We start from the raw sequence: 115343 nt of genomic DNA, 5'->3' as shown, positions 1-115343 counted from the left end.
GCTTGTCGCCGGTGAGGAAGCGCGTCTCCAGGATGGCGGTGCGGATGGTCATGTCGCCGCGCGCCTGGCGGATCGATTCATCGACCGAGCGGGTGGCGTGGCCGACCTTCAGGCCCATGTCCCAGAGACAATAGAGAATGGCTTCAGCAACCTGCTCGCCCCAGGCGGTCTGCTTGTAGGGCAGGATGAAGAGGAGATCGATGTCCGATTCCGGGGCCATCAGGCCGCGGCCATACCCGCCGGTCGCCACCACCGCCATGCGCTCAGCGCCGCTTGGGATCGGGGAGCGGTAGAGATGGCGGGTCGCGGCCGAATAGAGGATGCGGATGATCTCGTCCTGGACGTGGCACAGCCGCTCGGCGCAGCGGCGGCCATGGCGGTCTTTCAGGAGAATCGTCTGCGCGGCCGCGCGCGCTGCGATCAGCTCGGCCTTGAGCAGTTGCGCGGTCGCCGTGCGGAATGCGTCCTCGCGGCCCTGATGCTTCTCGGCAAGGGCATCGACCGCGGCGGCAATCCGCGCGGTATCGAAGCGATCATCCACCTCGGGTTTATGCTCAGTCGCAACGCTGTCCATGTCTCACCGGATATAAGAGGTGACAGGCGCTGTCACGAGACATTCGCGGACGGACGAGGGGCGAGTTCGGCCGCGCAGGCCAGTCGGCCCCAATGTTAATCTCGGATTCCGACGTAACATAATGAATATATTTGATTTTTTCACGTGCGCCGCCGGCTGCTCATGACAGCTTCCACCAATCATGGGCTGACACGAAACCGATCGCCTCCTATACCGCTCATCGGTACGTCAGGGAGAGAACACAATGGACGCCGCAGAGCTGCGCCAGATGCAGGCCCCGATCAAGGAGCGCTACAAGGCAGATCCCAAGACCGCGATGATCACGCTGAAGGCGAAGGGCTCGACCGACAGCGAAGGCATCGCCTGCAAGGTCGAGACCGGCCGGGCCATCGCCATGGCCGGGCTGCATCCCGGGACCGGCGGCTCCGGTCTCGAACTTTGCTCCGGCGACATGCTGCTCGAGGCGCTGGTCGCCTGCGCCGGCGTCACGCTGAAGTCAGTTGCGACTGCGATCGAGGTGCCGCTCAGAAGCGGCAACATCTACGCCGAAGGCGATCTTGATTTCCGCGGCACACTCGGCGTCGACAAGGAAGCGCCAGTCGGCTTCGCCGAGATACGCCTCCGCTTCGAGGTCGATACTGATGCGCCGCAAGACAAGCTCGACCTCCTGCTCAAGCTCACCGAGCGCTATTGCGTGGTCTACCAGACTATCAAGAACGGCCCGAAGATTTCGGTGTCGATGCAGCGGAAGTGAGGCGAAGGTCCCATACTAGGTGTCCTCCCGGGGCGCTCCGCTTGGCGCGAGCCCGGGACCCATAAGCCCAGGCCGTCGTGATTTCGACAGCCGTTGCTCCAGCTCTTCATCAGTATGCCTGTGGTTATGGATTCCGGGCTCGCACTTTGCGCGGTCCGGAATGACAGACAGAATGTCCCTCGACCTCCACTTCATCCTCTTCCTTCTCCTGCGCATGGCGATCGCGGCGGCGTTCGTCGTGTCGGCGTCCGTGATCACCGAGCGTGCCGGCCCCGTGATTGGCGCGCTGGTCGCGACGTTGCCTGTCTCTGCCGGTCCTTCCTACGTCTTCCTCGCCATTGACCATGACGCGGCCTTCATCGCCCAGGGTGCACTCTCGAGCCTTCCGGTCAACGCCGCGACGATCTTCATGGGACTCACCTACGTCGTGCTGGCGCAGCGGCATAGTCTTGTCCTCAGCGTCGGAAGCGCCGTCGCGGTCTGGGTCGTGCTCGCCTCGATCATCCGCCAGTTCGAATGGCCGCTCACGGCAGGACTCGCCGCCAATCTGATCGCGTTCGGCATCTGCATCCCGCTGCTGTCAGGCTATCGCCACGTGAAGATGCCGCTGGTGACGCGCCGCTGGTACGACATTCCGATGCGGGCTTCGCTCGTCGCGACTCTCGTCGCCATCGTGGTCTCGACCTCGGGCTGGGTCGGCCCCAGGATCAGCGGCATCATCGCGTTATATCCCGTGGTGTTCTCCAGCATCATGCTGATCCTGCATCCGCGTATCGGCGGACCACCGACCGCTGCCGTGCTTGCCAACTCAGCCTGGGGGTTGCTCGGTTTCGGCATGGCGATCGCGGTCCTGCACGTTGCGGTCGTGGAATTTGGATCGGTGGTAGGTCTTTCTCTCGCGCTTGCAACCTGCGTGGTGTGGAACCTGACACTGTGGTGGTTCGGACGCAGAAGATCGCGCATCGAGGCGTAAGCGCCGGCAACTCCTCCGTGCTCAGCTGCCGTAATTCTGCGGTGTTGGACCGCGCGTTTCGACAGCGTCGTTAATCTAATCTTTGCGCATCGACCCTAAGTTTACTCGTCAGAGTTCGAGACGGCCCAAGTCGAATGACGGGGCGGACAGTTCCCCCAGTACATGAGAGCAAACGGCGAGCCGAAGTTTCGAGCACGCAAGGCCGCACATATTGTGCGGAACGATTCCCAACGAGGAGACATTTGGATGTTTGGTCGCAAATCCCAAGTTGATGCACAGGCGCGACTCGACGCCATCGGCCGTTCGCAGGCCATGATCGAATTCAATCTTGATGGCACCATCGTCACGGCCAACAAGAATTTTCTCGATGCCCTCGGCTATCGGCTTGAGGAGATCCAGGGCAAGCATCACTCCATGTTCGTGCCGGCCGACCAGCGCGACAGCGCCGAGTACAAGGCGTTCTGGGCTGCATTGAACCGTGGCGAGTATCAGGCGCGCGAGTTCAAACGGATCGCGAAGGGCGGCCGCGAGGTCTGGATCGAAGCATCCTACAATCCGGTGCTCGACGGCAACGGCAAGACGGTGATGGTCGCCAAGATTGCGACCGAGATCACTGCGAAAAAAGTCCGGAGCATGACGGACGCTTCGAAGATTGCCGCGATCAGCCGCGCCCAGGCGGTGATCGAGTTCAAGCTCGACGGTACCATCCTCACAGCCAACGAGAATTTCTGCAAGACACTCGGCTACTCGCTCGCCGAGATCGAGGGCAAGCACCACAGCCTGTTCGTGGCCGAGGCTGACCGCAACAGTGCGGCCTATCGCGAATTCTGGGCCGCGCTCAACCGCGGCCACTATCAGGCCGGAGAGTTCAAGCGAATCGGCAAGGGCGGCAGGGAGGTTTGGATCCTCGCTTCCTACAATCCGCTGCTCGACGAGAACGGCAAGCCCTACGGCGTCGTGAAGTTTGCGACCGACGTGACGGCGGACAAGCTGAAGAACGCCGACCTCGCCGGTCAGATCGCGGCAATCGACAAGACGCAGGCCGTGATCGAATTCAATATGGACGGCACGGTCATCGCCGCGAATGCCAATTTCCTGACCGCGCTCGGCTATTCGCTGGCCGAGATCAAGGGCCGACATCACAGCATGTTCGTCAAGCCCAGTGAGCGCGACGGCGCGGCCTATCGCGAGTTCTGGGCTGCGCTCAACCGCGGCCAGTACCAGGCGGGGGAATACAAGCGCATCGGTAAGGGCGGCAAGGAAGTCTATATCCAGGCCTCCTACAATCCGATCCTCGGCCTCAACGGCAAGCCGTTCAAGGTCGTGAAATATGCCGCCGATACCACCAAGCAGGTGCTGGTCCGCATGGGCAACGAGCGCGTCCGCGGCATGATGGAATCCGTCGCCGCCGGTTCGGAAGAACTCAATGCCTCGGTGCGCGAGATCTCCGAAGCCATGACGAAGTCGCGCGAGACCGCGATGAGCGCCGTGGATCAGGTCGCCGCCGCCGACGCCCAGGCCCAGCGCTTGACCGAAGCCGCGCAGGCGATGAGCGGCATCGTCGAGATGATCAACAGCATCACCGGCCAGATCAACCTGCTGGCGCTGAACGCCACGATCGAATCCGCCCGCGCCGGTGAAGCCGGCCGCGGTTTTGCCGTGGTCGCATCCGAAGTGAAGAGCCTCGCCAACCAGGCCAAGCAGGCTACCGACAAGATCGGCCAGGAGATCGGCAGCCTCAACGGCATCTCGGGCGATGTCGTCAGCGCGCTCGGCTCGATCAAGCAGGCGATCAACAACGTCAGCGAATACGTCACCTCGACCGCCGCCGCGATCGAAGAGCAGAGCACGGTCACGAACGAAATGTCGACCAGCATGCAGCGCGCCGCCGCGGAAGCGGCTGCGATGGCGGCGAGGGCGTAGCAAAGCGCTCGGAATCGTAGGGTGGGTTAGCCCCGTGGATGCGCAACGCGCATCCACTTGGCGTAACCCACCGCTTTCATCTCCGCGGTGACAGAAGTGGTGGGTTACGCCTTCGGCTAACCCACCCTACCGCACCTCTCACTGCTTCGGCAGTTTAGCCTTCAGCGCATAGAGCGCATCAAGCGCTTCGCGCGGCGACATCTCGTCGGGATGCAGCGCCTTCACCGCGTCCAGCAACAGCTCGGCCTCGCTTGGCGGCGCGGATTCGGCGGCGGCACGCGAGGGAACGGCGAACAGCGGCAGGTCGTCGACGAGCGCGCGGGCGGTCTGGCCGCGGTCCTGGGCTTCCAGCTTGGCCAGCACCGATTTGGCACGCGTGATCACGGGCGGCGGCAGGCCGGCGAGCTTGGCCACCTGGATGCCGTAGGAGCGGTCGGCCGAGCCCGGCAGCACTTCGTGCAGGAACACGACATTGCCCTGCCATTCCTTCACCCGCACCGTCGCATTGAACATCCGCGGCAGCTTTGCCGACAGCGCGGTGAGCTCGTGATAATGCGTCGCAAACAACGTGCGGCAGCGATTGCTTTCGTGCAGATGCTCGATCGCGGCCCAGGCAATGGAGAGGCCGTCGAAGGTCGCGGTGCCGCGGCCGATCTCATCCAGGATGACGAGCGAACGTTCGCCGGCCTGGTTCAGGATCGCCGCGGTCTCGACCATCTCCACCATGAAGGTGGAGCGGCCGCGGGCAAGATCGTCGGCGGCGCCGACGCGCGAGAACAGGCGGTCGATGATGCCGATCCGCGCGCGCGCGGCCGGCACGAAGCTGCCGATCTGAGCCAGCAGCGCAATCAGCGCGTTCTGACGCAGGAAGGTCGATTTACCGGCCATGTTCGGACCGGTCAGCAGCCAGAGCTGGCCGGACTTCTGTGCGGGCGCGGGCGAGAGATCGCAGGCATTGGCGATGAAGGGCTCGCCATTGCGCTTCAGGGCTTGCTCGACCACGGGATGGCGTCCAGCTTCGATGGCAAAAGCGAGCGAGCCGTCGACTTCGGGCCGCACGTAATTCTCATCGACCGCGAGCTTGGCCAGCGAGGTTGCAACATCGAGCAGGGCAAAGCCTTGCGCTGCGGCACGCAGATCGTCGCTGATCTCGATCGCCCTGGCGCAGAGCCGCTCGAAGATCTCGAGCTCGAGATTGAGCGCGCGATCACCGGCATTGGCGATCTTGGCTTCGATCTCGCCGAGCTCCGAGGTCGTGAAGCGCACCTGGCCTGCCAGCGTCTGGCGGTGGATGAAGGTCGCGTTCAGCGGCGCCGACATCAGCTTGTCGCCGTGCTGCGCGGTGACCTCGACGAAATAGCCGAGCACGTTGTTGTGTCGGATCTTGAGCGCCTTGACACCGGTGTCGTCGGCATAGCGCGCCTGCATCGAGGCCACGACCAAGCGCGAGGCGTCGCGCAGGTTTCGCGCTTCATCGAGCGCCGGCTCGTAGCCGGTGCGAACGAAGCCCCCGTCGCGCTTGATCAGCGGCAGCTGCTCGTCGAGCGCGCGACCGAATTCGGCCGCGAGTTCGCGTGACGGCCGCTTCAGCGCCGCCATCAGCGCGGCGATCTCCTGCGGCGGCTGGTCGAGTTCACCGAGCCGCGCCAGCACCTGGTCGGCGGCGACGATGCCGTCGCGCAGCCCCGCGAGATCGCGCGGGCCGCCGCGGCCGACCGAGAGACGGGCGAGCGCCCGCGACATGTCCGGCGCGCCGCGCAAAATGCTGCGGACGTCCTCGCGCGTGGCCGAGTCCGCAACGAAGGCGCTGACGGCATCGAGCCGCCGCGCGATCGCCGGTGCGTCCGTCAAAGGCGCGGCGAGCCGTTGTGCCAGCAGCCGCGAGCCGGCCGAGGTCACGGTGCAGTCGATCGCATCGAGCAGCGAGCCGCGGCGCTCGCCCGCAAGGGTTCGCGTCAGCTCGAGATTGGCGCGGGTGGCAGGATCGATCGCCATGGTCGCGCCTGAGGCCTCGCGCGAGGGCGGCGACAGCGGCGGATGCTTGCCGACCTGGGTGCGGTCGACATAGGTGACCGCCGCGGCTGCAGCGGTGGCCTCGAGCCGCGTCAGCTGTGTCAGCCCATCCATGGTCGCGACGGCAAAGTAGTCGCAGAGCCGCTTCTCGGCGGTGGCGCCGTCGAAGACGTCGCGAGTCACCGGCGTCACCGCCGGCAGTTCGCGCAAGGTCTGGGCGAGTTCGTTGTCGCCATAGAGCGCGTCGGTGACGATGGCCTCGTTCGGGTTGATGCGCGCCAGCGTCGCGGCGAGCTCGCCACCCGAAACTTCGGTGACGGTGAATTCGGCCGTGGAGATGTCGATCCAGGCAAGCCCGAAACGGTCGCCGCCGGCGGAGGAGCGGGCGCGCGCAATTGCCAGCAGATAGTTGTTGGCGCGCGCATCCAGCAGCGTGTCCTCGGTCAGCGTGCCCGGCGTAACCAGCCGCACCACGCCTCGGCGCACGACGCTCTTGTTGCCGCGTGCCTTCGCGGCCGCAGGATCCTCGGTCTGTTCGCACACCGCGACCCGATGGCCGGCGCTGATGAGGCGATGCAGATAATCCTCGGAGCGCTCGACCGGGACGCCGCACATCGGGATATCGGCACCCTGATGCTTGCCGCGCTTGGTCAGGACGATACCGAGCGTCTTGGACGCGATCTCTGCGTCCTCGAAGAACAGCTCGTAGAAGTCGCCCATCCGGTAGAACAGCAAAAGGCCCTGATGCGCGGCCTTGATCTCCAGATACTGTTCCATCATCGGGGTGACGCGCACAGCGGCTTCCGCCGGCTGTGCGGGGACGTCCTCGCGGGGCGGGACGGGTATCGGTTGTTGCATCGTCATGGGCGGCGCAACCTACAAAATTTCGCTTCCTGCTCCTATTGGTTTGGCCAGTAAGCTGAGGTTTTCCACGTTGTCCGTGTAATGCACGCGGCTGCCACATTTTCGGTCGTCATTCCGGGATGCGCCGGCACGGCGCAGGGCCGGAATGACAGCCCCCGCGAAACCGTCAATTGACCTGTCGCGGGCGCCCTCCTAAAACTCCGGCGACATTGAAGAATTTGGCCGAACCGCGGCAGTCAGGGAGAACAACGATGCGTGACGTCTTTATCTGCGATGCCGTGCGGACCCCGATCGGCCGCTTCGGTGGCTCGCTTGCCAAGGTGCGTGCCGACGACCTTGCGGCCGCCCCGATCAAGGCGCTGATGGCTAAGCATCCCAATCTGGACTGGGCGCAGGTGGACGAGGTCTTCTTCGGCTGCGCCAACCAGGCCGGCGAGGACAATCGCAACGTCGCGCGCATGGCGCTGCTGCTGGCAGGCTTGCCGGACTCGGTTCCCGGCCAGACCCTGAACCGGCTCTGCGCCTCCGGCCTCGATGCGGTCGGTGCCGCGGGCCGCGCCATCCGCTCCGGCGAGATCGAGCTGGCGATCGCCGGCGGCGTCGAATCCATGACCCGTGCGCCCTTCGTGATGGGCAAGGCGCAGGAAGCTTTCTCGCGCTCCGCCGAGATCTTCGACACCACGATCGGCTGGCGCTTCATCAATCCGCTGCTCAAGGCGCAATACGGCGTCGATGCGATGCCCGAGACCGGCGAGAACGTCGCCGAGGAATTCCAGGTCTCGCGCGCCGATCAAGATGCCTTCGCCATCCGTTCGCAGCAGCGCGCCGGCAAGGCGATCGCATCAGGCTATTTCGCCGAGGAGATCACGGCGATCACCATTCCCGGCGGCAAGGCCGGCCCCATCACCGTCGACAAGGACGAGCATCCGCGTCCCGAGACCACGCTGGAGGGCCTCGCCAAGCTGAAGCCGATCGTGCGCAATCCTGGCACCGTCACCGCCGGCAACGCCTCCGGCGTCAATGACGGCGCGGCCGCGATGATCCTCGCATCCGAAGCCGCTGTGAAGAAGCACGGCCTGACGCCGCGCGCGCGCATTCTCGGCCTCGCTTCAGCCGGCGTGCCGCCGCGCATCATGGGTATTGGACCTGTGCCCGCGACCCGCAAGCTGATGGAGCGGCTGGCTAAGAAGATCACCGATTTCGACCTGATCGAGCTCAACGAGGCCTTCGCTTCGCAAGGCATCGCCTGCATGCGCCAGCTCGGCGTCGCTGATGACGCCGATTACGTCAATCCGCACGGCGGCGCCATCGCGCTCGGCCATCCCCTCGGCATGAGCGGCGCCCGCCTCGTGCTCACCGCCGTGCACGGCATGGAGAAGCGCAGCGGCAAGCTCGCGCTCGCCACCATGTGCGTCGGCGTCGGTCAGGGCGTTGCGGTCGCGATCGAGAAGCTGAATTGACGGTCCACTGCGTGGACCGTCATCCCGGGGCAGCCCGATAGGGCCGAACCCGGGATCTCGAGATTCCGGGTTCGATGCTTCGCATCGCCCCGGAATGACAGGGAGAGAATGACCCCATGACTATCGCGCGCGAGCAGGACATCACGGCAGCCGCTCTTGCGGTGATGGAGCGGACGTCCGATCCGCGGATGCGGCAGATCATGGTCTCGCTGGTCAAGCATCTGCACGGCTTCGTTCGTGAGGTCAGGCTGACCGAGAAGGAATTCCGCGACGCCACTTCTATCATTGCCGAACTCGGCAAGCTGACCACCGACACGCATAACGAAGTGGTGCTGATGGCGGGCTCGCTCGGCGTCTCCTCGCTGGTCTGCCTGCTCAACAACGGCGATCAGGGCAATACGGAAACCGATCAATCGCTGCTCGGCCCGTTCTGGCGGTTGAACTCGCCGCGGGTGGAGAATGGCGGATCGATCGTCCGCTCCGAGACGCCGGGCGCGCCGCTGTTCGTCAATGGACGCGTTGTCGACAAGGACGGCCGTCCGGTCGCGGGTGCGGAGGTCGATGTCTGGCACGCCTCTCCGGTCGGGCTTTACGAGAACCAGGATCCCGAGCAGGCCGACATGAACCTGCGCGGCAAGTTCACCACCGATGCCGACGGGCGCTTTTCCTTCCGCTCGGTGATGATGATCGGCTATCCCATTCCGACCGACGGCGTCGTCGGCCGCCTGCTCGAGGCACAGGGCCGGCACCCCTATCGTCCGGCGCATCTGCACGCCCTGATCTTCAAGCACGGTTTCAAGGTGCTGATCTCGCAGGTCTACGATCCCAACGATCCTCATATCGACAGCGACGTGCAGTTCGGCGTGACGCAGGCGCTGATCGGCAAGTTCGTGCGCCACGAGACGCCGCATCCAACCGCGCGCGACGTTTCAACGCCCTGGTATTCGCTCGATCACACCTACCGGCTCGAAGCCGGGGAGGCCGTGCTACCCCGTGCGCCGATCAAATAGGATTAGACAGGTCAGAGTGAGGGAAGGGCGCGAAAGCGGCTTCCCTAGATTAGTTATATTCTATAATGATTGGCGCAAATGGTGTCCGGCTGGACCGAAAATCGCCGGGGAGGAGTTCGCCAATGACATTCATCTATCCCACGGACAGCAACAAGGCGCATCCGCTGCCGCTGTCGCCTGAGTACAAGAGCTCGATCAAGCGCGCGCCGAACAAGCCCTTGATCCCGATGCGCCACACCCTGTCGGAACTGACCGGACCGGTCTACGGCCACGAGACCGTGCGCGAGGGCGACAACGACCTCACCACCCAGCACAAGGGCGAGCCGCTCGGCGAGCGCATCATCGTGCACGGCCATGTCCGTGACGAGGACGGCCGCGGCGTGGCCGATACGCTGGTCGAGATCTGGCAGGCCAACGCCTGCGGCCGCTACGTCCATGTCCGCGACCAGCATCCGGCGCCGCTCGATCCCAACTTCACCGGCGCGGGCCGCACCGTGAGCGATGCATCAGGCTATTATCGCTTCGTCAGCATCAAGCCCGGCGCTTATCCCTGGGGCAATCACCACAATGCCTGGCGCCCCGCTCACATCCATCTGTCGGTGTTCGGCCATTCCTTCATCTCGCGCCTGGTGACGCAGATGTATTTCCCGGGCGATCCGCTGTTCCCGTTCGATCCGATCTTCAACTCGGTGCCGGACGAGAAGGCGCGGATGCGCATGGTCTCCTCGTTCGACCTGGAGAACACGAAGCCCGAATGGGCGCTGTGCTACCGCTTCGATATCGTGCTGCGCGGCAAGAACGCTACCCCCATGGAGACCCACTAACGTGCAGAATTCTGCGAAGCCCGATGGGATCACGCCGTCTCAGACCGTCGGCCCGTTCTTCAAATACGGCCTGACACCGACAGGCGACTATTCCTGGAATGATGCCTTCACCAACTCGACGCTGACACCAGATGTCTCCGGCGACCGCATCCGCATCGAGGGCCGGGTGCTCGACGGCGACGGCGCAGTCGTGCCCGACGCCATGCTGGAGATCTGGCAGGCGGATGCGCAGGGGCGCTACGCCGATCCGCAGGACAAGCGCGCGCTGCCCAACGCCAGCTTCCGTGGCTTTGCCCGCTGCGGCACCGACAAGGACGGCAATTATTCCTTCGACACCATCAAGCCTGGCGCGGTTCCCGACCCTGATGGCAAGCCGCAGGCGCCGCACATTGTTCTGGCGGTGTTCGCCCGCGGCATGCTCAGGCACCTCTACACCCGGATCTATCTCAGCGACGAGGTCAGCAACGCTGCTGACCCCGTGCTGGCGCTGGTGCCGGCGGACCGCCGCGCCACGCTGATCGCCGTGCGGGAGGCCGGCAAGCCGGTCTATCGCCTTGACCTGCGCCTGCAGGGCGACGGCGAGACGGTGTTCTTCGACGTGTGAGGCAAGGACATGCCGGCGACATCAGGTCGCCGGCAGTGCTCCCGTATTTCCCCGGAGGCGCATGCGATGCAATTTCTGCGCGAATAAAGTCCGTGTTTACCGCAGTCCGATAGTCTTCGTCTTTATTTGGCGCGGGCTATCGGATTGCTTCATGAAGATTCGTCTTTCGCTGTCGTCGGCTATCATTGCGTTTGGCATCGTTCTGGCCATCGGTTTCACGGCGGTCGTCTCGACCAGCCTCTACGCCCTGCGCGAGCTCAAGGTCGGTGGGCCGCTCTATTCCGACATCAAGCTCGGCAATGACCTCATCGCCGATATCCTGCCGCCGCCGGAATACGTCATCGAGGCCTATCTCGAAGCCACCCTTGCCATGCGAGAGCCGGACCAGTTGGCCGCCCATGGTGAGCGCCTGGTCCAGCTCCGCAAGGACTACGATGAGCGCAAGGCTTATTGGACCGCCTCCAGCCTCTCGGCCGACCTGAAGGCGGCTCTGGTGTCCAGGTCCGACGCCGAGGTGCAGAAGTTCTGGAAGCTGCTGTCCGATCAGCTCCTGCCGGCTCTCAAGGCCAGGGATCTGGCCAGCGCTGAACGCGCCTATGCGCAGCTCAAGGACGCCTACACCGCGCATCGTGCCGTCATCGACAGCATCGTCGAAAGCGCCAACAGGCAGAATGCCGACATGGAGAAGCTGGCCGCCGACCGCGACAGCGCGATGCTCTTTATTCTGCTCGGCGTCTCCGCAGCCGTGCTCGCCTTCATTGCCGCCGGCTTGCTCGGAGTCGCGCTCGGCGTGGTGCGCCCGATCGTACGCATGACGGACACGATGCAGAAGCTCGCCACCGGCGATCTCGCGGCCGATATTCCCTTCGCGCACCGCCGGGACGAGGTCGGCTCGATGGCGGGCGCACTGCAGGTGTTCAAGCAGGGAGCGATCGAGAATTCGCGCCTGCGCGAGGAGCAATTGCAGAAAGCGCAGGAAGCTGCGCTTGCCAAGCGCGGCGCGCTACACCAGATGGCCGAGACCGTCGAGCGCGAAACCGGCCGCTCGGTCGACACCGCGAGTGCGGCGACGCAAGGCGTCGAGCGCGCTGCCTTGAGCCTGTCCGAGATCGCGCGATCCCTGTCTTCGGAATCGCAAGCGGTTGCCGCCGCCTCCACCCAGGCGCTCGGCAGCTCGCAGACCGTTTCGGCTGCCGCCGAAGAGCTGAGCGCCTCGATTCGGGAGATCGCGGCACAGGTCGGTCGCACCTCGACGGTCACCAAGTCGGCGGTCGCAGGCCGCGAGCAGGCGCGCTCGACCATCCAGGCGCTGGCGGACGCCGTGAAGAAGATCGCCGAGGTCTCCGACCTGATCGGCGGCATCGCCGGCCAGACCAATCTGCTCGCACTCAATGCCACGATCGAGGCCGCGCGCGCCGGTGAGGCCGGTCGCGGTTTTGCGGTCGTCGCTGCCGAAGTCAAATCCCTGTCCGATCAGACCGCAAAGTCGACCGAGGAGATCGGACGCCTGATCGCGGAGATCCAGGCCTCGACGCAGGCCGCCGTCGATGCCGTCGAGACCATGGGCGGCCATATCGTCGAGATCGATGGGGTTGCGACCTCGGTTGCGGCCGCGATGGAAGAGCAGGACGCCGCGACGCGGGAGATCGCCCGGTCGATCTCCGAATCGGCCTCCGCCGCCAGGGAGGTCTCGGCCAAGATCGCCAATGTCAGCCGCGACGCCGCTTCGGTGAACGAGCGTGCCGCGGAGGTCAGGCAGGCCATCGCGGGCATGGCGGCCAATCTGGAAACGCTGCGATCAGTCGTGGTCCGTACCGTGCGGGACTCGACCGCTGCGGCGTAATGCCGGCACCCGGTCGGTGCCGCTGGCGCGTGGAGGCGTGATCGTGCAGTATGGCCTGGGACAGGGGCATCGTGAATTTCATGACACCTCCACAACTGCCTGATGTCGTCGAGCCTGCCCGATTGTCGGCCGCGCTGCGCAAGGCCGGCGCGCTGGACGCCGGCGCCGTGCGCGAGGTGAAGGTGCTGCATCAGCGCGATACCGTCGTCTCGCGCATCATTCGCCTCGGCCTGCGCTATGTCGGCGAGTCCACCGGTGCGCCGCAATCTCTGATCCTGAAGATGGTGCATGCTGGCTTCGTCGGGACACCTGCCGATCGCGGCGAGCACGAGGTCGCCTTTTACACGCAGCTCGGACCGAACATGCCGACGGGAATCGTGCCACGCTGCTTCGATGGACGTTTCGACGCGGAGAGCGGGAAGTGGCATCTCCTGCTCGAAGACCTCACCGATAGCCATGAACTGGCGACTGTACCGACGCTGCCCCCGTCGCGAGAGCAGTCGATGGCGATCGTCACGACGCTGGCGCGCTTGCATGCGGCGTGGTGGAATCATCCTGGCCTCGGCCAGACCGTCGGCACCTGGTCGAGCACCGAGGATAGCGCCGCGCGCATGGAGACCTTCGCCGGTCATTACGATCGCTTCGCCGATCAGATCGGTGATCGCCTGAGCGAGGAACGACGCATTCTCTATCGCCGTCTCATCGAGCAGTCGGCGCGCCTGTCGCAGCGCTACCATTCGCACCGCCACGTCAGCATCGTCCACGGCGATGCGCATACATGGAATTTCCTGCTGCCACGCGCCGGCGTCGCCGGCACCGTGCGCATCTTCGATTTCGACCTGTGGGGCATCAACGTGCCGACCCACGACCTCGCCTATATGATGGCGATCCAATGGTATCCGGAGCGCCGGCAGGCGCTCGAGCGGGCGCTCCTTAATCGTTACTACGAGACGCTGCTCGCCCACGGCGTCACCGGCTACACGCGCGGCGCGCTTGACCAGGACTATCGCTGGTCAGTGCTCTGGCACATCACCAAGCCGGTCTGGCAATGGGCTATCGACCTCCAGCCCGTAATTTGGTGGAATAATCTGGAGCGGGTGATGATGGCGGTCGAGGATCTCGGCTGCGAGGAGTTGCTGTAGCAGGGCTCGTGTCCCGGGCGCGGTGCAGCGTGCAACGCTGCGCCGCAGAAGCGGGACCCAATCTGTCGCGCCATGGGCCCCGGCTCTGCAGCGCACCGCTGAAGAAGCGCTGCGCCGCGTCCGGGGCATGACGGCTGTGCTTACTCCATCACCGCATGTTCCGGTCCCGCCGCCTGCTTGCGCAGCGTGGCCTTGGTCGAGCCGATCAGCAGCGCGAGGGGGATGGTGCAGAGGATGAAGAACATCACGAGCTGGTAGTCGTGCGAAAACGCGATGATCTGCGCCTGCACGCTGACCATCCTGTCCGCCATGGCATGGCCGGCGCTTGTGGTGAGATCGATCATGCGGCTGACATCAGGCATCTGGAGCGCCTGGTTGAACGGGTTGATGTGCTCGGACAGGATCGCATAGGTTCGTCGCGTCCCCTGCGTCAGCTGGGCGATGACGACGGAGATGCCGACCGAGCTTGCGACGTTGCGCATCAGGGTCAGCATCGCGGTGCCGTCGGTGCGCAGATCGTTCGACAGCGTCAGGAACGCCACTGTCGAGAGCGGCACGAACACGAGGCCGAAGCCGAAGCCCTGGATGACGCTGACGGTCACGATCTCCGGCACCTGGGTCAAATCGGTCCAGCCGGTCATCTGGAACAGCGAGCCCGCGGTCAGCGTCAGGCCCGAGATGATCAGGGTGCGCGCCTCGAAGTAACGCATCATGCGGCCGACCAGCATCATGGCAAAGAAGGTGCCGAAGCCGCGGCTCGCCAGCAAGAGCCCGGCGGTGATGATGGGATAGCCGATCACGTTCTGCATGTAGGGCGAGGCGAGCGCCATGGTCGAGAACAGCACGAGCCCCATGACGATCATGAACACGCAGCCGGTGACGAAGTTGCGATCTCGAAACAGCGCGAAGCGGATGAACGGCGTTGACGTCGTGAAGGAGTGCGCGAGGAAGAAGTAGAAGGCGACAGCCGAGACGACGAACTCCGCGAGGATCTCGTTTGATTCCAGCCAGCCCAATTGTTCGCCGCGGTCGAGCGCGAGTTGCAGCGAGCCGATCGCGATCGCCAGCGCGGCGAAGCCGAACCAGTCGAATCTGAGGCTCAGGTCCTTCTTCGTTTCATCCATGAAGATGAGGAGACCGATCACCGTGATCGCGCCGAACGGCAGGTTGACGAAGAACACCCAGTGCCAGGAATAGGTTTCGGTCAGCCAGGCGCCCAGCGAGGGGCCCATGATCGGCCCCATCATCACGCCCATGCCCCAGATCGACATCGCCTTTGCGCGTTCCTGCAGTGTGTAATAATCGAGCATGACCGATTGCGACAGCGGCACCAGCGCGGCGCCGAACACGCCTTGCAGCAGGCGGAACAGCACCATCTGGTTGATGTCCTGGGCGAGGCCGCACAGCACGGATGCCATGGTGAAGCCGGCCGAGCAAATGATGAAGATGCGCTTGCGTCCGAAGCGGTTGGCGATCCAGCCGACCGGCGCGGTCATGATCGCGGCCGCGACGATGTAGGAGGTCAGCACCCAGTTGATCTGGTCCTGCGAGGCCGACAGCGTGCCCTGCATGTAGGGCAAGGCGACGTTGGCGATCGTGGTGTCCAGCGCCTGCATGATGGTCGCGGTCATGGCGCAGATCGTCACCATGTTCCGGCGCAGACCGGGGACCATCAGGTTGGCGTGGGGACCCGACATCGGATCAGTCCTTCTCAGTCTTTGTCCTGACCGGCCGTCGCCGACAGGCCGAACAGTCCGGCGAGCGAGCGTTTGTGGCCGGTGTCGATGGTGGCATAGACGCTCATGCCGGCCTTCAGCTTCTTCACGAATTTGTCGGTCTCGTCGAAGTAGATGCGGATCGGCACGCGCTGCACCACCTTGACGAAATTGCCGGTGGCGTTCTGCGGCGGCAGGATCGCGAATTGCGCGCCGGTGCCGGGCGACAGCGAGCCGATCTTGCCCTTGAAGACATGGTTCGGGAACGCATCGACTTCGAGCGTGACGGGCTGACCCTCGGCGACATAGGTGAGGTCGCTCTCCTTCGGGTTGGCGTCGACCCAGGGATGAGCGACGTCGATGATCGAGAACACCGGCGTGCCGGCCGCAACGAAACGTCCGAGCTGGATCTGCTCGACCTGGGTCGCGACGCCGTCCATGGGCGCGCGCAGCACGGTGTGGTCGAGATTGCGTTGCGCATCGTCGAGTTTGGCCTTCGCCTGCGCGTAGGGCGGGAACTGCTCCAGCGGCAAGGAAGGGTCACCGAGCAATTGGGTCTTGGCGTTCGAGAGTTGCTGCTTGATGAATTGGGTTTGCGCGGCAGCGGTCACCAGTGCATTCGACGCATTATCGAGATCGAGCTGCGAGCCGAAATTGTTCTTGACCAGCGCCTGCTTGCGCTCGACGTCGCGTTGCTTCAGATCCACGCCCTGCTGGGCGAGGTTGAGCATGTCGCCGTAAATCTTGATGTTGGCGGCCAGATTGTCGTACGTCGTTCGGGCCTGCGCGAGCTGCGCCTTGGCTTCATCCAGTGCGTTGCGGAAGGGTACGGGGTCGATCTCGAACAGCACGTCGCCTTGCTTGACGGATTGCCCCTCCTTCACGACAACCTTCTGGATCTTGCCGGAGATGTCGGGCGTCACCAGCACCTTCTGCGCGCCGACATAGGCGTCATCGGTGCCGACGTAGCGGCCGCCATTGAGATAGAAGGTGAGACCGGCAATGACGGCCACGATCGGCAGCACCACCATCAGCAGGAAGCGGCGATAGCGGCGCAGGCCGGCGACGAAGCGCCGACGCGGATCGGTGCCGGCCTTCTTGGTTGGCTTGCCGCTGTCGATCTTTTGCTCGGGCTGGAATTTGAGAACCTGATCAGCCATAGCGCTGCTCCCTACGCGCTTGTTCCGCTCCGCTGGTCTGGATCGCGTTCCGCACGTTTTCTTTGATGGTTTCGAGTTGGGTGAGGAGACGGTGGGCGTCGGCCGGGCTGATGCCGTCGAGCGCGTTCGCGGTCAGCTCGGATTTGAGGCCGCTCATCTTGCCGAGCAATTGCCGGCCGGCTTTCTTGAGGTACAGTCGCTTGACGCGGCGGTCAGAAGCGTCGTTGCGGCGCTCGATCCAGTCGCTGTCGCAGAGCTTGTCGATCAGCCGCGTCAGCGTGATCGGCTGCATCTCCAGCAATTCGGCAAGCTCGGACTGTTTCATACCCTCGCTGCGCTCGACTTTGGCCAGCACCGCCCATTGCGCCCGAGTGATGCCGAAGCGCGAGGCTTCCTTGTCGGCATAGACGCGCAACAGGCGGTACAGCTCGCCGAGCGTGAACAGGAAATTCTGGTCGACAGACCCGCGGGTCATGAGCTTGGTCTCCAATAAGCTTGGAATATAATAAGCAAGCTTATGAATTTTTCATGGCGACACCACGGGATGCTGTCCCGCAGCAAAAGCATGGCTGATCGCCGCGGCGTCGGTCGCGCTTTGGGTTCCCCGGCCGAAATGTTAGAAAGCAAGCCGAATGACCCTCGCAAAGCCGGCATTTCCGTCCCCCGACCATGACCACGGCCGCTGCACCGCGGACGCGCTGACGCATGCGGAAGCCGTTTGCGAGGCTCGCGCGCAGAAATTCACGCCGATCCGCCGCCAGGTGCTGGGGGCGCTGCTCTCCAGCCATCGCCCGCTCGGCGCCTATGAGGTGATCGACGAACTCGCCAAGTCCATGCCGCGTCCGGCGCCGATCACGGTCTATCGTGCTCTCGATTTCTTGATGGCCAACGGCCTCGTGCACCGCATCGAGAGCCGCAACGCCTATCTCGCCTGCGCCGCCCACGACCACGACGCGACCTCGGCGGTGGCATTTCTGATCTGTGAGCGCTGCGGCCTGGTTGGCGAGATCCCGTCCGGGTCCTTTGCCGGAGATCTCAACGCCGCGGCGCGTACGTCAGGCTTCGCGCCGAAATTGTCCGTGGTCGAGATCACGGGCGTTTGCACCCATTGCCAGAAAGTCTCTTAAAGCAACAACGGCACCAAAGCCGGTCCCAGGAAGACATGTCCGCACCTCGAGCCATCCCCTCCGCCGCGCGCCCTCTCAGTGCCGGCGCCATCGCGCTGATGCTGATGCTGTGCCTGACCTGGGGCTTCAACCAGATTGCGGTGAAACTGGTATTGCCGGATGTGCCTCCGATGCTCCAGGCCATGATCCGTTCGATCGGCGCGCTGCCGGTGCTGTTCCTCATCGGCACGTTTCGCGGCGTCAAATTCTTCGAGAATGACGGCACATGGAAACCCGGCCTGATCGCCGGGCTGATGTTCGGCATCGAGTTCGTGCTGATCTTCCAGGGCCTGCGGCTGACCTCCGCCTCCCGCGCGGTCGTGTTCCTCTACACCGCGCCGTTCTTCGTCGCGCTCGGCTCTTATCAGATGCTCGGCGAGCGTCTTGGCGGCACGCAATGGCTGGGCCTCGCGGTGAGCTTTGCCGGCGTCGCGCTCGCGATCGGCGTTCCCCAGGCCAATGTCGATTTCCACGTTCTGCTCGGCGATCTCATGATCGTCGGCGGTGCATCGCTCTGGGCCGCGACCACGTTGGTCGCCAAGGGCACGCGGCTGCGCTTCGCCGCGCCCGAGAAGGCGCTCGGCTATCAGGTCGCAACCTCGATCCCAATCCTGGGAACGGCCGCCCTGCTCTCGGGGGAATCCATCGCCCATACGCCGTCCCCGCTCTCGATTGGCCTGCTGGCGTTCCAGGCGATCTGGGTGGTTGGAACGACGTTCACGCTTTGGTTCGCGCTGGTGAAGGCCTACTCGGCCAGCAAATTGTCGGCTTTTACCTTCATCACCCCTTTGTTTGGCGTGGTGGGTAGCTATTTCATCATGCACGACACCCTGAGTCTGGCCTTTGGGGCGGCTGCCGTCCTTGTAATTGCTGGACTTTTCCTGGTTAACCGTCCGAGCCAAAGTGCTGCGGCGCCAGCTGATGCATTGCTGAACGTCACCAAAACCTGATATTTGGACCCCATGAACAAGCTCGAAAACACCATCGATTCCGACCTCGCGGGCCCCGCGCCCCGGCACAAGACCACCCAGGTGAAGGTGGGCAACGTCGCCGTTGGCGGCGGCGCGCCGATCGTCGTGCAATCGATGACCAACACCGACACCGCCGACATCGACGGCACCATCGCCCAGGTCGCAGCGCTCGCGCGCGCGGGCTCCGAAATGGTCCGCATCACCGTGGACCGCGAGGAAGCCGCTGCCGCCGTTCCGCATATCCGCGATGGCCTCGCCAGGCGCGGCATCACCACGCCCCTGATCGGCGACTTCCACTATATCGGCCACAAGCTGCTCGCGGCCTATCCGGCCTGCGCCGAAGCGCTCGCGAAATACCGCATCAATCCGGGCAATGTCGGCTTCAAGGACAAGCGCGACACCCAGTTCGCCGACATCATCGAGATCGCCAACAAGAACAACAAGCCCGTCCGCATCGGAGCCAATTGGGGCTCGCTTGATCAGGAACTGCTGACCAGGCTGATGGACGAGAACGCCGCCTCCGCCAACCCGCGCGACGTGCGCGCGGTGACGCGCGAGGCCATGGTGCAATCCGCGCTGCTCTCGGCCGCGCGCGCCGAAGAGCTCGGCATGCCCAAGGACCGCATCATCCTCTCCGCCAAGGTCTCGGCGGTGCAGGACCTCATCGCGGTCTATCAGGATCTCGCTGCGCGTTCCGATTACGCCATCCATCTCGGCCTCACCGAGGCCGGCATGGGCTCCAAGGGCATCGTGGCATCCTCGGCCGCGCTCGGCATCCTGCTTCAGCAGGGCATCGGCGACACCATCCGCATCTCGCTGACGCCGGAGCCCGGCGGCGACCGTACCCGCGAGGTGCAGGTCGGCCAGGAGCTGTTGCAGACCATGGGCTTCCGGACCTTCGTGCCGCTGGTTGCCGCGTGCCCTGGTTGCGGCCGCACCACTTCGACCACGTTCCAGGAGCTGGCGCGCTCGATCCAGGATTTCATCCGCGACGAGATGCCGAACTGGAAGAGCAAATATCCTGGCGTCGAGGAGCTCAACGTCGCCGTGATGGGCTGCATCGTTAACGGCCCCGGCGAGTCCAAGCACGCCAATATCGGCATCTCCTTGCCCGGCACCGGCGAAGCGCCGGCCGCGCCGGTCTTCGTCGACGGCAAGAAGTTCCGCACGCTGCGCGGTCCGACCATCTCCGCCGACTTCAAGGCGCTTGTCATCGACTACATCGATCAGCGCTACGGTCAGGGCGCCAAGGTGCCGGCACCGGCGGCGGAGTAACTCCGACTCGCGCCACAATCTCGGCTGTCGTTCCGGCCTGCGCCGGGACGACCGTGTATTTTTGCAGCCCAGGTTGCGCATCCGTCACCGCGGGCTACGATGGCTCCCAATCAAGAACGATCGGGAGACAGCACGCATGAGCTCGCTATCCGGCAAGCAGGGCCCGCGCTATCGCCACGTGGCGGAGGACGGCGCGCCTTACGAGACCATCGCCGTGGAGAAGCTCACCCCCATCATCGGCGCGGAGATTTCCGGCGTCGACATCGGCAAGCTGGTCGAGGGCGACAGCGGCTGCAACCAGCAGATGGACGAGATCCATCGCGCGCTCGCCGAAAACCTCGTCATCTTCTTCCGCGACCAGCACATCACGCCGAAGCAGCATCTCGCCTTCGGCCGCAGGTTCGGCGAGCTGCATTTTCATCCCGCAGCGCCTCACGAGGACGAAGACCCGGCCTTGATGAAGATCTATGCGGACAAGAACTCGCCGCGCGCCAACGGCGAGGGCTGGCACTCCGACGTCTCCTGCGATCTCGAGCCGCCGATGGGCTCGATCCTCTACATCAAGCAGTGCCCGCCGCGCGGCGGCGACACGCTGTTCGCCAACATGTACGCGGCGTATGAGGCGCTGTCCGATCGCATGAAGACCTATCTCGAGCGCCTCACCGCACTGCACGACGGCGAGCCGATCTATCGCGGGCTCTATGCCAACTACGGCGTCGCCGACCGTCCGTCTTATCCGAGCGCGGAGCACCCCGTGGTGCGCACGCATCCGGTGACGGGCAAGAAGGCACTCTACGTCAACCGCGGCTTCGTCAGGCACATCAACGGCATCCCGCGCGACGAGAGCGATGCGATGCTGGCCTATCTCTACCAGCACGCCGAGAACCCGCTGTTCCAGTGCCGCTTCCGCTGGACCGAGAACGCCATCGCCTTCTGGGACAACCGCTGCACCCAGCACCGCGCCATGTGGGACTACTGGCCACACACGCGCTCCGGCACGCGCGTCACGGTGAAGGGGGAGCGGCCGGTGTGAAAATATCGTGGCGCATCACCGCCGCTATCGTTGTTTCGCTGATCCCGCTTTTGGTGTCATCAGTTGACGACAGCGAGGCGGCCGTAGCACGCAAGGCCGCGCGGGCAAAGATCAAGCCACCGGCGCCGGAGACATGCGATCCCCGTAATTTCAAGATCGTTCTCGACGTCGGACACACCTCCGAAGCGCAAGGCGCCACCAGCGCGCGCAACGATGTCGAATTCGGCTTCAACCTGAATTTGGCGCGGCGGATCGGAGCGCGCTTGAAGTCGGCAGGCTTTGCCGCGACCCGTGTGCTCGTGACCGAGGGCAAGGCGAAAGCGAGCCTGCTCAAGCGTGTCGGCACCGCCAATGCCACGCATGCCGATTTCTTCCTGTCGATCCACCATGATTCCGTGCCGGACAAGATGCTCGAGGTGTGGGAGTTCGACGGCTCCAGGAGTTATTTCAGCGACCGCTTCAGCGGCCATTCGCTGTTCGTATCGGAGCGCAATCCGCACTTCACCGACAGTCTCTCTTTTGCCCGGCTGCTGGGCAAGGAGCTGAAAGCGGACGGGCTGCACTATGCGAGCCAATACACGCTGCCGCTGATGGGGCGTTACCGGCATCCGCTGCTCGACAAGGATGTCGGCGTCTACCGCTATGACGGGCTGGTCGTGCTGTCGCAAACCCGCAGCGCCGCGGTCCTGCTCGAAGCCGGCTCCATCATCAACCGCGACGAGGAGATGGTCATGAACTCGCCGGAGCGGCAGGAATTGATCGCGTCGGCAGTGACGACGGCGATGCAGGCGTATTGCCAAAGGCGCTAATTGACACGGCCGCTTCAACCATCGTCATTGCGCTCGCAATGACGAAAAAGGTTACAGCGGCCCTCCCTGATACTCCCGGTTCGCCAGGCTCGCCTCCTCCAGATCGAGGTCGCGTTCGATCCGCCGCCGCGTCTCGTCCGTGATCTTCCCGTCGCGCAGGAGGTCGTGAATGAATTTGCGCTCGGCGACGATCAACTCGCGGGTCAGCGCGGTGCCGGCGGCGGAGACATCGTGGTGAGAAGGATCGAGCGAGTCAGGCAGCTGGTTGACGCGGATCTCGTGGCGGGCGCGCAGGAGCCGCATCACCTCGTCCGAGACCTCTTTCTCTTCAGTCAGTGCATCCAGCGATTTCAGCGCGGCGTCCAGCGCCTGGCGCCGTGCCTCGATCTCGGCCGCGTGCTCCGCGACATGCTCGCTATGGCCGGCTTCCGCGATGCCGAGCCAGCGCACCACGGGCGGCAGCGTCAGGCCGACGCCGATCAGCGTGATGAAGATGACGCCGAAGGCGACGAACAGGATCAGGTCCCGATACGGGAAAGCCGCGCCGTCAGGCAGCGTGAACGGCAGGGCCAGCGCGGCGGCCAGCGATACCGCGCCGCGCACGCCGGTGAAGGCGAGCGCAAACGGCCATTGCCATGGCGGTGACGGATCGCGCGCGCGCAGCGACTTGCTGAGCATCCGCGGCAGATAGGTCGCGGGGTAGAGCCAGGCGAAGCGCGCCACCACGATGATGCCGACGACCACCGCGGTCGCGATCATGATGTCCTCGAGCGGGAACGTCTTCGATTTCTCGTAGAGCGCGCGCATCTGGAAACCGGTGAGCAGGAACAGCAATCCCTCGATCAGATAGATGATGAGGTCCCAGAAGAAGATGCCTTGCAGGCGGGTCGAGGCCGAAATCAGCAGCGGCCCGTTCCAGCTCACATAGAGGCCGCAGGCGACCGTGGCGATCACGCCGGAGCCGCCGACATGCTCGGGCAGCCAGTAGGAGACGTAGGGCGTGATCAGCGACAACGTCAGCTCGACCTGCGGATCCCTGGACCACTTGCGGAAGCGCAAGGACAGCCAGCCCACACCGATGCCGAAGGCGATCTCGCCCGCGACGATGAGAGAAAATTCGCCTGCCGCCAGCGGCAGCGAGAAGTGCCCGACCATGATCGCAGCCAGCGCGAAGCGGTAGAGGATCAGCGCGGTGGCATCGTTGGCGAGCCCTTCGCCCTCGAGAATGACGACGAGGCGGCGCGGCATGTTCAGCCGGCGCGCGATCGCGAGCGGCGCGACCACGTCGGGCGGCGCGACGATGGCGCCCAGCAGGAAGCCGATGCTCCAGGGCAGGCCGATCACGTAGTGGGTGGCAGTCGCCACCATCGCCGCGGTGAAGATCACCGCGCCGACCGCGAGCAGCACGATCGGGCGCAAATTGTTCCTGAACTCGCGCCAGCTCATTGCGACGCTCGCCGAGTAGATCAGCGGCGGCAACACCATCAGCAGCACCAGCTCCGGCGGCAGTTCCACCGGCGGCATGCCGGGCACGAACGCAAGGCCGACCCCGGAGAGCATCAGCAAGATGGCGGGCGCCATGTTGAAGCGGCGGGCGACCAGCGCCGTGCCCGCCAGCACGGCGAGCAGGATGAGAAAGGTCTGGAATTTCGCTGCGATCATGACCTGTCTTGGCCCGGAAGCGGCCAAGAGGTCAATGCAGGGCGGCTTATACCAGTCGTTCGGCCACCATACGCCCGATACGCGCGAACACCGCTTCGAGCTGCGCCGCGCTCGGCATGCCGCCCTGCGTGTAGGCCGCAATCAGGATCGGCGCATCGGGCTTGGGCCAGGCGACTGCGATATCACCCGACGCGTCCTTGCCGTTGTTGCCGGTCTTGTCGCCGATTTTCCAGGCTGCCGGCAGGCCGCCGCGCAGCCGGTTCGCACCGGTCTTGCAGTTCACCATCCATTCGGTGAGCTGGGTCTTTGAGGCCGTCGACAGCACCTCGCCGGTGACCAGTCGCTTCAGATTGGCGGCCATCGCCGCCGGCGTGGTGGTGTCATGGGGATTGCCTGGCGGCGAGCGATTGAGCTCGGGCTCGTTGTGGTCGAGCCGCGAGGTCGTGTCGCCGATGGACCGCCAGAACCCGGTGAGCGCGGTTGGCCCGCCGACATGTGCCAGCAACAGATTGGCGCAGGTGTTGTCGCTGAGTTCGACGATCGCCTTGCACATGTCGGCGATCGACATCGCGCCGGCCGCGAGATTCTGTTTCGCGACGGGCGCGTATTCGAGCAGGTCGGCCTTGTCGTAGGAAATCATCGCCGCCAGCTTGTCCTCGCCGCGATCGACCCGCGCCAGCACGCAGGCCGCGAGCGACGCCTTGAACGTCGAACACATGACGAAGCGCTCGTCCGCCCGCCAGGCGAGTTTTGCGCCCGTGGCGAGGTTTTCGGCATAGACCCCGATCCGCCCGCCGCTTTCGCGCTCGTAGGAGTCGAGCTCAGGCGGCGTCTCCGCGGCGAACGCAGGAGCAGTGGCCATAAAGCACAGCGAAGCGAGCAAGGAGCGGCGGTCGAGATGCATGGGGGGCTTTCGGAACGACATCAGCAAGGATGCTTGCTTTCATCCATCGATCCGACGGATGTATGGCGCGAGAGCGCCCTCTTTACCTCCCCCGCAAGCGGGTGAGGGAGCGCACCTACGCTCCCTCACTCTTTCAAATCATACCTGTATGATTTCGACACGATCTGCCAGCCGTCGGCGAGCTTCATCGCCACCAGATAGTCCGTGAAGAACCGCGGTGGCAGCTGGCATTTGACCTTGATGAAGGCGGTCTTTTCGTCCGAGCGGTCGATAGTGATGATGAAATCCTCGCGCGGCTTGCCTTCCGCCTTGGCGGAGGGTCGCTTGCGCACCCAGGCGAGCCAGTCCGGCACGGTCAGGATCTTCAGCTCGCCCTTCTCCACCCAGCGCAGATCGGCCGAGGGGTGGAAGACCTCGCCGAGCTTGTCGGCGTCGCCCTCGTAAAGTCCGTCAAAATAGGTTTGCACGACGGTTTCGACGCTCGACCGATTTGAGCTCATGGGTCATCCCTTTGCATGAAGGCGCACCCCGAACTTAGTCGTACACGTCGAATTGCGCTATGGCTGTCGTATGCCATTTGCGCGAGGGCGCCATCATGACGGGTTCACGACATCAGAACGCTCGCATTCTTGCCGGCGAATGCTACTGCCGCGCGGTCCGCTACGAGGTGGCGGACGCATTCTCCTATGCGCTCAACTGCCATTGCTCGAACTGCCGCCGCACCACCGGTTCCGCCTTCAAGCCGTTCGCGGGCATCGAATACGGCCAGCTTCGCCTGGTCAGGGGCGAGGACCAGCGGATGGTTTATGGGGACGACACCACCCATGATGCGCACTGCGCCCGCTGCGGCTCGTTGCTGTATTCCCGGGTCCGTGAAGGAAAATGGGTCCATGTCGCCATGGGAACCCTGGTCGATGCCCCCTCGATCCGCCCGACCGCCCATATTTTCGTGGGCTCCAAGGCGCCATGGCACGAGATCACGGACGACCTGCCGCAATATCGGGGGCATGTCGGGGATGCCTAGGTGGAACCGGCCCTCGCGCATTTGGCGGCGAACCGCCAATGCACTGGCGCGACTAACAAAAAGGACGCTTCGGTCCGTCGCCGGCGCTGTCTTCGTGACCTCTATCACAAGGGCTGGGGCTGGAGCTTGCTAGGCTGTCCATGAGGGTGTGAACTGCCTCAGATTTTTGGACGTCGTGTCATGCGCAATTTTCTCAGATTTTGCCCGCTTCTCCTCGCTCTTGCGCTGGTATCAGTCGCCGGGCCGGCCTTCGCCGGAAAACGCGTCGCGCTGGTGCTGGCCAACTCCGCTTATCAGCATGCGCCTTCGCTCGCCAATCCCGTCAACGACGGTGCGGTGATGGCGAAGACATTGAAGGATGCCGGCTTCGATGTCGTCGAGTCACGCCACGACCTGACCGCACTCGATACGCGACGCGTGCTGCGCGATTTCGCCGATGCGACCCGCGATGCCGACATCGCCGTGGTCTACTATGCCGGCCACGGAATAGAGGTCGAAGGCTCCAACTACCTGATTCCGGTCGATGCCAAGCTCGAGCGCGACACCGACGTCTATGACGAGGCGCTCTCGCTCGATCGCGTTCTGGTCGCCGTCGAGCCGGCGAAGCAGCTTCGCCTGGTGATCCTCGACGCTTGTCGCGACAATCCGTTCGGCAGGACCATGAAGCGCACGCTCGCCTCGCGCGGCATCGGCCGTGGTCTGGCCCAGGTCGAGCCGACCAGCACCAACACGCTGATCGCCTATTCGGCCAAGGCCGGCTTCACGGCGCAGGATGGCGACGGCGCCAACAGCCCATTCACCGTCGCGCTGTCGAAGCATCTGACGACCCCGGGTCTCGACGTCCGCCGCGCTTTCGGCTTCGTGCGCGACGACGTGCTGAAGTCGACCGGCAACAAGCAGGAGCCGTTCGTCTATGGATCGCTCGGCGGCGAAGACGTGCCGCTGGTGCCGGTCAGGGCCGCACCCGTGGCCGCACCCGTGGCCGCAGCAGCGGCCGCACCCGCGAGCAATCCGCAAGTCGACACGCGCCGCGACTACGAACTCGCGCTCCAGCTCGGCAACAAGCCGGCGTGGGAAGCCTTCCTCGCCCAGCATCCGGACGGCTTCTATGCCAATCTTGCCAAGCTCCAGCTCGACAAGATCCAGGCCGAGCAGGTTCATGCCGCGGCCATCGAGAAGGCCAAGCAGGCCGAGGCCGAGCGCGATCGTCTCGCCGCGCTTGGCGCGCAGAGGGACGCGCAGGCCAAGGCCGCGGCCGACGCAAAGGCGGCCGAGCAGGCGCAGCTTGCCGCGCAGAAAGCCAAGGAGCAGGCACAGCAGCAGGCCGCCGCTGCCGAGCAGCAGCGCGTCAACCTCGCCGCCACTGCGCCCGCCAGCACGGTCGGTCCCGCCGGCACCAACGTCGCTTCCTTGACGCCGGCCACCACGCCGGCCGATCTCAACCGTTCGGTGCAGACCGAGCTCGGCCGCGTCGGCTGTTTCTCAGGTCAGCCTGACGGCGTCTGGAGCACCTCCTCGCAGCGGTCGTTGTCGCAGTTCAACCGCTATGCCGGCACCAAGCTCGACGTGAAGGTCGCGAGCACGGATGCGCTCGACGCGGTCAAGTCCAAACCATCGCGCGTTTGCCCCCTGGTCTGCGATCATGGCTTCAAGACCGAGGGCGACGTCTGCACCAGGATCGTCTGCGGCGACGGCTATGTCCTGAACAGCGACAACGAATGCGAGAAGCAGCGTGCCGCCAAACCGGCCAAGCCTGCCACCGCCAAGCCCGCAATCGCCAAGCGCGAAGACGGCGATGACCGTCCCGCACGGCGGCGTCCTCAGTCCGGTGGCGCCGCAGGAGCTGCGGCCGGCATTGCGGCTGCCGCTGGCGCCGGTCGCGCCTCGGGCGGAAGTGGTCAGATCTTTTGCAACGAGCTGCTCTGCCGTCCGGTCAAGCCCGGCTGCCACCTCGTCTATCGCGGCGGCGGCGGCCCTCACAATGATGCCAATGTCGAGGTCTGCAACTGATCTTCAGCAAGAAGCGATGGCGGCTATGTCGCGATCGCGCTCGCCGCGATGTTCACCGTCAGCGCCAGCAGGGCCGTGTTGTAGATGAACGACACGATACCGTGCGCAGTGGCGGTGCGGCGGATCGTCTTGTCGGTAATGCCGACGTCGGAAACCTGCGCGGTCATGCCGATCACGAACGAGAAATAGACGAAATCCCAGTAGTCGGCCTGGTCTTCCTTGTCGCCGCTCGGAAACTGCAGGCCGCCGAGCGGCGGGCGGTAGTAGTCATGGGCGTAATGCAGCGCAAAGGTCGTGTGCACGGCGGCCCAGGACAGCGCGATGGTGGTGATGGCGATGGTCAGCTCCGCGGTGCCGCGGTGGGTGCCGAGCTCCGAGACGATGGCCGCGATGCTCGCAAACGCGCCGATCGCCGTCACCAACAGGATCACGAAGCGGCCGTCGTCCTGCATCGCGGCGCTACGGCGGATGTGCAGGTGGTCGTTGCAAAGCATCATGCTGTAGACCAGCACGAGATAGACCGCGATCAGCGCATCCCAACCGAACAACAGCCGTGTCACCACGCGATACGTGCCCGGCAGCAACAGGCAGACGAGAATGCCTGTAACGAGCGAGATGAAGGTCCGCGGCCGCGAATAGATCAGCCGCATCGGTCGCGACATCTGGCGGAAGCGGGCGAGGACGGGGTCTTCTTTTTCCACGCGGGTCGTCCTGTGAAGCTACAGCCGCATTGCAGGTGCACCCCCTCCCCCGCTCTTGTCCGCCGAAGCCTTGGCGAAGGCGGGGAGAGGCGAAGATCATCAGTTCTTCCGTTCGGCGACGAAATGGGCGGCGGCCTGCAGCACGGCGGCGCGCTCGCCGAAGATCGAGATGGCGCTGTCGGCGCGCGCCAGCAGGTCGCGCACGCGCTGCTTGGCGCCTTCGATGCCGAGTTGGGTCACGAAGGTGGTCTTGCCGAGCGCGGCATCGGCGCCGGCCGGCTTGCCGAGCGCCGCCGCATCGCCTTCGACGTCGAGCAGATCGTCGGCGATCTGGAAGGCTTCGCCGAGCGCGCGCCCGTAATCGTCGAGCGCCTGATACTCCGCACGCGAGGCTTGGCCGAGGATCGCGCCGGCGATACAGCCGTAGCGCAGCAGGGCGCCGGTCTTCATCTGCTGAATGCGGGCGACGTCGATCGGCTCGTTGCCGCCAAAGCGGCCTTCGCCGGCGAGATCGAGGATCTGGCCGCCGACCATGCCGCCGATGCCGGCGCAGCGCGCCAGCGCGCGCGTCAGCAGCAGCCGCACATTGGCGTCGCGATGGACCTCGTCGCGGGTGATGATGTCGAAGGCGAGAGTCAGCAGGCCGTCGCCGGCGAGGATCGCGGTGGCGTCATCGGTCTGCTTGTGCAGGGTGGGACGGCCGCGGCGCAGGTCCGAATTGTCCATCGCCGGCAGATCGTCATGAATCAGCGAATAGCAGTGGATGCATTCGAGCGCGGCACCTACGAGCAGCGCGGCTTCACGGGGAACACCGAACACGGCGGCGCTCTCGACCACCAGGAACGGCCGCAGACGCTTGCCGCCGTTCAGGCTCGAGTAGCGCATGGCGTCCATCAGTCGCTTGGGGCGGGCGATCTCATCGTGCAGGATGTCGTCCGACAACAGGCGCCCGAGCAGGGCCTCGGTGTCATCAGCGGTCTTGTCCAGACGCTTGGCGAAATCGGACGGTGACGTGCCGGTCATCAAGAAAGGCTCCAGGACTAAAATTCGGCCGGACAATCCTTTATGCGCCCGTTCCAGTCAATCGTTTGGAACGCCCAAAAAGTGCTGGAAAAGGCCCGAATTATCACAGACTTAATGGCGGGATCCGCGGCCAGGTTCATTTCGCGCCGGAAAGGTCGATTTGCGCATCGTTAAAATCCTGCTTGCAGTGCTCGCGGTCGTGGCTCTCGCGCCCTATGTGGTCGCGCCGTTCTACCGCACCGGTCATCCGGTCTCGACGCTGATGGCGTGGCGCTCCCTGACGGGCGCGCCGATGCACAGGGAATGGATCGATCTCGCGGCGATGTCGCCTTATTTGCCGCGCTCGGTGGTGGCGGCCGAGGACGCCCATTTCTGCAAGCATCACGGCATCGACTGGGGCGCGCTGCGCGAGGCCATCGACGATGCCAGGGAGGACGGCACCGCCTTCCGCGGCGCCTCCACCATCACCCAGCAGGTGGCGAAAAACCTGTTCCTTTGGCAGGGGCGTGATTTCATCCGCAAGGCGCTGGAGTTTCCGTTGGCGCTGTGGATCGATTTTGTCCTGCCCAAGCACCGGATCCTGGAAATTTACCTCAACATCGCCGAGCTCGGCCCGCAGGGCCAGTTTGGGGTGGAAACGGGCAGCGCCTACGCCTTCGGCAGGTCGGCGGCCAATCTCTCGCCCCGGGAGGCGGCGCTTATGGCCTCGATCCTGCCGAATCCGGTCAAACGCAGCGCCAGGAGCCCGGGTCCGGGTGTCCGCCGGCTGGCTGGCACCTACGTGGCAAGGGGGCAGGCCACCTCGCTTTTGACCTGCTGGCGGGAAAATCGCTGATTTCGAGCCCTTTTCGGGTGCATTTTCCGTCCCAGAACCCTAGCTTTACGGCCAGCCTTCCTCTATAAGCCCGGCCTTGATCGGCATTCAGCTCGCCCCGTATTGCGGGTGCTGAGCCGTCCCTCCGCGGACGATGCCCGGATGAACACCAATCCCTAGAGGATATTGAAATGGCCGTTCCGAGACGAAAAACTTCGCCGTCGCGCCGTGGCATGCGCCGCTCGGCAGACGCCATCAAGAAGCCGACCTATGTGGAAGACAAGGACTCCGGTGAGCTCCGTCGTCCGCACCATCTCGACCTCAAGACCGGCATGTACAAGGGCCGTCAGGTCCTGAAGAAGAAAGAGTCCTGAAGTCAGGGCTTTTTCCTTCGGCAGGTTGATCGAGCCTGCCTGATTTAGGTCAACCCATGAGATATGACAGTGACGGCGGCGGAGCAAAAGCTTCGCCGCCGCATTGTCCTGCCCGAACATCCTGATCGAGAAGGCGCTTTGCCGATGGTCGGTTTCCCGCTGCTTCTGATTCCGCTCGCGGTGTACAACATCATCGCCTTCCTGATGCCCACCGTGTCCTTCTCGGATGTGCTGTTCAGGGTGCCGATGATCACGGGCGAGACCTGGCCGGTCACGCTTGCGGATCTGCTGCTGGCGCTCGGCGTGCTGCTGTTGCTGCTCGAAGTGGTCAAGGGCGCGCGCCCGGGCGCGAAATTCCTGATGGACCATTTGCTGTCGTTCGTCATCTTCGGCGCAGCCGCGGCCGAATTCGTGATGTGGCCCAAATTCGGCAACTCCACCTACTTCCTGCTGGTGCTGCTCGCGATGGCCGATTTCCTCGGCGGCATCGCGCAACGTGCGCGCCGTCGCATCGCCTATGTCGCCGCCGAGACCGTGCCGGTGCCGCGCAAGGCCAAGCGCCAGGCCGAGGCGCCACCAGCAGCATCGACGTTCGAGCCGAAGCTCGATCCCGTGCCCGCGCCGCAGCCTGAGCGGCCCGCAACTTCGGCGCAATCGGTGGCCGAATCCGTCCTGATGGATCATCCGGCGCCGAAGCCGGGCATCCCGCCATCGCCGGAAATTCCATCGCCGCATTTGCAGCCTGGCAACGGTACGCCGTCCTCACCCGAAGAACCGCGTTGATCGAATTCCCAAGCCCTCCACGGCGTCATGGCCAGGCTTGTCCCGGCCATCCACGACTAGCCGCGCGGAAAGAAGATCATGGATGCCCGGGACAGGCCCGGGCATGACGAATCTCTCGACGCAGCGAGCGCGGCGACAATTGTCCTGAAAACGGCGTTACGCCACCTGCCGCGTGCGCGCAGCAACGCTGGGCAGCGGGCGCTTGCCGCCATAGGCCATCAGAGCATCCTCGGACGAGCCGCGGCGCAGCCGGCTTGCCTGCGGCAGGTGCTCGGCATTGGCGATCAGCTGGGTGACAAAGCTCGGATCGGGGCGCGTCAGCGGTACCCTGCGGACCAGCTGTAAAACCGGCGCAAGCGGGACCAGCGCGGTACTCGCTTCCCGCGTTGCCTCTTCGATCTGATCCGCATTCACCATCGCAACACCGCTGATCCGCTTGAACTGGCGCGTTTTGGGACGTCGGCGCCGGGCATGTGATGGTCTCGCAAGGCCTATGCCGCTCGAGCCTATTTGGTTCCGCCGTCTTCGGGAACGTGGTTTCCAAATTGTTTATGAACTTTGCCTAGGGTCGGAGGCGAATCTGGCCGTATCCTGTGCCGGCTCAGGACTTCCCGCTGTCCCGAAACGAGGCGCTTTTGACCCCAGCATTGCCGCAAGCCTCCGAAATCCTGGCCGCCCTCGGCCAGGCCGTGTTCGTCTGGGATCTCGTCAGCGACGCCATCGTCTGGGGCGAGCAGGCCGGCGCCATCTTCCCTGGCATTCCCTCCGAGCGGCTTGCGACCGGTGCCGAGTTCGCCAAGCTGATCGAGCCCGCGCAGACGCTGCGAAGTGCAGCGCTGGCACAGACCTCAGCCGTGCACGGCGCCGACGGCACGCCTTACCGGGTCGAATATGGTGTGCGCATGAGCGCCTCCGATCCCGTGATCTGGATCGAGGAGACCGGCCGCTGGTTCGCCGGTGCCGATGGGCGCCCGGTGCGTGCGATCGGCTCCGTTCGCATCAACAACGAACGGCACGCCCGCGACGAGGAGCTGACGAAGCTCGCGCGGCTCGACCCTCTCACCGGCGAGCTCAATCGGTCCCATCTGATCGCGGCGCTGGCCGAAGCGATCGAGGAGACGAGCCGCTTCCGCTCCACCGCGGCCTTCATGCTGGTCGGAATCGATCATCTCGCGCGCGTCAATGACGCCTTCGGTTTCGATGTGGCCGACGCCGTGATCCTCGACGTCGCCAAGCGCATTCGCGCGCGGCTGCGCGGGGGCGACGTGCTCGGCCGCTTCTCCGGCAACAAGTTCGGACTGATCCTCAAGAACTGCACCGTCGATGACATGAACGTCGCCGCCGAGCGCTTTCTCACCGGCATCCGCAACGAGGTGGTGCCGACCAGATCCGGCCCGGTGTCCGTCACCGTCTCGATCGGCGCCGTCAGCCTGCCGCGCTATGCCCGCAACACCGACGAGGCGATCAACCGCGCCCACGAGACGCTGGACGGCGCCAAGCGCCGGCGCGCCGGCTCGTTCGCCGCGTGGCGTCCGAACGCCGAGCGCGACGCCCAGCGCCGCGTCAACATCCGCGTCACCGACGAGATCGTCACGGCGCTGAACGAGCGCCGCATCAAGCTTGCTTATGAGCCGGTGGTGTCGGCTGCCACGCGCGAGGGCGCGTTCCACGAATGCCTGGTGCGGATGGACCAGGGCGACGGCCAGGTGCTGCTCGCGCCCGACATCGTGCCGGTCGCAGAACGCCTCGGCCTCATCCGCCTCGTCGATCACCGCGTGCTCGAATTGGTGGTCGCCGAGCTCGCGGCCGCGCCAAATATTCGGCTCAGCCTCAACATCTCGCCTGATACCACCATGGACCCGGACTGGTGGGCGGGAATCGAATCGCTGATGCGCGCCCATCCCGGCGTCGCCGAACGGCTGATCGTGGAGATCACCGAGACGGTCGCGATCCAGGACATCGACGACGTCCGTGCCTTCGTCAGCCGGCTCAAGAATTTCGGCAGCCGCATCGCCATCGACGATTTCGGTGCCGGCTACACCTCGTTCCGCAATTTGCGCAAGCTCGGCGTCGATATCGTCAAGATCGACGGCGCCTTCGTGCAGAACATCACCCACTCCGCCGACGATCGCGCCTTTGTGCAGACCCTGATCGACCTCGCCCGCCGCCTCGAGATCAAGACCGTGGCCGAATGGGTGCAGGACGAAGAGGCCGCGACCATGTTGCGCGACTGGGGCTGCGATTACATCCAGGGCCGCCTGATCGGGCTGGCGTCAGCTGACCGCCCGTGGTGCCCGCCGCCGGGTAGCGCACTGCCCGCGGCAGGTTGAGACCGGCTAGGGTGGGCAAAGCGAAGCGTGCCCGCGAAAATTCTCTTTGAAATCAACGGCCCGTCTACTGTGCATGGGGTTGTTTTCGCGGATGTTCACGAGAAGAAGCTCACGCTACGCGGCGAACCGCGTTCAGTGTCTCGATGGTAAGCCCCACCTCGGTCGCCGCGGCCGTGGCGCAGGCGTTGCGCAGCACCCATTCGCCGATCGGAATGAATTCGGCAGGCGAGACGAAGCCGCGCTTGGGATGTCTCCCGCGCAGCAGCGCTTCGAAGCCGGTGAGCTCGGAGCTGTCGAGCCGCACCTGCGGCTGGAACACCAGATGGAACTGGCTGGATTCCAGCGCGCCGCGCAGATCCCGATAGCGAGGCCCATACTCCTACGGCCCGTACAGCACGAGTTCCGTATCGGTGAGATCGGCCAGTCGTGGACGGTGCGGACCTTTGAAATATTTGCGGCCGCGCCGCTCGGTATAAAAGCCGACAAGGCCGGGAATCGGCTCGTTGGAATCGACGATCACCGAGATTTTGCCGAGCCGCAGCAGCAGCCGGCCGATGCGGCCGGCGCAGGCGGTGTATTCGGCGGCGCTACGGCAATAGATCAGCTGCATAGCCGGCGGTGCGATGAAACCGCGGCGGATGCGCACCGGTTGCAGGATGAAGGGGAAGACGCCCTTCGGCGTGCGGCAAATCAAACTGAGACAATTGTAGCGCGCATGCCGCGTCAGCAGCTCGGTCTCGACCTCGGATAAGCCCTCGATCCGCTTGGCGTGCGGGGAGATGACCTCGATCTTGCTCCAGCGCGGGGCGCGCGACAGCGCCGGCACCGAAAAGAACAGGCCGCGGCAATAGGCGCGAAAGCCCTGAGTTTCGATGATCGGCCAGGTCCATACCGCCGGGCTGATGTTGAGATAGGTGACGTGCTTGTGGCGTTGCGCGATCTTGGTCAGCAGCGGGGCGTAATTGCGGTAGGCCGGCTCGACATACCAGCTCGACAGATTGCACTGGATCGCGGTCTCCTCGCCATCCTTGCGCGCTGTGTAGATCAGCAGCAGCACGCCGACCGGCTCGCCGTCATTGTCGAGCATGTAGCCGAAGCGCGGATAGCCGTCCGGCACGGGCCGGAAGGCCTGCCGGCGCAGACCCTGGATCCAGTAGTTGCGCGAGCGGCCGACGAAGCCGCGCGTCAGCAAGTCCGCGATGGCGTCAACATCGGACTCGGTGATCTCGCGACATCGGACCTTGGTGTGGATCACGCTCGTCTTGCCCGTGGAAATGGTCGGCCTCTTGGAGTCTATAGTTTCGGCATGATCTTCTCGGAAAACCGCTTCACGCTTTTCCGGATCGTGCTCTAGCGCCAGCCTTCGACATGAGCATCGGCCGCGACGTGCGGCTGCATGCCCATGACGTCCCGCACCTTGGCGGGCCAGGCGGAGAGATCGGTGCCGTGGGTGTGGAACATCGCGACCGCGAGGCGATCCATGCCGAAGGCGACGCAGCCGGTGTGAGCCGACTCGCCATTGGCGTCCTGGATGCCCCAGGTCGTGCCGAAATGCTCGCGGTGATAGTTGAAGCTCATGCAGGCGGTCGGCTGTTCTTCAGAGCGCAGCGGGATCAGGAGCTCGAACTTGAGCTGCTGCTGCTTCTGGCTCACCGCCTTCATCTGGCCGACGCGGCCGAAGAACGGATCGCTGGCATAGTCGATACGGAAGGTCAGGCCGAGATCGGTCGCGATCTTCTGGGCGCGCACCATCCAGCGCTCGCGGAAATCGGCGACGTCATCGGGCGTGCCGATGCAGACATATTCGCGCATCCGGAATGATTGCAGGCGGTCGAGATGCTTCGACGGCTCGCGGCGGAAGCAGTCGGCCGCGACGTCGAAGCGCAGGCCGCCCTTCGGCAAGGGCCCGCGGCTCGCCGCGATCGGATAGACGGGATAGCAGGCCGCCGGCGACAGCACGAGATCGGCCGGCGACAGCGACGTGGTCCAGTCGCCGCCGGCATCGAAGCGGCTCACCGCGGCGTTGATCTCGCGTTCGGTGCCGTGCAGGCCGCAGACGCAGCCGAGCAGGTTCGGAAAGCTCTTGAGGTAGCCGGATTTTTCCAGCTGGGCCCGGCTCATCACCGGCGGAAAGCGCAACGCTTCCGTGCCGGATTCGCGGTGGCTGGTGATCAGCGCGGCGAGCTTCTCCACCACACCTTCGTAGAGCGCGGTGCGGGCGTAAACGCCGTCCGAACCCATGCGGTGGAACAGCTTGTCGGCGAGATGATCGAGCGGATCGGCGATTTGCGGCGCAGTCTCGGGCGAATCCGGGAGGACGGCAATATTCATGGGATGGTGTCCTGCTATCTCAAATCTGTTCTTGTGGCTTAGTCGCGAAGGCTCGCCGGCACGCCGCTCATCAGCGTCGACGTGGCGGCGTTAGCGAGAATGCGGTCGTTGTTGATCATGATCGGCGACGACAACACGTCGCGCAGATGGCGGCCCATGGTGAACTCGCCGTCGTTGCGATAACCGGACAGACCCGCAGTGCGCATCGCATGCATCACGGTCTCGACCGCGAGCTCGGAGGCCTGCACCTTCAGCAGCGTGATTGAGGACTGGAAGTCGAGCGAGCCGAGCGCGCGCTCGTCATGTTCGGCATTGGCGAAGGCGTCCAGATTGGCGGCGATCAATGCGCGAAGTTTTGCCAGCGACATCTTCGCCGCGGTGAAATGGGCGGCGGCCGGCGGCATCTGACCGCCGGAGCTGCGAGCCGCCTTGCGGACAAAGGCCTGCGCGCGCGTCACCGCTGCGGCGGCAATGCCCGCCCAGGCCGATGACCAGCACAGATGCGCGAACGGCGTCATGGTCTGGGCGTGGATCTTGTCATAGGATTCCGGGAAGACGCGGTCGGCAGGACAGTCGACCCTGAGCTCGAAGCCGGTCGAGCAGGTGCCGCGCATGCCAAGCGTTTCCCAGCCCAGCGTCTGTTTCAGCGAATAATCGTCCTTCGCGAGCGCCAGAAGCACCTGGTCGGAGGCTGCGGCTTCGTTGGCTCGGCGCGCGATCGTGACGAGACCATCGGCCTCGGCGCCGTAGGAGATCACGGTGGCGTCGCGCAGCAGGGAGATTGTGTCTCCGGCGTGGTCGACGGCTGCCGCGCTGGCGCGGATGTTGCCGCCGTTCTGGCCTTCCGTGGTGGAGGAGGCGAGCAGCCACTGGTCGCGGGCGACCCGGCGCATCATGGTTTCCATCCAGGGGATACCGTGACCGTGCCTGATGATGCAGGCGACTTTGGTCTGGTGCATCGCGTAGATCATCGCCGTCGAGGCGCAGGCGCGTCCGAGCGTGTAGCAGATGTCGGTGACGTCGTAGATCGAGGCGCCGAAGCCGCCGAACTCGACCGGGATCATGACGCCGAGCAGCTTCTGCTCACGCGCGGTATCGAACGCCTTGTGGGGGAAGCGGGCGTCGCGATCGACGCCGTCGGCATCGGCCGCAGCCACGCTGGCGGTTCGGGCGGCGCGCTCGATGAGGGAAGGGCCCTGCTCGAGCAGGCTCGTCGGTGTTTCGTCGACAGTGAGGACAGCTTCACGCACGTTCATACTCGTCCGCCTCCGGTTTGCCGTTCAAGATCGCCGGCATCATTCGCGATGCGCGTCAGCGATCCTCCGGCCATCTTTGCTTGTGAGACGAGGCTACGGATTTAATTCAAATTCGTCGATGAAATAGAGGGTAAACGAACCGCAATTCCGAACGAACAGTTAAGGTGCGGTTTTTTGCATGGTCCGGATTTCGGCGATCGCGTTAGGATTCTGGAAGAAGCACGGATTGCAGACAATCTGAGTCATCGTTTACTAAGAAACGCGAAGTAATGGTGACGCCCATTGCGGGACCGGCCCGTCGTGCGCATCGTATCCGGCGACCGGCCCGACCTTTTATAGACAGATGGGAATTTGCCGATGCAAGCCTTCGATACCGATTTGCGTCATCGCATCACCACACTGGTGAAGGGCATCCTCGAGCAGAACTCGCTTGTCGCCGAAGTCACGCCGCAGGCCAAGCTCGTCGATGTCGGTCTGACCTCGATGGACATGGTCAATCTGATGCTGGGCGTCGAAGCCGAGTTCGACTTCACCATTCCGCAGTCCGAGATCACGCCGGAAAATTTCCAGTCTGTCGAAACCCTGGAGCGCATGGTCGCGACTCAGCTCAAGCTGGCGAAGGCGGCCTAATCAGGCGCCCACTGCCTCCGACTGGACCCACCACCCCGTTCCAAAACCGCCGCAAAACTGGCATAGCTTAACCATGTCGCACGTGGCGGATAGGGTGAAGCAGGCATGGCGCAGGCGGTATTGGGCATCATCGGCGGCTCGGGCATCTATGATCTGCCGGGTCTCGAAGGCGCGCACGAAGAGGTGATCAGGAGCCCCTGGGGGGAGCCGTCGGCGCCCGTGCGGCGTGGCACCATCGCAGGTCTGCCGATCGTGTTCCTGCCGCGCCATGACAAGGGGCATCGGCTGTCGCCCTCCGATATCAATTATCGCGCCAATATCGACGTGCTGAAGCGCGCCGGCGTCACCGACCTGATCTCGCTGTCGGCCTGCGGTTCCTTCAAGGAGGAGCTGCCCCCCGGCACTTTCGTCCTCGTCGATCAGTTCGTCGACCGCACCCATAAGCGCGAGAGCTCGTTCTTCGGCAAAGGTTGCGTCGCACATGTCTCGATGGCGCATCCCGTCTCGCCGCGGCTTCGGATTCATCTGGCGGCGGCGGCCGAGGCCGAGGGTATCGCGATCGCGCGCGGCGGCACCTATGTCTGCATGGAGGGGCCGCAATTCTCCACCTATGCGGAGAGCATGACCTACAAGACATCAGGCTATTCCGTGATCGGCATGACCAACATGCCAGAGGCAAAGCTCGCCCGCGAGGCCGAGATTTGCTACGCGACCGTCGCGATGGTGACGGATTTCGACTGCTGGCATCCCGATCACGATGCGGTCACCGTACAGGACATCATCCGCGTGCTGACCTCGAACGCCGACAAGGCCAAGGCGCTGGTGGCGCGGCTGGCGAAGGATTTTCCGCGTGAGCACGAGCCATGCCCGATCGGTTCGGACCGTGCGCTGGATACCGCGCTGATCACCGCGCCCGAGGCGCGCGATCCCGAGCTTCTGAACAAGCTCGATGCGGTGGCCGGGCGCATTTTGCGCGGTTGAGACGCAAGAAGGACGAAAAGGCAGAACGCCATGAAGGTCGACGGTAAGCATTTTCGCAGCATCTGGCGCGACGGCGACGGATGGTCGGTCGGCGCGATCGACCAACGCCGTCTGCCGCATGAATTCGTCATTGCGAAGCTGACGTCTTGCGAGGACGCAGCGGTGGCGATCCGCGACATGCTGGTGCGCGGCGCGCCGCTCATCGGCGCGACCGCCGCCTACGGGATGGCGCTGGCGATGCGCGAAGACCCATCCGACGCCGGTCTGAAGCGCGCTTTCGACACGCTGATCGTAGCGCGACCGACCGCGATCAATCTGAAATGGGCGCTGGACGAGATGCGTGCGGCGCTTGCGCCGATCGATCCGGTTGAACGGGCCGCAGCGGCCTACGCCCGCGCCGACGAGATCGTCGAGCAGGACGTCGAGATCAATCGCGGCATCGCCGCCAGCGGTCTCGCGCTGATCGAGGCGATCGTGGCCAGGAAGAAGCCGGGTGAGACGGTCAACGTGCTGACCCATTGCAATGCCGGCTGGCTTGCCACCGTCGACTGGGGCACTGCAACCGCGCCGATCTATCTCGCGCATGAGCGCGGTATCAAGATCCATGTCTGGGTCGACGAGACTCGCCCACGCAATCAGGGCGCTTCGCTTACCGCCTGGGAACTCGGCCATCATGGCGTGCCGCACACCGTAATTCCGGATAACACCGGCGGGCACCTGATGCAGCACGGCATGGTCGATCTCGCCATCGTCGGCACCGACCGCGTTGCTGCCAATGGCGACGTCTGCAACAAGATCGGCACTTACTTGAAGGCGCTCGCCGCGCGCGACAACGATGTGCCGTTCTACGTGGCGCTGCCGTCGCCCACGATCGACTTCGCGGTCGACGACGGCATCCGCGATATTCCGATCGAGCAGCGCAGCGGGGCGGAGGTCACCGACATGACCGGCCGCACCGCGGATGGACGGCTGGAGACGGTACGCATCGTGCCGGAGGGCTCGCCGGTCGCGAACTACGCCTTCGACGTCACGCCGGCGCGCCTCGTGACCGGCCTCATCACCGAGCGCGGCGTGCTGAGGCCCGACCGCGCCTCGCTGGCCGCCGCATTTCCGGAGCGGATCGCCGCTGTGGTGGAGTAGCTAGGTAATTGGGGGATAACCGCGCTCGCAATGACGAGGACGATGGACTACCCCAGCTTCATTCCCGTCACTGCCTCGAGCTCGGCGATCGCCTGCGCGCCGTTCGTGACCTTGATTGTTGTCATGCCCATGTCCCGCGCGGGCTTCAGATTGACGCCGAGGTCGTCGAGATAGACGCAGTTCTTCGGATCGACTTTCAGCGTCTCGACCATCAGCTGGTAAATGCGAGGGTCCGGCTTGCGCAGGCCGATCTTGGCGGATTCGATGACGTGGTCGAACAGCACCATCACCTCCGCGACATAGAGCGAGCGTCCGGTCATGCTGCCGATCGCATTGTCCGGAAGGTTGTTGGTGATGCAGCCGGTCTTGAACTCTGCCTTGATGCGCTTCAGCGCCGCGACCATCTCGGGGCGCAGGTCGCCCTGGAGCAGTCGCAGCACGTCGCGTCCGCGCACTTCGGCGCCGAGCGCAAGCGATTCCGCCGCGAACAAATGATCGAAGGTCTCGATATCCACTTCGGCGCGCTCGAACTTGGCCCAGGCATTTTCCAGATGGTTGGCCGCGTTGGTGCGTCTGATGATGTCGGCGGGCAGGCCGCGTTCGGTTTCGAATCGCGCAAACGCCTCGAACGGCGAACTCGTCAACACGCCACCGAAATCAAAGATCACAGCCTCGATCGCCACTGTCCTGCCCTCGTCAATTCCTTCCCAAGAGGGCTAGCATGCGCTATCCGCAAGGGCCAGTCCTGCCGACGATAGAAGCGTGTTCCCATGAAGAAGCTCGTCACTCTCATCGCAGCAATCTTTCTGCTTGCCGCGCCCGCTCACGCCATCGTCGGCGGCGGCACGCCGCAGACGGAGGGCGTTGCGCGCGCGGTCGTCACCATCGTCGGCTCGCGCGGCAATTTCTGCACCGGCACTCTGATCGCCCCACAAATCGTGCTGACGGTCGCTCATTGCGTGCAGCCCGGCGCCGACTACAAGATCGTCGATCGCGGCGCCGATGGTCAGCCGCAATTGCTGAATGTGCGCACCGTTGCGATCCATCCGAACTTCAACATGCAGGCGATGCAGGCACATCGTGCCACTGCCGACGTGGCATTGCTGCAACTTGAAATTCCACTCAAGGGAAAATCGACCGTGCCGGTTGGCGCGCCAACCATTCCGATCCGGGTCGGCAGCCGTTTCACCATCGCCGGTATCGGCGTCACCGTGCGCGGCGATGGCAAGAGCGGCGGTGCGACGCGGGTTGCCGGTCTCGTGGTCACGGGCCAGCCCGGCACATTCCAGATTCGCCTGGTCGATCCCGTAACCAACGGTGTTCGCGACGGAATCGGAGCCTGCACCGGCGATTCCGGCGGCCCTGTCTTCGAGGACAGACCTGATGGCGCGATGCTTGTTGGTGTCATCAGCTGGTCGACCGGGCCGAATGGCGCTGCCGGCTGCGGCGGATTGACCGGGGTTACGCCGCTCACGCTGTACCGTGACTGGCTCTTGCAAACTGCGCGGGGCTGGGGCGCGGCGTTATAGTTTGATCGCGACTTGATCTATGTCATTTTGCGAGGGAAGCGCGGCGGGCGAACATGCCCGTCGCGGAGGAAACGCGTCGCCATCAAAGGCGACCTGAACAAGACAAGGCATAGAATCAACAATGAATGTCGCTGTTCGCAGTCACGCCACGGCCAAACAGGCTTCTGAACATTTCGACGTGCTGATCGTCGGCGCCGGCATCTCCGGCATCGGCAGCGCCTATCACATCGAAAAGCAGCTTCCGGGCACGAGCTACGTCATCCTGGAAACGCAGGCGACATTTGGGGGCACCTGGAGCACGCATCGCTATCCCGGCATCCGCTCGGACAGCGATCTCCATACCTTCGGCTACAGCTTCAAGCCCTGGGTCGGACCGCCGATCGCGACCGCCGAGGAAATCCTCGCCTACATGAACGAAGTGATCGACGATAACGATATCGCCCGCCACATCCGCTACAAGCACAAGATCACCTCGGCGAGCTGGTCGAGCGAACAGAATCTCTGGACCATCGAGGCCGTAACTACCGACACCGGCGAGACCAAGACCTTCACCGCCAACTTCCTCTGGATGTGCCAGGGCTATTACCGCCATTCGGAAGGTTACACGCCCGAATGGAAGGGCATGGACCGCTTCAAGGGGCGCATCGTCCATCCGCAGACCTGGCCCGACGACATCGATCTCAAGGGCAAGAAGGTGGTGGTGATCGGCTCGGGCGCGACAGCGGCGACGCTGGTGCCGAACATCGCCGACGACTGCGCACATGTCACCATGCTGCAGCGCTCGCCGACCTATTTCCGGCTCGGGCGCAACGCCATCGAGATCGCGGAGGAGTTGCGCCGGCTTCAGGTGGACGAAGCCTGGATCCACGAAATCGTCCGCCGCAAGATTCTGTTCGAGCAGGATGCGTTCACAAAGCTCTGCCTCTCCAAGCCCGAACAGGTGAAGAAGGAGCTGATCGGCCAGATCAGCGCCGTGCTCGGTCCAGACTACGACGTCGAAAGGCACTTTACGCCGAGCTATCGGCCGTGGCGCCAGCGCATCGCTTTCGTGCCCGATGCCGATCTGTTCAAGGGCATCGCCAGCGGCAAGGCCTCCGTGGTCACCGACGAGATCGAGTGCTTTGTCGAGAACGGCATTCAGCTCAAATCCGGCAAGCTGCTGGAGGCCGACATCATCGTCACCGCGACCGGCTTCAATCTCTCTGCGCTCGGCGACATCGCCTTCGAGATCGACGGCAAGCCGCTCGCGTTCGGCGACACCGTGACCTATCGCGGCATGATGTTCACGGGCGTGCCGAACATGGTTTGGGTGTTCGGTTATTTCCGCGCGAGCTGGACACTTCGTGTCGACCTTGTTGCGGATTTCGTCTGCCGTCTGCTCGGCCACATGAAGGCCAAGGGGGCGAAAAAGGTCGAGGTCAAGCTTCGGCCTGAAGATCACAACATGCCGATCCTGCCGTGGATCGATCCTGAGAACTTCAACCCCGGCTACATCATGCGCAACATGGACATCTTGCCGAAGCGCGGCGACAAGCCGGAATGGCAGCACAGTCAGGATTACTGGACCGAGAAGGACGAGATCCCGAAGACCGATCTCGATGACAAGGCGTTTGTGTATGGGTGACGGCTTCCGCCCGATCATCTCTCAATCGTCGTGGCGAGGACGTGACGATAGGCTTCCGATGTGAATGGCCGTACACACGACCGGCCATTCTGATGCACCATCGCATGCGCTGATTGAGAACCGAACGTGTCAAAACGTGACGCGGTTGCAACAACGCGTGTCGAATCTGCCCGAGTTGCAGCCTCACGGGCGGATTCTGACCTGGCCGGAGTTCTATCGATCTTCCCCTTGTCTTAAGTTCCCGGTGGCGCCGCTGGAAGCGCCGTAGGGCACAGGGGTTGAGCGTTGCGGGCTGGGTTGCCATCGAGCGGGCAGAATTGCCCGCGCCGGATCGTCGCCGCGGTTCGCGCGGTCGTCTGGCTTGGCTTTGCCTTGAGCGTGGTCGCCGTGCCGGACCCGGCAGCCGCGCAGCAATTCTTCAACGGGTCGCAGACCACGCCCAACGGCGCCGTCAACGGCGGAGGCGGCGTATGGAACGCGACGACGACGAACTGGACGGACGCCTCCGGCGCGACCAGCACCCCTTACGGTTCCTCATCGTCGGGCACCATGTTCGGCAGCGGCGGTCCTTCGACACCGGCCACGGGCGGCACGGTGACGGTGACGCCAGGGGGCGTGCAGCTCACTAGCCTCGTGGGCTTCGATCTCACCGGTGACCGCTCGATCTACACCATCCTGGGCGGGGACCTCAGGCTGGCCCCGGGCGGCACCACGTTCCTCACCAACGATGTGACCGGCACCGGAGCCCCCTCGGCCTTGATCGCGTCCCGCATCGTCGGCCCAGGCGGCATCGCCGTACAGGGACCCGGTTTCCTGACACTGCTCGGTGCCAACACCTATACCGGCGGCACTTTCATTTGCGCGTGCGGCTCATTGCAGCTCGGTGATGCGAGCCATACCGCCAGCGTCATCGGTGCCGTCACCAACGAGGGCCTGCTCAAGATCGTCAACGCTGACATGGCTGATGTCACGTCGCTCTCGAACGCCTTCGCCGGCGCGGCAACGTTCCTCAATGCGACCTCCGCCGGCGCGATGGCGATCACCTCGCTCCTACGCCGGCAAGGGCGTCGTGCGCTACACCTGGTAAGCTCTACCGCTTCGGCTGCTTTGGCTTGCGCGGCGGCCGAGGGGCGGCGGCCGGCGTAGGCGTTCCGCTCATCTTGTTGGCGGCTTCGCTGACATCGAGCAGCGAGCGGCGGGTGTCCTCGAGGAAGCTCGCCGATTTCTTCTTCATGGTGTCGGCGAGCTCGTGCAGCCCCTTCACCTTCTCGAACAGCTCGTCGGCCTTGCCGTCGACGAAGCCGGGCACCACGCCCTCGATCTTCGTGACCGCCTTATCGAAGCCCGCAAACGCATTGTCGACCTTGAGCATCACCGCATCGATCTCGTCGCCTTTGCCCCTGAGGCCGGCGGTATAATCTTCGAACGTGCGGAGGCCGTCCTTGATTGCCGGCGCGTTGCTGACGATCGAGCGATCGACACTATGCAGCGTATCGACGATGGATTCGGCGTCGCTGAGATCGGCAGTGAGGATGGGAATGCCGTCCGAATCCAGCGGCACCGGTGGTGCGGACGGCGCGCCACCGATCAGCGAGACCGCGGCGACACCGGTGAGGCCCTGGAACTCGATGCCGGCCACCGTGTCCTTGCGGATCGGCGCGGTGTTGTCGAGCGACACCAGCGCCACGACCTTGCGCGGACTGTCCAGCTTGATCGACAGAATCTGGCCGGCGGGGACACCGTCGAAATTGACCGGGCCGCCGCGGCGCAGGCCGCTCGCGGAGCCGCCTTCGAACACGACGCGCAACTGGCTGCGGCTCTGGATGGTACGCCATTTCTGCATGCCGAGCAGGCCGCCGAACGCCACGGCGATCACCGTCAGCGTCGTCGTTCCGATGACCAGATTGCTCGCGCGTGCCATGCAGATGATTCTACGACCAAGGCCGGAAAGTTGGAAGGGACTCCGGATAGTACGTAGGGCGGGTTAGCGGAGCGTAACCCGCCGCCTTATTCACCTTGTACCAGTTGACGGATTACGCTGCGCTAATCCGCCCTACCGACCTCAATGCTTGGCTGCGCGTTTTGCCGCGGCGTTGTTCAACACGATCAGCGCGTCGACCGCGACACCGGTCTTGGTGTTGATCAGGAACGGATTGACGTCGATCGAGGCGATCCGGTCGCCGGCATCCGCGATCAGATTGGATAGCCCGACCAGCGCCTTCACGGCGGAGGCCTCGTGCAGCGCCGGCTTGCCGCGATAGCCGCGCATTTTGATGCCGGCCTTGGTGCGGCCGATCAGCAGCCGCGCCTCGGCCTCGTCCAGCGGCGCGCCTGATAGCGCCACGTCCTTCATCAGCTCGATATCGATGCCGCCGGTGCCGAACAGCACGACGGGCCCCATCTCGGCGTCGAGCGAGGCGCCGACCACGAGCTCGAGATCGGCTTTCACCTGTTGTGCGATCAGAATGCCGTCGAGCTTCGGCTTACCCTTCAGCCGGGCCACCCTCGCGGTGATGTCGGCAAACGCCTTCTTCACCTCGGCCGCGCTGTTGAGGTTCAACACCACGCCGCCGATATCGGATTTGTGCAGGATCTCGGCGCTGACGACTTTGGCCACGACCGGAAAGCCGATCTGCCTGGCGATCTTCACGGCTTCTGCCGCCGTCTGCGCGGTTCCCTCCTTCGAGACCGGGATGCCATAGGCCTTCAGCAGCTTCTTCGAGGCGACTTCGTCGAGCGCGGCACCGCTCGCCGATTTCAACGCTTTTTCCAGCACGGCGCGCGCGGCGGGCTTCGAGTTCGAGACGATGTCGGGCACCTCTTTACGCAGCTTCGCATAGGCGAGCAGCGATTTGATGGCCGTCACGGCACGGTCCATGCCCTGCATCACCGCCAGATGCGGCAGCGACTTGCGTAGGCCCTTGGTGAACTCCGTGAAGCCGATCGACATCGCGCTGATATAGATCACGGGTTTCGAGGCCCGGCTCGCCATCTCGTTGACCATCCGCAAATTGCGCTCGCGCTGTTCGTGCGGCGCCTTGGGCAACTCGGAATCGATGATGACGATGTCGATATCTGGATCGTCGATCATCAGCTTGATCGACTTCATGTAGACGGAGGGATCCACCACCGCTGCAAAGCCGGCGTCGAGCGGATTGCCGACGATCGATCCCGGCCCGAGCATCTTGGCCAGCTCGCCGCTGACGTGCGGGCTGAGCGGCGCAAAGTTCAGCCCTTGTGCATAGAAAGCGTCGATCAGCATGCCGCGCTTGCCGCCGGATAGTGTCACCGCCGCAAGCCGGTCGCCCTTGGGAACAGTGGCGTGAACGAAGCATTCGGTGGTCTCGATCAATTCGTCGAGTCCGCTCACGCGGATCACGCCTTCGCGGGTTGCGATGGCGTCGAACGTCTCGATCGAGCCGGCCAGCGCACCGGTGTGCGCCATGGCGGCGGCGCGGCCGCCTTCCGATGACCCGAGCTTGAGCGCGATCACCGGCTTGCTCGCGGCACGTGCCGCCTTGCAGGCGTCGCGAAACGCCTTGGTGTTGCGCACGCCTTCGAGATAGACAACGATCACCTTGATGCTGGGATCCTCGGCGAAATAGCGCATCAGATCGGGCGTCTCGAGCCCGGCCTCGTTGCCTGTCGTCACCATGTAGCCGACGCCGACGCCGCGATCTTCCAGCGCCTGGCGGATCGCCATCACGATCGCGCCGGATTGGCCGGCAATCGCAACCGTGCCCTGTTCCATGGTGACGATGCGGTCGTCGATATTGGTGAAGAGCTTCTCGCCGGCGCTCAAATTGCCGAGACAGTTCGGGCCGGTGACGGCGAGGCCCGTCTCCCGCACGGCCTGTTGCAGCTCTGCGGCGAGCTTCTGGCTCTCCTCATCCTGCAATTCGCTGAAGCCGGATGTGACGATGGTGGCTGACCGCGCTCCGGCGGCTGCAGCGTCGCGGATCACCTGCACGGCAAAGCGCGCGGGCACCAGCACCAGAACGTGGTCAGGCTTGTCGGGGAGGCTGGCAAAATCCTTGTAGCAGGGTACGCCCCAAATGGTGTCGCGCTTGGCGTTAACAGGATAGAGGCCGCCCTCGTAGCCATACTTGACCAGATTGTTCCAGATGCGCTCGGCGTAATTGCCGGGCTTGTCGGTCGCGCCCACCAGCACGATGTTGTGTGGATGCAGCATGGCATGGATGCCTTTGACGATGTCGCTGGCATCGGGTGGAGGCGACCATGGACGGGCAGGAACCGATGCGGCAGAGACCTGAGCTTCCATGGGGTGACCTCACCTGTTGTTATTGTTGGCGGCGCGTCACTCAGTTCTATGGCGAGTTCTTCTCAGTGGCAACCAACTGGTATGCCGCGTGATGGAATGAGCTATGTATCGCATTTATTCATTCGCTCCAATCAGGACGGCATGCAGGATGTAACGTTCGGGACCTGATGTGACGGCATCGAACGGCCAACAGGTCGAGAGCACCATTTCAAAATCCCGTGTCGCGGGATCGATGCCGGATGCATCGAAACGGACCACAGCCGAAGAATCCGTGCGATAGAGCAAATGTTTGCCGTCGCGGCGGGTGATCTCGATGACGTCGCCAACGGAAACATTCCGCAGGAAGCGGAAATGCGTGTCGCGATGTGCGGCATACACGGCAACGCCGCGTTCGCCTGGAGCGGCCGTTCGCTCGACATGGCCGGGCCCGAAAGCGAGCGCCTGACCGCTCGTGCCCTCCAGCACGATAGCGCTCGCGCCGATCCGCTTCACCTCGATCCGGGCGACCGGCCAGGTGTCGGCCCATGGCCATGGCTTTACCGTTTCGCCGGTCGCCACGCTCCGCTCGAATGCGCGCTCCAGCAGCACCTGCGCGAGCCAGGCTTTGGCGTGGATATAGACGCCATCGCCGAACAGGATGGCACCGATGAGCGCGAGAGCAAAGGGAGAGATGAAACGTGGCATGACTTCCACAATGACAGATCCAAAAAAAGGCGCGCGCGGCCGTTGGTTTCGGGACGGGCAGCCGCGCGCGCCAAGCAAGAGGAGTCGGGGTGCTCCTCTCTCAAGCGGCGTCAGTGAGCAAGGTCCGACGCCGGTTGAACACGAACAGGATCAGGGCGAGCACGATCATGATCAGGCCTGCGATCATCTTGAGCTCGGCCGGGGTGCCGGTTTTGGGCAGGCGGATCGCATCTGATGTGACGGGAGCCGGCCGCCTTGCCGCGGGCTGGCCCGCATCGGCGCGGCGTTCGCGCAGCTGTGTCGGCGTCAGCTGCTGCCGTTCGCCGAACACCTTTTCGAAATCCCAGCCGGCCGGCAGGTTGATCGGCATCTCGCTGAGCCTCAGCGGCGCGCCTTCGGGACGATCAGGCGTCTTGTCGACCGCGACGAGGCTTGTCAGGCGCGTGACGATCTGATGGTCGAGCGCCAGCGCAAGGATGGTCTTGTCCGTATCTTCAGGCGTCATCTCGCGCAGCGTCCGCGCCACCTCGGCGTCGCCGATCTTGCGCCTGGCCCAAAGCTTGGACAGGCCTTTGCCCGGGGCGGCATTTTGCAGCGGCAGCGTCACCGACCACGGACGGTCGCCGACACGACCTTTGATCTCCAGCGAGCCCGCGAGCTTGTCCAGCTTCGCCGCCAGCACCAACGGCTCGTCGCGGTAGATGTCCGGAATGATCGCTGGCGTGACATCGGCCTTGGCCTCGGAGAATCTTGCGGTGAGACCGGTCACGGCGGGGTTCTCCAGCTTGGCGAACAGGCCGCGCATGCGCCCCTCGACCTGCTCGACGGAGCCGATATGGGTGAAGGCGCCGCGGCCGAGCTCGGCGGCGCGCGTCATCAGATAGGTATTGGGCGCGGAGCCGATGCCGACCATGAAGATGCGCGAGCGGCCGCGCATCGCAGTGATCGTCTCGAACAATTGCTGTTCGTTGCCGATGGCACCGTCGGTCAGGAATACGATCTGGCGGACCATGTTGGTGTCGCCGAGCCTGTCGGTCAGCGCCGCGCGCATCGCGGGCACCATCTCGGTGCCGCCGCGGGCCTGCAATGCGCCGACGAACGAGGTCGCTTCGCCGAGATGCGCGGCGTCGGCGGGAACAGATGTCGGAAACAACACGTCCATGGTGTCGTCGAACCGGATCACGTTGAAGCGGTCGTTCGGCTGGAGGCGACCGAGCGCGTAAAGCAGACTCGCCTTGGCCTGCTCGATCGAGGTGCCGCCCATCGAGCCGGAATTGTCGATCACGAACACGACCTCGCGCGGCAGCGGTTTCTGCGTGGCTTGCTCGGTGGTCGGCGGCGCGACGAAGGCGAGCAGATAGTCGGCATCGCCGATATGTTCGCGGAACAGGCCGACCGATGGCGCCTTGTCGGCAACCGGCTTCCAGGTCAGCTCGAAGTCGCGATCGGCGGGCACGGGGCCGCCCGAGAGCGTGATCACCCGCGACCTGTCGTCCGGACTCTCGATCTTGACGCTGTGGTGGTGGCTCTCGACCTCGCCGAGTGCGAAGCCGGCGTTCAGGTGCACCGTGATGCTGGTCGGATTGACCGGCGCATTCTTGGCTGGATCAAGGACCTGCGGCGAGATGCGGTCGCGGTCCGGCACCGGGTCCGACGTGGTCGCGCCCCAGCCGGAGCCGTCGTTGCGGAAGTCGACGCTCTGCACGATCGGTGCCGGATTGTAGCGCGGCCCGACGACGAGTGGCACGCGCAGCGAATATTCGTTGCCGGATTGATGCACCGGCTCCTGATATTCGATCTGCACCAGCACGGTTTCCCCGGGTCCGATATTGGCAACCGAATTGGTAAAGATGTTGGGCCGCTCCTGCTCGGTGAGCGCGGCCTTCTGGCCGGTGCGGCGCGCCTGTTCGTAGATGATTCGTGCCTGCTGACGCTCCTTGATGTCGCCGACGATGACGCGGTCGCCGACCACCATCTTCAGCGTATCGACGGCCCCATCACTCGCCAGCGGATAGACATAGGTCGCCTCGACCCAGTTCTTCGTCGGATTGCGGAAAACTTGCGTGACGCGGGTGCGCAGCGTCGGACCCGAGACCGTAATGTCGACGTCGGTCCCGAGGCGGATGGCTTCGGTCGTGGCACCGTCGTCCTTCAGAAGGAGGGTGCCGGACCTGGCATCGCCGGGCTGGAGCAGGCTGGCCTGTTGCTCCGTCGTCGCCGACCACGAGGTCTCGAAGCTCACCAGCAGGGCCACGAAGCTGACCAGGAGCACGGCAATGCTTTGCGCCAGCAGAAACAGACCGACCTTGATTAGCCTGTCCAGCCAAAGGTGCTCGTCAGGGTGTTCGTGACTGTCGACCGTGTCATAAGTGTCCATGTGGCCTGCTCCCGAAAGCTGTTTGACGGCCCCAGCATCGGTCGGGATGGCCTGATGTCGCGAGCAGAATGATCGGCAATGTTCCGCCGCGGCCGGCCTGAGCGGGCCGCCATGTTGGCGGTCCTGTCCGGTTTTGTGCTGACTTGTCCGCCCTGCTAGACTGGCCGTCGTGGAGCAGGATTAGCGATGCAGACGCCGGATAAACTCAACGACGGGCAGCTTTCGGACGAGCAGAGCCGCGAGGTCGCGGACACCATACGCGAGGAAATCGCCCGGCGGCGGATCTCGCGGCAGGCGCTGGCCGAGCAGGCCAAGCTCAGCCTGTCGACGCTGGAGAAGGCGCTCGGCGGCCGCCGTCCGTTCACGCTGGCCACCACGGTTCGGCTGGAGCAGGCGCTGGGCGTCTCCTTGCGCAAGAGCGCGATTGCACCGTCGCCCACGGCCGGTAACGATGTCGCACCCGACAGCCTCGGCGCATATTCGCATCGTGCCGTCACCTGGCTCGAAGGCGTGTTCATCACCCTGCGTCCATCCTTTGGCGACAAGGATGCGATCTTCGCCTATCGCACCGAAATCCTCTGGGAGCCGAACGTCTCTTCGCTGGTATTCCGCGAGGGCGAGCGAACCGATGCGGCCTATGAGCACACCGGCGAGGTTGCGGTGCCCCACCAGTCGGGCTTCATCTATCTCGTCATCAACAAGCACGGCCAGCATCGCGTCATCACGGTGTCGCGGCCGACAGTGGCCGGCGAGATGTACGGCATCATCTCGACGCTGCGCGCCGGCCCTGGGTCGCAGCTCACGCCGGTTGCAGCGCCGATCGCCTACGTGCCGCTCAGAAACGTGGCAAAGCCGTCTTGGGGACGGGTCGGGCCGGGTGATTCCAATCATGCGCTCTATCGCGATCACCTGCGCCGCACGGTCGATGAATCCTTCGCGCTGTTCCTGCCCGTCAGTGCGCCTTTGCAGGCGGAGCAAAAGAAATAGCGGCCTCGCGGCCGCTATCTCGCGCGTCCTAGCATCCCGTCCGATCTAGCCGCTCGGCTCGGCGCTGATGATGGGGCCGAACAGCTCCCATTGGCCGCTCTTGAACCGCCACATCTTGAGCTGCTCGATCGGCGCGAAGTCGGTGGCCGAGGTGTTGATCGTGATCCCCGGGATCAGCGTGTCGGGCGCAAAATCCTTCAGGCTGGCGGCCTGCTTCATCACGTTCTCGCGGGTGAGATTGTCACCCGCCTGCTTCAGCACCTGCACCACGGTCTGGGCCGCGGCATAGCCGTAGACCAGATTGGCGTCCGAAATGTTCGCGCCGGGCATGTACTTCTCGATGAAGGCCATGAACTTCTTCATGCCGGCATCGTCCTTCCATTGCGGATCCGACGCGTCCTTGAGATAGCCGGCCGAGAGCACGCCTTCGGACGCTTCGAGGCCGGCCGGCTTCATCACCGCGCCGATCGACACGGAGACGTCGGTCATCAGATGCATCGGCTTCCAGTTGAGCTCGGCGATCTTCTTGATCGCCTGCGCCGCGAATTTCGGAGTCGAAATGTTGACGAAGACATCGGCGCCGGTGTCCTTGAGCTTGACGATATGCGCGTCGATCGAAGGCTCCGACGTCTCGTAGCTTTCCTCCGCCACGATCAGCTTCGAGGCCCTGTCGCCGAACACGTCCTTGATGCCGGCAAGATAGTCTTTGCCGAAATCGTCGTTGGCATAGAAAATCGCGACCTTCGCGTCCGGCTTTTCCTTAAGAATGTATTTCGCGAAGATCCGTGCCTCGACCCGGTAGCTGGGCTGGAAGCCCATCGTCCACGGGAAGTTTTTCGGGTCGTTCCATTTGCTGGCGCCGGTGGCGAGGAAGAGCTGCGGCACCTTCTTGGCATTGTGATATTTCTGTACGGCGGTCTGGGTCGGCGTGCCCAGCGCGTTGAACACCAGGAAGACCTCGTCGCTCTCTATCAGCTTCCGGACTTGCTCCACCGTCTTCGGCGGCGAATAGCCGTCGTCGTAGGAGATGAAATTGATCTTGCGGCCGTTGATGCCGCCCTCGTCGTTGATCATCTTGAAATAGGCTTGCTCGGTCTTGCCGATGATGCCGTAGGCGGACGCCGGGCCGGAGTACGCCTCGACATTGCCGATCTTGATCTCGGTGTCGGTGACGCCGGTGTCGTAGGCCTTTTGTGCGTTGGCGGCTTGGGCCGAAAGCAAAGTCAGGGCCGCCGCCGCGGCGAGAAGTGAGAGTTTCTTGTTCTTCATGGAAATTCCTTGAATTCTTCCTTGGGTTTCTTGTTGGATCGAGCAGGCACTTCAAAACAAGAAAGCGCCCGCGAGAGGGGCGCTTTGATCAGGCGTTGGCGACTTTCTTGTCGACTTCGGAAGCGACCGAAAACTCCTTGCGCAAGGTCGGCTTGTGGATCTTGCCGGTGGCGTTGCGCGGCAGCGCATCGACGAAGCGGATCTGGCGCGGGCATTTGAAGCGCGCGAGATTGGCCGCGCAATGCGTCAAGACATCGGTCTCGGTCAGCCGGTTGCCCGGCTTCACTGCGACGATGGCAAGGCCAACCTCGCCCCATTGCGGGTCGGGAATGCCGATCACCGCGGCTTCCGCGATCGCCGAGAGCTGGTGCAGGACATTCTCCACCTCGGCCGGATAGACGTTCTCGCCGCCGGAGATGTACATGTCCTTCCAGCGGTCAACGATGTAATAGAAGCCCTCCTCGTCCACGCGCGTCGCGTCGCCGGTGTGCAGCCAGCCGTCGGTGAAGGAGCTCTTGTTCGCCTCGGGCCTGTTCCAGTAGCCCGGCGTGATGTTCGGTCCCTTGACCCAGAGCTCTCCGAGCTCGCCGACATCGGCATCGTTGCCGTCGGGGCGTACGATACGCACCTCCGTATGCAGCACCGGCTTGCCGGCAGAGCCGGCCTTGCGTGCCGCGTCCTCGCGGTCCAGCACCAGCACGGCCGGCGATGTCTCGGTCATACCATAACCCTGCTGAAGCGCGACACCGCGCGCCTCCCACACTTTCAAGAGCGGCACTGGCATCGGCGCACCGCCGACACCACAGACGATCAGCCGAGACAGATCAGTCGTCGCGAAAGCCGGATGCTGCGCCATGAACTGGTAGATCGCGGGCACGCCGAAGAACACGTTGATGCCCTGCGTCGGGTCGCCAATCAGGCCGAGCGCCGCGCCGGGATCGAACGCGCGCATGATCATCACCGTCCCGCCGGCATGCAGCACCGGGTTGGTGTAGCAATTCAGCCCGCCGGTGTGGAATAGCGGCAGCACGGTCAGCAGCACCGAGGCCGGCCCGATGCAGGCGGGACCGCCGAGATTGACGCAATTCCAGAACGTCATGCCATGGGTGATGGTCGCACCCTTCGGATGACCCGTGGTGCCCGAGGTGTACATGATGGTCGAGATGTCATCGAGCGAGACCTCCTCGGCGCGCGCGAGCGGCTTTGCAGACGCAATACCGGCCTCGTAGGTTCCGCCGGGGCCGAGCAGCAGGCTGGCCGTCACGTTGCAGAGCTTTGCGACGGCGAGCGCCGTCTCCGCGAGATCGGCGTCGTGGATCATCACCTTCGGGGCGCAATCGGCGGTGATGAACTGAAGCTCGGGAACGGTGAGGCGGGTGTTCAGCGGCACGAACACGGCGCCTAACCGTCCGCAGGCGAACTGCACTTCCAGCGTATCGGTCGTGTTCAGCGCCAGCACCGCGACGCGATCGCCGCGCGAGACGTCGAGGGTGTGGCGGAAGAATGAGGCGAGGCGCGAGACGCGTGCATCAAGCTCTGCATAGGTCAACCGGCGCTCGCTCGCGAGGTCGATGGCCGCGACCTTGCCAGGCGCGCGGCGTGCATGATGGGCGATCCAATCGTTATAACGAACGGCCAACACTCCCTCCTTCGGCGGTCTGGTGTCGCCTGAATTTTATTGCTTTGCACCATCCCGGCATGGCCCTGGGAGGCCAGCCGGAGTTTGTGCAGCACTTTTTTGATTTGGAGTTGGCCCGCGAGGAGCGAAAATCGTCTTGCGTTGAGTTGCTGGATCATTGCGGCTCGTGCCGAGCAGCGCCCTGCGCCAGCCACTCCGCGCAAGTGAGCCGCCGATGTTCCGGCCATGGTGGAACGAGACGAGTCGTCGAAGGCGAAACGCAATGAAGAGCCCGTTCTATACCGCCGAGCACGACGCCTTCCGCGACGTGATGCGCCGCTTCGTCGACAAGGAGATCGCCCCGTTCGCCCATGAATGGGATGAAGCCGGCGAATTCCCCCGCGTCCTCTACCGCAGGGCGGCCGAGATCGGGCTGTTGGGGCTCGGCTTCCCCGAGGAATATGGCGGTATCGCTGCCGACCAGTTCATGAAGATCGTCGCGAGTCAGGAGCTGGCCGGCGCCGGCGCCGGCGGTGTCAGCGCCAGCCTGATGAGTCACACCATCGGCTCGCCGCCGATCGCGCGCGCTGCGCGGCCGAAGGTGAAGGCGCGCGTATTGCCGCAGGTGCTATCAGGCGAGAAGATTTCCGCGCTCGCCATCACCGAGCCCGGCGGTGGCTCCGATGTCGCGAACCTGCGCACAAGGGCGCGCCGCGAGGGCAATCACTACGTCGTCAGCGGCGAGAAGACCTTCATCACGTCAGGGGTGCGCGCCGACTATCTGACCGTTGCAGTGCGTACCGGCGGCGAGGGCGCCGGCGGCGTCAGCCTGCTCCTGATCGAGGGCGATACGCCCGGCCTCTCGCGGACGAAGCTGAAGAAGATGGGCTGGTGGGCCTCCGACACCGCGACACTGCATTTCGACGAATGCCGCGTGCCGGCCGAAAATTTGATCGGCGAGGAGGGCCACGGCTTCAAGATCATCATGCAGAACTTCAACAGCGAGCGGATGGGCATGGCCGCGAGTTGCACCGCCTTTGCGCGCGTCTGTCTCGACGAAGCGGTCGCCTATGCCAAGGAGCGCAAGACTTTCGGCAAGCCGCTCGCCCAGCACCAGGTCATCAGGCACAAGATCGTCGACATGGCGCAGAAGGTTGCGGCTTCGCAAGCGATGCTGGAAATGCTGGCCTGGCGGCTGGAGCAGGGCGAGAGCCCGGTCGCCGAAATCTGCATGATGAAGAACCAGGCGACGCAGACCATGGCGTTCTGCGCCTCGGAAGCCGTGCAGATCTTCGGCGGCGCCGGCTTCATGCGCGGCATCAAGGCCGAACGCATCTACCGCGAGGTCAAGGTCAACGCCATCGGCGGCGGCACCGAGGAGATCATGAAAGATCTGGCATCGAGGCAGATGGGGTTGTGAGCCCGCCGTCATTCCGGGGCGATGCGAAGCGTCGAACCCGGAATCTCGATATTGTAGGACTCATCTCTGGATTCCGGGGTCGCGCTTTGCGCGCCCCGGAATGACAAAGGGGACAACATGCTATTCACCGCCGACCATGACGACATCCGCCGCTCCTTGCAAAAATTCATCGCGGGCGAGATCAATCCGCATGTCGATGAATGGGAGAAGGCCGACATCTTCCCGGCACATGAGCTGTTCAAGAAGATGGGCAGCCTCGGCTTCCTCGGCCTGAACAAGCCGGCCGCGTTCGGCGGCTCCGGCCTCGATTACTCCTATGCATTGATGATGGCGGAGGAGCTGGGGGCCATCACCTGCGGCGGCGTGCCGATGGCGATCGGCGTGCAGACCGATATGGCGACGCCGGCGCTGGCGCGGTTTGGTTCGGACGAGGTGCGGCGCGAGTTTCTGGCGCCCTCGATTTCGGGCGACTATGTCGCCTGTATCGGCGTCTCCGAGCCTGGCGCAGGCTCCGATGTTGCCTCGATCAAGACCAGCGCCCGCTCCGACGGCGACGACTATCTCATCACCGGCGGCAAGATGTGGATCACCAACGGCACGCAGGCCGACTGGATCTGCCTCCTGGCCAACACCGGCGATGGTCCGGTTCACCGCAACAAATCGCTGATCTGCGTGCCCATGAAGAGCAAGGGCGTCACCGTCGCCCGCAAGCTCGACAAGATGGGCATGCGCTCGTCCGATACCGCGCAGATCTTCTTCGACAATGTCCGCGTACCCAAGCGCAACCGGATCGGCGAGGAGGGCAAGGGCTTTACCTACCAGATGATCCAGTTCCAGGAGGAGCGGCTCTGGGGCGCGGCGGCCTGCCTGAAGGCGCACGAATACATCATCGATCAGACCATCGAATACACCCGCAATCGAAAGGCGTTCGGTAAGCCGATCCTCGACAACCAGGTCGTGCACTTCAGGCTCGCGGAGCTGCAGACCGAGGTCGAGCTGTTGCGGGCGCTGATCTATCGCGCGGCCGAGCAGCTGGTCGCCGGCGAGGACGTGACAAGACTTGCGACCATGGCCAAGCTGAAGGCCGGGCGGCTCGGGCGCGAGCTGACCGACGCCTGCTTGCAATATTGGGGCGGAATGGGCTTTACCAACGAGACGCCCGTCAGCCGCGCCTATCGCGACAGCCGTCTGACCTCGATCGGTGGCGGCGCCGACGAGGTCATGCTGATGGTCCTCTGCAAGATGATGGGGACGCTGCCTGGGAGCAAAGGGAAGGCATCATGATCACGCTCTATCACTGCGACGCCGCGCGCTCGTTTCGTCCGCTTTGGATGCTGGAGGAGATGGGGCTGCCCTATGAGCTGAAGATGCTGCCGTTCCCGCCGCGCGTCTTCGCCAAGGAGTATCTCGCGCTCAACCCGCTCGGCACCATACCGTTCATGGTCGACGGCGAGACCAGGATGACGGAGTCGTCAGGCATCTGTCACTATCTCGGCGTCGTCTACGGCCCGACGCCGCTAATGGTCGGCCCCGAGGATCCCGCCTATGGCGCCTTCCTGAACTGGATGTATTTCAGCGACGCCACGTTAACCTTCCCGCAAACCTTGGTGCTCCGCTACACCCAGCTCGAGCCGGAGGAGCGGCGCAATCCGCAGGTCGCCACCGACTACGCCAAGTGGTTTCTGGGCCGCTTGCGCGCGGTCGAGGCAGCGACCGCCAATGCCGAAACCTTGTGCGCCGGTCGCTTCACCGCCGCCGACATCGTGATCGGTTACGCGCTTCGCCTTGCTTGCAGTATCGGTCTCGCCAAGGATTTCGGGCCGAATGTCGCGGCCTATTGGGCGCGCTTGCAGCAGCGCGACGGCTTCAAGCGTGCGGTTGCGGCGGAGCAGAAGGCCGGCATAGAGCAAAATGTTGCGCCGCGCGTAAGGGCGTAGCATTCCGCAGGACGGGACGACGGTCCGCTCGCGGTTCCGGACGTGTCTGATCGTCGTCCCGGAACGGTAACCTTTTGCGTGCCATGACAGCGCTATCCCGTCGTGACAGCGCCCAAATTTCCGCTAAGGTGACCTCGTCCGCAGCGGCCAAAGAGCCGCGCGAGGAGGATACCCAATGGAAGTCCAGGGTCGCGAATCCGACCATCTGATGCTGATCACACCAGAGCGGGTCTTCTATGCCGGCTTGCTCGGGCGGCCCCGTAAACGGACCCCCGGCTGCTGCCATGTTTATGTCGCGGTGAAAGGCAGCCTGCATCTGACCATCGACGACGCTCTCGCCACCGGCGAGCTCTTTGTCACCCTGCCGAACCAGCGGCATTCCATCGCCAGCGACTACCGCACCGCCATCAGCGTCACGCTCGAGCCGGAGAGCATGCCGGATGGCGTGCTCGAGGCCTTGGCCCAGCGGCTGACCGGCCCTGACCGGGCTGCCTATGCCCGCAAGATCCTCGCCGCCTACGCGCTGCTGCGCCAGCGCCGCTACGGCGACATCAACACCGCCGAATTCGACGAGATGTGCTTTGGCGAGGCGCTGCCACGCCGCGTGCTCGACCCGCGTGTGACGCGCGCCGTCGCCCGCATCGAGCGTTTCTCCGGCGAGCCGGTGACGGCCGACACGTGCGCCGCCGAAGCGGGACTCTCCGCCTCGCGGTTCCTGCATCTGTTCAAGGAAGAGACCGGCATCTCGTTCCGCTCCTTCCGCGCCTGGAAGCGCGCGCGGCACCTGCTGCACTTCGCCAACCAGGACCTCAACCTCGCCCATCTCGCGCAGGACATCGGTTATCCCGACAGCACCCATTTCAGCCATTCGATTCGTCGTTTTTATGGGTTGAAGCCGCGCGCGATCTTCGTCGGCTCGCGCGATCTTGCGATCTACCGCAGCACCGAGACGGTAAGGCTCGCGGAGGCGGGTTAGCCATCGTAGGTGGATTAGCCGAAGGCATAATCCACCACCTCTGCATCTGCTGTGCGAGACCTTGGCGGGTTACGCCTGCAGCTAACCCACCCCACGATTCGCCGTTTTTCTCAGCTTCTCCGCGCAAGAAGCCGCCTGCCTCGCACCACATGATCCTATCCGTTGAATTCAACGTTGCGAGACATCTGTGGCATGAGCGACAAGGCCGTCATCACCTGCGCGCTGAACGGCGTGCTCACCGACCCGAAGCAGCACAATGTGCCCGTGACGCCCGAGCAGATGGCGCGCGAGGCCAAGGCTGCGTTCGATGCCGGCGCGTCCATCATGCACATCCATCTGCGCCAGCAGGCGCCGAACAAGGGCCACCTGCCGTCCTGGGATGTGGCGGTCTCAAAGGAGATCCAGCAGGCGATCCGCGAGGCTTGCCCCGGCGTCATCATCAATCACACCTCGGGCGTGTCAGGGCCGAACTATTCTGGCGCACTCGACTGCATCCGCGAGACCAGGCCGGAGATCGCCGCCTGCAACGCCGGCTCGCTGAACTATCTCAAGGTGAAGGCCGACAACACCTGGGCCTGGCCGCCGATGATGTTCGACAACGCGGTCGAGAAGGTGAAGGACTATCTCGACGTCATGAACGCGGTCGGCACCATCCCCGAGTTCGAATGCTTCGACGTCGGCATCGTTCGCTGCGTCGGGATGTACCATCAGGTCGGCATGTACAGCGGCCCGCTCGAATACAACTTCGTCATGGGCGTCGCCTCCGGCATGCCTGCCGATCCCGAGCTGTTGCCGATCCTGATCAAGCTGAAGCGGCCCGAAGCGCATTGGCAGGTCACCGCGATCGGGCGCGAAGAGATCTGGCCGCTGCACCAGCGCTGCGCCGAGCTCGGCGGCCATCTCCGCACGGGCCTGGAGGACACTTTCTATCTCGCCGATGGCAAGAAGGAGACCTCGAACGGGCAACTGATCGAGGCCATTGCCGCCTGCGCGAGGCGCGCGGGCCGCGAGATCGCGAGCCCCGCCGAGGCGCGGAAGATATTTGGGACGAACAGGTAGTCACATGTCGTCATTCCGGGATGGCCCAAAGGGCCAGGCCCGGAATCCATAACCACGATCGGGAGTATGGATTCCGGGCTCGCGCTCCGCGCGCCCCGGAATGACGGCCAGGAGATTTGATGTCCATTCTCGAAAACACCACTTCCCCCGGCAGCGCCGCCTACCGCGCCAACCGCGATGGCATGCTCGCGCTGATCGACCGCATGCGCGCGCTCGAAGAGCGCACGCGCGCAGCGTCGGCGGCAGCAAAGGATCGCTTCCACAAGCGCGGGCAGCTGCTGCCGCGCGAGCGCGTCGCGCTGGTCCTCGATCCCGGTGCGCCCTTCATCGAGCTGTCGACACTCGCGGGCTACATGTTCGACGTCCCGGATGCGGCCAAGAGCGTGCCCGGCGGCGGCGTCATCGCCGGCATCGGCTTCGTCTCCGGGATCCGCTGTATGGTCAGCGCGAGCGACTCCGGCATCGATGCCGGCGCGCTGCAGCCCTTCGGCCTCGACAAGACGCTGCGGGTGCAGGAGCTCGCGCTCGAGAACAGACTGCCTTACGTTCAGCTCGTCGAAAGCGCCGGCGCCAATCTCCTGCGCTACCGCGTCGAGGATTTTATCCGCGGCGGCAACATCTTTCGTAATCTCGCGCGGCTCTCGGCGGCGGGCCTGCCTGTCGTCACCGTCACGCACGGCTCCTCGACCGCGGGCGGCGCGTATCAGACGGGTCTTTCCGACTACATCGTGATGGTCCGCGGCCGCACCCGCGCCTTCCTCGCCGGCCCGCCGCTGCTGAAGGCCGCGACCGGCGAGATCGCGACCGAGGAAGAGCTCGGCGGCGCCGAGATGCACACGCAAATCTCCGGGCTCGGCGACTATCTCGCCGAGGACGACCGCGACGCCTTGCGCATTGCGCGCGAGATCATGGCGGCGCTGCAATGGGAGCGGCCGGGCCGGACGTCGTCCGACTTCAAGCCGCCTCGCTACGATCAGGACGAGCTGCTCGGCATCATGCCGATGGACCACAAGCGGCCTGTCGATATGAAGCAGGTGATCGCGCGCATCGTCGACGATTCCGATTTCACCGAGATGGCACCGAATTATGGCCCGGCCACCGTTTGCGGCCACGCCCGCATCGAGGGTCAGGCCATCGGCATCATCACCAACAACGGCCCGCTCGATCCCGCCGGCGCCAACAAGGCGACGCATTTCATCCAGGCTTGCTGCCAGACCCGCACGCCGATCCTCTATCTCAACAACACCACCGGCTACATGGTCGGCAAATCTTACGAAGAAGCCGGCATGATCAAGCACGGCTCCAAGATGATCCAGGCGGTGACGTCGGCCACGGTACCGCAGATCACCATCTATTGCGGCGCCTCGTTCGGCGCCGGCAATTACGGCATGTGCGGCCGCGGCTTCCATCCGCGCTTCTGCTTGTCCTGGCCGAATGCCAAGACCGCGGTGATGGGCGGCGAGCAGGCGGCCGAGACCATGGCGATCGTGACCGAGGCTGCCGCCGCGCGCCGCGGCAAGCCCGTCGAGAAGGAAAAGTTGGAGGCCATGAAAGCTGAGATCATCGGCGTGTTCGATGGCCAGATGGACGTGTTCTCGACCAGCGCGCGGGTGCTCGACGACGGCGTGATCGACCCGCGAGACACCCGCGCGGTGCTGTCGGAGGTGCTCGCGATCTGCCGCGAGGGCGATGCGCGCACGCCCCAGCGCATGCAGTTTTCGGTGGCCCGCCCATGAGGAACGGATCAGTGCAGCACCGGCCGTTCTTCAAGGTCTTGATTGCCAATCGCGGTGAGATCGCGCTGCGTGTGATGCGCAGCGCGCGGCAGCTCGGCCTCGGAGTCGTCGCGGTCTATTCGGATGCCGATTGCGATGCACTCCATGTGAAGCAGGCGGACCAGGCCGTGCGGATCGGCGAAGCCTTGCCGGCGCAGTCCTATCTCAACATTGCCGCGATCATCGCGGCGGCCAAGGCTAGCGGCGCGGATGCCGTTCATCCCGGTTACGGCTTCCTCGCCGAAAACGAAGATTTTGCGCAGGCTTGCAAAGATGCCGGTCTCGTCTTCATCGGCCCGTCGCCGCAAGCGATCGCCGCGATGGGCAACAAGGCCGGCGCCAAGGAGATCATGAAGAAGGCCGGTGTGCCTGTCGTGCCCGGCTACCAGGGCGCCGACCAGAGCGACGAAGTCATGCTTGCGGAAGCCAAAATGATCGGCTTCCCCGTGATGATCAAGGCTGTCGCGGGCGGCGGCGGGCGTGGCATGCGGTTCGTCGCCGACGCAGCGTCGTTCCCCGATGCCTTGCGCAGCGCGCGGTCCGAGGCAAAGGCGGCGTTCGGCGATCCCACGGTCATTCTCGAACGCGCCATCCAAAACCCGCGTCACATCGAAATTCAGGTGTTCGGCGACATCAATGGCAACGCCATCCATCTCGGCGAGCGCGACTGCTCGGTGCAGCGGCGGCACCAGAAGCTGATCGAGGAGGCGCCGTCGCCCGCGGTCACGCCGGAGCTGCGCGCTCGGATGGGCGAGGTCGCGGTCGCGGCGGTGAAGGCGCTGCGCTATGAGGGCGCCGGTACGCTGGAATTCCTGCTCGATGCCAGCGGCGCGTTCTACTTCATGGAGATGAACACGCGTCTCCAGGTCGAGCATCCCGTCACCGAGGCGATCACCGGGCTCGATCTCGTCGAGCTGCAGCTGCGCGTCGCGCGCGGCGAGCCGCTCCCGGTGAAGCAGCAGGACATCAAGTTCTCCGGTCACGCTATCGAGGTGCGGCTGTGCTCGGAAGATGCTGCACAGGACTTCATGCCGCAGTCCGGTCGCATGGGGCACTGGCAGATTCCCGATGGCATTCGCGTCGAGCACGCGCTGCAATCGGGTTCGGAGATCCCGCCGTTCTACGATTCCATGATTGCCAAGGTGATCAGCCACGGCGCGACGCGCGAGGAGGCGAGGGGACGGCTGATCGTCGGGCTGGAGCAGCTCACGGCGCTTGGCGTGACCACCAATCAGGCGTTCCTGATGTCATGCCTGCGGCATCCCGGCTTTGCCGGGGGCGAGGCCACGACGGCCTTCATCGGCACCCATCGCGACGAGCTGGCGGCGCCGCGGGCGGACGCCGCGTTCATCACGGCGCTCGCAGGTCTGCTGCTGTACGTCACCAATCCGCGCGCGCCGGTATGGCGGAGTGGTCGGAGCCTGTCGGCGACGTTCCCGCTCCCCGTGAAGATCGAGATCGCGGGCCACGCGTTCGAGCTCGAAGTCATGCGCGAGCGCGATGGCAGCTACATTGTCGCCAAGGACGGTCGCCAGGACAAGTTCGAGATCGACCAACTCGATCCTGACTCCGTCCGCTTCCGCCATGGCGGCGTGATGGATAGTGCAAAATATCTGCGCGACGGCGATCGGCTCTACGTCCAGCATCGCGGCATTCCGCTTGCGATCACCGATCTCACGCTCGCCGCGCCGAAGGCCGCAGCGAGCAATGGCGGCGACGGCAAGGTCCGCGCTGCGATGAACGGCCGCGTTGTCGCCGTCCTGGTCAAGCCGGGCGACCGCGTCACATCAGGTCAACCGGTGTTGACGCTGGAAGCGATGAAAATGGAGCATGTCCACAAGGCCGGCATCGACGGCGTTGTCGCCTCGATCGATGTCGGCGAGGGCGAGCAGGTCACGACAGGACGGATCGTGATGGAGATTGGGGCGTAGCCTCGTGTCCCGGACGCGCGAAGCGCGAGCCGGGACCCATGCTGGGCGGCATCGCAAGTGGTCCTGGGTCCCCGCCTTCGCGTCGCCTTCGCGGGGACACGAGACTTACGCCGGCCGCCCCGTCCCCTCGTTGAGCAGGCACGCCACCTGATGTCCGCCGCCCGCATCCACCAGCGCCGGGCGCTCCGTCCGGCATTGCTCCATCGCGAATCGGCAGCGGGTGTGAAACGCGCAGCCGGGCGGCGGATTGACGGGGCTTGGCACGTCACCATCGACCAGCGGCGCGAGCTTCTTCGCCAGCGGGTTGGCGATCGGCACCGAGGCGAGCAGCGCCTGCGTGTAGGGATGACGCGGATTGCGGAACAGCTCGTCCTTGTCGGCAATCTCGACGATACGGCCGAGATACATCACCGCGACGCGGTGGCTGATATGGGCGACCACGGCGAGGTCGTGGGCGATGAAGAGGTACGAGAAGCCGTGCTGGCGCTGCAAATCGATCAGCAGGTTGATCACCTGCGCCTGGATCGAGACGTCCAGTGCGGAGACCGGCTCGTCGCAGACGATCAGCCGCGGCTCCAGCGCCAGCGCCCGCGCGATGCAGATGCGCTGGCGCTGACCGCCGGAGAATTGATGCGGGAAATTTTGCATCTGGTCGGGCCGCAACCCCACCTGCTCGAACAGCTTTGCGACGCGCGCCTCCAGCGCCTTGCCGGTGGCGAGACCATGGACCGCGATCGGCTCGCCGACGATATCGCCGGCGGTCATGCGCGGATTGAGCGAGGCGAACGGGTCCTGGAATACGATCTGCATTGCGCGCCGATGGGGTCGCAGCGCGCCCTTGGACAGATGCGTGATGTCCTCGCCGTCGAGGCGGATCTGGCCCGAGGTCGGGTCGACCAGCCGCAGCACGCTGCGCGCCACAGTCGACTTGCCGCAGCCGGATTCGCCGACCAGGCCGAGCGTCTCGCCGGCGCCAAGCGAGAACGAGACGCCGTCGACTGAATGCACGGTGCCGACCTGCCGGCGCAGCACGCCGGCGCGCACCGGGTAGTACTTCCTAAGGTCGGTGACTTCGAGCAGCGCCTTGGTCATGCCACCTCCGCGACTTCGGCCGCGCGCCAGCAGGCGGCGAGATGGCCCCCGCCCCAATCGGTCAGCGGCGGATATTCCTCGCAGCGCTTGATGGCGAGCTTGCAGCGCGGCGCGAAGGCGCAGCCCTTCGGCAGCCGCACCAGCGACGGCACCGTGCCCGGGATTTCGTTCAAGCGCTCCTGCGCGGCAACGCCTGACGCCGGCACCGCTGGGATCGAGGCCATCAGTCCCCGTGTATAGGGATGCTTGGGCGCGGCGAACAGCGCCTCGACGCTGGCTTCCTCGACCTTGCGGCCCGCATACATCACGATCACGCGCTGCGCGGTCTGCGCGACGACGCCGAGATCGTGCGTGATCAGCACGAGTCCGGTGCCGAGCTCCTTCTGAAGATCGAGGATCAGCGCCAGGATCTGCGCCTGGATGGTGACGTCGAGCGCGGTGGTCGGCTCGTCCGCGATCAGCAGCGCCGGCCGGCACGCCAGCGCCATCGCGATCATCGCGCGCTGGCGCATGCCGCCGGAGAGCTGGTGCGGATATTCGCGCGCGCGCCGTGCCGGCTCGGGAATGCGCACCAGCCGCAGCATCTCGACGGCAATAGCATGCGCTTCCCTCGCCGTGATGTTCCGGTGCAGCCGCACCGCCTCGACGATCTGGTCGCCGATCCGAATCACCGGATTGAGGGAGGTCATCGGCTCCTGGAAGATCATGGAGATGCGATTGCCCCTGACCTTGCGCATCTCCGCTTCATCCAGCGCCAGCAGGTCGGTGCCTTCGAGCAAGACCGAGCCGCCGACGATGCGCCCGGGCGGATCGGGCACCAGCCGCATCAAGGACAGCGCGGTGACGCTCTTGCCGCAGCCGGATTCGCCGACGATCGCCAGCGTCTCGCCGCGCCTCACTGTGAAGGAGACGTCGTCGACCGCCTTGAACAGGCCGGAATTGGTGAAGAACACCGTCTTCAGGTTCTTCACATCGAGCACGAGATCGGATTTGCTTGCCATCAGCCGCGCTGCCGGGGATCGAGGATGTCGCGCAGCGCGTCGCCGAACAGATTGGCGCCGAACACGGCGAGGCTGATGGCGATGCCCGGGAAGATCACCAGCCACGGCGCGGTGCGGACATATTCGGCAGCGGACTCGGAGAGCATGCGCCCCCATGACGGATAAGGTTCGGGGATGCCGAGGCCGAGGAAGGAAAGCGAAGCTTCAGTCAGGATGGTCGAGCCGAGCTGCGCGGTCGCGAGCACGATCAGCGGCGCCAGCGTGTTCGGCAGCACGTGGCGCAGCGCGATGCGGACCTCGCTCATGCCAATCGATTTGGCGGCCTCGACGAATGGCTGCTCGCGCAGCGCCAGCGTGTTGGCGCGAGTGACACGCGCCACCGTCGGGATCAGCGGAATGGCGATGGCGAGGATCACGTTCGGCAGCGACGGGCCAAGCGCGGCCGTCATGACCAGCGCCAGCACCAGCAGCGGCAATGCCTGGAGAACGTCGGAGACGCGCTGGAACACGAGGTCGACCCAGCCGGACAGATAGCCGGAGGTGAGGCCGACGATCACGCCGATCGAGCCGCCGAGCGCGGTCGAGCCGAGCCCCACCGCAAGCGAGATCCGCGCGCCATGGATGATGCGGCTGAACACATCGCGGCCGAACGAGTCCGTGCCCATCCAGTGCGCCCAGCTCGGACGCGCCAGCGCGTGCGCGGCATCGACGCTCAGCGGATCGTAACGGGCGATGAAGTCGGCGAAGATCGCCGTCAGCACGAACAGCGTCATGATGATAAGCCCGGCCGCGCCCAGCACGTGCCGCTGCGCCAAAAACAGCACGCGCCGCCAGCCGCCGGTCGCATGCGCGCCGGCCCGCCTCAGTTCAACGTCGAAGTCGATCGCGGCCAAGCTGATCTCCTAATCCGTGTACCTGATCCGCGGATCGAACACCGCATAGAGCATGTCGACGGTGAAATTCGCGAACACCACGACCACCGCGATGAACATCACGAGGTTCTGCACGATCGGGTAGTCGCGCCAGCGGATCGCCTCGACCAGGAAGCGCGCGACACCCGGAATGTTGAACACGGTCTCGGTGACGATGAGCCCGCCGATCAGGAACGCCGCCTCGATACCGATCACCGTGATCACGGGCAGGATCGCGTTCTTCAGCGCGTGATGATAATTCACGGCGGCGTCGGATGCGCCCTTGGCGCGGGCGGTGCGGATATAATCCTGCCGCAGCACCTCCAGCATCGAGGATCGCGTGATGCGCATGGTCAGCGCCGAACTGCGGAATCCGACCACCATCGCCGGGATGCAATAGGTCGCAAGCGCTTCGCCAAGGGTTTGTGGATTGGGATTGAAGATCGGCATCTGCCCGAACATCGCCACCGACGCGGTGAGGACCAAAAGACCGAGCCAGAACGAGGGGAGCGACAATCCGCTCAAGCTGACCACGCGCAGCGCATAGTCGAGCCGCGTGCCCTGCTTGACTGCGCTGATGACGCCGAGCGGAATGCCGATCGAGGCCGAGAACAGCAGCGCGAGGCCGGCGAGCCGGGCGGTGATCGGGATCCGCGGCAAAATTTCCTGAAGCGCCGGCTTCTCCGAGACGTAGGAATAGCCGAGATCGCCGTGTAGCAGGCCGCCGATCCAGTGCAGATATTGCACCACAAGCGGCTGGTCGATGCCGAGTTGCTTCTCGAGATCGACCTTGTCGGCGGGGTCAACGTAACCCGCCGCGGCGAACAGGATGTCGACGATGTTGCCGGGCACGATGCGCAACAGGAAGAAGATGACGACCGAGATCCCGAACAGGGTCACGAGCATCAGGAACAGGCGCCGCACCAGATAGGCAAACATCCTTCGCCCTCCGCGCCCTTAGTCTTCAGCCTGGCGCACTATTTGTCGAGCCACACATCCTCGAAGCGAAACCCGTTGTAGGAGCTGTTGGACATGATCTTGATTCCCTTGACATAGGGCTGCCAGCAGGTGCCGGCCCGCGCATGGAAGATGATCGGCCGGGCGACGTCCTCCTGCAGCTTCTTGTCGATGTCCCAGACCAGCGGCTTTCGCTTGGCGATGTCGATCTCCTGCGACTGCACATCGAACAGCTTTTCGATCTCCTTGTTGCAGTAGTTTGTGTAGTTCCGCTCCGAGCCGCAGGAATAGTTCTCGTAGAACGACTGATCGGGATCGTCGACGGAATTGCCGGTCAGATTGAGGCCGAGCATGTAATCCTTGCGCGCGACCTTCGGGAACCAGTTGGCGGTCTCCACGACGTCAAGCTCGCCGTCGATATAGATGCTCTTCAGCTGGTCGATCAGGATCACCGCGGGATCGCGATATTCGGCGAGATTGCGCGTGGACACCTTCACGGCGAGATGCTTGTCCGGGCCGTAGCCCGCCTTCTGCATCAGTTTCTTGGCTTCCTCGCGATTTGCTTTCACGTCCGGACCGTAGCCCGGAATGGTCTGCAGCTTGTCCTTCGGCATGCCCCAGATGCCTTGCGGCGGCGGCAGCATGGTGCCGCCGATATCGGCCTGACCTTCGAACAGGATGTCAATGAAGGCCTTGCGGTCGAGCGCCATGGCCATCGCGCGGCGGATATCGATGTTGTCGAACGGGGGAGAGGTCGAATTGACGATGATGTTGGTCGAAACGTTGGTCGGCTCGACGACGCAGACCGCGTTCGGCGCCTGCGACTTGATGTCCTTCAGCAGCGGAATGGTGATGTGCGTCGGGAAAGTCATGTCGAACTTGCCGGCGACGAAGGCAAGAATTGCGGTCGAGCGGTTCGGGATGATGGTGTATTCGATGCCGTCGAGATAGGGCAGGCCCTTCTTCCAGTAATCAGGGTTTCGCGTCAGCTTGATCGATTCGTTCGCCTTGAACTCGACGAACTTGTACGGCCCGGTCCCGATCGGATGGGTGCGCATGTCCGCCGGCGAGACGTGGCACGGATAGATCGGCGTGTAACCGGAGGCGAGCATCGCCAGCAGCGAGGGTTGCGGCCGCTTCAGGTCGAAGGAAACCTCGAAGTCGCCATTGGGTGTGACGTCGTTGACCTCGCTGTACCAGGCCTTGCGCGGATTTTGCCGCAGCTTCTGCTGCGATTTGCCCATCAGGAGATCGAAGGTGCACTTGACGTCGGCCGACGTGAACGGCTTGCCGTCATGCCATTTGACGCCCTGGCGCAGTTTGAACGTCAGTTTCTTGTTGTCGCCGCTCCAGGACCAGCTTTCGGCCAGCTCGGGCCGGAGGGTATCGGGACTGTTCTGCGCGATGTGCTGGTCATAGATGACGAGATTGTTGAACACGCCCATGAAAGGCACGTTGACCGAGTAGGTCGCGCCCTCGAGGATTGACGCATTCGCCGGACTGTCGCGATGATACATCCGCAGGATTCCGCCCTGCTTGGGCTCGCCGGCGAACGCAATGGTCGAAAACGCCAGCCAAGACAGCGCCGCCGTCGCGGCGAACGCCCGCACGCTCCGCATCCTCGTCCTCCCTGGACATCGGCCCTTTGTGGCCTGTTTGTCCCGACGATAGCCGACGCGTGTGGACTGAGGCAACCGGCTAACGCGCTTGATGGCCTTGGCAATTTGGATGACGTAATGCCGCAGGAATTTCACGCTTTCACAATTCAGAGTGCAGGTGCGAACGGTTCCGGCGCTGGTGTTGCGCGCGACTGCAATGCCAATCTCCGTCGTCGTCCCGGACAGGCGCAGCGCAGATCCGGGACCTATAGGGAGACTTTGGCGAAGATATCGGAGTGACCGGCTGGCGCAACAACGACCGCCCCTGGCTATGGATTCCGGCTTCGCGACTTCGCCGCGCCCGGGGATGACAGCGGAGTTTGGCGCTTGCTTGCTTACTACGCGGTAGAACGCCTCACACGATCCTTGACGTCTTGTTGCCCCAGTACCGATCCCTGAGCAGCCGCTTGTACAGCTTGCCCGTCGGCAGCCGCGGCAGTTCCTTCTCGAAGTCGACCGAGCGCGGCACCTTCTGCCGCGACAGGGACTGCCCGCAGAAAGCAATCAGCTCCTCGGCCAACGCGGGACCCGGCGTCACGCCCGGCATCGGCTGCACCACCGCCTTCACCTCCTCGCCGAGATCGGCATTGGGCACGCCGAACACCGCGGCGTCTGCGACCTTGGGATGGGTGATCAGCAGATTCTCGCATTCCTGCGGATAGATGTTCACGCCGCCCGAGATGATCATGAAGGTGGCGCGGTCGGTGAGATAGAGAAAGCGGTCCTCATCGACATAGCCGACATCGCCGACCGTGCTCATGCTGCCGTCGGCCGAGCGCGCCTCCTTGGTCTTCTCGGGATCGTTGAAATATTCGAACGGCGACGCGGTCTTGAACCAGACCTGGCCGGGCGTGCCGGTCGGGCATTCCCGCATGTTCTCGTCGAGAATATGGAGGTCGCCGAGCAGCACCTTGCCGACGGTGCCGCGGTGGGCAAGCCATTCCTCGCTATCGCAGGCCGTGAAGCCGAGCCCTTCGGTCGCGCCGTAATATTCGTGGATGATCGGCCCCCACCATTTGATCATGTCGTCCTTGACCAGCGCCGGGCAAGGCGCCGCGGCATGGATCGCGGTTTCGAGCGAGGACAAATCGTAACGCTTTCGCACCTCCTCAGGCAGCTTCAGCATGCGCGAGAACATGGTCGGCACCAGCTGGCTGTGGGTGATGCCCCATTGCTCGACGAGCTGGAGGTAACGCTCCGGATCGAAATGCTCCATGATGATCACGGTGCCGCCCATACGGATTGTCAAATTGACCGCGGCCTGCGGCGCCGAATGATAGAGCGGTGCCGGCGACAGATAGACCATGCCCTCGCGGTATTGCCAAAGCTTGGTCAGGAAATCGAACAGCGGCAGATTGTGTTTCGGCGGCTCCTCCGGCAGCGGCCGCAGGATGCCCTTCGGCCGTCCGGTCGTGCCGGACGAATAGAGCATCGCAGTGCCGAGCCACTCATCGGCGATCGGTGTCTTCGGCAGATCCGCGCTGACATCAGCCAGCCCGACGATGCGTTCGCTCTCGCCGGGGCCGTCGGCAACGATGCAGAGCTTGATTTCGGGACACGCTTGGATCGCCACACGCGCGATGTCGAGCTTCGCCACGGACGTGATCAGGATCTTGGACTGGCTGTTGACGAGGAGATAGGCCAGCTCGCCCGGCGTCAGGAAGGAGTTGATGCAGGTGTAATAGAGGCCGGACCGCTCACCCGCGCCGCAGGCTTCGAGATAGCGCGAATTGTTCTCCATGAAGATCGAGTAATGATCGAGCCGCTTCAGGCCATGTTTGCGAAACAGATGCGCGAGGCGATTGCTGCGCACCTCCAGCTCGCGATAGGTGACGGCCTCGCTCGTTGCGGCCATGATGAAGGCGGGTTGCAGCGGACGCAGGCGAGCATGCAGACCTGGGTACATCAGTCCTCCGGCATTACGACATCATGCGGCGAGATCGAGGATTTCGCGTATCTGCGCCGGACTCTCGATCTTGCGCGGGTTGCGCGGGATCCAGTTCGTGCGCATCGCCTGTTCTGCGATGGCATCAAAATGCTCGGACGAGACGCCAACGGCGGCGAGGCTGCGCGGCATGCCGAGCGAACGAATGAAGGCATCGAGCACGTCGGCGGCGTTGTGGCCGGGATAACCCATCGCGGCGGCGACGATCATCTGCTGTTCGGCATTGGCGCTTGCATTCCAGCGCATTACCGCCGGCAGCATGACGCAGGACGTGTAGCCGTGCGGCACGTCGAAGGCGCCCCCCAGCACGTAGCCGATACCGTGGCTCGCCCCCATCGGCACGCCGGCCGCGAGCGCCCCCATCGACAGCCAGGTGCCGATCTGGGCATCCATCCGCGCGTCGAGATCGCCGGGATCGGCCTTCACCCGCGGCAATGCGTCGGCGAGCATGGCGAGGCCCTTCACCGATTGGGCATCGGCGTAGGGATGCGTCTCGTGCGAGCAGATCGCCTCGACGCAATGATCGACGGCGCGGATGCCGGTGGAGAGGAACAGCCATTCCGGCGTGTGCACTGTGATGGCTGGGTCGAGAATGGTCGCGCGCGGTACGGTCAGCGGATGCCGCAGCATCTGCTTCACATGCGTGCTGAGGTCGGTGACGCCGGCAATCGACGAGAATTCGCCTCCCGCGATCGTCGTCGGTACGCTGATCTGCCGCACCGTTGGCGCAGTCATGTCAGGTGCGACACCCTTGCGCACGCGGATGCGGTCGATGCCCGCGGTATCGTCGATGCCGTTGGCGAGGCAGAGCTGCACCGCCTTGGCGCCGTCGGTGATCGATCCGCCGCCAACGGTGACGATCAGGTCGGCGCCGGCTGCGCGCGCGGCGTTGGTCGCCGCGATCACCGCCTCGCGCGGCGTATGCGCGGGCATCGCGTCGAACAGCCCGGCACAGCGCGGGCCCAGCGCCTCTCGGATTTTTGCGATTTCGTCGGTCTGCCGGTTCAGCGTGCCCGAGACCATGAGGAAGGCGCGGTGGGTTCCGAGCCGGTCCATCTGCGCGACGACGGCCTCAGCCGCGGGATGGCCGAACACGACCTCCTCGATCGCGCCGTAAACGACACGTCCCTTGTGCACGCCTGTCCTCCCCGGACAATTCGTCTTGTTTTCTATGGGATAATCTAGCCGAGCCCACAGAGCCCGTCATGTGCGAAGACGCTGGTGCTCTTCTCCCTCTCCCCGCGTGCGGGGGAGAGGGTTGGGGTGAGGGGGGCTCTCCGCGAGGGAGGGGACAGTTACTCTCGTGGAGAGTCCCCTCACCCGCCGCGCTCCGGGCGATGCTTCGCATCGCTCGGCGAACGTCGGCCTCTCCCCGCAGGCGAGGGCGCTGTCAACCCGCCATCCGGCCAGGGCATTCTCTGGCGCGTTGCACACGGATTGGTCTTGAAGAGTTCATCATTGCCACCCATCTTGTGGCGCCCGCAGGTAAAAGCGTACCCTGTGTTTCTGCGGCTTTGATGCGAGGACCTGGGATGAGCGGACCGGACGGAAGCGAGCAATTTGCCACGACGCACGATTTCGTTCAGTCCCGGCCGTTCGCCTTAGCCGGCCTGCTCGTAGCGGCCTTCGCGCTCAGCGGTTGCGGACAGCCGACCTCGCAAGCGGCCGCGCCGCCGCCGCCGCCGGTCACTGTCGCGCAGCCGGTCAAGCGCACCGTCACCGATTGGGACGAGTACACCGGCCGCTTCGAGGCGGTGGAAGAGGTGCAGGTGCGCCCCCGCGTCGGCGGCTTCGTCAACTCGGTCGAGTTCCAGGACGGCGCGATCGTCCACCAGGGCGACCTGCTCTACGTGATTGACCCGCGCCCGTTCGAGGCGGTGGCCGAGCAAGCCGATGGCCAGCTCTCCGATGCCCGCGCCAAGGTGGAGCTTGCGAAGCGCGAGCTCGACCGCGGCCTGAACCTCGTGCAGACCAGCGCGGTGTCCGAGCAGGTCGTCGACCAGCGCCGCCAAGCCTTGCAGGCTGCGCACGCCGCCGAGACCCAGGCCGAGGGCGCACTGAAGGCTGCCCAGCTCAACATCGAGTTCACTCATGTCACCGCGCCGATCACCGGCCGCGTCAGCCGTCATCTCGTCAGTCCCGGCAATCTCGTGCAGGGCAGCGACAACGGCTCGTCGACCTTGCTGACCTCGATCGTGACGATGGACCCGATCTACATCTATTTCGACATGGATGAGACGGCCTTCATGAAATACAGCAAGCTCTGGTTCGAAGGGAAGCGCCCGAGCTCGCGCGACACGGCAAACCCCGTGCAGGTGACGCTCGCCGGCGAAACCAAGCCGTCGCATGAGGGCTCCGTCAACTTCCTCGACAACCGCCTCGATGTCTCCACCGGCACGCTGCGCAGCCGCGCCGTGGTCAAGAACACCGATCTGTCGATCCTGCCCGGCCAGTTCGGCCGTGTCAGGCTGATCGGCAGCGCGCCTTACGAGGCGCTGTTGATCCCGGATGCCGCTGTTGCAACCGACCAGTCGCGCAAGATCGTGTTCGTGGTGAAGTCCGACGACACCGTTGAGGCGCGGCCCGTGGTGCTCGGGCCGCTCGATGACGGCCTGCGCGTGATCCGCGAAGGCCTGAAGGCCGAGGACCGCGTCATCGTCAACGGCATCCAGCGCGCCCGCGTCGGCGCCAAGGTCACCCCGCAGACCGCTCAAGCGCCGGCCGGTGGCAAGGCTGGTGACAAGTCATGAATCTTGGCCGCCTCTCCATCAACCAGCCCATCCTGGCGATGGTGCTGTCGATCGTGCTGCTGATTGTCGGCGCGCTCGCCTATTCGACGCTGCCGGTCTCCGAATATCCGCAAGTGGTTCCGCCGACCGTCGTCGTCACCACGCAATATCCGGGCGCCTCGGCCCAGACCGTGTCCGATACCGTCGCGGCTCCAATCGAGCAGCAGATCAACGGCGTCGAGGACATGCTGTATCTCTACAGCCAGGCGACCTCGAACGGCCAGCTCACCATCACCGTCACCTTCAAGTTGGGCACCGATCTCGACAAGGCGCAGGTGCTGGTCCAGAACCGCGTCGCGATCGCGCAGCCGCAGCTGCCGGACGAAGTGCAGCGCAACGGCGTCGTCACCCGCAAGAACTCGCCCGACATCCTGATGGTCGTGTTCATGCTGTCGCCGGACGACACCTTCGACCAGCTCTACATCTCCAACTACGCGCTGCTCCAGGTGCGCGATCAGCTGCTGCGCATCGACGGCGTCGGCGACATCCAGATCTTCGGCGCGCGCGATTATTCGATGCGGCTCTGGCTCGATCCTGACCGCATCGCCAATCTCGGCCTGACCTCGGCCGAGGTGCTGGCCGCGATCCGGGCTCAGAACGTGCAGATCGCCGGCGGCCAGGTCGCCGAGCCGCCGATCGCCGACCGCGCGTTCCAGCCGAATCTGGTTTTTACGGGACGATTGAAAGACCAGAAGCAGTTCGAGGACATCCTGATCAAAGCTGGCTCGGACGGTCGCACGGTGCGCCTGCGCGACGTCGCCCGCATCGAGCTCGGCGCGCTCGCCTATTCCACCAACAGCTTCCTGCTGCGCAAATCGGCTGTCGCCATGCTGGTGACGCAGCGGCCTGGGTCGAATGCGCTGGCGACGGCAAAGCACATCTCCGACACCATGACGAAGCTGAAGGAGAGCTTTCCGAAGGGGCTCGACTACAATATCGGCTACAATCCGACCGAGTTCATCGCGCAGTCCGTTCACGAGCTGATCAAGACCATCTACGAAGCCATGCTGCTCGTCGTGGTCGTGGTGCTGGTGTTCCTGCAGGGCTGGCGTCCCGCGATCATCCCGATCATCGCGATCCCGGTCTCGCTGGTCGGCACCTTTGCCGTGATGGCGGCGCTCGGCTTCTCCATCAACAACCTCACGCTGTTCGGGCTCGTGCTCGCCGTCGGTATCGTGGTCGACGACGCCATCGTCGTGGTCGAGAATGTCGAGCGCCATCTCGAGCACGGCCTCACCAGGCGCGACGCGGCGCTGAAGACGATGGAGGAGGTCGGCGGTGCGCTGGTCTCGATCGCGCTGGTGCTATGCGCCGTGTTCGTTCCCACGGCATTCCTGGGCGGTATCTCCGGGCAATTCTTCCAGCAGTTCGCTGTCACCATCGCGGTCGCGACTGCGATCTCCTGCTTCTGCTCGCTGACCCTGTCGCCGGCGCTGGCCTCGCAGATCCTCACGCCTCATGAAGAGAAGCGGCCGCCTGCCGCCTGGAATCTGATCGCGCGCGGCTGGGGCGCCTTCACCGGTGCTTTCAACCGCGCGTTCGACCGGCTCTCGCACGGCTATGCAAGCGTCGCTGATTTCGTGATCCGGCATTCCGTCGTGATGCTGCTGATCTATGTGGTGCTGATCGGCAGCGCCGGCTGGCTGATCGGGACCACGCCGCAGGGCTTCATCCCGGCGCAGGACCGCGGCTACGTCATCGTCTCGGTGCAATTGCCGGGCGCGGCGTCGCTCGCACGCACCACCGAGATCGTCCGCGAGATCGAGCGGATCGCGCTGGACACGCCGGGCATCATCCGCGTTGCCGCCTTTGCCGGCTTCTCCGGCGCGACGCGCACCCAGGCGGGCAATGCGGCCGCGCTGTTCCCGGTGTTCGATGAGCCGGAGGCGCGACTGAAGAAGGGGCTGACGGCCAACGCGATCACGGCCGAGCTGCGCAAGCGCCTGGCCGCGATCCAGGGCGCGTTCATCATCGTCATCCCGCCGCCGGCAGTGCCCGGAATCGGCACCGGCGGCGGTTTCGCCATCCGCATCCAGGATCGGCAAGGCCGTGGACCGGAGCTGCTGGCGTCGGCGACAGACGAGCTCGTCGCCGCCGCACGCAAATCGCCCTTGCTCCTCGGCCCCTCGGTGTTCTCGCCGTTCTCGGCCAATACGCCGCAATTGTTCGTCGACATCGACCGCACCAAGGCGCAGAAGCTCGGCGTGCCCATCTCCAACATCAACGAAACGATCCAGACCTATTTCGGATCGACCTATGTCAACGACTTCAACCTGTTCGGTCGCACCTATCACGTCACCGCTCAGGCTGATTTCCCGTTCCGCAAAGAGCCGAGCGATCTCGCGCGGCTGCGCACGCGCAACGCCTCCGGGGACATGGTGATGCTCGGTAGCGTGGTTGACTTCCGGGATGTCTCGGGCCCCGACCGCGTCGCGCGCTACAATCTCTATGCGGCGTCCGAGCTTCAGGGCGAGCCTGCGCCGGGCGTGAGCTCGACCACCGCGCTCAACACCATCAAGAAGCTCGCCGATGAGACCTTGCCGAGCGGCTTCAGCTTCGAGTGGACCGATCTGTCCTATCAGCAGATCAATGGCGGCAATGCCGGCCTTTACGTGTTCCCGATCTGCGTGCTGTTCGTCTATCTCGTGCTCGCCGCGCAGTATGGCAGCTGGACCTTGCCGTTCGCGGTGATCCTGATCGTGCCGATGTGCCTGCTGGCGGCCACCATCGGCGTGCGCATCATGGGTCAGGACGTCAATATTCTCACCCAGATCGGCTTCGTCGTGCTGGTGGGATTGGCGGCAAAGAACGCGATCCTCATCGTCGAGTTCGCGCGCGACATCGAACTCGAAGGCAAGCCGCGGCTGGAAGCCGTCATCGAAGCCTGCCGGCTTCGCCTGCGGCCGATTTTGATGACGTCCTTTGCCTTCATCCTCGGCGTGCTGCCGCTGGTGATCTCGTCCGGCTCGGGCTCCGAAATGCGCCAGGCGGTCGGCGTCGCCGTGTTCTTCGGCATGCTCGGCGTCACCCTGTTCGGCCTCTTGTTCACGCCGATCTTCTATGTGGTGGTGCGGAACCTGGCGGAGGGGCGGAACGAGAAGGGGACGGAGGCAGTGGGCTCTTAGGTGTTGGCCACTGGCGTCTCCAGACTCTCCGCTGTCATCCCCGCTGAACGCGGGGATCCATAACCCCAGGGAGCAGTGCGGGGCGAAGCCCGTCACCACGGTCTTCGCAAAACTCCTCCCTGTGGTTATGGGTCCGGATCTGCGCTTCGCTTGTCCGCGACGACAGCGGTTGTTTGACGCAAAGCCGCCCATACTAACGACCAACATGAAATGGATGGGCACGCCCGGTCTTCTTCACTACACTCCGCGCGATTTCAAAACAGAACAATGCTGGGAGATAACAGATGAAATCAGCACTTTTGGCCGCTGCCGCAATTTCGGCTCTCTTGCTGGCGGCGCCGGCCTCCGCGCAAGGAACGGGACAAGGCGTCAAGATCGGCATCCTCAACGATCAGTCCGGCGTCTATGCCGATTACGGCGGCAAGTACTCCGTCGAAGCGGCCAAGATGGCCATCGAGGATTTTGGCGGCGAGGTGCTCGGCCAGAAGATCGAGATGGTCACAGCCGACCACCAGAACAAGCCCGATCTCGCCACCTCGATCGCGCGACGCTGGTACGACGTAGAGAACGTCGACATGATCACGGAGCTGACGACCTCTTCGGTCGCGCTCGCGATCCACGAGCTCTCCAAGGAGAAGAAGAAGATCGACATCGTCGTCGGCGCCGCGACCTCACGCCTCACGGGCGATGCCTGCCAGCCCTACGGCTTCCACTGGGCGTACGACACCCGCGCGCTTGCGGTCGGTACCGGTGGTGCGCTGACCAAAGCCGGCGGCGACACCTGGTTCTTTCTCACCGCGGACTATGCCTTCGGTTATGCGCTGGAGAAGGACACCAGCGAGATCGTCACCGCCAATGGCGGCAAGGTGGTCGGCTCGGTGCGCGTGCCGCTCAACTCTTCCGACTTCTCGTCCTTCCTGCTCCAGGCGCAGAGCTCGAAGGCCAAGATCGTCGGCCTCGCCAATGCGGGCCTCGACACCACCAACTCGATCAAACAGGCATCGGAGTTCGGAATCGTCTCCGGCGGCCAGAAGCTCGCCGGCCTCCTGATGACGCTCGCCGAAGTGCACGGCCTCGGCCTGCAGGCGGCGCAGGGCCTGGTGCTGACCGAGGGTTTCTATTGGGATCACGACGACGCGACGCGCGCCTTCTCCGAGCGCTTCTTCAAGCGAACCGGGCGGATGCCGAGCATGATCCACGCCGGCACCTATTCGGCGACGCTGAGCTATCTGAAGGCGGTGAAGGCCGCCGGCACCAAGGACACCGAAGCGGTCGCCAAGAAGCTGAAGGAGTTGCCGGTCGACGACGCCTTCGCCAAGGGCAAGGTGCTCGAGAACGGCCGCATGGTGCACGACATGTATCTGTTCGAGGTCAAGAAGCCCTCGGAATCGAAGAAGCCGTGGGATTATTACAAGCAGCTCGCCGTGGTCCCCGGCGACCAGGCGTTCTTCACCGCCAAGGAAAGCGGCTGCCCGCTGACGAAGTAGGTCTTTCGTGTCCCGGACGCGGTGCAGCGCTTCTTAGCGGTGCACCGCAGAGCCGGGACCCACGCTTCTCCAAATTCCCGGCTAAATTGGGTCCCGGTTCAGCGGCGCAGCGTTACACGCTGGACCGCGCCCGGGACACGAGCGCGTGTGATGCCCTCACGACACCAGCCGCATCACCACCGCGCCCAGTGCGCCCACCCACAGGGCGATCGCGGCGGTGGCCTGGATCGCAAAGCCCGGGCCGCGCTTGGCGGCGGCCTGCGAATAGCCGATGAAATAGGCGATGCGGCCGACGATCCAGACCGCGCCGATCGCCGCCGCGCCGGCGTTGCTGACATAGATCGCGAACAGCCAGAGCGCCGGAAGGAAGATCGGCATCCATTCCAGCGTGTTCATCTGGATGCGGAAGGCGCGCTCGAAGTCCGGATGGCCCGACATCGCCGGCACCTTGACGCCGGTCTTGCTGCGCGAGCGCGAGACGTTGATGGAAGTGAAGAAGTAAAATGCAATTGCCAGCAGCGTGACGAGGGCGGTGAGATGATACATCGCAAGGTCCATTCAAACGGTCGCGCTTCAATACCCGGTCAGCTCGAGATAGCCAACGCCCTGATGCGTGCCGGCGAAGCTGACCGGTCCCTCCCAATAGGAGAAGCCGGTCCCCATCCATGCCGCAGGGTTGAGCGGCTTGCAGGCAATCGAGAATGAGCGCGAGGGGATTGCGATCTGCCATTCCACCGGCAGCTTGCGTCCTGCCACATCCGCCGTGGCCTTCGGCGCCATCTGGATGTCGCTCCCCGCGATCATCTGCGTCTCGCCGCTGGCGCTGATCCAGTTGCCGAACGGGTAATCCTTGCCGTCTTTTTGCCGCAGCCGGTACAGCATCAGCTTGTCGCCGGTGGACAGATGCAGCGACAGCCAGTCCCAGCCGGTCTGGTCGGTGTCGAGCGGCTGGCTGCTCCACTCCCGGTCCATCCAGGCCTGGCCCGTGACGTCGACCTGGATGTCGTCGATCGTGAGGGTGCCGCGCGCGCGGTAGAACGGCTGGCTGTAATAATACGACGCCTGCCCGCGCTCGGATTTGCGGCTGTAGCCTCCCTCGCCTTGCAACACGACCGGGCGGCCGGCCTCGAGCGTCAACGCGTAGCTGAAATCGGTGCTCGAGGCCTTCAGTGTCACCGGCGACAAGGTGAGATCGTCGGTACGCTCAGAACCTTTCATATCCCAATCGTCGATCCACGCCGCGAACGGCCTTGCCTCGACGCCGGCTTGCCCGATACCGCCGCGCGCGAACCGCTCGTTGAAACGGTGGGTGTCGGCGCGCGTCACCGCCGCATGCGCCATCCAGATCTGCTTGTTGGCCCAGCCTTCGCCTTGCGGGCCCGGCTTCGCGGCCTGGCGGAACAGCGTCCATTGCAGCCCGCAGGCCGCGCCGCTGGCATCGACGAGATTTGCCGTCAGATACCACCACTCGATGCGAAACTCCGGGTGCGGCCCGTGATCGGCAGGGAAGACAAACGTTTTGCCCGGCGTGACCTTCGCAAAGCCATCGGCGCTCTCGCCGAGCCCCGCATAGCCTTGCGCAGCGGCGCGGCGGGCAAGCGCCAGCGCGGCGATGCCGCCGGCAAACGCACGGCGCGAGAGTTTGTCAGCGCTCATTGGCAAACACCTTGACGAGGTTCGCCGGCTGCATCCGCGCCAGGCGCAACACCGGCAGCAGCGCGGCCAGCAGCGAGGCGATCAGCGCCACCGCGACCAGCTCGACCAGTTGCAGCGGAAACACATGGAACGGCAGCCGCCAGCCGAACGCCTTTACATTGACGATCACGATCAGGCACCACGCCACCAGCAGCCCGAGCGGCACGGCGAGGAGCGAGGTGAACAGCGCGACCGCCAGCGTCTTGGTCAGCTCGATCGCGGCGAGGCGCGGCCGCGTGATGCCGATCGCCCACAGCGGCGCGAGCTGCGGCAGGCGCGAATTCGCCAGCGTCAGCAGGCTGGTCAAGAGCGCAATGCCGGCGACGCCGAGCGTGAAGGCATTCAGCGCGGACGTCACCGCAAAGGTGCGGTTGAAGATGCGGATCGATTCCGCCTTTACCGTCGCCTGGTCCGCCACCGCGCGGTCGTCGAGCGCAAACTGCTTCTGCAACGCCGCGATCAAGCCGGCAATCTTGTCGCGCGGGACGATCAGCCCGATCCGCGTCTGTGGGGTCTGCGGAAACTGCCGGATCAGCGCCGCGATGTTGACCGCAAGCTGCCCCTTGGGGTTGCCGTAATCGGCATAGATGCCGACGATGTCGAGCTCCCAGGTCCCCCCCGGCGCCGGCACCTCGATCACGTCACCGACGCGCACGTTGAGCCGGCGGCTGAGCTGCTCGCTGATGAAGGCGGCGTTGCCCGGCACCAGTTGCGTCCAGGCCCGCGGCGCTGTCTCCAGCAGCGGCCAGCGCTCGCGATAGAGCGGGTGATCGGGCAGGCCGAGCAATTCCACCGGCTGGCCCTGAACCCGGGTCTCCGCGCGCCCGCCCGACAGGATCGCCTGCACCTCGGGCCGGTCCTTCAGCCAGTTGCGGATCGCCGCGCCTTGCGCATTGTCGGCGGCGCTGATGTAGACGTCGGCGGCGAGCCGCCCGTCGAGCCAGCCGACGAAGGTGCGGCTGAAGGTCTCCACCATGGTGGAAACTCCGACATTGACCGCGAGCGCGAGCAGCAGCGCCATCAGCGCCAGCGACAGGCCGGAGAGCTGCTGCCGGCTGTCGGCCCAGAACCACAGCGCCAGCGGTCCGCGCGCCAGACGCTGGCCCACGAGCAAAAGAATCTCCAGGAAGGCGGGCAGGATCAGCGCCGCGCCGAGCATCAGCGCCGCCAGCACGCCGAACCCTGAGATCAGCGATTGCCCTTCATAAAGCAGCAACAGCGCGGCCGCGAACACGGCGCAGGCGGCACAGCTTTGCAGGACCAGCCAGCGGCGCTGGCGCTGCTGCCAGGCCCGCGGCTGCGCCGTCGCCAGCACGGGCATGCGGATCGCCTTGATCAGGCTGGTCGCCGCCGCCACCAGCGCCCCCGCGACGCTGATGCCGATGCCGGCGAGCCACCATTCGGGCCGCAAACTGAGCTGCCCCGGAATCTGTGCGCCATAGAGCCCGCGCAGCGATGCCGCCACATCGGGCAGCAGCGCCGCCGCGATCACATAACCGCAGACGAGCCCGATCAGGCCCGCGACCAGCGCCAGCGCCACCAGCTCGATGACCAGCACGCTATTGACCAGCCGCGCGGAGACGCCGCAGGCGCGCAAGGTCCGCAGCATCGGCAGCCGCTGCTCGAAGGCAAGGCCGACGGCGGAGTTGACGATGAAGAGGCCGACGAAGAACGACAGCAGGCCGAACGCGGTGAGGTTGAGATGGAAGCTGTCGGTCAACCGTTCCAGCTCAGTCTCGGCGGTCGGCTCCATCAGCTGCAGCTGATCGCCGACGACGCTTTGCAGCGACGCGGGCTTGCTCTTCGCCTTCCCGATCAGCAGGCGCGAGACTTGATCCGGCTTGTTCAACACTCGTTGCGCCACGCCGATATCGACCACCAGCACGTCAGGCACGAGCTGCGGCAGCACATGCAGCGGCGGCAGCTTTGCGCCGCTGCTGATCGACGGCGTCGCTCCTTCACTCTCCCGCAAATCGCCCAGTGTCTCCCGCGCCACCAGCGTCTGCCCGGGCGCCGCGACGAAGTTGCTGAGGTCCGCGGCCCCGAGGCGCGGGGCATTGCCGACATCGGGCGGCAGCGTCACCGGCTCGATGCCGAGCAGCCGCATCGATCGCCCATTGATCTGGACCCGGCCTTCGAGCACCGGCGAGACCGGCCAGCCCGCGCGCCTCAGCTTGACGAACAGGCCTTGCGAAAAGGTCGCCGCATCAGGCGCGACTAGCGTCGCCGTGCGCACGCCGCCAAACGTCGCCGCTGCGCGGTCGTAGGCGCTGCGGGCCTGCTGGTTGATCGCCTGCACGCCGCTCCACAGCGCGGTCGCCGCGATCAGCCCGATCAGCAGCGTCGCGAATTGCATTCGGTGTCGCCGCCAATGGCTGAGCAGCACCGCCAGCACCCACAGTGCGCGCCTCATGCGATCCGTCCCGCGTGCAGCACGATGTGGCGGTCGAGCGTGCCGGCCAGGTGCAGGCTGTGCGTCACCATCAGGAAGCCGCAGCCGGTGCGCGCGACGAGGTCGCGCGTCAGCGCCAGCACGTCGTCGGCGGTGGCTTCATCCAGATTTCCGGTCGGCTCGTCCGCGAGCAGCAACGATGGTTTTGTCGCCAGGGCACGGCCGATCGCGACGCGCTGCTGCTGGCCGCCTGAGATCTGCTCCGGATAACGCTTGAGCAGGCCGCCAAGCCCGAGCCGCTCGACCAGCTCCCTGGTCCAGGCGACGTCATGCCGGCCGGCGATGCGGGCCTGGAAGGCGAGGTTGTCGGCGATCGACAGGCTCGGGATCAGGTTGAATTGCTGAAACACCAGGCCGATCCGGTCGCGGCGCAATTCGGCGCGGTCCGCATCCGCCAGCTCGGTGATCTCGGTATCTCCCAGCCGGATCGAGCCGGCATCGGCGGCGTCTAACCCCGCGATGAGGTGCAGCAGCGTGCTCTTGCCGCTGCCGGATTCGCCCGTGAGCGCGACGCGCTCGCCGGCGGCGAGGTCGAGGTCGACGCCGCGCAGCACATGGACCGGCTCGCCGGCCGAGGTGAAGGTCTTCGAGAGGTTTCGGATGCTCAGCAAGATCAGTGCGCCGTACGGAATTTACTCATGCTGCGTAGCACACTTAGCGTGGAAATGCCGGGGTTGCGTTACCGTTCAAGCCGTTGTTAGCTCGCAGGGACGGCCAAATCAAAAGTGCCGACAAAAGAACATGCGGGGAGAATGATGAGCGCTCAGGGAACGCCCAATGCGGCGGGCAGGACGGCAGGGGTGTCCCAAGGGACGACGGCGACACCGAAGGGCGCCTGGACCGTCACTTTTCTCCTCTTCCTCTTCATGGTCGTGAACTTCGCCGACAAGATCGTCGTCGGCCTCGCCGGCGTGCCGATCATGACCGATCTGAAGCTCCAGCCGGAACAGTTCGGCCTGCTCGGGTCCTCGTTCTTCTTCCTGTTCTCGATCTCGGCCATCGTGGTCGGCTTCATCGTCAACAAGGTGGCGACGCGCTATGTACTGCTAACCTTGGCGGTGATCTGGGCGCTGGCGCAGTTTCCGATGGTCGGCACCGTCTCCTTCACCACGCTCTTGGTCTGCCGCATCGTGCTGGGCGCGGGCGAAGGCCCGGCCTTCTCGGTCGCGGCGCATGCGATCTACAAATGGTTCCCGGACGAGAAGCGCACGCTGCCCACCGCGATCCTGTCGCAAGGCTCGGCGTTCGGCGTGATCCTGGCGGTGCCGGCGCTGAACTGGGTCATCGTCAATCATTCCTGGCACTACGCCTTCGGCGCGCTCGGCGTGGTCGGCCTGATCTGGGTCTGCGCCTGGCTGGCGCTCGGCAAGGAAGGCCCGCTCGAGGACACGCAGGCGCTCGCGGTCAATGAGCCGAAGATTCCTTACCTCCAGCTTCTCACCTCGCGCACCTTTCTCGGCTGCGTGATCGCGACCTTCGGCGCCTATTGGGCGCTGTCGCTCGGCCTCACCTGGTTCACGCCCTTCATCGTCAAGGGTCTCGGTTTCTCGCAGAGCCAGGCCGGCTTCATCTCGATCCTGCCCTGGGTGTTCGGCGCCACCGTCGTCATCCTGACGGGCTGGATCTCGCAGGTGATGATGGCGCGCGGCTACACCACGCGCGTCTCGCGCGGCGTGCTCGGCTCGGTGCCGCTGATCATCGGCGGCCTGATCCTGGCGATGATGCCGCAGGTCGCGGGTGCGAGCCTGCAGATTGCCCTGCTCGTGGTCGGCTCCGGCCTGTGCGGCGCGATCTACGTGGTCTGCCCGCCGATGCTCGGCGAGTTCACGCCGGCCTCGCAGCGCGGCGCCGTGATCGCGATCTACGGCGCGCTCTACACACTCTCGGGCATCATCGCGCCGATGGTGATGGGCACCGTGATCCAGCGCGCCGGCAGCATGCTCGACGGCTACATGACCGGCTTCACCATCAACGCGGTGGTGATGGTCGGCTCGGGCCTCGTCGGCCTGCTGCTGCTGTGGCCGAACACGGAAAAGGCGAGGCTGACGCGCGGCACGGCTGCGACCGCTTCGCTGAAGAGTGCGGTGTCGCCGACGTAAGGCGGGCACGGCTTTAGGCAGACGCTGCCGGCCCCAACCACAGCTGTCGTCCCGGGGCGCGCGTAGCGCGAGCCCGGGATCCATACCCCCAGGGAGCGGTTTGGTGAAGACCCGGAGTTAGCAGCTTCTCGCCACACGTCTGCCTGGGAGTATGGGTCCCCGCCTTCGCGGGGACGACATTGAGAATGAGGCTCGGCCCTCGCGCGTCAGTCCCAGCCGCCCTCTAATTCACCCCCTGCGTACCCCGGATCAACCTGCCCGGCCGGCGTCCGGTCGCCTCGCCCTGCCGCCGCGTCACCATGCCTGACACGATGGTCGCGTCATAGCCATCGACATCCTGCAACAGCCTGCGGCCGCCGACGGGCAGATCGTAGTGCACCTTGGGCGGATGCAGATGCAGCCTGTCATAGTCGATCACGTTGACGTCGGCCTTGTAGCCCGGCGCGATCAGCCCGCGGTCGGTGAGCCCGACCGAGAGCGCCGTCTTGCGGGATTGCGCGGCGACCACGAACGGGATCGTCAGCTTCTCGCCGCGGGTGCGGTCGCGCGTCCAGTGCGTCAGCAGATAGGTCGGGAAACTGGCATCGCAGATGATGCCGCAATGCGCCCCGCCGTCGGAGAGCCCCGGCACCGATTGCGGGTCGATCAGCATCTCGCGCGTCGCATCGAGATTGCCGTCGGAATAGTTGAGGAACGGCACGTAGAGCATGCCGCGTCCCTCGTCCGACAGCATCGCATCGTAAGCAAGCTCCTCCGGCTGGCGTCCCTGCCTGCGCGCCTGCGGGCCCAGCGCATTCTCCGGCGGCTGCTCGTAGTCGGGGGGATCGCCGAGCAGGAACATCTTGTCGTAGTTCGGACGGAAGAACAGCGGGTCGTCGGTTGCGGTCGCCGTCTCGCTCAGGATCGCCTTGCGCACATCCGCCTGACGCAGCCGCGCCAGCCTCTCCCCAAGCGGCAGATGCGCGATCGCCTTGTAGCTTGGATGCGTCTGGAACGGATTGCGCGACAGTTCGAGCCCGAGCAGCAGCCCGACCGGGCGCGCCGCGATCTGCGCCGTGATGGAAAGGCCGCGCTTCGCGGCCGCATTGATCTCGTCCAGCGTCTGGCGCCAGCGGTTGGGCGATCTGTCGTTCTGCGTGATCGAGAACGAGATCGGGCACTTCGTGCTGTCAGCCACCCGCAGCATCATCGGCAGGTCTTCGTGGATGGTGGAGAGGTCGAGCACGAATTGCAGCACGCTGCGGCCTTGCCTGTGCATCGCGCCCGCGATCGCGGTGAGCTCGTCTTCGCCCGCCTTCAAGGTCGGGGTGAAATCGCCGGTCGATGTGCGGTGGTTGAGCGTGCGCGAGGTGGAGAAGCCGAGCGCGCCTGATCGCACCGCTTCGCCTGCGAGCTTCGCCATCGCTGCGTTGTCCTCCGCGGTCGAAGGATCGCGGCGCGCGCCGCGTTCGCCCATGACATAGACGCGCAGCGCCGCGTGCGGCAGCTGTGCGCCGATATCGATGTCGAAATCGCGCTTCGACAGCCAGTTCATGTAATCGGGGAAGCTCTCCCAGGCCCAGGGGATGCCGGCGCTCAGCACCGGCTCGGGAATGTCCTCGACGCCTTCCATCAGCTGGATCAGCCTGACGTGGTCTTCAGGCTTGCAAGGTGCAAAGCCGACGCCGCAATTGCCCATGATCGCGGTGGTGACGCCGTTCTGCGACGACGGCGTAATGTCCTGGCTCCAGGTCACCTGCCCGTCGTAATGGGTGTGCACGTCGACGAAGCCCGGCGTCACGAGCTTGCCCCGCGCATCGATCTCTTCGCGGCCCTTGGCCGCGACCTTACCCACTTCGCTGATCTTGCCGCCGGTGATGGCAACGTCAGCCTCGAACAGCTCGCCGCCATTGCCATCTGCGACGGTGCCGCCGCGGATCACGAGATCGGGGGTGCTCATGGTGTTTCGTCCCGTTTTGTCGTTTGTTTCTTTTCGTCGTTCCGACTTCGCCGGAAGACGCCTGCATTATTGGCTACGCTTTGGCCGCCTTCCGCTCCGTGAACGGCGACAGGACCCCGGTTGCCACCATGAAGATCACTGACGCCCCGAACACCCAGTGCGGCGCGCTCTGGTCCATGATCCAGCCGAACAGCAGCGGTGAGACGATGCCGCCGAGATTGAAGCCGGTGGAGACGATGCCGAAGGCGCGGCCCGCGGCACCGGGAGGCGCGGCGTTGCGTACCAGCATGTCCCGCGACGGCGCAATCACGCCGGAGAGGAAGCCCGCAATCGCCATCGTGGCGGTGAGCGCCCAGCCGGGCAACGTGACCAGCGCGATCATCAGCACGATGGCGGCATTGGCGGCAAAGCAGGCGGCGGCGACATAGCCGTGGCGCTCGGTGTGATCGGCGAGGAAGCCGCCTGCGAGCACGCCCGCGGCGCTCGCGCCAAGGAACCCGGTCAGCATGACATTGGCTGAGGAATAGGAGGCGCCGTAGCCGCCCATCAGCGCGACCACACCGAAATTGTTGATGCCTGCGACCGACAGGCTGAGCAGCATGAACAGCACGGTGAGCGCGATCAGGGCGGGCGTGATCACGGCCTGCTTCGGTGCGTTCTCCGCACCGGGCTTTGTCTTGTGCGCACCGGCATCGGGAATGCTCATGAGCACCAGCAGCAGCGCCACCGCCAGGCCGATTGCGCCCGACGCGATCAGCGCGCCGGCGCCGCCGGAGACGGTTACGAGCGCGGCGACGATCGCCGGTGCCACGGCGCCTCCGAGAAAGCCGGCGAAGGTGTGGATCGAGAAGGCGCGGCCCATCCGGGCCTCATCCATGTGTTCGGCCAGGATCGCGTAGTCGGCAGGATGATAGACGCTGTTGGCGAGGCCGAGCAGCACGGCGCAGGCGATCAGTGAGACGTAGCTCAAATGCAGGCCGAGCATGATCAGCGCGAGCCCGCCGAGCATCAAGCCGCCGAGCAGGATCTTGCGCGCGCCAAAATGGTCGACGAGATAGCCGGTCGGCGCCTGCGTCAGTCCGGAGACGACAGCCGACACGGTCAGGGCAAAGCCGAGCTCGACATAGCCGACGCCGAGCTGGCCCTTCAGGAACGGGAACAACATCGGCAGGACCAGCAGATGGAAATGGCTGACCCAATGCGCGATCGAAATCCCGGTCAGCGTGCGCAGCGCACTGTCCGCCTTGCCTTGTTGCGGTGCGGCGAGAACGTCGACCATTGCAGTTCCGTTTCACGTCCTGAACGTGCGCAAACTATCGAGGACAGCAGTTATTTGTCCATCAACGCAGGCGCATGGCAGGTAGTGCGGGTGGGGGTCTATCCACCTGTCGTCCCTGCGAAAGCAGTGCATTCGCAGGGACGACAGCGGAGTTCGCGGCAGCCCCTCACAGCGGCTCGTCATCCGGCCCGTAACGATCGCGCTTCGGCGTGGCGATGTCGCCGTCTTCGTAATCGTCGTCGGTGTCGCGTGGTGGCTGCGGCTTGCTGGCCTTGTGGTCCACAGTCTTCGGTGGTCCGCCCGCCTTGGCGCTCTTGTTTCCGATCTTTTTTCCGATCTTGGCCATGGCTCAGGCGTGCACTACCGGTCCGCCCGCCTTCTTCCAGGCATCGATACCGCCGGCGATGTGGGCGGTGTTGGCAAGGCCCGCCTCCTTTGCCGCGGCGACAGCCATCGCCGAGCGCTCGCCGAAGGCGCAGAAGAACACGACGCGGCGACCCGTGGCAGCGGCGACCTCGCGCAGCATGCCGCCGGGCTTGAGGCTCTCCTCGACGCTCGGATAGGGCGTGTGCAGCGCGCCTTCGAGCATGCCGTGCTTCACGCGCTCACTGGTCTCGCGCAGATCGACCAGCAGGATGTCGGGCCGGTGCAGGGAGCGGATCGCCTCGACGGCGCTGAGCGCGCGACCCTCTTTCTCCAGCTCTTCCTGATGCAGGCCGACATGCATGTTCGCCGGCACCGCCACATCCATCATCTTCGGATTGGGCAGCTTCAGGTTCGCCATCAGCTCGACATATTCATCGACCGAGCGCACCTGCAGCCGCGGATTGTAGCGCTTCTCCTCGCCGATGGTGGAGACGGTGTCGCCCTTATAGTCATGCGCCGGGAACACCATCGTCTCGTCTGGCAGCTTGAGCAGCCGGTTGAAGATCGAATCATATTGCGCGCGCGACGAGCCATTCTGGAAATCGGTGCGGCCGGTGCCGCGGATCAGAAGCGTGTCGCCGGTGAAGACGCGATCGCCCATCAGGTAGGAGTAGGAATCGTCGGTGTGGCCCGGCGTGTACATCACGTCGAGCGACAGGCCCTCGATCGTCACCTTGTCGCCATCGGCAACACGCATCGCCACCACGTCGGCCTTGGTCTGGTCGCCCATCACGGTCATGCAATGGGTACGGTCGCGCAGCTCGCCGAGTCCGGTGACATGGTCGGCATGCAGATGGGTGTCGACCGCCTTGACCAGCTTGAGGTCGAGCTCGCGCAGCAGCTGGCAATAGCGGTCGACCTTTTCCAGCACGGGATCGAGGATCAGCGCCTCGCCACCGGGGCGGCTGGCGAGGACATAGCTGTAGGTGCCCGAAACGCTGTCGAAGAGCTGGCGGAAGATCATGGCAGGACCCGGCGTGGCGTGATTTCGAGAATTCTACTACGCCGGAGGGCGGAAAGAGAAGTAATGTGCTGTTAAAATGAGAGAATTTGAAAGATTTTTGTTGCGCCCTCCGCCGTCATTCCGGAGCGGCTCGCAGAGCCGAACCCGGAGTCTCGAGATTTCGGGTTCGATGCTTCGCCTCGCCCCGGAATGACGGCGACGGCTCCCTACGGCCGCACCACCGTGTAGCCATTCTCCGCCAGGAACAGGATCTGCCCCACACCCACCTGCACCGGCGTTGCGCCGGGGATTAACTCGGGCCGCTTGCCCGTCTCCCGCTCGATCGTATCCACCGTATTGAGGCAGATGTCGAAGCGCACGCCCTGCGCGATCAGGCTTTCGACCTGCTTGCGGCGCTCGCTGCCCGACAACAGGAGATCGATGCCGGGACCGAAGGTAACGACCTCGACGACGATCTTGTCGGGGTCGTAGGCCTTCAGCAGATTGTTGGCGACGCTCAGCACCAGCGCCTGCTTCTTCGCATCGCCATCGGAGAGCTGAAGCACGATCTTGTGCTCGGCGAACGGCTTGTCCTGGAGCGGAACCGGCTGCGCAAGGGCGAGCGGCATCGCAGCCCATGCAAGCAGCGCCCCCAGCATCGCGCCAAAGATTTGCGATCGCATCATTTGCTACCCTGCAATGCCCGGATTACCGTCGACGCCTTTCAGCGTGACGCCGGTGCCGAGCCGCTCGGGCATCATTCGCCCCGAGCGCAGATATTTGCCCAGCACGTCCCACACCGGCGCGCCCTGCTGAGCATTGACCGAGGCCCAGCCCGCGACCTTGTAGTGCCTGTTGGCACTCAGCGACTTGCCATTGGCGAGCTTCAGTTCGGAGATGCGGTTGCCGATCGCGTTGCTGGGACTGCAGGCGTAGCTAAGGCCGCCGGCGCGCACCATGTCGCCGCCTTGCTGGTAATAGGGATCGGTGTTGAAGAGGTTGTCGCAGACGTCCTCCAGCACGTCCTTGATCTGCGCGCCGGTCATCTCCTGCACATAGGTCTCGGGATAGCTGATCGCGGTCTCCGCGAGCACGTCCTCCATGGTCAGCGGTTGGCCGGACAGAGCGGTGAGGCCCCAGCGGAAGCCGGGCGACAACGCGATCTCGGCGTTGAGTTCGGTGCGCAGCGCAGCGCAGATCAGCTCATCGACGGGGCCGGCGAAATTGTCGCGGCGATAGAGCAGGCGATCGGGCGTGGCGATCTTCTCCGACCAGTCGGTCACATGCTGTGCGCGCAGCTTTCCGATCAGATCGGCCATCGCAGGATCGGGCTTCAGCAGCTCCGAATAAACCGGCAGCAGATGATATCTGATATCGCCGACCTTGCCCTTGTCGAGCGCGAGATCGAGCACGCCCAGGAATTTTCCGTTGGAGCCGGCGTTGGTGACGAGCGTCGTGCCGCCTGCGTTCTTCACCAGGATCGGCTGAGGTACGGCGTCATGGGTATGGCCGCCGAGAATGACGTTGATACCGGTGACGCGGCTTGCAAGCTTGAGGTCGACGTCCATGCCGTTGTGCGACAGCAGGATCACCGCATCGACCTTGTCATTGCCGCGCAACGCGTCGACATGCTTTTGCAGCTCTTCCTCGCGGATGCCAAAGCTCCAGTTCGGCGTGAACCGCTTGGGATGGGCGATCGGCACATAGGGAAAGGCCTGGCCGATGATCGCGACGCGATGGCCGCCGAGCTCCTTGATGATCGACGGCTTGAATACGCGCCCCGTCGCCTTGTCGAAGGCGGGGGCGTCGTTGAACGCGGCCTCCTCGGTCAGGAAGACGTTCTGCGCCAGGAACTCGCCTTTGAAGTGCGCGAGATTTTCACGCAGCACCTCTTCGCCATAGGTGAATTCCCAATGTCCGGTCATCGCCTCGATGCCGAGCAGATTGGCGACCTCCACCATGTCGCGGCCTTGCATGACGTTGGCGAGCCCGGTGCCCTGCCAGAGATCGCCGCCGTCGACCAGCACGGCCCGCTTCTCGCCAACATCGTTGCGCAGTCGATCGATCAGCGTCTTCAGATGGGCGAAGCCGCCGAGCCTGCCGAAACGAGCGGCGGACTTTTCGAACTCGACACAGGTGAAAGCATAGGCATCCGCGCTGTCAGGCCGGATGCCGAAGCGCTCAAGGAAGGCGCGAGCGACCAGATGCGGCGGCCGCCCCGCCATCTCGCCAATGCCGATATTGACGCCGGGCTCGCGGAAATAAACCGGGTTGAGCTGCGCGTGCGTGTCGGTGAGGTGCAGGATCCGCGCGTTGCCGAAGCGCTCGATATCGTAGATGCTCGCGGCTTCAGCACTGCGCGCAAGCCGCGGCAGGCCGAGCGATACGGCAGCAACGGCTGAGCCCTTCAGGAAGTCGCGGCGGCGGATCGCCATCACACATTCTCCGCGCCGGTTCTCGGCAGTTCCACTGGGTCTAGTCTAGCGGATTTCCATCGCCTTCCAGGCGTCTTTTTCAGACGTTGCCTGGACGATCGACGCCTTCGCCAGCGCTTCGGCCTCCTTGGCAGCAGCCACGGCGCGGTCGAAATCGCCGCCGTCGCCCGCCTTCTTGGCGGCCGCCAGCGTCGAGACGGTCGTGGTCCACTGGTTGCGCATGCCGGCTGCCTCCTTGGATGCAGTCTCCGCGGCAGCATAGGCCGCCTTGTAGTCTGCTTCATTTGCCGCGCGTGCCGCTGGCGCGAAGCTCAATGCGAGCAGCATGACGAGGGGAAATGACCGCTTCATGGCCGCGCTCCCGGACCCGATATCGGCAGGCCATTGGCGACGTAGGACAGGAAATATTCGACGTCGCGATATTCGTCCGCCTGCGGCTCCAGCGGAACCGCACGGGTCTGGCTGTTGCAGGTCATGAGACGGCGGGTGGTGGTGCCCATGCCGCTCCATTCGGAGCGGTAAATCGGCATCGCGTTGAGGATGCCGAGCGCCGGCGCCAGGATCTCGGCGCGGATGCGCTGACCCGGGCTCTGCACATGGCAGCTGGCGCAGGAAAAGTTCAGCTGGCCGCGGCGCGTGTAGAAATAGCGCTTGCCGTTCTCGAAGGCCTCCAGCGCACGCGGATCATCGGGGATCTTGATGTCCATCGGCTTGCCGCGCGAGGTGTAGGCCATGTAGGCCGTGAGCGAGGCCATCTCGTCCTTGACGTAGGAATAGGGCGCCTCCCCATTGGCCTCGCGGCAACGGTTGAGGGCGAGCTCCAGCGTGACGACCTTGCCCTCCTTGGTGTCGAAATAGGGATAGTTCTGGCGAATGCCGACGCCGCCGTTCGGGAAGCAGTCCGCATAGGTCTTGCCGTTCTTGAATGGCGTCGAGAACATTTCTTTGCCGGCATCGAGCGCGAACTCATAGGGCGGGAATTCTTCCTTCTCCTGCCACTGCCGCTTCATGTCCTCGTTCATGGAATAGGGACCGTTGACGAAATCCTCGTGCTTCACGTCAGGAAACTTCTGGAAGAAGAAGTTCTGGAACGCCTTGGCGTCGGCGGCGGGATCGACCTTGTCGGCCGCGACCACGCGCGGCGAGGTGAGCGCGAACGCGATGAGCGCGGCGCTCAGCGAGCCAAGCAGGAGGGAGGAGCCGGCCTTCATCACGCGATCTTCGCGGTGGTCTGGTCGGATCCACCCTTGTTGTCGGTCCAGGAGATCGTGAGGTCGTCGCCCTTCTTGGCGCCCTTGAAGCTGAACTTGATATAGGGGTCCTTGGAGACGGCCGGTCCCCAATCGGCGACGAACACCTCCTTGCCGTTACAGGCGAACTTCAGCTCCTGGATGAAATGCGGCGGGATCAGCTCGCCCTTGGCGTCCTTGACGAAGCCGGAATCCATGGGGTGCTGGATCAGCGCCTGCACCTCGGTGATGTCGCCGTTGGTGGTGGCGCGGACGCGAATGCTGGATGCCATGTTCGATCTCCTTTCGCGCCTCAGCCGCCGCAGCCGCCGACGGTGACCTTGACTTCCTTGGCCGCGCTGAACAGCTTGCCGTCGGCTTCCACGATCGCGACCACATTGGTGGTCTTGGCCATCTTCAGGCGGTTGGCGACGACAGGCATGGTGCCGTCGGGAATCTTGTAGGATGCCGCGAGCGCGTTCGGGTTCTCGGCGACGAAGAACGAGATCGAGGTGACCTTGTCCAGTGTCGTCGTCACCGAGATCGGCACGACCGCGCCGTTCTCGGCGATCTCGGGCGCATCGAGCTTGACCTTGTCGGAGGGCTCGGCGGTCTTGCCGTAGAGTGCCTTGATCGCGTCGGCCTCGCTCTTCTGCTTGAACGCCTCTTCCGGATATTTGTCGTTGGCCGCGGCGCGCGCGGGCGCGTACGGCAGATTGCCGAGGCCGATCAGCGCGACCGTGACAGCGCCCTGAAGGATCAGGCGCCGGGTCGGATGAGGGCCGATGTGCGTCGTCATCTCGAGTCTCCTTGGCCCGCAATTACAGCGTCTGCAGGAAATCAACGATCACATTGATCTCCTGTTCGGTCAGAATGCGGTTGCGGCCGAACGGCGGCATCATGGTCTGCGGGTTGCGTTTGGTCTCGTCGAACAGGATCGCGGCCAGCTCGTTACGGTCAGGATATTTGGCCTTGAGGTCCTTCAGTTCCGGCCCGATCGTGCCGGGCAGATCGCCGCCCTTGATGACGTGGCAGGTCAGGCAGTTGCCCTTGCCACGGTCGAAGGCGAGCTTTTGACCCTCGGCGGCGGTCGATTGCGCCCATGCCGGGCGCGCAGCGGAGCCGGCGAGGACGACCAGCGCGAGGAGCAGGGCGGGCTTGCGAAGAAAGGCGGTCAAGGCGTCGTTCCGAGGCGTAATTTCGAGGGTCGCGTTTGCAGGAATATAGGTGCTCAAAGCACAAAGGACATGCCCTGACAATCATGACTATGCAGGGCGCAAAATGGCGTTAATATCTTCCCGCATTGCAACTGAAGAGATCGATCGTTCATCAAGCCGGCCGTAACCGGCAAGCGTTCGGGGCGTTTCGTCCTTACTGCATTTTCGTCTGCTTTCTCATTTTCCGGGGACATCAATTGGCTGAATATGTCGTTGAATTTGGCAGGGACGGCGGGAGGGTCGAGTCTGACGGCCGCCTCGATGCGCCGGCCTTCCATCGCAATCACGAGCCGCTTTGGGGTGCGCTCGCGAGGCACCTCATTGGGCGGTCGGGCGACGTGGTCGAGGTCGGCAGTGGAACCGGCCAGCACGTGGTTCATTTCGCCCGCCATACGCCCGATCTGGTCTGGTGGCCGAGCGACCTCAACCAGCGTCACGTGAAGAGCATCGAGGCGTGGCGCGTGCATTCGGGCCTGACCAACATCCGCAGCCCGTTGCGGATCGATCTGTCCGATCCGGACTGGTGCCCGGAGATGCGAAGCGGGCAGGGCCCGAAGGATCTCGCGGCCGTGTTCTGCGCCAATGTCATTCATATTGCGCCCTGGGCGGTGGCGGAGGGCCTGTTTGCCGGCGCCGGCCGCTATTTGCGGTCCGACGGCGAATTGTTCCTCTACGGCCCGTTCAAGCGCGATGGCAAGCACACCGCGCTCAGCAACGCCGTGTTCGACACCTCGCTGCGTGAAGGCAACCCCGAATGGGGCGTGCGCGACCTGGGCGACGTCGAGACGCTCGCACGCGGCGTGGGGCTTCGTCTCATCGATACGATCGACATGCCCGCGAACAATCTGACGCTGGTGTTTGCGCGCGGGTGAGACGCGAGGCCGTCAGGCCTCGCCGTCCCGCCACCTGATCTTCTCCTTCAAGAACTGAAAGCCCAGCACCTGGAAGCCGGCGCGCTCCTTGTTGTCCTTGCCGTAGCCGTGGCCGCCGGCGGCGGGTTCGTAGAACCAGGCTTCATAGCCCATCGCCTGGAGCTTGGCCGCCATCTTGCGCGCATGGCCGGGATGAACGCGATCGTCGCGCCGCGTCGTGGCGATCAGGATCGGCGGATAGGCCTGGCCGGGCTTTGCGTTGTGATAGGCCGAGTAGGTCTTCAGCCACTCCCATTCCTCCGGCTTGTCGGGATCGCCATACTCCGCGATCCAGCTCGCGCCCGCGAGCAGCTTGGTGTAGCGGCGCATGTCGATCAAGGGAATCGTGCAGAACAGCGCGCCGAAGCGCTCGGGGTAGCGCACCAGCATGTTGGTGATGAGGATGCCGCCGTTCGATCCGCCCTGCGCGGCGATCCGTTTCGGCCTGGTCACCCCGCGACGGACGAGATCGGCGGCCACAGCCGCGAAATCGTCATGTGACAGCTTCTTGCCGGCGAAACGGCCGGCATCGTGCCAGCGCGTGCCGAACTCGCCGCCGCCGCGCAAATTCGCCTGCACAATGGTGCCACCACGCTCCAGCCAGAGCTTGCCAAGCGAGGAATCGTAGTACGGCTTCACGGCGAGCCCGAAGCCGCCATAGGCGCTCATATAAACAGGCGCATCGCCGGTCTCGCCGGCAGGACCAGTCTGCACATAGGGAATGCGCTCGCCGTCGATCGAGATGGCCTCGTGCTGGGTCACCACGAGGCCGTCCGTGTTGAAAATCTTCGGAGCCTGCTTCAGGACAACAGGGCTTTCGACGCCGCGCTCGATCAGCATCAGCGAGGGCGGGGTGAGCGGATCCTGCACATTGGCGAGCAGGTCGCCATTGCTCTCGGATTCGTGGCCATCAAAGCGCCAGACATCGACGACGCCGATCCCGGGAAGGCCGCGCAATACCTCGCGGCTCCAGCCTGAGGTCGAGGGCGTGCAGATCTCGAACACCGGCCGCAATTCGTCGAGAATGGACAGCAGCAGCTTGCCATCAGCCCAGAAAAATCCCTGCAGTGCACGGCGCGCGCCCGGCTCGAACAGGATCGCGAAGTTGCGATCGCCGGCGAGAAATCTCGAGAGCGAGATGCCGAGCACGCTGTCTGCGGCATAGGTGACGCCGCCAACGCTCCAGGCCGAGCGCAGCTTGATGGCGAACCAGTCACGGTGAGCCTGCAGCCAGATATCGGAGGGAAGGTCGAGCTTGATGGTCGCGCCAGTCTCGGTGCCGAGCCAGAGGTCGAAATTGAAGAAGTCGAGCCGGTCGATGAACCAGACCCGCGGCGTCTCGGCGGTGCGGTCGACGTCGCAAGTGGCGCTCATGCGATCGGGCGTGGTCTCGAACACCACACGCGCGTTCTCGACAGGCTCGCCGCGTCGCCACAATCGCACCGTTCGCGCATAGCCGGAGGTCGTCGCCATGCCCTCACCGCCATAGGCGCTCGACAACAATACCGTGTCGGGATCGACCCAATCGACGCCGCCCTTGGCCTCCGGCAGCGTAAAGCCATCGGCAACGAAGTTCTTGGTATTGAGATCGAACTCGCGCAAGGTGACGGCGTCGCTGCCTCCGCGCGACAGGCTCAGGATCGTCTGCGGCGCGTCGCCCGGAAACGAGCTCGACCAATTGAGAAGCCAGTCCTCGCCTTCTTCCGCCGCGAGCTTGTCGATATCGAGCAGCGTTTCCCAAGACGGCTCCGCTTTGCGAAATTCCGCCATCGAAGTTCGCCGCCACAGGCCGCGGGGGTTTTTCACGTCCTTCCAGAGATTGTAGAGGAGACCATCGCTGCGGCTGACATAGGGAATATTGTCCGGCCGATCGAAGATCGCCGCTAGCAAATCGCGGTCGCGCTCAAACGCTGCGCCGCCGAATCTCTTCAGGGTCAGGCTGTTCTGCCGCTCAACGAATTCAAGCGCGCGAGCGCCTTCGACCTCTTCCAGACAGAGCCATGGATCGTCGTCGGGAGCGCTAAGCGTAGGCCTGTCACTGACGGACATGAACGAAACTCCTTAAAGTTCGCGGCGGATAGGATTTGATCGAGCGCAAGCCGTCAAGAGCGGGGCGCGCTATGATCGGCCCGATTGCGTCAGAGGCATGGCCTGCGCCCGTTTGCACCGGTTGCCGGCCCTCGCGCGCCCCTCCATAGTGCCGGGAATCATCAAGCCTTTTGGGCGGAAATGCCGATGCTAGACGTGACTTCAGCCGCTGAGATCGCCGACGACGCCCGCGTGCGCGCCAATGTGGTGCGCCTTGCCGCCGCGCAGGCGCTGACCGGCGCCAACTCGGCGGTGATCTTTGCCACCGGCTCGATCGTCGGCGCCACGCTCGCCCCCGACATGTCGCTCGCGACCGTGCCGCTGTCGATGTATGTCGTTGGTCTCGCCGCCGGCACGCTGCCGACCGGCGCGATCTCGCGCCGCTTCGGCCGCCGCGCGGCTTTCGTGATCGGCACCGGCTGCGGCACGCTCACTGGCCTTACCGGCTCGTTCGCGATCCTGCACGGGTCGTTCGCGCTGTTTTGTCTCGCGACCTTCCTCGGCGGCCTCTACGGCTCCGTGGCGCAATCCTATCGCTTCGCGGCCGCCGACGGCGCCAGCGCCGCCTATCGGCCGAAAGCCGTGTCCTGGGTGATGGCGGGCGGCGTGTTCGCCGGCGTGCTGGGTCCGCAGCTCGTACAATGGACCATGGACGTCTGGTCGCCTTATCTGTTTGCCTTCAGCTTCCTGGTGCAGGCCGCGGTCGCGCTTATTGCGATGGGCATCGTCGCCGGCGTCGACATACCCAAGCCAGCGCCATCAGATCTGCATGGCGGCCGGCCCCTGCTCACCATCGTGACCCAGCCGCGCTTCATCGCCGCGGCGCTGTGCGGCGTCATCTCCTATCCCATGATGAATCTGGTGATGACCTCGGCGCCCTTAGCCATGAAGATGTGCGGCTTGAGCGTGTCCGATTCCAATTTCGGCATTCAATGGCACATCGTCGCGATGTACGGGCCGAGTTTCTTCACGGGCGCCTTGATCTCTCGCTTCAACGCACCGAAAATCGTGGCCGCCGGCCTGCTGCTGGAAGCCGGCGCCGCCACCATCGGGCTGTCAGGCATCACCGCGATGCACTTCTGGGCCACGCTGATCGTGCTGGGCGTCGGCTGGAATTTCTCCTTCATCGGCGCCTCTGCGCTGGTGCTGGAGACGCACCGTCCGCAGGAGCGCAACAAGGTGCAGGCGTTCAACGACTTCCTGGTGTTCGGCATGATGGCGATCGGCTCGTTCTCCTCGGGCCAGCTGCTGGCGAATTACGGCTGGTCCGCGGTGAACATGGTGGTGTTCCCGCCTGTCGCCATTGGTCTCGTTGCGCTCTCGCTGGCATCCTGGGCTCGCCGCCGCAAGGCGCGGCTCGAGGCCGCCATGGGCGAGTTCCCGGATGCGATCTGACGCATGATCCGGAAAAGTGTGCAGCGGTTTTCCGAAAGATCATGCGCATAAATGGCGGGAGGATGTCAGCAGCGTCGATAGTTCGATCCAGCTCGAAGTGATTTTCGGCAGGTCGATTGTTACATGATGCTCGTCATGATGAGACGAGCGTGAAGCTGAGCGCTCGCGGGGGAAACAGAGGACAAGCGCAAATGCTCGACAATCCCCGCACCACCACGCCACCGGACGAAACCTCCCTCCGCTATCAAGGCTGGCGCATCGTCGCGGTCTGCTTCCTGCTCGCGACTTTCGGCTGGGGCCTCGGCTTCTACGGCCAGAGCGTCTATGTCGCCGAGCTCCAGCGTGCGCATGGCTGGTCGGCCTCGCTGATCTCCGCAGGGACGACGTTCTTCTACCTGTTCGGCGCACTGCTCGTCGTGTTCGTCGGTGAGGCCGTCCAAAAGTACGGCGCGCGCCTCGGCCTCATCGCCGGCACGCTGGCGATGGCGGCAGCGAGCGTTGCGATCGGCGCGGTGCGCGAGCCGTGGCAGCTTTATCTCGCCGATGCCGTGCTCGCCTTCGGCTGGGCCGGCACCAGCCTGGCCATGATCACCAACACCATCAGTCTCTGGTTCGACCACAAGCGCGGCATGGCGATCAGCCTGGCGCTGAACGGGGCCAGCTTCGGCGGCATCGTCGGCGTGCCGCTGCTCGTGAGCCTGATTGGCCATATCGGTTTTGCCAACGCGATGTACGCCGCCGCCGGCGCCATGCTGGTGCTGCTCGTGCCGGTGATCCTGCTCGTCGTCGGCCGGCCGCCCGATCTTCATGGTTGGCGTGGAGCCGCGAAAACAAAGCCGCAATCCTCGACGGAGATTCGCAAGCATGCGCTTCGCGACGTCGGCTTCCTCACCGTGACGATCGCGTTCGCGCTGGTGCTGTTCGCGCAAGTCGGCTTCATCGTGCACCTGATCTCGTTCCTCGATCCCGTGATCGGACGCGAGCGTGCCGCCGCGGCGGTCGCGGTGCTCACCGCGATGGCAGTGGTCGGCCGCGTGCTGTTCTCGATTGTGATCGATCGTCTCGACCAGCGCCTTGCGTCCGCGCTGTCGTTCCTCAGCCAGGCGGCCGCATTGTGCGTCGTGATCAACCTGCACAATGACTACGTGCTGATCGCCGCCTGCGCGGTGTTCGGCTTCTCTGTCGGCAATCTCATCACTCTGCCGTCGCTGATCGTGCAGCAGGAATTCGATTCGGCCTCGTTCGGCGTGCTGATCAGCCTGAACACCGCGATCAACCAGGTCACCTACGCGTTCGGCCCCGGCGTCGTCGGCTTCTTGCGCGATTGGTCCGGCGGCTATTCGCTGCCGTTCTATCTCTGCATCGCGCTGGAGCTGACGGCCGCCGCGCTAATCATGATACGGGGCAAGCCAAAAACGAAGGTCTCGTAGGGTGGATTAGCCGAAGGCGTAATCCACCTGTTCTGTTTCTTTGGCAATCAACAGTGGTGGGTTACGGCCTCGCCTGACCCACCCCACAAGATCACGCTTCGCGTTGCCTCAAGAGGTCCTCCACATCCAGCCGTTTGGTGAACATCGCCAGCTTGCCGTCCGGCCCGAACGGCCATTGCTCCCGCGGCTTGTCCCAATACAGCTCCACGCCGTTCTCGTCTGGATCGCGCAAGTAAAGGGCCTCCGACACGCCGTGGTCGCTGGCGCCATCCAGCATGATGCCGGCCGAGAGCACCCGATGCAGCGCATCTGCCAGCGCTGGCCGCGTCGGATAGAGGATCGCAGTGTGGAACAGGCCGGTGGTGCCCGGCGGAGGCGGTGAGCCGCCCTTGCTCTCCCAGGTGTTGAGGCCGATGTGGTGATGATAGCCGCCGGCCGAGATAAAGGCCGCGCCCGAGCCCATCCGCTGCATCAGCTCGAAGCCAAGCACCCCGCAGTAAAAGCCGAGCGCGCGGTCGAGGTCGGCGACCTTGAGATGGACGTGGCCGATCCGGGTGCCGGCGGCGATAGCGGGGGCTTGCGACATGGTGTGGCTCCGTTGATCAACTCCCACATAAGGCGCGCTTCGGGATGCTGCCACCGGCTCATCCCGAAACCCATCGTTTCCGGATACGAAACTATGACAGCTCCGGCACCTCGCCCTCCGGCAGCTCGAATTCGAACGTGTTCAGCGTCATCGAGACCATGGTGTAATAGCCGCACAGTCCAATCACCTCGACCACGCCGCGCTCGCTGAGCAGCTTCACCGCCTCGTCGTAGAGCCCCTTCTCGACGCCATGGCCCTCATGCAGCGACTTCGCGAGGTCGTAGATCATCTTTCCCTTGGGATCGTCGAACGCCGGCGTCCGGCGATCCCGGATCGCGTCGATGATTTCGGGGTCCATGCCGCCGGCGAGCGCGAGCCGTTTATGCGCATACCATTCATAATGCGCGGTCCAGTGCCGCGCCGTCACCAGGATCGCGATCTCCGAGAGCTTTGCCGGGAAAATCGTGTCGTAGCGCAGCACTTCGCCGAGCCGCGTGGCGTGACGGGCCATGTCGGGGCTGTTGAGCCAGGCCATCATCGGCGCCGGCGGTTTGCCGCGCTTGCCGGCAATCGACTCGTCATAGGTCTGCCGCTGGCTCTCGTTCATTTCGCCAGGCGAAAGAAGTTTCAGCCGCATTGTCGTTTCCTCTTTGTTTTCAAGCGCCGTTGTGCCGGCAACTATAGCCGAACGTGGCCGCGGAAGTGGTTGAATTCCACGGGACGATGGCCCAGAGTCTCGCCCAAACAAGTCTGTGATGATTGATGGAAACGACCATGAGTGAAACTGAATCCGCCGATCTCGAACAATTCCGCAACGAGACACGCGCCTGGCTCGAAGCCAACTGCCCGCCGGAGATGCGCAAGCCCGCGACCTCGGATGCCGACGTGTTCTGGGGCGGTCGCAACGCCAAATTCTCCTCCGAGCCGCAGCGCATCTGGTTCGAGCGCATGCGCGACAAGGGGTGGACCGTGCCGGATTGGCCGAAGGAGTATGGCGGCGGCGGCCTCAACGCCGCCGAACACAAGGTGCTGCGCAGTGAAATGGCGAAGATGGGCGCGCGGCCGCCGCTGTCGAGCTTCGGCATCTGGATGCTCGGGCCGGCATTGCTGAAATACGGCAATGAGGCACAGAAGAAGGAACATCTGCCGAAGATTGCCGCCGGCGAAATCCGCTGGTGCCAGGGCTATTCCGAGCCGAACGCCGGCTCCGACCTCGCTTCGCTGCAGACCCGTGCCGAGAGCGACGGCGACGACTTCGTCATCACGGGATCGAAGATCTGGACCTCCTACGCCAACTACGCCGACTGGATCTTCTGCCTCGTCCGCACCGATCCCACGGCCAAGAAGCACGACGGCATCAGCTTCATCCTCTTCGACATGACCTCGAAGGGCGTCACTACCAAGCCGATCCTGCTGATCTCCGGCTATTCGCCGTTCTGCGAGACCTTCTTCGACGGCGTCCGCGTGCCGAAATCGCATGTGGTCGGCACCATCAATCGCGGCTGGGATGTCGCCAAATATCTGCTCCAGCACGAGCGCGCGATGATCTCGGGCATGGGCGAGCGCGGCGTCGGTCGTCCGCTCGGCCAGATCGCGGCCGATTCCGTCGGCACGGATGCGCAAGGCAAGCTTGATGATTCGATGCTGCGTGGCCGGATCGCGACCTTCGACGTCGATGAAGCGGCACTCGCCGCCTGCGCCGAGCGCGCGGTCGATCTCGCCAAAGCGGGGCAGGCGCATCCGGCGTTCTCGTCGGCGATGAAATATTACGGCACCGAGCTCAACAAGCGCCGCTACGAGATCCTGATGTCGGCCGGCGGCGTCGATGCGCTGGAATGGGAAAGCGAACGCTCCAGGCAGGGCGCTCGCCCGCGCGCCTGGCTGCGCACCAAGGCGAACTCGATCGAGGGCGGCACGTCCGAGGTCATGCTCGGCATCGTCGCCAAGCGCATCCTGGATCTGCCGGGCGCTTGAGGCTTTTTGTCATTCCGGGGCGCGACGAAGTCGCGAGCCCGGAATCCATCAGGCGGCATTCTCGGCGGCGAAATGGAATCCGGGCCTGGCCCTGCGGGCCATCCCGGAATGACGACGACAAATAGATTTTCGAATCGGAAAACACGCACATGGCCCTCGTCCTCACCGAAGAACAATCGATGCTCCGCGACTCAGCGCGTGGGCTGATCAGCGACAAGGCGCCGGTGTCGCATCTGCGTCACTTGCGCGACAGCAAGGATCCCACCGGCTTCTCCAAGGAGCTGTGGCATTCCTTCGCCGAGATGGGCTTTGCCGGCCTTCTGGTGCCGGAGGAGTTCGGCGGCTCTGGCCTCGGCTTCATGGAAGCCGGTGTCGTGATGGAGGAGATTGGCCGTACCTTGATGCCGTCGCCCTTCCTCGCCACGTCAGTGGTCGCGGCCTCTGCCCTCAATGGCGGCGGCAATGCCGCGCAGAAGTCGGAATATCTGCCGAAGATTGCGAGCGGCTCGCTGCTGGCCACGCTTGCGATCGACGAAGGCGCCAAGCATCGCCCGCTCCAGACCAACCTGCAGGCCGTGCGCGCCGGCAACGGCTTCAGGCTCTCGGGCGCCAAGGCGCTGGTTGTCGATGGTCACGTCGCCGACCTCCTCATCGTTGCCGCGCGAACCGCCGGTTCGGCCGGGGAGCGTGATGGCCTGACCATGTTTCTGGTGAACCCTGCGGCCAAGGGCGTTTCGATCGAGCGCACCATCATGGTCGATGCGCACAATGCGGCGCGGATCGAGCTGGCCAATGTCGAGGTCACCGCCGACAGCGTGCTTGGCGAAGTCGATCAGGCAGCTCACCTGCTCGACGGTGTGCTCGACATCGGCCGCGGCGCGGTCGCCGCCGAGATGGTGGGCCTCAGCGACGAGGTCTTCAATCGCACCGTCGAGTATCTCAAGAGCCGAAAGCAGTTCGGCAAGCTGATCGGCGAATTCCAGGCGCTGCAGCACCGCGCCGCCGAACTCTATGTCGACATCGAGATCACCCGCGCCGCCACCATCAAGGCGCTGCAGGCGCTGGACGCCGATGTCGCCAAGGCCGCCTCAGCCGTCGCTGTCGCCAAGGCCCGCGCCGGCACCACCGCCACGCGCGCGGTTCAGGAAGGCGTGCAGATGCACGGCGGCATGGGCATGACCGACCAGTTCGACATCGGCTTCTTCATGAAGCGCGCGCGTGTGTGCGAGGAGCTGTTCGGCGATGCCAATTACCACACCGAGCAGCTGGCACGGGCGCGGGGGTATTGATCCGCTGTTGTAGGGTGGGTTAGCGGTGCAGAAGCGCGAAGCGCATTTGCAGGGCGTAACCCACCAACTTTGTTCGGCGAACGCGGAAGGATGGTGGGTTACGCCAAGCAATCGCGCTTCGCGCAGTTGCTTGGCTAACCCACCCTACGAGGTCTCGTCGCGCCCGCTCACCGCATCGGCGGTGCATATTGCACGCCGCCCGCGTTCCAAAGCTGGTTCATGCCGCGCGGGATCTTCAGCTGCGACTTCTCGCCGATATTGCGCTCGTACATCTCGCCGTAATTGCCGACGTGGCGGATGATGCGCACGGCCCAGTCCTTGGTGAGGCCGAGCTGCTCGCCGTAATTGCCCTCGGTGCCGACCAGCCGCATCACCTCGGGCTTCTTCGATTTCAGGGCTTCGTCGATATTCTGCGAGCTGACGCCTAACTCTTCCGCATTGATCATCGCGTAGAGCGTCCACTTCACGATCATCATCCAGTCGTCGTCGCGTTGGCGGACGACGGGCGCCAGCGGCTCCTTGGAGATCATGTCGGGCAGGATCATGTGGTCGCCGGGCTTGGACAGGTTCAGCCGCAGCGCATAAAGCTGCGAGACGTCGGCGGTGAGCGTGTCGCACTTGCCGGTGTCGTAGGCCTTCACCACGTCTTCGAGCTTGTCGAACTTCACCAGCTCATACTTCATGTTGTTGGCTTTGAAGTAGTCGGCAAGATTGAGCTGCGTGGTGGTGCCTGCCTGCACGCAGACCTTGCTGTCGGCGAGATCGAGCGAGGTCTCCTTGTTGCGCGACCGCGGAACCATGAAGCCTTCGCCGTCGTAATAGGCGACGGCAGGGAAGTAGAGATCGTAGTCGAGCTCACGCGACATGCTCCAGGTCGAGTTGCGCGAGAGGATGTCGACCTTGCGGCTCTGCAATTCCTTGAAGCGCTCGCTGGCGTCGAGCGGCACGAACTTGGCCTTGCTCGGATCGTCGAAGATCGCCGACGCCACCGCGCGGCAGAAATCGACGTCGAAGCCGGTCCAGTTGCCCTTGTCGTCGGGAATCGAGAAGCCGGGCAGGCCCTTGTTGACGCCACACAGCACTTCGCCGCGACGCACGGTGCGCTTCAAGGTGCGGGTGTCGTAGAACTCATAGGTGATGGCCAAGGCGCCGACCAGCACGGCGACTGCGAGCCCGATCAGCAGGCCGCCTCGAAATGTGCGCATCATGTTGCTCTCTCGAAAAATCGGGAAAAGAAATTCTGGAAGGGGCGGGAAGCACGATCCGGAGAGATCGTGCCCAAGGAAGTTTAGAGTTCGGGCTTCTGCCGGATAACCACCTTGGTCCCAACGGGCACGCGATCATAGAGATCGGCGACGTCGTTATTGACCAGACGGAAGCAGCCTGAGGACACCTTGGTGCCGATCGTGTCAGGACGATTGGTGCCGTGGATGCGGTAGACCGTCGTGCCCAGATACATGGCGCGCGCGCCGAGCGGATTGCCGGGACCGCCGGCCATGAAGCGCGGCAGATAAGGCTGGCGCTGGATCATCTCCGGCGGCGGCGTCCAGTCCGGCCACTCCTTCTTGTTGGTGATCTGCACCAGCCCCTGCCACTGGAAGCCGTCGCGACCGACGCCGATCCCGTAGCGGATCGCGCGCCCGCCGGGCTGGACCAGATAGAGGTGACGCTCTGATGTCGAGATGATGATCGTGCCGGGCGCTTCGGTCGTGCGGTAGTACACGACCTGCTTCTGCCATTCCGGATCGAGCTGATAGCTGTCGTCGGCGATCAGGCCGGGCTCGTCGCCGCGATCGGGCTGCTGGGCGAAGGCTTGGGCTGAGGACAAGATCAGGCCGATCGCAGCCACAAGCGCCCCGGTCAGGCGACGAACGTCGGTCATTTCAAGCTCTCCCCGCTGCCAAGCGCAAATCATTCCGAACCATCTGAACTCAGGGGCAGCTTCGTGGCAAGTTCAAGGCGTGCCTGTTTTGTATCTCACGAGAATGCTTTGGTTTTTTGACGAGCCCGCGCAATGCCATGAACGAGGGATGGCGCGAAAAGCAGTGGGTACCTGCCGGGCAGGCGGTGCGCTCCCTCCCCAGCTTACGGGGGAGGCTTGGGGAGAGGGTGTCTCCTCATTGGGATACTCCCCATAGGAAAGAACCCTCACCCGCCACGCTTCGCGTGTCGACCTCTCCCGCAAGCAAGCGGGAGAGGCGCAGAGCGAGCCAGCGGCGACAGGGCGCCTCAGATCTGATTCGCCTCCGCCCCGATCCCGAGCCGCCGGACGATTTCGGCGCCCACGGCGCGGGCCTCAACGCGCGAGCCGATCCGGGGGCTGCGAAACCGTCGCCCCGAGCGCAGCCGGATCACGACGATGCAATGCTCGTCCTCCGACCGGCCGCGGCGCTCGACCGTGACCGCTTTGACGTCGCGCCCTTCGATCTGGTCGGTGCGCGGCTGGCCATTGCCCCAGAGGCGTTCGATGCGGATATCGCCCTCGCGGACAATCCAGAAAGCGCCGGTGAGGAGATTGGCAAATCGGTAGACGCCGAACGCGGCGATCACGCCCAGCGGCAGCAGCGTATAGTCGATCCATTGGGGCTGCAGACCACGCCAGAGCCTGTAGGCATAAGGTGCAACACTCAGTGCGACGACGATCAGCGCCGCGATCCCAATGTCTCTCCGGGAAAACGGCTCGACGGGATCGCCAAGCCGCATCTCGGGATTGCTGGCATCGAGCGGGTTGATGGGCGCCTCGACATCGGGGACGTCGAATTGCGCCGCGATCCGTGTCACGGTTTCATGGACATGGGTGACGTCGGCGAGCGGCGGGGAGATCAGGCGTTCGCCCGAAGCCAGGGTGAAAGCCAGCTGGAAGCGGGCTTTCGCGGTCTTGCTGCCGGGAACCCGAAGCCCCCTGATGTCATCTTTTGCGACGACCCGGGCCTGCAGCTTCCCGAATGGACGCTGCCGTCCGATCAGGATCTGCTCCGGCGTGATGATCCACACCACTGCCGGCGTCAGCATGACCGCGCCGACGAACGCTGCGCCCGCCAGCAGCGCGATCACCGCGATGATGATCTCGAGCACATCGTGTGTGAACAGGCCCGGGGTGAAGCACAGCGCCACGGCCGCCGCCGAGCCGGCCACGACCAGCCGCTGCGCGATCGAGGAGCCCTCGCGAAGGCGGATATCGTTGCTGGCGGTCGCGTCGTCCATTGCGGCGGCTGGTTTGCGTTGCGCGCGAACCTCCACGGACGGGTCCGTGGAGTCAAGCAACAAGGCAGAGTCGCGGCGTTCTGCATCAGCTGTCGGCGTTCAGCAGCCTGGCGACCGTGCGGTCGATCTCGTCGTAGCGGCCTTCGCCTTCGTGCTGGAACACGATCTTGCCGCTCTGGTCGATGATGTATTGCGCCGGCCAATATTGGTTGCGGTAGGCGTTCCAGGTCTTGGACTCATTGTCCTGCGCCACCGGATAGGTGATGCCGTGGCGCTTCAGGGCGGCCTGCACGTTGGAGGCGGAACGCTCGAACGGGAATTCCGGCGTGTGCACGCCGACCACGACGAGGCCCTTGTCCCGGTATTTGGCGTAGAGGTCGGTGACGTGCGGCAGCGTGTTGACGCAGTTGACGCAGCCATACGTCCAGAAGTCGACCAGCACGACCTTGCCGCGGAGGTCGGCGATATGAAGCGGCTTCGAGTTGAACCAGTTGCTGATGCCGGCGAAGTCGGGCGCGGTCGCCGCCTGGCTCACGGCCGCGATCTTGACCGGCGCTGCTTGCGTCGCCTCGTCGCAGAGGCCGGGGATGACGGCGCCGGTGACAGAGACGCCGATCAGCGCGGCGGCCACAGTGAGCAGTTTCAAGGTCATGGTCGTGTTCTCCGTTGCGGTGAAGCCAATCACAGGCCGATCTGGCCGGCGGGATAGAAGCCGGTGAGCCACGCCACGATCAGCGTGTCGTATTGGAAATAGGCGGCGAGCGCGAAGGCGATCACGACCACGCCGAAGCCCTGCTGCAGGCGTGGCGAGATGCGGGCGAGGCTGCGCACGCGCGTGGTCGCGGCCTGTCCGCCATAGGCGATCGCCAGCATGGGGATCGCCGCGCCAATCGCGTAGGCGATCAATAGCGTGCCGGCCCAGGCGAGGTTCTTCGAGGTTGCCACCAGCGTCAGGATCGAGCCGAGCACGGGGCCGGCGCAGGGCGTCCAGACCAGGCCGAGCGTGGTGCCGAGCAGGAGGCCGCCGAGCGCGCCCTCGCGTTGCCCGCCGCCGACATTGCTGAAGTTGAGCCAGCTGTTGAGCCGGATCGACAGCCATTCGAACGGTGCCGGCCACAGCATCAACAGGCCGAAGCCGAGCAGCAGGATCGCGGCCGCCTCGCGCAGCACGTTCGGATCGAAGGCGAATGCCTGCGTGAGCGCGCCGAGCAGCAGCGCCACCGCGGAGAAGGAGATGACGAAGCCAAGCGCGATCATCGCAGGCCGCAGATGTGACGCGCGACCGATCGAGGCGCCGAGCAGGATCGGCAACACCGGTAACGTACAGGGTGCGGCGATGGTGAGAATGCCGGCGAGGATGGCGAAGAGAAGTTCGAGCATGAGGCACTCGTGAGCGAGGTCACGAGGGCAGTTCGCGTCCGGCGCACCAACCGTTACGCGCCGTCACGCGCTCGTGACGGGCCCCAGACACAAAACGACCCGGAGGGGGGCATCCCGTCCGGGTCGTTGGAGGTCCTTGGGAGGTTTAAGCAAAACCGTATGTGAGCTTTATAGGGACGAAGTTTTTCCGCCTGATGTTGTGCTTTGTTTCATTTGTTTCGTCGGCGGTAACACTTCCGTGTCCCGGGATGGGGCCGGAAGTCCGGTCCTATCCCTTTGAAATTATTTGCCTTAAGCGGCGAAACGGTCGACGCCGCAACCCTTAAGCAGATCGGCGAGCTGCTTGCGGGCGTAGAACATCCGCGTTTTCACCGTGCTCTGGGGAATGCCGATGATCTGCCCGACCTCCTCCACCGACTTCTCATGGTAGTAGACGAGGGTGATGATCTCACGATGGGCGGGCGACAGCTTGGCGACGCAGGCGCGCAGAATGGCGCTGGTGTCGCTGCGGTCGAGCGACGTCTCGGGCGTGTCGCAACTATCCGGGATCTGGCGCACGTCTTCCTGGTCGATGTCCTCGAACCGGCGCTGGCGCAATGCGGTCAGCGCCTTGAAGCGGGCGATGGAGAGCAGCCAGGTCGACACCTGCGAGCGGCCCTGGAACTGGCCGGCCGTCCGCCACACGTCCAGAAACACCTGGCTGACCAGGTCTTCGGCGGTGGTGGCATCGCGCACGATGCGCAGGATGAAGCGATAGACCCGCACATTATGCCGGCAATAGAGGATGTGCATGGACGTCCGGTTGCCGTCGGCAATGCTTTCCAGAAGCATGTCGTCCGAAGTCGCCTGAGCGGCAATGATGCTCTGACTGGCCTGGGCGTTCATGGCGATGACGTTCTGCATAGACTTGGCTCCCCGGTGCGCCGCAACCGAACGGCGTTTCCTTGGACCAAGGTGTTAATGAGCCAACGTTTCGGGACGTCTGCACGAAAAGGGGAAAATGGTTTCGTGCGCCGCTAAATTGTTTCGTCAGGGAAATTGCGACGAAACATTCGAGGCAAAAAAGCGTGGAATTTCAAGGCTTGGAAAATAGAGAACTGCGGAATTGGATTGGGAGGAACCAATTTCCGGGGCTTGCGTTTCGGCGCGCCATACCCATCACCGTCGTCCCGGGCGCGCTCAGCGCGAGCCCGGGATGACGGTCGTGGTGCCCTACGCCTTCTCGCCCGCCGGCGAGAACAGATAGCCGCCGCCGCGGATGGTGCGGATCACGGCGGGCTTGGTCGGGTCGGGCTCGATCTTGCGGCGGATGCGCATGATGCGCAGGTCCACCGCGCGGTCGAACGCCTCGGCATCGCGCGCATTGGCGAGTTCCAGCAGGCGCTCGCGCGACAGCACGCGCTTCGGATTGGCCGCGAACACTTTCAGCAGCCCGAACTCGGATGCGGTCAGCGGATGCTCGTTGCCCTCTTCATCCCGGAGCGCCTGGGCTTCGAGGTCGAGCCATTTGGTGCCGAACCGCACCAATTGATCCTTGTCCGATTTCGCCGGCGCCGCCTCAGCGCTTGCGGCCTTCGCCGGCGTGCTCCGCCGCAGCACCGAGCGGATGCGCGCCATCAATTCGCGCAGCTCGCAGGGCTTTGCCACGTAGTCGTCGGCGCCGAGCTCGAGGCCGACGACGCGGTCGATCGGGCTCGCGGTCGCCGTGAGCATGATGACGGGCACGTTGGTGCGGCTCTTGAGGTCGCGGATGATCGAGAGGCCGTCTTCCTCGGGCATGTTGAGGTCGAGCACGACGAGATCGGGCATGCTGCCGTCGATCGCGGCGCGCAAGCTCTTTCCGCCGTCGCACAGCGTCACGGTGAAGCCGTGCATCTTGAGGTAATCGCCGACCATCTCCCGGGCCGGGGCCTCGTCGTCGACGATCATGATGTGCTGGCTTTGGGTCATGTCACTTCGAAATCTTACGGATCATTGGTGCTCAAATCAGGGCAGCTCGGTCGCGGGCAGGGTGATGGTGAAGGTCGCGCCCTGGCCCGGGCCGTCGCTGTCGGCGGTGACCTCGCCGCCATGCATGTCGATAATACGCTTGACGATGGACAACCCAAGCCCCGTCGAGCTCTCGCCCGCCGTCGGTTTTGCGGAGAGCCGCTGGAACCGGCCGAACAGGCGGCCGAGATCCTCCGGCGACAGGCCGGCGCCCTCGTCGCTGACCTTGATGACGGTGTCGTTGCCCTCATGGCTGACCGCCACGCTGATCTTCCCGGCGATTGGCGAATATTTGATGGCGTTGCTGATCAGATTGTCGATCGCCTCGCGGATGCGGTCGGTGTCGCACATGGTGACGATGTTGGCCGGCGCAGTGACGCTGATCGCCTGTTGTTTGTTGAAGGCGAGCGGCTGGTTGGCTTCGGCGACCTCCTTCACCAGGCTCGCGACGTCGACCGGCTCGCGGCGGATGGTGATGTCGAAGGCATCCGCCATCGCATCCGAGATCAGATGGTCGACCATGGTGGTCAGGCGCTTGGTGGCGTCTCTGATATGATCGACCTGCGCGACCACGCCCGACGCCGAGGCGCCGGTCGAGATCAGCTCCTTCAGCATCTCGGTGCGGCCGAGGATGACGCCGAGCGGGTTCTTCAGATCGTGCGCGACGGTGCCGAGAATCTCGTTCTTGAAGCCGTTGGCGCGCTGCAGCCGCAGCCATTGTGCCGAAAGCCGGCGATTGGCCTGGCTCAGCGCCCGGGTGCGCTGGGCGACGCGGTCTTCCAGCTGCGTGTTGGCGTCCTGGAGCTGCTGATAGAGGATCACGTTGTCGAACGCGATCGAGAGCCTGGAGGAGAAGATCTCGACCAGCGAGCGGTCGGTCTCGGATAGTTCGCGCTCGGCCTGCAGCAACACGACGACCTCGCGGCCGGATCCGGTGCGCAAATAAATCACGCTGCGATGGTCGGCGAATTCGTTCTTGCGGCCCTGGAACGCGGCTTCCACCATCGATCGCAGGTCGGGGTCGAGCGCCTTCGAGGAGGTCGTGCCGATGAAGCGACTGTAGCAGCCGCTGCCTGCGAGCACCGAGAGTTCGGGATCGATGCCGCCATTGTCGCGCAGCACCAGGATGCCGGCGCAATCGGCGTTGAGCAGCGAGGCGAGCTGGGTCAGCACGCCCTCGGCGAGCCGCTGCATCGACTTGAAGTCGTACAGCGTCGAGGCGGCATCGATGATGATCTCGAGCCCGCGCCGTGTCTGTACCATGCGCTCGAGCTGCTGGTAGGAGCGCAGCGCCGCGGTCAGCGAGGTGAACAGCTTGTCGGCGGTGAGCTCCGTCTTGGCCTTGTAGTCGTTGATGTCGTACTGCACGATGACGCGCCGCTCCGGCGCCTGGCCGGGCTGGCCGGTGCGCAGGATGATGCGCACCGTCTCGTTCTTGAGCACGTTGCGGATGTATTCGACCAGCTCGAGGCCGGCGACGTCGGTCTCCATGATGACGTCGAGCAGCACCGCGGCGATGTCGCTGTGCTCGGCCATCAGCTTGCGACCTTCCGCCGCGGAATGGGCGGAGAGGATCTCCAGGCCGAGGCCGTTGAGACTATAGTCGGACAGCGCAAAGCGGGTGCCGTCATGCACGGCCGGATCGTCGTCGATGACGGCGATCTTCCATTTCCGGGCGTCTGCATCCTCCGACGCGGTACCGGTATCGTCGATCAGGTGGAGGACATCGTCCTGTTCGGCCATTGAGAAGTCCCGTCACTTTCTGTGCTTTGCGCGCCGCCCCTGGCGATCCGCGGCATGATAATCCGGAAAGTCGTGCCTTGTCCCAGCTTGGATTCCAGCATCATTCGCCCGCCGAGCTGCTGGGTGACAAGGTTATAGACGATATGCAAGCCCAGTCCCGTCCCACCTTCATTGCGCCTTGTGGTAAAGAATGGGTCAAAGGCCTGGCGCTGCACGTCCGGGGTCATGCCGGCCCCGTCATCGGCCAAGATGATCTCGATATCCTCGAGGCCCCGCGGCCGCGCCGAGATGGTGATGGTGCCGGCGCGGCCGTCCGCGAAGGCGTGGTTGGCGGCGTTGAGGAAGAGGTTGGTCAGGATCTGGCCGTAAGAGCCGGGATAGCCGTCGAGCAAGAGTCCCTCGGGGACGTCGACTTGAAGCGTGATCGGCGAGCGCTTCAGCACGGGCCGGAGGCTCGCGATGATCTGATCGGTGGCTTCACCGAGCGAGAATTGCCGCCGCTCGGCATGGGAGCGGTCGACTGCGACCTGCTTGAACGACTGGATCAGCTCGCCGGCGCGCTGCAGATTGGCGACCAGCTGCTGCGAGGCGTCGCGCGAGGACTGCACGAACTCCTCCAGCTGCGAGCGGCGCAAGCCCCCGTCGCCCCTGAGCTGGGCCTCGAAGATCTCGGTGCGCCTGGCAAAGCTCGAGGCGACCGTCAGGCTGATGCCGATCGGGTTGTTGACCTCATGCGCGACGCCGGCGACGAGGCCGCCGAGCGCTGCGAGCCGTTCGGCGTCGATCAGGTTCTGCTGCGCGGTGTTGAGCTCGAGCAGCGCACTCTCGGCCTTTTCCTTGGATGCGCGCAGCTCGTCCTCGGTCTGACGCTTGGCAATCGCGTTTTCGCGGAATACCTCTACCGCGCGCGCCATGGCGCCGACCTCGTCGCGGGCGTTGGTGCCCTGCACCTCGCGGTTGAGATCGCCGAGCGTGATCGCGCGCATCGCCGTCATGATCTGCTGCAGCGGCAGCCGGATCGAGAGCGCGATCAAGACGCCGGCGGAAAGGATGATGCCGAGGAAGATCACGGCAATGGAGAGGACACGGCGAGAAATATCGGCCAGCGTGCGGTCGAAGGTCTCCTGCGCCTTCTGCTCGCGCTGGCGCATCTTGGTCGAGAGATCGTCGATGGCCCCGATCGCCTCGGCCTGGCTGGCGTCGATGGTGTTGCGCAGGAGCTCGGTGCGATTGGTGAGCTGCTCGCTCAGTTTGGCAAAGCCCTCGCGCAGCGCCTTGGTGCGCGCCCCGAGCTTTTGCAGTGCCATCTTCTGGAGATCGTTGTCGGCAAGATCGATCATGACGGGAATTGTCTTCTCGATCGTCTCGGTGTTGCGGCGCGCATCGTCGGCCGCGCCTGGCGACAGCGACAGGTAATAGGAATTGGCCGCGACCAGCATCGCGGTGAAGGCCTCGCGGGACTTGCCGAGCGAGGGCCAGATCAGTGCGTCGCGATGGCCGGTGGCGCCCTCGATGATGGAATAGAGGCCCGCCATGTCCTTGGCCGGGCCCTGCACCTGTTCCTCATAGGTCCTGGCGATGGTCGCCTGCACGGTGCGCAGCTCGCCGAAGCCGTTGAGGAAGCGGTCGGTGGTACGCTCCAGCTCCTCGACGGACCCTGACAGCATCGGGTCCTTGGCGGCGCGGTCGGTGAGCGTGCCCAGCACGGCCTCGCGCAGCAAGAGGATCTCGGCGAACAGGTCCGGGCTCGGCTGGTTGATGTAGCGGTGGATCAGGTTCTGGAGCCGTCCGGTCTCGCTTTCGAGCAGCGCCAGGATCCGGTCGGATTGGCGCACCTGGCGCACGTCGTCCCAGGCCGAGCCCAGCACCTGCGCGCCGTTCCAGATCATACCCACCAGCACGATCACGACGGCGGAGTTCAGTGCCGCGATCGACAGGATGCGCCAGCGGATCGGCACCGCCCGCAGCGCGCCCACCAGCCGCGCGCGGAGCCGCCCGACCGGGCCGGGCGGCCGCTCTGCGATCTGGCTGGTGCCGTGCGCGATCAAGCAGCGTCACTCCACCTTGCGAATCCGTTCGATCAGCGCGGCGGCGGCGGGATCCTGCGCCGCCTTGGCGTAAACAGCCGCCATCGCGTCCTCGAACGGCTTGCGGTCGATGTCTTTTATCACGGTGATGCCGGCGGCCTCCGCCTTGTGCTGCGACTGCTCCTCGAGGTCGCGCCATTTCTCACGCATGAACCGGCTGGAGCGCCGCGCGGCCTCCCTGAAGATGGTCTGGTCCTCGGCGGACAGGCTGCGCCAGGCCTTGAGCGAGATCACCAGCACCTCCGGGCTCATCGTGTGCTCGGTGAGCGTGTAGTAGCCGGCATATTTGTAATGGTCCGTGGTCACGAAGGAGGGCCAGTTGTTTTCCGCCCCGTCGATCAGATGGGTCGCAAGCCCCGTGAGCACCTGCCCATAGGGCAGTTCGACCGGCTCGGCGCCGAGCGCGCGGACCATCTCGCTCATCAACTCCGATTGCTGCACCCGGATCCGCAATCCCTTGAGGTCGGCAAGGCTCCTCACGGGTCGGACGCCGTTGTAGATCGAGCGCGCGCCGGAATCGTAGAAGCAGAGCCCGACGAAGCCGTAGGGCTCGAAGCTGTCGAGAATCTCCTTGCCAACAGGCCCGTCCAGCACCTTCTGCATGTGCTCGATGGACCGGAACAGGAACGGCATGGCGAGCACGTTCATGGCCGGAACGAAATTGCCGATCAGGGCCACATTGGTCCGGTTGAGGTCGATCGCGCCGGCGCGGGTCTGCTCGATCGTCTCCTTCTCCTCGCCGAGCTGGCGGGAGTGAAACACCTTGATCTCGTGGCGGCCCTTGGTGCGCTCGGCAATCAGCGCGCCCATGTAGCGCAGCGCCTGGACGGTCGGGTAGTCCTCGGTCTGGGTGTCGGCGGCGCGGAATTCGCGCGCAGCAGCGTTCGTCGCGAAGATCGCGAGCAGAAGCGCGACGAAGATCACCCCGGTCCGTGAGAGTTCGGCACGGTTTAGCACTGGCACACTCAACCCCTCGGTGATGGAGTCTATGGCGGGGCAAAAAGGTTCAACGCAATCTAGCAGATGGTTAGGGGAAGGCCATCC

100 protein-coding genes (1 of these 100 only partly in view) are annotated in these 115343 nt (G+C 64.5%); 43 read left to right on the top strand and 57 right to left on the bottom strand.

The genetic code is table 11. The features are described 5' to 3' along the window. A protein-coding gene (locus BM374_RS04025; RefSeq protein WP_092289243.1) for a [protein-PII] uridylyltransferase crosses the window boundary here: on the bottom strand, positions 1 to 574 show its 5' portion. The gene continues 2216 nt to the left of window position 1, outside the view; the window shows 574 of its 2790 coding nt (coding positions 1–574); its start codon is at positions 572 to 574; the stop codon falls past the left edge of the window. Between the two features lie 244 nt (positions 575 to 818). Between BM374_RS04025 and BM374_RS04020 the strand changes: the two genes are divergently transcribed. From BM374_RS04020 to BM374_RS04010, 3 genes are all read left to right on the top strand, one after another. After that, positions 819 to 1328, top strand: a complete 510-nt coding sequence (locus BM374_RS04020; protein ID WP_092289242.1) for an OsmC family protein — start codon at positions 819 to 821, stop codon at positions 1326 to 1328. Positions 1329 to 1500: 172 nt separating this feature from the next. Continuing rightward, positions 1501 to 2301: a hypothetical protein gene (locus BM374_RS04015; RefSeq protein ID WP_092289241.1), complete on the top strand. Its 801-nt coding sequence runs from the start codon at positions 1501 to 1503 to the stop codon at positions 2299 to 2301. A gap of 246 nt (positions 2302 to 2547) precedes the next feature. Continuing rightward, positions 2548 to 4224 carry a methyl-accepting chemotaxis protein gene (locus BM374_RS04010; RefSeq protein ID WP_092289240.1) on the top strand — a complete coding sequence of 559 codons (1677 nt, stop codon included), beginning with the start codon at positions 2548 to 2550 and terminating at the stop codon, positions 4222 to 4224. Positions 4225 to 4362: 138 nt separating this feature from the next. Here BM374_RS04010 and mutS read toward each other — a convergent pair whose 3' ends face one another. Continuing rightward, on the bottom strand, positions 4363 to 7101 hold the full coding sequence (gene mutS / locus BM374_RS04005) for a DNA mismatch repair protein MutS (RefSeq protein WP_092289239.1): 2739 nt from the start codon (positions 7099 to 7101) through the stop codon (positions 4363 to 4365). 251 nt (positions 7102 to 7352) lie between these two features. Here mutS and pcaF point away from each other — a divergent pair, with 251 nt between their 5' ends. The 6 genes from pcaF to BM374_RS03975 all read left to right on the top strand — a co-directional run bounded on the left by pcaF (position 7353) and on the right by BM374_RS03975 (position 13984). Further along, on the top strand, positions 7353 to 8561 hold the full coding sequence (pcaF, locus tag BM374_RS04000; protein WP_092289238.1) for a 3-oxoadipyl-CoA thiolase: 1209 nt from the start codon (positions 7353 to 7355) through the stop codon (positions 8559 to 8561). Positions 8562 to 8677: 116 nt separating this feature from the next. Next, positions 8678 to 9571, top strand: a complete 894-nt coding sequence (locus BM374_RS03995) for a dioxygenase family protein (RefSeq protein WP_092289237.1) — start codon at positions 8678 to 8680, stop codon at positions 9569 to 9571. Positions 9572 to 9693: 122 nt separating this feature from the next. Then, positions 9694 to 10395 carry a protocatechuate 3,4-dioxygenase subunit beta gene (pcaH, locus tag BM374_RS03990; RefSeq protein ID WP_092289236.1) on the top strand — a complete coding sequence of 234 codons (702 nt, stop codon included), beginning with the start codon at positions 9694 to 9696 and terminating at the stop codon, positions 10393 to 10395. 1 nt (position 10396) lies between these two features. Further along, positions 10397 to 10999, top strand: a complete 603-nt coding sequence (gene pcaG, locus BM374_RS03985; protein ID WP_092289235.1) for a protocatechuate 3,4-dioxygenase subunit alpha — start codon at positions 10397 to 10399, stop codon at positions 10997 to 10999. Between the two features lie 151 nt (positions 11000 to 11150). Continuing rightward, entirely contained in the window at positions 11151 to 12842 is a 1692-nt protein-coding gene (locus tag BM374_RS03980; protein ID WP_092289234.1) for a methyl-accepting chemotaxis protein, read from the top strand. Positions 12843 to 12892: 50 nt separating this feature from the next. Further along, positions 12893 to 13984: a phosphotransferase family protein gene (locus tag BM374_RS03975; protein WP_092289233.1), complete on the top strand. Its 1092-nt coding sequence runs from the start codon at positions 12893 to 12895 to the stop codon at positions 13982 to 13984. Positions 13985 to 14124: 140 nt separating this feature from the next. Here the strand turns inward: BM374_RS03975 and BM374_RS03970 are convergent, their stop codons facing one another. Genes BM374_RS03970 through BM374_RS03960 form a run of 3 tightly spaced genes read right to left on the bottom strand, consistent with a single transcriptional unit; the run spans position 14125 to position 17334 of the window. Continuing rightward, positions 14125 to 15681 (bottom strand): MDR family MFS transporter, encoded by a 1557-nt coding sequence (locus tag BM374_RS03970; RefSeq protein WP_092289232.1) that lies wholly within the window; start codon positions 15679 to 15681, stop codon positions 14125 to 14127. 14 nt (positions 15682 to 15695) lie between these two features. Next, the gene (locus BM374_RS03965; protein WP_092289231.1) at positions 15696 to 16859 is read right to left on the bottom strand and encodes an HlyD family secretion protein; all 1164 of its coding nucleotides are present in this window, start codon (positions 16857 to 16859) and stop codon (positions 15696 to 15698) included. After that, positions 16852 to 17334, bottom strand: coding sequence for a MarR family winged helix-turn-helix transcriptional regulator (locus BM374_RS03960; RefSeq protein ID WP_092290216.1), 483 nt, complete (start codon positions 17332 to 17334; stop codon positions 16852 to 16854). Before BM374_RS03960 ends, BM374_RS03965 begins: the two co-directional genes overlap by 8 nt. Positions 17335 to 17491: 157 nt before the next feature. Between BM374_RS03960 and BM374_RS03955 the strand changes: the two genes are divergently transcribed. The 5 genes from BM374_RS03955 (at position 17492) to BM374_RS03935 (ending at position 22113) form a co-directional block, all read left to right on the top strand. Continuing rightward, positions 17492 to 17986 carry a Fur family transcriptional regulator gene (locus BM374_RS03955; protein ID WP_092289230.1) on the top strand — a complete coding sequence of 165 codons (495 nt, stop codon included), beginning with the start codon at positions 17492 to 17494 and terminating at the stop codon, positions 17984 to 17986. A gap of 35 nt (positions 17987 to 18021) precedes the next feature. Next, positions 18022 to 18975: a DMT family transporter gene (locus tag BM374_RS03950; RefSeq protein WP_092289229.1), complete on the top strand. Its 954-nt coding sequence runs from the start codon at positions 18022 to 18024 to the stop codon at positions 18973 to 18975. A 12-nt stretch (positions 18976 to 18987) separates the two neighbouring features. Continuing rightward, complete coding sequence (ispG, locus tag BM374_RS03945; protein WP_092289228.1) at positions 18988 to 20271, top strand: flavodoxin-dependent (E)-4-hydroxy-3-methylbut-2-enyl-diphosphate synthase; 1284 nt, start codon at positions 18988 to 18990, stop codon at positions 20269 to 20271. Between the two features lie 136 nt (positions 20272 to 20407). Next, positions 20408 to 21304, top strand: a complete 897-nt coding sequence (locus BM374_RS03940; RefSeq protein WP_092289227.1) for a TauD/TfdA dioxygenase family protein — start codon at positions 20408 to 20410, stop codon at positions 21302 to 21304. Next, the gene (locus tag BM374_RS03935; protein WP_092289226.1) at positions 21301 to 22113 is read left to right on the top strand and encodes an N-acetylmuramoyl-L-alanine amidase; all 813 of its coding nucleotides are present in this window, start codon (positions 21301 to 21303) and stop codon (positions 22111 to 22113) included. Before BM374_RS03940 ends, BM374_RS03935 begins: the two co-directional genes overlap by 4 nt. 51 nt (positions 22114 to 22164) lie before the next feature. Here BM374_RS03935 and BM374_RS03930 read toward each other — a convergent pair whose 3' ends face one another. From BM374_RS03930 to BM374_RS03920, 3 genes are all read right to left on the bottom strand, one after another. Continuing rightward, on the bottom strand, positions 22165 to 23775 hold the full coding sequence (locus BM374_RS03930; protein ID WP_092289225.1) for a Na+/H+ antiporter: 1611 nt from the start codon (positions 23773 to 23775) through the stop codon (positions 22165 to 22167). A gap of 46 nt (positions 23776 to 23821) precedes the next feature. Then, positions 23822 to 24679, bottom strand: a complete 858-nt coding sequence (bla, locus tag BM374_RS03925) for a class A beta-lactamase (RefSeq protein WP_092289224.1) — start codon at positions 24677 to 24679, stop codon at positions 23822 to 23824. 125 nt (positions 24680 to 24804) lie between these two features. Further along, complete coding sequence (locus tag BM374_RS03920; RefSeq protein WP_092289223.1) at positions 24805 to 25179, bottom strand: nuclear transport factor 2 family protein; 375 nt, start codon at positions 25177 to 25179, stop codon at positions 24805 to 24807. Positions 25180 to 25274: 95 nt separating this feature from the next. Between BM374_RS03920 and BM374_RS03915 the strand changes: the two genes are divergently transcribed. Together BM374_RS03915 and BM374_RS03910 are read left to right on the top strand one after the other, a co-directional pair. Next, positions 25275 to 25703, top strand: a complete 429-nt coding sequence (locus BM374_RS03915) for a GFA family protein (protein ID WP_092290214.1) — start codon at positions 25275 to 25277, stop codon at positions 25701 to 25703. A 180-nt stretch (positions 25704 to 25883) separates the two neighbouring features. Then, entirely contained in the window at positions 25884 to 27713 is a 1830-nt protein-coding gene (locus BM374_RS03910; protein ID WP_092289222.1) for a caspase family protein, read from the top strand. Positions 27714 to 27736: 23 nt separating this feature from the next. Here BM374_RS03910 and BM374_RS03905 read toward each other — a convergent pair whose 3' ends face one another. Together BM374_RS03905 and BM374_RS03900 are read right to left on the bottom strand one after the other, a co-directional pair. Then, a complete protein-coding gene (locus BM374_RS03905; protein WP_092290212.1) occupies positions 27737 to 28375 on the bottom strand; it encodes a DUF1345 domain-containing protein in 639 nt (212 codons plus the stop codon). 138 nt (positions 28376 to 28513) lie between these two features. Further along, entirely contained in the window at positions 28514 to 29437 is a 924-nt protein-coding gene (locus BM374_RS03900; RefSeq protein ID WP_092289221.1) for a polyprenyl synthetase family protein, read from the bottom strand. A gap of 160 nt (positions 29438 to 29597) precedes the next feature. On the opposite strand from BM374_RS03900, the gene mtgA reads away from it, so the two are divergent. The 3 genes from mtgA to BM374_RS03885 all read left to right on the top strand — a co-directional run bounded on the left by mtgA (position 29598) and on the right by BM374_RS03885 (position 31408). After that, positions 29598 to 30272: a monofunctional biosynthetic peptidoglycan transglycosylase gene (gene mtgA / locus BM374_RS03895; protein ID WP_092289220.1), complete on the top strand. Its 675-nt coding sequence runs from the start codon at positions 29598 to 29600 to the stop codon at positions 30270 to 30272. 170 nt (positions 30273 to 30442) lie between these two features. Next, the gene (rpmF, locus tag BM374_RS03890) at positions 30443 to 30625 is read left to right on the top strand and encodes a 50S ribosomal protein L32 (RefSeq protein WP_007598106.1); all 183 of its coding nucleotides are present in this window, start codon (positions 30443 to 30445) and stop codon (positions 30623 to 30625) included. Positions 30626 to 30769: 144 nt separating this feature from the next. Then, complete coding sequence (locus BM374_RS03885; protein WP_177248145.1) at positions 30770 to 31408, top strand: hypothetical protein; 639 nt, start codon at positions 30770 to 30772, stop codon at positions 31406 to 31408. Between the two features lie 156 nt (positions 31409 to 31564). On the opposite strand, the gene BM374_RS03880 is transcribed toward BM374_RS03885, so the two are convergent. Continuing rightward, on the bottom strand, positions 31565 to 31825 hold the full coding sequence (locus BM374_RS03880) for a hypothetical protein (RefSeq protein WP_092289218.1): 261 nt from the start codon (positions 31823 to 31825) through the stop codon (positions 31565 to 31567). 218 nt (positions 31826 to 32043) lie between these two features. On the opposite strand from BM374_RS03880, the gene BM374_RS03875 reads away from it, so the two are divergent. Then, positions 32044 to 33738: a bifunctional diguanylate cyclase/phosphodiesterase gene (locus tag BM374_RS03875; protein WP_177248077.1), complete on the top strand. Its 1695-nt coding sequence runs from the start codon at positions 32044 to 32046 to the stop codon at positions 33736 to 33738. A gap of 109 nt (positions 33739 to 33847) precedes the next feature. On the opposite strand, the gene BM374_RS03870 is transcribed toward BM374_RS03875, so the two are convergent. From BM374_RS03870 to BM374_RS03855, 4 genes are all read right to left on the bottom strand, one after another. Beyond that, positions 33848 to 34093, bottom strand: coding sequence for an EAL domain-containing protein (locus tag BM374_RS03870; protein WP_502689415.1), 246 nt, complete (start codon positions 34091 to 34093; stop codon positions 33848 to 33850). Between the two features lie 24 nt (positions 34094 to 34117). Further along, positions 34118 to 34993 (bottom strand): GNAT family N-acetyltransferase, encoded by an 876-nt coding sequence (locus BM374_RS03865; protein WP_092289216.1) that lies wholly within the window; start codon positions 34991 to 34993, stop codon positions 34118 to 34120. Between the two features lie 95 nt (positions 34994 to 35088). Then, positions 35089 to 36069 (bottom strand): amino acid--[acyl-carrier-protein] ligase, encoded by a 981-nt coding sequence (locus BM374_RS03860; protein ID WP_092289215.1) that lies wholly within the window; start codon positions 36067 to 36069, stop codon positions 35089 to 35091. 38 nt (positions 36070 to 36107) lie between these two features. Continuing rightward, positions 36108 to 37325 carry an acyl-CoA dehydrogenase family protein gene (locus tag BM374_RS03855; protein WP_092289214.1) on the bottom strand — a complete coding sequence of 406 codons (1218 nt, stop codon included), beginning with the start codon at positions 37323 to 37325 and terminating at the stop codon, positions 36108 to 36110. 357 nt (positions 37326 to 37682) lie between these two features. On the opposite strand from BM374_RS03855, the gene BM374_RS03850 reads away from it, so the two are divergent. From BM374_RS03850 to mtnA, 3 genes are all read left to right on the top strand, one after another. Next, positions 37683 to 37955 (top strand): phosphopantetheine-binding protein, encoded by a 273-nt coding sequence (locus BM374_RS03850; RefSeq protein ID WP_092289213.1) that lies wholly within the window; start codon positions 37683 to 37685, stop codon positions 37953 to 37955. A 105-nt stretch (positions 37956 to 38060) separates the two neighbouring features. Next, the gene (locus tag BM374_RS03845; RefSeq protein ID WP_092289212.1) at positions 38061 to 38936 is read left to right on the top strand and encodes an S-methyl-5'-thioadenosine phosphorylase; all 876 of its coding nucleotides are present in this window, start codon (positions 38061 to 38063) and stop codon (positions 38934 to 38936) included. Positions 38937 to 38966: 30 nt separating this feature from the next. Then, positions 38967 to 40076, top strand: a complete 1110-nt coding sequence (gene mtnA / locus BM374_RS03840) for an S-methyl-5-thioribose-1-phosphate isomerase (protein ID WP_092289211.1) — start codon at positions 38967 to 38969, stop codon at positions 40074 to 40076. Between the two features lie 47 nt (positions 40077 to 40123). Here the strand turns inward: mtnA and BM374_RS03835 are convergent, their stop codons facing one another. Further along, positions 40124 to 40759, bottom strand: a complete 636-nt coding sequence (locus tag BM374_RS03835; RefSeq protein ID WP_177248076.1) for an HAD-IA family hydrolase — start codon at positions 40757 to 40759, stop codon at positions 40124 to 40126. Between the two features lie 87 nt (positions 40760 to 40846). On the opposite strand from BM374_RS03835, the gene BM374_RS03830 reads away from it, so the two are divergent. From BM374_RS03830 to BM374_RS03820, 3 genes are all read left to right on the top strand, one after another. Next, positions 40847 to 41605 (top strand): S1 family peptidase, encoded by a 759-nt coding sequence (locus BM374_RS03830; RefSeq protein WP_092289210.1) that lies wholly within the window; start codon positions 40847 to 40849, stop codon positions 41603 to 41605. A gap of 121 nt (positions 41606 to 41726) precedes the next feature. Next, complete coding sequence (locus BM374_RS03825; RefSeq protein WP_092289209.1) at positions 41727 to 43229, top strand: flavin-containing monooxygenase; 1503 nt, start codon at positions 41727 to 41729, stop codon at positions 43227 to 43229. 285 nt (positions 43230 to 43514) lie between these two features. Continuing rightward, entirely contained in the window at positions 43515 to 44375 is an 861-nt protein-coding gene (locus BM374_RS03820; RefSeq protein WP_244552522.1) for a hypothetical protein, read from the top strand. Here the strand turns inward: BM374_RS03820 and BM374_RS03815 are convergent. The 4 genes from BM374_RS03815 to BM374_RS03800 form a co-directional block, all read right to left on the bottom strand. After that, a complete protein-coding gene (locus tag BM374_RS03815) occupies positions 44320 to 45150 on the bottom strand; it encodes an MlaD family protein (RefSeq protein ID WP_092289208.1) in 831 nt (276 codons plus the stop codon). The two genes, BM374_RS03820 and BM374_RS03815, sit on opposite strands and share 56 nt — an antisense overlap. Before the next feature lie 141 nt (positions 45151 to 45291). After that, positions 45292 to 47511: an acetate--CoA ligase family protein gene (locus BM374_RS03810; RefSeq protein WP_092289207.1), complete on the bottom strand. Its 2220-nt coding sequence runs from the start codon at positions 47509 to 47511 to the stop codon at positions 45292 to 45294. A 114-nt stretch (positions 47512 to 47625) separates the two neighbouring features. Further along, entirely contained in the window at positions 47626 to 48195 is a 570-nt protein-coding gene (locus BM374_RS03805; protein WP_092289206.1) for a class GN sortase, read from the bottom strand. Positions 48196 to 48295: 100 nt separating this feature from the next. Beyond that, on the bottom strand, positions 48296 to 50572 hold the full coding sequence (locus BM374_RS03800; RefSeq protein ID WP_092289205.1) for a marine proteobacterial sortase target protein: 2277 nt from the start codon (positions 50570 to 50572) through the stop codon (positions 48296 to 48298). Positions 50573 to 50758: 186 nt separating this feature from the next. Here BM374_RS03800 and BM374_RS03795 point away from each other — a divergent pair, with 186 nt between their 5' ends. Beyond that, the gene (locus tag BM374_RS03795) at positions 50759 to 51559 is read left to right on the top strand and encodes a helix-turn-helix domain-containing protein (RefSeq protein ID WP_092289204.1); all 801 of its coding nucleotides are present in this window, start codon (positions 50759 to 50761) and stop codon (positions 51557 to 51559) included. A gap of 45 nt (positions 51560 to 51604) precedes the next feature. Here the strand turns inward: BM374_RS03795 and BM374_RS03790 are convergent, their stop codons facing one another. Continuing rightward, the gene (locus tag BM374_RS03790; RefSeq protein ID WP_092289203.1) at positions 51605 to 52828 is read right to left on the bottom strand and encodes an ABC transporter substrate-binding protein; all 1224 of its coding nucleotides are present in this window, start codon (positions 52826 to 52828) and stop codon (positions 51605 to 51607) included. Between the two features lie 88 nt (positions 52829 to 52916). After that, positions 52917 to 54467 (bottom strand): acyl-CoA synthetase, encoded by a 1551-nt coding sequence (locus BM374_RS03785; RefSeq protein ID WP_092289202.1) that lies wholly within the window; start codon positions 54465 to 54467, stop codon positions 52917 to 52919. A gap of 262 nt (positions 54468 to 54729) precedes the next feature. On the opposite strand from BM374_RS03785, the gene BM374_RS03780 reads away from it, so the two are divergent. From BM374_RS03780 to BM374_RS03750, 7 genes are all read left to right on the top strand, one after another. Then, positions 54730 to 55866, top strand: a complete 1137-nt coding sequence (locus BM374_RS03780; RefSeq protein ID WP_177248075.1) for an acyl-CoA dehydrogenase family protein — start codon at positions 54730 to 54732, stop codon at positions 55864 to 55866. Between the two features lie 117 nt (positions 55867 to 55983). Further along, on the top strand, positions 55984 to 57150 hold the full coding sequence (locus tag BM374_RS03775) for an acyl-CoA dehydrogenase family protein (protein WP_092289201.1): 1167 nt from the start codon (positions 55984 to 55986) through the stop codon (positions 57148 to 57150). After that, the gene (locus BM374_RS03770) at positions 57147 to 57803 is read left to right on the top strand and encodes a glutathione S-transferase family protein (RefSeq protein ID WP_092289200.1); all 657 of its coding nucleotides are present in this window, start codon (positions 57147 to 57149) and stop codon (positions 57801 to 57803) included. Before BM374_RS03775 ends, BM374_RS03770 begins: the two co-directional genes overlap by 4 nt. 175 nt (positions 57804 to 57978) lie before the next feature. Then, positions 57979 to 58779, top strand: coding sequence for a helix-turn-helix domain-containing protein (locus BM374_RS03765; protein ID WP_092289199.1), 801 nt, complete (start codon positions 57979 to 57981; stop codon positions 58777 to 58779). Between the two features lie 192 nt (positions 58780 to 58971). Further along, positions 58972 to 59838: a beta-keto acid cleavage family enzyme gene (locus tag BM374_RS03760; protein WP_092289198.1), complete on the top strand. Its 867-nt coding sequence runs from the start codon at positions 58972 to 58974 to the stop codon at positions 59836 to 59838. Between the two features lie 119 nt (positions 59839 to 59957). Next, positions 59958 to 61574 (top strand): acyl-CoA carboxylase subunit beta, encoded by a 1617-nt coding sequence (locus BM374_RS03755; RefSeq protein WP_092289197.1) that lies wholly within the window; start codon positions 59958 to 59960, stop codon positions 61572 to 61574. Continuing rightward, a complete protein-coding gene (locus BM374_RS03750; RefSeq protein ID WP_092289196.1) occupies positions 61571 to 63544 on the top strand; it encodes an acetyl-CoA carboxylase biotin carboxylase subunit in 1974 nt (657 codons plus the stop codon). The genes BM374_RS03755 and BM374_RS03750 overlap by 4 nt, the downstream gene beginning before the upstream one ends. 105 nt (positions 63545 to 63649) lie before the next feature. On the opposite strand, the gene BM374_RS03745 is transcribed toward BM374_RS03750, so the two are convergent. The 7 genes from BM374_RS03745 to BM374_RS03715 form a co-directional block, all read right to left on the bottom strand. Next, entirely contained in the window at positions 63650 to 64636 is a 987-nt protein-coding gene (locus BM374_RS03745) for an ABC transporter ATP-binding protein (RefSeq protein ID WP_092289195.1), read from the bottom strand. Continuing rightward, positions 64633 to 65637, bottom strand: a complete 1005-nt coding sequence (locus BM374_RS03740) for an ABC transporter ATP-binding protein (RefSeq protein ID WP_092289194.1) — start codon at positions 65635 to 65637, stop codon at positions 64633 to 64635. The genes BM374_RS03745 and BM374_RS03740 overlap by 4 nt, the downstream gene beginning before the upstream one ends. Continuing rightward, a complete protein-coding gene (locus BM374_RS03735) occupies positions 65637 to 66530 on the bottom strand; it encodes an ABC transporter permease (protein WP_092289193.1) in 894 nt (297 codons plus the stop codon). The genes BM374_RS03740 and BM374_RS03735 overlap by 1 nt, the downstream gene beginning before the upstream one ends. A gap of 9 nt (positions 66531 to 66539) precedes the next feature. Then, positions 66540 to 67487 (bottom strand): ABC transporter permease, encoded by a 948-nt coding sequence (locus tag BM374_RS03730; protein WP_092289192.1) that lies wholly within the window; start codon positions 67485 to 67487, stop codon positions 66540 to 66542. A gap of 38 nt (positions 67488 to 67525) precedes the next feature. Next, a complete protein-coding gene (locus BM374_RS03725; protein WP_092289191.1) occupies positions 67526 to 69124 on the bottom strand; it encodes an ABC transporter substrate-binding protein in 1599 nt (532 codons plus the stop codon). A 394-nt stretch (positions 69125 to 69518) separates the two neighbouring features. Further along, positions 69519 to 71069, bottom strand: a complete 1551-nt coding sequence (locus BM374_RS03720) for an AMP-binding protein (protein ID WP_092289190.1) — start codon at positions 71067 to 71069, stop codon at positions 69519 to 69521. Between the two features lie 21 nt (positions 71070 to 71090). Then, positions 71091 to 72245: an iron-containing alcohol dehydrogenase gene (locus BM374_RS03715; RefSeq protein WP_092289189.1), complete on the bottom strand. Its 1155-nt coding sequence runs from the start codon at positions 72243 to 72245 to the stop codon at positions 71091 to 71093. A 395-nt stretch (positions 72246 to 72640) separates the two neighbouring features. Between BM374_RS03715 and BM374_RS03710 the strand changes: the two genes are divergently transcribed. The 3 genes from BM374_RS03710 to BM374_RS03700 all read left to right on the top strand — a co-directional run bounded on the left by BM374_RS03710 (position 72641) and on the right by BM374_RS03700 (position 78509). Then, positions 72641 to 73858 carry an efflux RND transporter periplasmic adaptor subunit gene (locus BM374_RS03710; RefSeq protein WP_177248074.1) on the top strand — a complete coding sequence of 406 codons (1218 nt, stop codon included), beginning with the start codon at positions 72641 to 72643 and terminating at the stop codon, positions 73856 to 73858. Further along, complete coding sequence (locus BM374_RS03705; protein WP_092289187.1) at positions 73855 to 77022, top strand: efflux RND transporter permease subunit; 3168 nt, start codon at positions 73855 to 73857, stop codon at positions 77020 to 77022. Before BM374_RS03710 ends, BM374_RS03705 begins: the two co-directional genes overlap by 4 nt. A 284-nt stretch (positions 77023 to 77306) precedes the next feature. Continuing rightward, positions 77307 to 78509, top strand: a complete 1203-nt coding sequence (locus BM374_RS03700; RefSeq protein WP_092289186.1) for an ABC transporter substrate-binding protein — start codon at positions 77307 to 77309, stop codon at positions 78507 to 78509. Between the two features lie 156 nt (positions 78510 to 78665). Here BM374_RS03700 and BM374_RS03695 read toward each other — a convergent pair whose 3' ends face one another. From BM374_RS03695 to BM374_RS03680, 4 genes are read right to left on the bottom strand one after another with little or no spacing between them, the layout of a single operon-like run. Then, positions 78666 to 79055 (bottom strand): MAPEG family protein, encoded by a 390-nt coding sequence (locus BM374_RS03695; protein ID WP_092290207.1) that lies wholly within the window; start codon positions 79053 to 79055, stop codon positions 78666 to 78668. Positions 79056 to 79082: 27 nt separating this feature from the next. Beyond that, positions 79083 to 80165, bottom strand: coding sequence for a lipocalin-like domain-containing protein (locus tag BM374_RS03690; RefSeq protein WP_092289185.1), 1083 nt, complete (start codon positions 80163 to 80165; stop codon positions 79083 to 79085). Next, on the bottom strand, positions 80155 to 82617 hold the full coding sequence (locus BM374_RS03685) for an ABC transporter permease (RefSeq protein ID WP_092289184.1): 2463 nt from the start codon (positions 82615 to 82617) through the stop codon (positions 80155 to 80157). The genes BM374_RS03690 and BM374_RS03685 overlap by 11 nt, the downstream gene beginning before the upstream one ends. Further along, positions 82614 to 83267, bottom strand: coding sequence for an ABC transporter ATP-binding protein (locus BM374_RS03680; RefSeq protein ID WP_092289183.1), 654 nt, complete (start codon positions 83265 to 83267; stop codon positions 82614 to 82616). The genes BM374_RS03685 and BM374_RS03680 overlap by 4 nt, the downstream gene beginning before the upstream one ends. 144 nt (positions 83268 to 83411) lie before the next feature. Between BM374_RS03680 and BM374_RS03675 the strand changes: the two genes are divergently transcribed. Beyond that, positions 83412 to 84755: an MFS transporter gene (locus BM374_RS03675; RefSeq protein ID WP_092290206.1), complete on the top strand. Its 1344-nt coding sequence runs from the start codon at positions 83412 to 83414 to the stop codon at positions 84753 to 84755. A 223-nt stretch (positions 84756 to 84978) separates the two neighbouring features. Here BM374_RS03675 and BM374_RS03670 read toward each other — a convergent pair whose 3' ends face one another. The 11 genes from BM374_RS03670 to soxX all read right to left on the bottom strand — a co-directional run bounded on the left by BM374_RS03670 (position 84979) and on the right by soxX (position 94184). After that, positions 84979 to 86694: an N-acyl-D-amino-acid deacylase family protein gene (locus BM374_RS03670; RefSeq protein WP_092289182.1), complete on the bottom strand. Its 1716-nt coding sequence runs from the start codon at positions 86692 to 86694 to the stop codon at positions 84979 to 84981. A gap of 73 nt (positions 86695 to 86767) precedes the next feature. Next, a complete protein-coding gene (locus BM374_RS03665) occupies positions 86768 to 87973 on the bottom strand; it encodes an MFS transporter (protein ID WP_092289181.1) in 1206 nt (401 codons plus the stop codon). Positions 87974 to 88139: 166 nt separating this feature from the next. Next, positions 88140 to 88319 (bottom strand): hypothetical protein, encoded by a 180-nt coding sequence (locus BM374_RS03660; protein WP_092289180.1) that lies wholly within the window; start codon positions 88317 to 88319, stop codon positions 88140 to 88142. A gap of 3 nt (positions 88320 to 88322) precedes the next feature. Further along, positions 88323 to 89363 carry an MBL fold metallo-hydrolase gene (locus tag BM374_RS03655; RefSeq protein ID WP_092289179.1) on the bottom strand — a complete coding sequence of 347 codons (1041 nt, stop codon included), beginning with the start codon at positions 89361 to 89363 and terminating at the stop codon, positions 88323 to 88325. Between the two features lie 206 nt (positions 89364 to 89569). Then, entirely contained in the window at positions 89570 to 90028 is a 459-nt protein-coding gene (locus tag BM374_RS03650) for a DsrE family protein (protein WP_092289178.1), read from the bottom strand. Positions 90029 to 90031: 3 nt separating this feature from the next. Then, the gene (gene soxB, locus BM374_RS03645) at positions 90032 to 91777 is read right to left on the bottom strand and encodes a thiosulfohydrolase SoxB (RefSeq protein ID WP_092289177.1); all 1746 of its coding nucleotides are present in this window, start codon (positions 91775 to 91777) and stop codon (positions 90032 to 90034) included. 45 nt (positions 91778 to 91822) lie between these two features. After that, the gene (locus tag BM374_RS03640) at positions 91823 to 92128 is read right to left on the bottom strand and encodes a hypothetical protein (RefSeq protein ID WP_092289176.1); all 306 of its coding nucleotides are present in this window, start codon (positions 92126 to 92128) and stop codon (positions 91823 to 91825) included. Next, positions 92125 to 92988, bottom strand: a complete 864-nt coding sequence (gene soxA, locus BM374_RS03635; protein ID WP_177248073.1) for a sulfur oxidation c-type cytochrome SoxA — start codon at positions 92986 to 92988, stop codon at positions 92125 to 92127. Before soxA ends, BM374_RS03640 begins: the two co-directional genes overlap by 4 nt. Continuing rightward, complete coding sequence (gene soxZ, locus BM374_RS03630; RefSeq protein WP_092289174.1) at positions 92988 to 93299, bottom strand: thiosulfate oxidation carrier complex protein SoxZ; 312 nt, start codon at positions 93297 to 93299, stop codon at positions 92988 to 92990. Before soxZ ends, soxA begins: the two co-directional genes overlap by 1 nt. A gap of 20 nt (positions 93300 to 93319) precedes the next feature. Then, positions 93320 to 93805: a thiosulfate oxidation carrier protein SoxY gene (gene soxY / locus BM374_RS03625; RefSeq protein WP_092289173.1), complete on the bottom strand. Its 486-nt coding sequence runs from the start codon at positions 93803 to 93805 to the stop codon at positions 93320 to 93322. 22 nt (positions 93806 to 93827) lie between these two features. Continuing rightward, a complete protein-coding gene (gene soxX, locus BM374_RS03620) occupies positions 93828 to 94184 on the bottom strand; it encodes a sulfur oxidation c-type cytochrome SoxX (protein WP_092290205.1) in 357 nt (118 codons plus the stop codon). Between the two features lie 236 nt (positions 94185 to 94420). On the opposite strand from soxX, the gene BM374_RS03615 reads away from it, so the two are divergent. Next, positions 94421 to 95095 (top strand): DUF938 domain-containing protein, encoded by a 675-nt coding sequence (locus tag BM374_RS03615; protein WP_092289172.1) that lies wholly within the window; start codon positions 94421 to 94423, stop codon positions 95093 to 95095. Between the two features lie 12 nt (positions 95096 to 95107). Here the strand turns inward: BM374_RS03615 and BM374_RS03610 are convergent, their stop codons facing one another. Then, positions 95108 to 97183: a prolyl oligopeptidase family serine peptidase gene (locus tag BM374_RS03610; protein WP_092289171.1), complete on the bottom strand. Its 2076-nt coding sequence runs from the start codon at positions 97181 to 97183 to the stop codon at positions 95108 to 95110. A 186-nt stretch (positions 97184 to 97369) separates the two neighbouring features. On the opposite strand from BM374_RS03610, the gene BM374_RS03605 reads away from it, so the two are divergent. Then, positions 97370 to 98617 (top strand): MFS transporter, encoded by a 1248-nt coding sequence (locus tag BM374_RS03605; RefSeq protein WP_177248072.1) that lies wholly within the window; start codon positions 97370 to 97372, stop codon positions 98615 to 98617. Between the two features lie 191 nt (positions 98618 to 98808). Further along, positions 98809 to 100047 carry an MFS transporter gene (locus BM374_RS03600; protein WP_092289169.1) on the top strand — a complete coding sequence of 413 codons (1239 nt, stop codon included), beginning with the start codon at positions 98809 to 98811 and terminating at the stop codon, positions 100045 to 100047. 91 nt (positions 100048 to 100138) lie between these two features. Here the strand turns inward: BM374_RS03600 and BM374_RS03595 are convergent, their stop codons facing one another. Further along, positions 100139 to 100633: a VOC family protein gene (locus tag BM374_RS03595; protein ID WP_092289168.1), complete on the bottom strand. Its 495-nt coding sequence runs from the start codon at positions 100631 to 100633 to the stop codon at positions 100139 to 100141. A 91-nt stretch (positions 100634 to 100724) separates the two neighbouring features. Next, positions 100725 to 101270 (bottom strand): carboxymuconolactone decarboxylase family protein, encoded by a 546-nt coding sequence (locus BM374_RS03590; protein WP_092289167.1) that lies wholly within the window; start codon positions 101268 to 101270, stop codon positions 100725 to 100727. Between the two features lie 137 nt (positions 101271 to 101407). Between BM374_RS03590 and BM374_RS03585 the strand changes: the two genes are divergently transcribed. Both BM374_RS03585 and BM374_RS03580 read left to right on the top strand, forming a co-directional pair. Next, the gene (locus BM374_RS03585; protein WP_177248071.1) at positions 101408 to 102607 is read left to right on the top strand and encodes an acyl-CoA dehydrogenase family protein; all 1200 of its coding nucleotides are present in this window, start codon (positions 101408 to 101410) and stop codon (positions 102605 to 102607) included. Between the two features lie 149 nt (positions 102608 to 102756). Next, positions 102757 to 103896: an acyl-CoA dehydrogenase family protein gene (locus BM374_RS03580; RefSeq protein ID WP_092289165.1), complete on the top strand. Its 1140-nt coding sequence runs from the start codon at positions 102757 to 102759 to the stop codon at positions 103894 to 103896. A 167-nt stretch (positions 103897 to 104063) separates the two neighbouring features. On the opposite strand, the gene BM374_RS03575 is transcribed toward BM374_RS03580, so the two are convergent. The 10 genes from BM374_RS03575 to BM374_RS03530 all read right to left on the bottom strand — a co-directional run bounded on the left by BM374_RS03575 (position 104064) and on the right by BM374_RS03530 (position 115262). After that, the gene (locus BM374_RS03575; protein ID WP_092290204.1) at positions 104064 to 105101 is read right to left on the bottom strand and encodes an amino acid ABC transporter substrate-binding protein; all 1038 of its coding nucleotides are present in this window, start codon (positions 105099 to 105101) and stop codon (positions 104064 to 104066) included. An 83-nt stretch (positions 105102 to 105184) separates the two neighbouring features. Beyond that, positions 105185 to 105778 carry a L,D-transpeptidase gene (locus BM374_RS03570; RefSeq protein WP_092289164.1) on the bottom strand — a complete coding sequence of 198 codons (594 nt, stop codon included), beginning with the start codon at positions 105776 to 105778 and terminating at the stop codon, positions 105185 to 105187. Between the two features lie 347 nt (positions 105779 to 106125). Further along, entirely contained in the window at positions 106126 to 107100 is a 975-nt protein-coding gene (locus BM374_RS03565) for a hypothetical protein (protein WP_092289163.1), read from the bottom strand. A gap of 85 nt (positions 107101 to 107185) precedes the next feature. Beyond that, positions 107186 to 107752, bottom strand: coding sequence for a thioredoxin family protein (locus tag BM374_RS03560; protein ID WP_092290203.1), 567 nt, complete (start codon positions 107750 to 107752; stop codon positions 107186 to 107188). 29 nt (positions 107753 to 107781) lie between these two features. Next, positions 107782 to 108480, bottom strand: coding sequence for a cytochrome c biogenesis CcdA family protein (locus tag BM374_RS03555; RefSeq protein WP_092289162.1), 699 nt, complete (start codon positions 108478 to 108480; stop codon positions 107782 to 107784). 291 nt (positions 108481 to 108771) lie between these two features. Further along, positions 108772 to 109383, bottom strand: a complete 612-nt coding sequence (locus BM374_RS03550) for a sigma-70 family RNA polymerase sigma factor (RefSeq protein WP_092289161.1) — start codon at positions 109381 to 109383, stop codon at positions 108772 to 108774. A 309-nt stretch (positions 109384 to 109692) separates the two neighbouring features. Continuing rightward, positions 109693 to 110430 (bottom strand): response regulator, encoded by a 738-nt coding sequence (locus tag BM374_RS03545; RefSeq protein WP_092289160.1) that lies wholly within the window; start codon positions 110428 to 110430, stop codon positions 109693 to 109695. A 36-nt stretch (positions 110431 to 110466) separates the two neighbouring features. Next, on the bottom strand, positions 110467 to 112212 hold the full coding sequence (locus BM374_RS03540) for an ATP-binding response regulator (RefSeq protein WP_092289159.1): 1746 nt from the start codon (positions 112210 to 112212) through the stop codon (positions 110467 to 110469). Next, complete coding sequence (locus BM374_RS03535; RefSeq protein WP_502689414.1) at positions 112182 to 114113, bottom strand: sensor histidine kinase; 1932 nt, start codon at positions 114111 to 114113, stop codon at positions 112182 to 112184. The genes BM374_RS03540 and BM374_RS03535 overlap by 31 nt, the downstream gene beginning before the upstream one ends. 153 nt (positions 114114 to 114266) lie before the next feature. Next, entirely contained in the window at positions 114267 to 115262 is a 996-nt protein-coding gene (locus tag BM374_RS03530; protein ID WP_092290200.1) for a TRAP transporter substrate-binding protein, read from the bottom strand. Positions 115263 to 115343 lie beyond the last annotated feature (81 nt).

This window comes from Bradyrhizobium sp. Ghvi (assembly GCF_900115265.1).
In the GTDB taxonomy this organism is placed as follows: Bacteria; Pseudomonadota; Alphaproteobacteria; order Rhizobiales; family Xanthobacteraceae; genus Bradyrhizobium.
Note: the sequence above shows the minus strand (reverse complement) of the source record. Positions and strands in the feature narration are given on the sequence as shown.

Bases quoted from the DNA above. Each gene is read 5' to 3' on its own strand.
- BM374_RS04020 (WP_092289242.1), top strand. From the start codon at position 819: ATGGACGCCGCAGAGCTGCGCCAGATGCAGGCCCCGATCAAGGAGCGC.
- BM374_RS04015 (WP_092289241.1), top strand. From the start codon at position 1,501: ATGTCCCTCGACCTCCACTTCATCCTCTTCCTTCTCCTGCGCATGGCG.
- BM374_RS04010 (WP_092289240.1), top strand. From the start codon at position 2,548: ATGTTTGGTCGCAAATCCCAAGTTGATGCACAGGCGCGACTCGACGCC.
- mutS (WP_092289239.1), bottom strand. From the start codon at position 7,101: ATGACGATGCAACAACCGATACCCGTCCCGCCCCGCGAGGACGTCCCC.
- pcaF (WP_092289238.1), top strand. From the start codon at position 7,353: ATGCGTGACGTCTTTATCTGCGATGCCGTGCGGACCCCGATCGGCCGC.
- BM374_RS03995 (WP_092289237.1), top strand. From the start codon at position 8,678: ATGACTATCGCGCGCGAGCAGGACATCACGGCAGCCGCTCTTGCGGTG.
- pcaH (WP_092289236.1), top strand. From the start codon at position 9,694: ATGACATTCATCTATCCCACGGACAGCAACAAGGCGCATCCGCTGCCG.
- BM374_RS03980 (WP_092289234.1), top strand. From the start codon at position 11,151: ATGAAGATTCGTCTTTCGCTGTCGTCGGCTATCATTGCGTTTGGCATC.
- BM374_RS03975 (WP_092289233.1), top strand. From the start codon at position 12,893: ATGGCCTGGGACAGGGGCATCGTGAATTTCATGACACCTCCACAACTG.
- BM374_RS03970 (WP_092289232.1), bottom strand. From the start codon at position 15,681: ATGTCGGGTCCCCACGCCAACCTGATGGTCCCCGGTCTGCGCCGGAAC.
- BM374_RS03965 (WP_092289231.1), bottom strand. From the start codon at position 16,859: ATGGCTGATCAGGTTCTCAAATTCCAGCCCGAGCAAAAGATCGACAGC.
- BM374_RS03960 (WP_092290216.1), bottom strand. From the start codon at position 17,334: ATGACCCGCGGGTCTGTCGACCAGAATTTCCTGTTCACGCTCGGCGAG.
- BM374_RS03955 (WP_092289230.1), top strand. From the start codon at position 17,492: ATGACCCTCGCAAAGCCGGCATTTCCGTCCCCCGACCATGACCACGGC.
- BM374_RS03950 (WP_092289229.1), top strand. From the start codon at position 18,022: ATGTCCGCACCTCGAGCCATCCCCTCCGCCGCGCGCCCTCTCAGTGCC.
- ispG (WP_092289228.1), top strand. From the start codon at position 18,988: ATGAACAAGCTCGAAAACACCATCGATTCCGACCTCGCGGGCCCCGCG.
- BM374_RS03940 (WP_092289227.1), top strand. From the start codon at position 20,408: ATGAGCTCGCTATCCGGCAAGCAGGGCCCGCGCTATCGCCACGTGGCG.
- BM374_RS03930 (WP_092289225.1), bottom strand. From the start codon at position 23,775: ATGATCGCAGCGAAATTCCAGACCTTTCTCATCCTGCTCGCCGTGCTG.
- bla (WP_092289224.1), bottom strand. From the start codon at position 24,679: ATGCATCTCGACCGCCGCTCCTTGCTCGCTTCGCTGTGCTTTATGGCC.
- BM374_RS03920 (WP_092289223.1), bottom strand. From the start codon at position 25,179: ATGAGCTCAAATCGGTCGAGCGTCGAAACCGTCGTGCAAACCTATTTT.
- BM374_RS03915 (WP_092290214.1), top strand. From the start codon at position 25,275: ATGACGGGTTCACGACATCAGAACGCTCGCATTCTTGCCGGCGAATGC.
- BM374_RS03910 (WP_092289222.1), top strand. From the start codon at position 25,884: ATGCGCAATTTTCTCAGATTTTGCCCGCTTCTCCTCGCTCTTGCGCTG.
- BM374_RS03905 (WP_092290212.1), bottom strand. From the start codon at position 28,375: ATGTCGCGACCGATGCGGCTGATCTATTCGCGGCCGCGGACCTTCATC.
- BM374_RS03900 (WP_092289221.1), bottom strand. From the start codon at position 29,437: ATGACCGGCACGTCACCGTCCGATTTCGCCAAGCGTCTGGACAAGACC.
- rpmF (WP_007598106.1), top strand. From the start codon at position 30,443: ATGGCCGTTCCGAGACGAAAAACTTCGCCGTCGCGCCGTGGCATGCGC.
- BM374_RS03885 (WP_177248145.1), top strand. From the start codon at position 30,770: ATGGTCGGTTTCCCGCTGCTTCTGATTCCGCTCGCGGTGTACAACATC.
- BM374_RS03880 (WP_092289218.1), bottom strand. From the start codon at position 31,825: ATGGTGAATGCGGATCAGATCGAAGAGGCAACGCGGGAAGCGAGTACC.
- BM374_RS03860 (WP_092289215.1), bottom strand. From the start codon at position 36,069: ATGAATATTGCCGTCCTCCCGGATTCGCCCGAGACTGCGCCGCAAATC.
- BM374_RS03855 (WP_092289214.1), bottom strand. From the start codon at position 37,325: ATGAACGTGCGTGAAGCTGTCCTCACTGTCGACGAAACACCGACGAGC.
- BM374_RS03850 (WP_092289213.1), top strand. From the start codon at position 37,683: ATGCAAGCCTTCGATACCGATTTGCGTCATCGCATCACCACACTGGTG.
- BM374_RS03845 (WP_092289212.1), top strand. From the start codon at position 38,061: ATGGCGCAGGCGGTATTGGGCATCATCGGCGGCTCGGGCATCTATGAT.
- mtnA (WP_092289211.1), top strand. From the start codon at position 38,967: ATGAAGGTCGACGGTAAGCATTTTCGCAGCATCTGGCGCGACGGCGAC.
- BM374_RS03830 (WP_092289210.1), top strand. From the start codon at position 40,847: ATGAAGAAGCTCGTCACTCTCATCGCAGCAATCTTTCTGCTTGCCGCG.
- BM374_RS03825 (WP_092289209.1), top strand. From the start codon at position 41,727: ATGAATGTCGCTGTTCGCAGTCACGCCACGGCCAAACAGGCTTCTGAA.
- BM374_RS03815 (WP_092289208.1), bottom strand. From the start codon at position 45,150: ATGGCACGCGCGAGCAATCTGGTCATCGGAACGACGACGCTGACGGTG.
- BM374_RS03810 (WP_092289207.1), bottom strand. From the start codon at position 47,511: ATGGAAGCTCAGGTCTCTGCCGCATCGGTTCCTGCCCGTCCATGGTCG.
- BM374_RS03805 (WP_092289206.1), bottom strand. From the start codon at position 48,195: ATGCCACGTTTCATCTCTCCCTTTGCTCTCGCGCTCATCGGTGCCATC.
- BM374_RS03800 (WP_092289205.1), bottom strand. From the start codon at position 50,572: ATGGACACTTATGACACGGTCGACAGTCACGAACACCCTGACGAGCAC.
- BM374_RS03795 (WP_092289204.1), top strand. From the start codon at position 50,759: ATGCAGACGCCGGATAAACTCAACGACGGGCAGCTTTCGGACGAGCAG.
- BM374_RS03790 (WP_092289203.1), bottom strand. From the start codon at position 52,828: ATGAAGAACAAGAAACTCTCACTTCTCGCCGCGGCGGCGGCCCTGACT.
- BM374_RS03780 (WP_177248075.1), top strand. From the start codon at position 54,730: ATGAAGAGCCCGTTCTATACCGCCGAGCACGACGCCTTCCGCGACGTG.
- BM374_RS03775 (WP_092289201.1), top strand. From the start codon at position 55,984: ATGCTATTCACCGCCGACCATGACGACATCCGCCGCTCCTTGCAAAAA.
- BM374_RS03770 (WP_092289200.1), top strand. From the start codon at position 57,147: ATGATCACGCTCTATCACTGCGACGCCGCGCGCTCGTTTCGTCCGCTT.
- BM374_RS03765 (WP_092289199.1), top strand. From the start codon at position 57,979: ATGGAAGTCCAGGGTCGCGAATCCGACCATCTGATGCTGATCACACCA.
- BM374_RS03760 (WP_092289198.1), top strand. From the start codon at position 58,972: ATGAGCGACAAGGCCGTCATCACCTGCGCGCTGAACGGCGTGCTCACC.
- BM374_RS03755 (WP_092289197.1), top strand. From the start codon at position 59,958: ATGTCCATTCTCGAAAACACCACTTCCCCCGGCAGCGCCGCCTACCGC.
- BM374_RS03750 (WP_092289196.1), top strand. From the start codon at position 61,571: ATGAGGAACGGATCAGTGCAGCACCGGCCGTTCTTCAAGGTCTTGATT.
- BM374_RS03745 (WP_092289195.1), bottom strand. From the start codon at position 64,636: ATGACCAAGGCGCTGCTCGAAGTCACCGACCTTAGGAAGTACTACCCG.
- BM374_RS03740 (WP_092289194.1), bottom strand. From the start codon at position 65,637: ATGGCAAGCAAATCCGATCTCGTGCTCGATGTGAAGAACCTGAAGACG.
- BM374_RS03730 (WP_092289192.1), bottom strand. From the start codon at position 67,487: ATGTTTGCCTATCTGGTGCGGCGCCTGTTCCTGATGCTCGTGACCCTG.
- BM374_RS03725 (WP_092289191.1), bottom strand. From the start codon at position 69,124: ATGCGGAGCGTGCGGGCGTTCGCCGCGACGGCGGCGCTGTCTTGGCTG.
- BM374_RS03720 (WP_092289190.1), bottom strand. From the start codon at position 71,069: ATGTACCCAGGTCTGCATGCTCGCCTGCGTCCGCTGCAACCCGCCTTC.
- BM374_RS03710 (WP_177248074.1), top strand. From the start codon at position 72,641: ATGAGCGGACCGGACGGAAGCGAGCAATTTGCCACGACGCACGATTTC.
- BM374_RS03705 (WP_092289187.1), top strand. From the start codon at position 73,855: ATGAATCTTGGCCGCCTCTCCATCAACCAGCCCATCCTGGCGATGGTG.
- BM374_RS03700 (WP_092289186.1), top strand. From the start codon at position 77,307: ATGAAATCAGCACTTTTGGCCGCTGCCGCAATTTCGGCTCTCTTGCTG.
- BM374_RS03695 (WP_092290207.1), bottom strand. From the start codon at position 79,055: ATGTATCATCTCACCGCCCTCGTCACGCTGCTGGCAATTGCATTTTAC.
- BM374_RS03690 (WP_092289185.1), bottom strand. From the start codon at position 80,165: ATGAGCGCTGACAAACTCTCGCGCCGTGCGTTTGCCGGCGGCATCGCC.
- BM374_RS03685 (WP_092289184.1), bottom strand. From the start codon at position 82,617: ATGAGGCGCGCACTGTGGGTGCTGGCGGTGCTGCTCAGCCATTGGCGG.
- BM374_RS03675 (WP_092290206.1), top strand. From the start codon at position 83,412: ATGAGCGCTCAGGGAACGCCCAATGCGGCGGGCAGGACGGCAGGGGTG.
- BM374_RS03670 (WP_092289182.1), bottom strand. From the start codon at position 86,694: ATGAGCACCCCCGATCTCGTGATCCGCGGCGGCACCGTCGCAGATGGC.
- BM374_RS03665 (WP_092289181.1), bottom strand. From the start codon at position 87,973: ATGGTCGACGTTCTCGCCGCACCGCAACAAGGCAAGGCGGACAGTGCG.
- BM374_RS03660 (WP_092289180.1), bottom strand. From the start codon at position 88,319: ATGGCCAAGATCGGAAAAAAGATCGGAAACAAGAGCGCCAAGGCGGGC.
- BM374_RS03655 (WP_092289179.1), bottom strand. From the start codon at position 89,363: ATGATCTTCCGCCAGCTCTTCGACAGCGTTTCGGGCACCTACAGCTAT.
- BM374_RS03650 (WP_092289178.1), bottom strand. From the start codon at position 90,028: ATGATGCGATCGCAAATCTTTGGCGCGATGCTGGGGGCGCTGCTTGCA.
- soxB (WP_092289177.1), bottom strand. From the start codon at position 91,777: ATGGCGATCCGCCGCCGCGACTTCCTGAAGGGCTCAGCCGTTGCTGCC.
- BM374_RS03640 (WP_092289176.1), bottom strand. From the start codon at position 92,128: ATGAAGCGGTCATTTCCCCTCGTCATGCTGCTCGCATTGAGCTTCGCG.
- soxA (WP_177248073.1), bottom strand. From the start codon at position 92,988: ATGAAGGCCGGCTCCTCCCTCCTGCTTGGCTCGCTGAGCGCCGCGCTC.
- soxZ (WP_092289174.1), bottom strand. From the start codon at position 93,299: ATGGCATCCAGCATTCGCGTCCGCGCCACCACCAACGGCGACATCACC.
- soxY (WP_092289173.1), bottom strand. From the start codon at position 93,805: ATGACGACGCACATCGGCCCTCATCCGACCCGGCGCCTGATCCTTCAG.
- BM374_RS03610 (WP_092289171.1), bottom strand. From the start codon at position 97,183: ATGTCCGTCAGTGACAGGCCTACGCTTAGCGCTCCCGACGACGATCCA.
- BM374_RS03605 (WP_177248072.1), top strand. From the start codon at position 97,370: ATGCTAGACGTGACTTCAGCCGCTGAGATCGCCGACGACGCCCGCGTG.
- BM374_RS03600 (WP_092289169.1), top strand. From the start codon at position 98,809: ATGCTCGACAATCCCCGCACCACCACGCCACCGGACGAAACCTCCCTC.
- BM374_RS03595 (WP_092289168.1), bottom strand. From the start codon at position 100,633: ATGTCGCAAGCCCCCGCTATCGCCGCCGGCACCCGGATCGGCCACGTC.
- BM374_RS03590 (WP_092289167.1), bottom strand. From the start codon at position 101,270: ATGCGGCTGAAACTTCTTTCGCCTGGCGAAATGAACGAGAGCCAGCGG.
- BM374_RS03585 (WP_177248071.1), top strand. From the start codon at position 101,408: ATGAGTGAAACTGAATCCGCCGATCTCGAACAATTCCGCAACGAGACA.
- BM374_RS03580 (WP_092289165.1), top strand. From the start codon at position 102,757: ATGGCCCTCGTCCTCACCGAAGAACAATCGATGCTCCGCGACTCAGCG.
- BM374_RS03575 (WP_092290204.1), bottom strand. From the start codon at position 105,101: ATGCGCACATTTCGAGGCGGCCTGCTGATCGGGCTCGCAGTCGCCGTG.
- BM374_RS03570 (WP_092289164.1), bottom strand. From the start codon at position 105,778: ATGACCGACGTTCGTCGCCTGACCGGGGCGCTTGTGGCTGCGATCGGC.
- BM374_RS03565 (WP_092289163.1), bottom strand. From the start codon at position 107,100: ATGGACGACGCGACCGCCAGCAACGATATCCGCCTTCGCGAGGGCTCC.
- BM374_RS03560 (WP_092290203.1), bottom strand. From the start codon at position 107,752: ATGACCTTGAAACTGCTCACTGTGGCCGCCGCGCTGATCGGCGTCTCT.
- BM374_RS03555 (WP_092289162.1), bottom strand. From the start codon at position 108,480: ATGCTCGAACTTCTCTTCGCCATCCTCGCCGGCATTCTCACCATCGCC.
- BM374_RS03550 (WP_092289161.1), bottom strand. From the start codon at position 109,383: ATGCAGAACGTCATCGCCATGAACGCCCAGGCCAGTCAGAGCATCATT.
- BM374_RS03545 (WP_092289160.1), bottom strand. From the start codon at position 110,430: ATGACCCAAAGCCAGCACATCATGATCGTCGACGACGAGGCCCCGGCC.
- BM374_RS03540 (WP_092289159.1), bottom strand. From the start codon at position 112,212: ATGGCCGAACAGGACGATGTCCTCCACCTGATCGACGATACCGGTACC.